Genomic DNA, 115,343 nt, shown 5'->3' on the forward strand with positions numbered 1-115,343 from the left:
TCTTGCAGCTAGCTAGAAAGGCCGGTAGAACAATGAAGGTATTTTTTAAGAAAATTCCCTTGGCCCTATCTAGTCTAGTTCTTGCCCTCTTTAGTTTATCCAATCAAATAAACCACTATGCCCTGATTGCTCAGGGCATTTGGTTTCTGGCAAGTATAGGTTTTATGCTTATACTAGGACGCTTGATTCTTGGCTTTGAAAAAGTAAGGGAGGATTTGCACAATCCAGTCATTGCTTCGGCCTTTGCTAGCTACTTTATGGCTGCCTTTCTCTTTGCCAGCCGCCTTCCACTAGCTCAAATAGGCTTAAGTGTGACTTGGGTTGGGCTCCTTGGACTTTATATTGCCTATATTATTTTTTTCAGTCTGCGTTTTATGCACCCACTATCTTTGAACCAAGTCTTTCCAAGCTGGTTCGTGATCTACGTTGGACCTGCTATCAGTCTTGTGACAGTACCAGCTAGTGTTCCAACTAGCATCAAGGGACTTATTCTGGGACTAACGGGACTGGCGACACTAGCCCTCTTTCCACTTGTTTTGTGGAGAATGAGACAGATAGCCATCCCTCACCTCTATCGACCTATACTTGCCATTTTAGCAGCACCTCTGGCCCTTCTCATTACCAGCTCAATCAAGAGTAATCAAAGACCTGCAACTATTATTTTACTTGCCCTACTCTTATTCTCGCAAGCATTCTTTTTCTATGCTCTTAATCTCTTCGTAAGACTGGTTAAAAAAGGCTTTATGCCACTTTTTGCAGCTTTCAGCTTTCCCTTGGTCAATAGTGTCAATGCTTTTAGGGCAGCCACTACTAGTCTTGGACTAGTCAATCCAGCTACCCAATTGGTTTATAAGGTAGAGTTCGTCTTCGTTCTTGTCATCATGACCTATTTGCTCTATCATTTTCTAAAACTCTTATACAAGGCGCTTATACAAGCTCTTAATACCAAAAAACAAGCAGGTTCGGTGTGAACCTGCTTGTTTTCTTATCTAAATCCTAGTTCTTTTAATTTTGACTGATAGTTATCAAAATCAATTTCAATCCCTTGACCACCATATAAATCATAACTGTCAATCCAATCACCATCTGAAGGAATGGTTTGAGAATTGATCCCATGTTTAAAACTACCAGCATTTGAAAGACCCAAATCCAACATTTCCGTCATGCTCATATTGGTTGAAGTCAGTGAGTATACTTTTCCTAAAGCCTCAGGACCCTTGAAAAGACTAATAGGATTTTTAACTTGCTTCATAATAGCTTGCATCACTTGTTGTTGCCGCTTGGTACGCCCATAATCCCCTTCATCGTCCTTACGGAAACGAGCGTAATTAAGAAGAGTTCGTCCATCCATCTGTTGCTTACCGACTTTAATGGTTTGATTCGGAACATTCCCATCCTTTTCCATCCTCAAATCATCTGGAACTTGGACCGAAGATACTTTTTTACCATCAATAGTGGAGAATTTGGCATTGATTTTCACGCCATCTGGGAACAGGGTATCAATACCTGTCGCAAAGGTCTCAAAGTCGACCATGGCATAGTACTTGATATCAATGTCAAAATTTCGTTTGAGCGTCTGTCGCATAAGCTCTGCTCCTTGATGATTGTTTTGCTCACCAATATTGAAGGCAGTATTGAGTTTCAGATCCTGAGAATAGTCTGTCTCTGAAGCGCCCTTAATATTAACCAAGGTGTCACGCATAAAGCTTACCATCTTGATTTTGCCTTCCTTATTGCCCACATTGACAACTATAATAGAGTCTGTTCTGGCATCGGTAGATTTTTGGCTGACTCGTTGGTCAGAACCCAAAATAAGGATATTCACCCCATCCTTAGTGTCTTTACCGTTAAAGGTTTCGACTAAGGCCGGTCGATAGGCTTTACCATTGTTACCAGCAGCAGAAAGGTCAGTTCCTTTGTAAAATTGATAGGCCATTGCTAGCACTAAGAACACAATCCCAAGACTCAAGCATCTGAATACCAGTTTAACAACCTTCTTGAGTTTTCTTTTTTTCTTATGTCGCGTTTTCTTTGTTGAATGCGGATTGGACTTTGGTTCCGATATTACTGAAGGGGGCACTCGTCTTTGAACCTTTTTTCGCTTAGGTTTTAGTTGAGGCGCTTCCTCTCGATAGACAGGCAGACCTTCCTCTGTTAGCTGGTTGACATCCTCATAATCAGGCTCCTGATAATAATTTGAACGATTATCATAAGGTTGGCGCCATGCTTCTTGATAGTCAGCTCTTTGACCTTGATACCTCTCGTAGGAACGTTCAGCTTCATAGGCATCCAACTTTCCTTGTAGATAATTGAATTCCGAAGCCTGCTGTCCATTAAGGCGGGCAAGATTTTTTAAAAGATAGCTGTAACGTAACCGTTCATAATACGTAAATGGCACATCGTTAGATTTGGTCATAAGATTTCCCTTTAAATTTGATAGACTTGGTAAGCTCCAAAGATTTTATATCCAATTCCAACTGCAGTTAGCTCTTCAAGAGCGAAATGAGCCAACTTTTTCTTTGTATAATCACAATCAATAATGAAGAAGTACTCGCCAAGTACCGTCTTTAAAGGACGGCTTTCAATCTTGGTCAAGTCAATGCCTCGCCAGGCAAAGGTCGATAAAGCCTTGTAAAGTGCACCTGGCATATTGTCAGGTAGAGTTAAGGCAAGCGTTAATTTACAATTAATCTGATTGAGCGGAATTTCAGGAACAGTGCTCCCTAATAACCAGAAACGGGTATAATTCTTCTCAATTTCCTGAATATCCTTAGCTAAAATTTCGAGACCGTATTCCTTGGCAGCTGCATGCGGAGCGATTGCAGCATAAGGCTGGTCAGGATTATCTGCGACATAGCGAGCCGCAAAGGCTGTACTGGCTGTTGTCTCAATTTTAGCATGTGGAAAATGATCTTTAATATACTTTTTCCCTTGAGCAATCGCTTGTGGATGTGAGAAAATTTTTTCAATCTTTGCATGGTGTTTGCTAGCCATTAACTGTTGCTTGATGGGTTGAACAATCTCGGCCACAGCACGAATGTCTGCCTGGTGGAAGAGATAGTCTAAACTCTCATGAACGGATCCCTCAATGGAATTTTCCACAGGAATAACTGCGTAATCCACACGTCCCTCTTCATATGACTTGATAACTTCAGTAATGGTACCTAGAGAAACCAAGCTTGCCTCAGGAAATGCCTTTAAGGCTGCATTGTGCGTAAACGACCCACTGGGGCCCAAATAACCTACATCCATTTGATAAACCTTGCTACTTCTTCTGGCGTCCGATTATCAACAGTGACAACCAGATCTGCCAAACCTTTATAGAGGGCCATTCGACCATCATAAATGGCCTTGAATTCCTCTTTAGAATGATTGAGAAAGAGGGGGCGTTGATTTTTGATATCCTTTTTAATACGATTATAGACCACATCAAAAGAAGAGTGAAGCCATACGTTATGCTTACGATTTTTCTTCAAAAGTTTACGATTGCACTCCGTCACAACGACACCACCACCAGTAGAGATGATAACATCATCTCCCTCTTGAAGGAGTTCTTCCAGAGTCTCAGACTCAATCTGACGAAAACTTGCTTCGCCTTCTTTGGCAAAGAAATCAGTAATGGACATTCCAATTTTATCTTCGATGACCTGATCCATATCTACGAAACGACCATTCAGGTATGGGGCGACGGAACTCTTACCAACTCCCATAAAGCCCAATAAAACCTTAGCCATGCAGTAATCCTTCCAAATCACTAAAGAAGCTTGGGTAGCTCGTATTGATAGCTTCCGCACGTTGCAAGTCAACTTCGCCATCTTGAACCAAGAGGGCAGCAATGGCTGTCATCATACCAATCCTGTGGTCACCAAAGGTATTGACCTCTGCCCCGTGAAGAGGCGTCTTCCCAGTGATAATCATACCATCCTCAGTTGGAACAATATCAGCACCCATAGCATTCAAGGCATCTGCTACCACCTGAATACGATCAGTCTCTTTGACCTTGAGCTCTTCAGCATCACGAATCACCGTCTTACCTTGAGCTTGTGTCGCCAAGAGTGTGATAATCGGAAGTTCATCAATCAAACGTGGAATGATGTCACCGCCAATTTCGGTTCCTTTAAGTTCTGAAGTTTCAACCGTAATGGTCGCAGATTTAGCAACTTGGTCAATATCTGAAAGTTTTATCTTACCACCCATATCCTTGATAACATCAATGATTCCGGTACGTGTCTCATTAATACCAACATTTTTCAAGATAATCTTAGAGTTTGGCACCACGAGTCCTGCTACCAACCAAAAAGCGGCCGAAGAAATATCCCCTGGAACCACAACTTCTTGGGCAGTAAAGATCTGTCCACCAGAAATACGAATTTCCTTGCCTTCTACTTGAAGCTGACCACCAAACTGCTGAATCATATCTTCCGTATGATTACGTGTTTTTTCCTTTTCAATGATGACAGACTCACCATCAGCTTGAAGGGCCGCAAAAATAAGGGCAGACTTAACCTGAGCAGAGGCCACTGGCAATTCGTAATAAATAGGTTTAAGGGACTTGCTGCCGTGCATTTTCAATGGTGGCAAATCACGGTCAGTTTGTCCTGACACCTCTACCCCCATCTGACGTAAAGGAATAGTGACACGGTCCATAGGGCGTTTTGAAAGGGAGTCATCCCCAAACATTTCCACATCAAAATCTTGACCGGCAAGTACACCTGAAATCAAACGAATCGATGTTCCAGAGTTGCCCATATCCAGCTTGTTTTGAGGAGCCTTGAGACCGTCAAAACCAACACCGTGAATACGTACCACATCACCATCATCTTCAATAGTCACACCTAAATCACGAAAGACCTGCATAGTTGAGAGGACGTCTTCACCTCGTAAAATATCACGAACAGTTGTCACGCCTTTGGCAAGACTACCGAACATAATCGAACGGTGACTGATGGACTTGTCACCAGGGATACGCAAGCTGCCACGAAGACCTTGAGCCTTGGTTTCTAGTTTCATAGGTTACTCCTAAAAATTTTATTGTTATCCTCATTATACCATATTTGAAAGCCCAACCATATACTGAATTGTCAAAATATTCACTCGATTGTATTGCCATACTTTTCTTTCAAAAAGGCAACTGCCTCTTGAACACGGTTCCGAATTAAGTCAGCAGAGCCCTGCAAAAGATGTTTTTCCTCAGCCGACAAAGTCAAGTGGACAGGAGCTTCCACACCTTGACGTCCTAAAATAACTGGATAGCCAAGATAAGTCTGATAGATTTCTTGATAGCTAGATACTGTCACCTCTTCTTGAGCGTCAGAGAGGATAATTGCCACCAAACGAAGGGCAGCACTGGCAATACCGTATGAAGTATAGCCCTTACCATAAAAAACCTTGTGCCCCCCCTTCATGGAAGCCATAAAGAGATTTTGACGCTCCTCTTCACTCGTTAAAGCTGTAATATCTTGACCTTTCACCTTAACCTGACTCCATGCTGTAAATTGAGAGTTGCCATGTTCCCCAAGATTGTAGCCTGATACTGATTTGGGATTAACTTCCAGAACCTCTCCCACTGCTGTCTTCATTCTAGCCGTATCAAGTAAAGTCCCTGTCCCAATCACGCGTTCCTTTGGCCAACCTGTGAATTCTTGATAGAGAGCTGTCACCGCATCTACAGGATTTGAGATGACCAAGAGTATACCTTTAAAATCCAACTGTTTTAACTCCTGAGCAACCTGATAAACAGCCTCTCGGGTAAATGGGAATTCAGCAAAACGGTCCTCACCAGCATTGTGCTGTAGCTGAATATTTCCAAGAGCTGAGATGATAACATCAGCATCTTTAAGTGCTTCATAATCATTAACCACGATGTTTGCATAGTTGGCCAGATTGGCCATGGCATCCTTAAAATCCTGGGCATCTGCTTCAGCTTTCCTCTCATTAATATCAATAAAAACATAACTATCGGCTAAGCCCTGAGCAATAGCCCCATGAGCTACCGCTGCACCAACATTTCCCATTCCAATAATTCCAATTTTACGAGCCATAATTTACCTCCTTTAATACAGAAAAAGTCCTGCCAATTGACAAAGGCCTCCCTTATTAGTTATTCAATTCTTGCAAAGGTTTGAAGATGATACGTTCAATATCATTCAAATAAACAGACAGACTTTGTTGCGCAGTCAAGTATTCTTTCAAAAGGGCGTTAGCTTCTACCTTTTGACCCAATTCTTGAACAGCTGCTTGTTCTTCTGCTGTTGGCATTGTACCAGCCTGCATTTTAGCATAGAAATCCTCTTGGAAATCCGTAAACTCTTTGAAAAGAGCGCTAGCCTCAGCATCAGTTGCAATCGCTTCTTTTTTCTCTACCAAGTTTTTGTACTCAGGAAGGGCACGGATGCCACGTTCCAACTCATTTGCTAAATCATAAATATTTCTCATTTTATTCTCCTATGCGATCACCACATGATAGTCTGTATTGGCTTCAATAACAGTCTTAGCATGTTTACGATCTTTTTCATTTTTAAAAGTAATTTGAAGGATACCATGAATATCCTCACGATTTTCTTCATTGATACGAAGGTTAACCAAAGACGTTCCTCGCAACAATTCCATAATGCTAAGGATAACGTCCTCACGGTCAGGTACATCCACAAAAATATCGAAGGCACTTTCCACGCCACCCTTTTTATGAATTTCCATCTCTTTACGCTTCTTACGACCGTTGTCAAAGAACTCCCAAATAGCACTCTCATCCTCAGCCTTAATCAAATCAGCCACATGGTCCAAACGTTTTTTGAAATCTTCAATACGATCCAAAACAGCAGGACCATTAGTCATGAGAATGGAAGCCCACATCCCAGGTTCACTCTCAGCAATACGGGTCATATCTCGGAACCCCCCAGCCGCAAAGTGATTGGTCATCTCGTGAGCCTGAGCATAATCAGCTGCCTGCTCCATAAGACCAGAAGCCAAAAGATGTGGAAAATGACTGATTTGACTCGTTACCCGGTCGTGTTCAGCTGCATCAATCTCAACATAACGTGACTTAAGGCCAGACAAGATATCCTTAAGCTCAGGGATCGTTGTCTCTTTTGTCAGACTTGTCGGTGTGAAAATATAATAGGCATTTTCAAAAAGTGTCACGTCAGCCGCAATAGCCCCTGATTTATGAGAACCAGCCATCGGGTGAGAACCTACAAACTGAACATTTTTGCCTGTTAGATAACGCTCCGCTGCCTCAACGATTTCACGCTTGGTTGAGCCCGCATCTGTTATGATGACATTATCTTTAAGGTCCAGATCAGCCAACTCCTTCAAGTAGGCCATCGTTTGCTTGATTGGCACTGCTAAGATAATGACGTCCGCAAGGGGAGCAAACTCTTTAAAATCACCTGTTGCTCGGTCAACAATCCCACGTTCTAGTGCAATATTTCGAGAATAGTCAGAGCGATTATATCCAAGAATATCATAATCAGGGTGATCCCTTTTAATCCCTAAGGCCAGGGAGCCACCAATCAGACCCAATCCTACAATATAAATAGTTTTTTTACTCATTCCTACTCCCGTCTTTTCACTGATGCTGCTTAAAAGTTTTTCACATAGTCACGGTGATGTGCTACCGCTTCTTTCAACTCTTCCAAATTATCAGAAGAGAATTTATCCAAGATTTCATTAGCTACGACAGTAGCGACTACTGATTCCATAACGACACCTGCTGCAGGCAAGGCCGTTGGATCTGAACGCTCAACCGTTGCCTTGTATGGCTCATGGGTCTCAATATCTACTGACATTAGTGGTTTATAAAGAGTTGGAATTGGCTTCATAACCCCACGGACTACAATTGGTTGACCATTTGTCATTCCACCTTCAAAACCACCGAGATTATTGGTTCTACGCGTATAGCCATCCTCTTCATTCCAAAGGATCTCATCCATCACTTGAGAGCCCCTGAGATAGCCATCTTTGAATCCAAGACCAAACTCGACCCCCTTGAAGGCATTGATGGAAACAACTGCTTGAGCAATCTTGGCATCCAACTTGGTATCCCATTGCACATAAGAACCAAGTCCTACAGGTACACCACCAACAACCGTTTCAACGACACCACCGATGGTGTCACCCTCTTTTTTGATTTGGTCAATGTAATCTTTAATTTCTTGCTCACGCTCTTGGTTAACAACTGAAATTTCTGACTGTTGGGCCAATTCCTTGATTTGAGCAACTGTCAAATTCTCTGGCACATCAATTTCCTTACCACCAAAGACAACCACATGATTAGCAATTTCAATATCAAGCTCAGCCAAGATTCGTTTAGCGACAGCACCCACTGCCACACGCATAGTTGTTTCACGCGCACTGGAACGCTCCAACGAATTACGCAAATCATCAAAACGGTATTTCATACCACCAACCAAGTCAGCATGTCCTGGACGTGGATGGGTGATTTTGCGTTTAGTTTTTAAACGATCCTCAATATCTTCAACAGCCATAATGTCCAACCATTTTTGATGGTCCTTATTGATGACATGGAGGGTGATTGGAGCCCCTGTTGTTTTCCCATGACGAACACCAGAAGTGATTTCAACCTTATCAGACTCAATTTTCATGCGGCCACCACGACCATAACCACCTTGGCGGCGTTTCAAATCGCCATTGATATCTTCAGCGGTCAAGGGAAGACCAGCTGGTACACCTTCGATAATTGCCGTTAAACGTGGGCCGTGAGACTCACCTGCTGTTAAATATCTCATTTATTTCTCCAAGTACTCTTTCATTTCAACTAAAGGAATCTGATTGATAGCTGCCTTACCAATCTCTGGAACGATAACTGTCTTAATACTATTACCACGGGCTTTCTTGTCATGTGTGAGGGCTGTATAGAGCTCCTCAACACGCCATGGTTCATAGTCTACTGGCAAACCAAATTTCACACACATCTCAGCAATTTGACGTGTGATTCCCTGAGGCATTAGGTTTTTTTTCTCAGCAACACGAGAAATCTGAACCATTCCAATAGCCACAGCTTCACCATGCATAACTTTACCATAACCAGCTGTTTGTTCGACGGCATGCCCAATCGTATGACCAAAGTTTAGGTACATACGGACGCCACCTTCAAACTCATCTTCAACCACAATTTTACGCTTAACGTTACATGAACGGTAAATAATGGTCTCTGAGTTTTCCAAAATACTATGAACCGAACCATCAATGTTATCAAGGAGCTGCCAAAGTTCAGGATCGTCAATCAAACCATATTTGACAACCTCACCCATGCCTTCAATCAATTCACGTTTACCAAGTGTCTCAAGGACATTAGGATCAATTAAAACCCCATCAGGCTGAGCAAAAGTTCCTACGATATTTTTGGCAAAAGGAGTATTCACACCTGTCTTTCCACCAATAGATGAATCTACTTGGGCAGTTAGACTGGTTGGAACTTGAACGAAATGAATTCCACGCATATAGGTTGAAGCGACAAATCCTGCTAAGTCTCCAACAACGCCACCACCAAGAGCGACAATACCATCACTACGAGTCATGCCATTCTTAATCAAAAACTCATAAGCCTTATTAACAGTCTTAAGATTTTTACTCGCTTCACCTTCTAGAAAATCAAAAACGACAACCTCAAAACCTTCGTGTTCCAAGCTAAGCTTAACTTTTTCTGCATATAGGCCTCCCACATGATTGTCCGTAATAAGCGCGATCTTTTGTGGTTCCCAAAGTGACTTGACCCATTGTCCTACCCCTTTAAGAGCTCCCTTTTCAATGATAATGTCATAAGGGTTTTGTTTTAAATTTACCTCTAGTTTCATCGTCGACCCCTCCTAGCTATTGTATATGTTTTCTAATTCCTGCCAAATAGCACCTGTTGGCATATTCTCGCCTGTCCATAATTTAAAGGCACCTGCTGCTTGATAAAGTAACATGCCTAGTCCATTCACAGCCTCTATCTCTTGTTTCCTTGCCAAGGCCAAGAAAGGTGTTTCAAAAGGCTGGTAAATGATATCCGCAACTAAGAGTTCCTTAGGGAATCTTGTATCTATAGAAATGGGCAATGACTCACCATCCATACCCACACTAGTCGCATTGACCAATAAATCGGTTTGCCTTAATTCCTTTTGGAAGTGGTCAGCATCAGTTAAATCATGAAATTCTAAATAGCAATCGGTTTGATCAAGCAAGGTTCTAAAGTTTTTTTTTGCCTTGACCAAGGATTGGGGCCGAACATAGATACTAACTTTTTTTGCACCATCAAGAATTGCCTGTGTCACAATAGATTTAGCCGCACCACCAGCCCCCAAAATCATAATATGAGTATCCTTAGGATTAAAATTCTTTAAACTAGCAAAAAAGCCAAAGCCATCTGTATTATGGCCGATCAAACGACCATCACAATTGACAACCGTATTGACTGCACCAATCAGTTGAGCTTCAGGACTAAGACCATCCAAAAATGGAATTACCTTTTCCTTATATGGCATAGACAAGTTGATACCGAACATATTGTAACGTCTAATATTTTCAAATGTCTCAGCCAGGTCTGACTCTGGAATTTCCCAAGCTACATAAACCCCATTAACATGTGTTTTTTCGAAAGCTAAATTATGAATGAAAGGAGAAATTGAATGCTTGATAGGACTGGCAACAACAGCTGCTAAGCGTGTGTGTCCATCAATCCGCATCCAAAACCTCCCTAATCCTACACATGTCCGCAAGAGCAACTTGACCCGGTGCGCTGGTATTGTCAAGACTAGCAAAAGTCCATGATGACCCCACCAAGTCTCCCGCCAAACGTGACAAACGACCTAACTTACCCATTGACATAGTTACAAACTCTTGTTCAGGGTTAAAGGCCTTAAAGCCGCGTGTGAAATTCATAAGATCAAGGACATCTTGTTCATTCTTAGGCATAACGGCTACTTTAACAACTCTTGGCGTCAAGTTGGTCATCTCAGATAAAAGTTCCATAAGGTTTTCAGGTGTCTCCTCAAAGTTATGATAAGACAAAACCAAGTTTGAAAATTCAAGCATCTGGTCAAAGACTTCCTTGCGTGTGAAATACTCAAAATCAATATAATCTGGTGAATAGATAGCAGCTACATCCTTAATCAGTGTGACATATTCCCCATCAGTTAACTCAATCTTACCACCTTCACGTGTCGTACGAATGGTAAAAACAATTTCAAAGCCTGCGAATTTCTCAAAAATAGCTGGAGCAACTGTTAAGATACTATGCTTATCTAAAAAATCTGCACGCCATTCAATAATGTCTGCCCCCTCAAAACGAGACAGCTCAAGCGCTTGTGCTTCCTCTAAACTAGTCGGCATAATCGGAACTACAATTTTCATTTATTTACCTTTATTGTGTATACTTTCAAATAATTTGATGTTGGATCATTAGGATTGACGGCAAAATCCACTGGTAATTGTTGCAAGTTAACAAAGTCCGCTGAAACATCTCCCAATCCCTTACGCAGTTGCTTTTTAAACTGTTGCACTGTCATATTAGCTGTATTGGTACTTGCAATAATTGTCCCATACTCTGATAGAATATCAAGACTCTGCGCAATCAACTTGTGGTAATCCTTATTTGCTGAGAAAGTTCGTTTCTTATTTCGAGCAAAGCTCGGCGGATCTATAACGATAAGGTCATAAAATAATCCCTTTTTCTTGGCATATTTAAAATAATCAAAAACATCCATCACAACTAAACGATGATTTTCCATACTGAAGCCATTAGCTTCAAAATGAGCCGTGGATAACTCACGTGAACGTTTTGCCAAATCCACCGATGTCGTTTCAACCGCTCCCCCCATAGCTGCAGCAACTGAAAAAGCTGCCGTATAGGAGAACATATTCAAAACTGATTTGCCCAAGGCCAAACCATTAACCAAACCATCACGCACCTCATGCTGGTCAAGAAAAATCCCTGTCATTAGCCCATCATTTAGAAAAACTTCATAAGTTACCCCATTCTCCAAGATAGTGAAGGTATCAGCGGCCTCTTGTCCATAAAGATGGTCTGACTCAAAATCAAGGCCCTTGAAGCGAATTTTTTCATAGCCCCCCAAAACCTCAGGAAAGACCGTTTGGAAAGCCTCTACAATAATATCCTTCAAGGAATAAATAAAGACATTGTACCATGAAAAGAGGGCATAGTCTCCATACAAATCAATCGTTAGACCACCAAAATCATCACCATCTTGGTTAAAAAGACGAAAAGCCGTCGTTAAATCATTAGCATAATAGGATTGACGTCTGGCTTTTGCCTTCTCAAAAAGCCCCTGAAAATAAGTCACTGTCAATTGTTGCTTTTTAGGGGACAAAAACCAACCTATCCCCTTATTTTGACTCGACAAATAGCCTGTTCCTAAAAATTCTTTGGATTGACTATAAAGATAAATCAACTGATTATTTTCAGCTATATTTGGAAAATCTTCAGCTAAAAGAAGCTGTTTCCCTTGTTTGATTTTTTTCTCCGCAAAGGGACTTACCGTCAATATATTCATGCTACTATTATATCAAAAAAATGTTATAATTTCTGTTTCGTAACTAGAATTTGTCAATTATATGTCAAGGAATATGACACTCTATGACAGTAAATTTTTGAGAGTCATTTTGTTATTTGGTATAATAGCTAAGATAATATAAAATCAAAGGAAGTATTACTTTGAAAAAAATAAACGAAGCTTTTTGGAAAGGAGTTTCATCAAGACTCGGATTCGTCTTCTTGTTACTCTTCTTTTACTGGCTAAAAAACATATTCGCTTATTTCGTCAACATTAATCTTGAGTGGGAAAGCAGATATCAGGTTATGCTTTCGCTGATTAACCCTATTCCACTGGGATTAATGCTGCTAGGTTTAGGACTTTACTTCAAGAAAAGCCGTTTTTTTTATGGCACAACAATTGCTATTTATGTCATCCTTAATCTCCTGCTTATTGCTAATGTCATTTACTTTGGAGAGTTTACAGACTTCATAACTGTAAATACCATCCTGGCAAGTTCTAGTTCAGCAGCCGGGCTGGGAGACTCAGCTAAGAACCTTCTTGAACCAAGTTATATCTTTTATTTGATTGATATTCCTTTCTTCATTTATGGTGTTTTTAGGAAAAAACTAAAAACGGATAGTAAGCCATTTAATAAACGAGCTAGTTTTGCTATCACCGCACTATCGACACTCCTTCTCTCAGCCAACCTATTTCTAGCGGAAGTTAACCGTGGTGAGTTACTGACACGTGGTTTCTCCAACAACTATATTGTTCGTGCTATGGGGATTCCTTTCTTTACAGCTTATTCCGGTAACTTAACGTATCAAACTTCACAAGCTCGTTCATCCGCAACAGCAGACGACATGAAAAAGGTTGAAGCTTATGTTAAGGAGCACTATGCAGCACCTGATCTTAAGTACTACGGAATTGCTAAAGGAAGAAACGTTATCGTTATTCACTTGGAGAGTTTCCAACAGTTTCTTATTGATTACAAGCTCCAAGTAGATGGTCAGTCTTATGAAGTAACACCATTCCTTAATTCCATTTACCACTCAAATGAAACCCTAGCCTTTTCAAACTTCTTCCACCAAGTTAAATCAGGAAAAACTTCTGATGCTGAAACCTTGATGGAAACATCACTCTTCGGACTAAGTACAGGGTCATATATGGTAAACTACGGTGGTACCAATACAGCTTACGCTGCACCATCTATCCTAGCTCAAACGAGTGGCTATACTTCAGCTGTTTTCCACGGAAACACTGGATCCTTCTGGAACCGCAATAATACCTATAAACATTGGGGTTATAACTACTTCTTTGACTCATCAGCTTTCACTGAGAAAACCGATGAAAACTCCTTCCAATACGGTCTTAATGATAAGTACATGTTTTCAGATTCCATCAAATATCTGGAACAAATGCAACAGCCTTTCTATGTTAAATACCTAACCGTATCTAACCACTACCCATACACTTCCCTGTCAGGCGACAAAAACGAACAAGGTTTCCCACTCGCTGACACAAAAGACGAAACAGTTAACGGGTATTTTGCAACAGCCAACTATCTTGACTCTGCAATCAAAGACTTCTTTGATTACCTTAAGGAAACTGGCCTTTATGATAATTCGATTATTGTTATGTATGGTGACCACTACGGTATCTCTGATATGCGAAGCAGTAATCTAGCGGAACTGCTCGGGAAGAACTCTGAGACTTGGTCAAATTATGATAAAGCCATGCTTCAACGTGTCCCTTACATGATTCACATCCCAGGATATACTGGAGGTGGCATCTCTAACACATTTGGTGGTGAAGTTGATGCCCTCCCAACCCTCCTTCACATTCTTGGTGTTGACACTAGCTCTTATATCCAGATGGGACAAGACCTCCTATCTCCTGATAATAAGCAAACTGTCGCATTTAGAACCTCAGGTCAATATGTTACACCTCAATACACAAGCTACTCTGGTAGACTCTATAACACTCAAACAGGAGAAGAAATTACTAACCCTGATGAGACTACTAAAAAGGAAAATGAGGCTATTCGTAATGCGGTTGCAACCCAGTTGTCAATGAGTGATGCAGTCCAAACAGGTGACCTCCTTCGATTCTACACGCCAGATGGTTTAAATCCTCTTGATTCTAGCACAATTTCCTACACTAAACAGATGGATCAACTGAAAAAAATCAATAAAAAGCTGAAAGATAAATCAACAAGTCTCTACAAACAAAAAGGCAATAAATCAACAGCTGACCTATTCAAGACACCATCTTACAAGGAACTACATCCTGTTGAACCTGAATCAAGCTCAAACTCAACAGAAGAAAGCTCATCTAGTCAAGAAACTACAGCTGCACAAGAATAATCCTAAAAAGACTGTTCTAATCGGGCTGTCTTTTTAGATTAAATCAACCATATCTCTACATAATCAACTCTTCAACGATCTGGCTCGGACATATTTCTTGCTAGTTTTCTCCAACCATGATTAAATAAGAATCATAACAAAACATATATAGGAGATCTGATATGAATCCAATGGAATTATTTAACCAAGTGAAAGAAATGATCGAAAAAAAAGATTTTGAAGTAGCTAAAAAGTTTGTCGAGGAAAACAAAGATGATCTAGGTGAGTACTTCAACCAAGCTAAATCTCTCGTTTCAGGCAACGAAATGGTAAATGGAGCTTTAGACAAGATTAAAGGCCTATTCTAAGCCTAAATTCCCCCAATCAATAGGATTGAGGGAATTTTTTTTATTCAGATGACTAATTTAGACTCAGAAATATTATAGTGTGATATTTTATTTGTGAGAAGACAAAAAAGAGATTCCCCAAGGAACCTCTTTCCATTCTATATTACAATAGAATTATTTTTTCAAGTTGTAGAATGATTTCAAACCACGGTATTCTGCAACTTCACCAAGTTGGTCTTCGATACGAAGCAATTGGTTGTATTTAGCAATACGGTCAGTACGTGACAATGAACCTGTCTTAATTTGACCAGCGTTAGTTGCAACTGCAATATCAGCGATTGTTGAATCTTCAGTTTCACCTGAACGGTGTGATACTACTGCTGTGTATCCAGCTTCTTTCGCCATTTCGATAGCGTCAAAAGTTTCAGTCAAAGTACCGATTTGGTTAACTTTGATAAGGATTGAGTTAGCAGCGTGTTCTGCAATACCTTTTTCAAGGTAAGCAGTGTTAGTTACGAAGAAGTCGTCACCAACCAATTGAACTTTACCACCAAGACGTTCAGTAAGAGATTTCCAACCGTCCCAGTCGTTTTCGTCCATACCATCTTCGATAGTGATGATTGGGTATTTGTTAACCAATTCTTCAAGGTAGTCGATTTGTTCTGCAGCAGTACGAACAGCAGCGCCTTCACCTTCAAATTTAGTGTAGTCGTAAACTTTACGTTCTGCATCGTAGAATTCAGATGATGCACAGTCAAGTCCGATAAATACGTCTTTACCTGGTACATATCCAGCAGCTTCGATAGCTTTGATGATAGTTTCAACACCATCTTCAGTTCCGTCGAAACGAGGTGCGAAACCACCTTCGTCACCTACGGCTGTTTCAAGTCCACGTTCTTTAAGGATTTTCTTAAGCGCGTGGAAGATTTCAGCACCCCAACGAAGCGCTTCTTTGAATGTTGGTGCACCAGCAGGTACAATCATAAATTCTTGGAAAGCGATTGGAGCGTCTGAGTGAGAACCACCGTTGATGATGTTCATCATTGGAGTTGGAAGAACTTTAGTGTTGAATCCGCCAAGGTAGCTGTAAAGTGGAACTTCAAGGTAGTCAGCAGCTGCGCGTGCTACAGCGATAGACACACCAAGAATAGCATTGGCACCAAGTTTACCTTTGTTTGGAGTACCGTCAAGAGCGATCATTGCGCGGTCAATACCTTGTTGATCACGTACGTCGAATCCGATGATGTGCTCAGCAATAACGTTGTTTACGTTATCAACTGCTTTTTGAGTACCAAGACCACCGTAACGAGCTTTGTCACCATCACGAAGTTCTACTGCTTCGTGTTCACCAGTTGATGCTCCTGAAGGAACCATACCGCGACCGAATGCACCAGATTCAGTGTAAACTTCTACTTCAAGTGTTGGGTTACCGCGTGAGTCAAGGACTTCACGTGCGTAGACATCAGTAATAATTGACATTACAATACTCTCCTTATGAGTTAAAATTTTTTACACATTTATATTACCATAATATCAAGGGTTAAGCAAATTAAAACCAGAATTTTCTTGCGATTATCTATTTTTTAATATTTCAATTATTTTTGAAAATCTCAGAAAAAATAAGGCAAATGAAAAGGAATTCAAAATATTGTATAATGGTAAATAGAAAAGAGACAGGAGATTCCCTATGACTTCACTTGAAGATAAAGTGTTCCAATGCGCCAGTGGCGAAAAACGCCTGAATCCCGATGAACTTCGTCAGTATTTTGGTACCTATGCAGAACGTGTAGTCCTAGCTGTTTTATTGGAAGATGCTGAAAAGAAAATCGTAATAGAACACTTTCCACTGATTTTAAAGAAGTTATTAGCAGTTTACCCCAACCATAGTCTAAAGCTTTCACCTAACCTATCTGATCAGACACAGTTCACCTATATCAAGGACGCTCAAACACTGAATATTTCTGCAACTATTGTGGATGAAGCAAAAGCACACTCACCGTATGGTATTGTTGTGCATAGTGATAAGGCCGAAAACCTTGATAAGATACTATTCTCAGAGCTCTATCCTGATATTCTTGCTCCCAAGCAAACTGAGCAAATCGTTGAAAAAAGGGGATTTTTTACTAAGCTATTTGGAAAATAATAACATCTGAGCTGGCCCCTGGTCAGCTTTTTCTTGTTTCACAATGACTGACTCAACTTGATGAGGTTTCCAATATTGAGTCCTGTTCGATAGAGATTTTCCTTAGCCGAAGACAGAATTTGATCTAAGTCACCTAATTGACCAATGATTGGAAAAGCGGCTGAAATGCCACCTACTGGAAAATCAGGTAAGTCATTCTTCAAACTGCCACAAATAGCGATAACTGAGATAGCCGATGGTGTTCGTTTAGCTACACCTACTGGTGCTTTACCAGATAAGGACTGATTATCCATACGTCCTTCCCCAACAATAACCAAATCAGCTGTTTTTACACGCTGGTCAAAATCGACACAATCCAGTACAAAATCAATCCCCGACTTAATTTCTGCTCCTGCAAAGGCTACCATTCCTGCTGCCATTCCCCCTCCAGCACCTGAACCAGCTAGTTTTGGAACCTCAGGAGCAAATCCTTGGTAGAATTGAGCCATGTTTTGGTCAACCTTTTTAACTTGTGAAGGTGCCAAGCCCTTTTGACCACCAAAAATATAGGTTGCCCCATTTAAACCACACAAAGGATTATCCACATCGGTGATAAGACGAATAGTTACATTAGATAGATCAAGTTTATTTTTAGAAGACACCTTTTTAACGTGACCAAGATTGGCCCCTATTGGCTCAAGCTCCCGCCCCTCAGAATCATAAAAACGATAACCTAATCCATAAGCCATACCAATTCCGCCATCATTAGTAGCTGATCCACCTACACCTATAATAAAATCACTAATACCAGATTTAACCAAGTGAACAATCAGTTCACCGACTCCCTGGGTTGTTATACAAAGGGGGTTGCGTTTATCCTTAGGTACCTGCTCCAAGCCACAAACCGCAGCCATTTCAAAAATGGCAGTCTGCCCATTACTAGCATAGGGGACAGATCCATCACCTGTATAAGCATGTGGAATCTTAACAGTTTTCTTCTCAAGATTTAGATTTTCAGCAAGAGCATCTAAGGTACCTTCGCCACCATCGCCTATTGGCATGAGGTCAAAATCAGCGTCTGGTAAGGCCTTTTCAAGGCCCGATTTAAGAGCTAGGGCAACCTCTTTTGCAGACAAACTTTCCTTAAACGAATCAGGTGCAATCAGAATTCGCATCATTTACTCCTTTTATTTTCCTTTCAAGTAAGGGGACAGGGCCTGGACCAAGTCATCTGTCATATGTTGTGGACCTCGGACAGTTTTGATACCAAAGCACTTTAGCCTTTCACTATCAAAATCACTATCATTAAAGCTGTATAAAGGTTTAATTCGCATCAATTCCTTAATATTCTCTTCATCACGATAACCTTGATTAGCTATATTAGCTTCTAAAACCTGACAGAGATAACGGATGGCCTTGGTAGGTGCCGTAATATAGATTGCAACGAAGTCCCCTTTTTGCATACTGGCTTTCTGAGTCCAAAGAATATCCTCACTTGCTGAGAACTCCTCCCCGATATCGTAGTATTTTAGATTTACTGGAACAATCCAGTAGTGTGGCTCTGAAGCCTTCCTAAGATGTTTAGGAGCAACCAGAGAACGACTCCCTCTAATGAGCTCAAAAATCGTTTGGTCTGGAATTGTCTCATCTAAAACAAGGCTTATCCAAGTCTTCTTGGACATATAGTAACTAGGATAAATTCCATCTAAGTCTAAGAGCTTATCCATCTGCCTTGGATCGACCTTGATGTTAACCACATCATAGACTAAATTCGCCTTTTCTCCACTAAGTGCTAGTTTCTCACCCTTTGAGAGGGAAAAATAGGGCATACCACTTACCATCAACCCGAAAGGAAAGATAGTCTGGATATTTCTCAAAAGGATGGTCAGCTTGGTCTGAAAATTCCTTAACTATAAAATTAGCCAGACGATTATCTTGCGGGGATGAAAACAATTGATCATCATAACAAAACTCAGCTACTTGCGACAGGAGATCTCCATAAGCTTCTCTGACTTGACCAACGTAGGTTCCAGTTGCGTGAGGGCTTCGGAAAGTGTCTTAAGACTCGTCAAAATCAATATCAACAACCTGCCCTGTCAACTTACCTTCTAAATCAATGAATAGTCGATCCTCAAATCCTTCAGCCATTAATGGTTTTCTGAGCTCGTAGCCTTTCTCACTAGTTATAAAACCAAAAGGCTCCAGGCTATCATGTTTTAGGACTTTCTGTTTAAAATAAGCATCCTCAAAAGTCATTCATTCTCCCTTTTTCTAAAAAAGAGAAGTTGAGACAAACTGATATCCCAACTCCTTTTTATTTTGTTGACTGGCGTAAAGTTAGACCATGATTAAGAATAACGTCTTTCTCTTCAAGTTCTTCCTTATGCATAATTTTAGTCAACATACGCATGCTAACTGCCCCTAAATCATAGAGAGGATGGTTTATACTAGAAAGGTTTGGACGTGTGTAGCTTGTAACCGGTGAATCATTGCTTGTGATGATTTCGAAATCTTCTGGAACTGATTTGCCTGCAGCAAAGAGGCCATTCAAGAGACCTGCAGCCAATTCATCTTCCCCAACATAGGCAGCAGTGGCACCAGAGTTCAAGACACGTTGTGCTAACTCAAAGCCGTCTTTATAGCTATATTTAGCTTCAAAGACAAGTCCTTCGTTGTAGCTCAAATTATTCTTTTCAAGTCCAGACTTATACCCAGCCAAACGTAGTTTGCCATTAATATCATCAATTAGTGGTCCTGATACAAAGGCAACCTTTTCATTATTTTTAGCAAGTTGCGTTACACAATCCTCAACGGCAGCTTTATAGTCGATGTTAACACTTGGTATTTGGTGTTCGAGATCAACTGTTCCTGCTAGAACAATCGGTGTACGGGTACGAGAGAATTCTGCACGGATTTTTTCTGTCAGATGGTGTCCCATAAAAATAATACCATCAACTTGTTTAGAAATTAGAGAATGAATGACTGTAACTTCATGATCCTCATTATCATCACTGGAAGCAAGAACAATATTATACTTATACATGGTTGCAATGTCATCAATACCTTTAGCTAGAGTAGCAAAATAGCTATTTACAATATTTGGAATGACAACTCCTACAGTAGTTGTTTTTTTACTTGCCAAGCCACGCGCAACCGCATTTGGACGGTAATCCAAACGATCAATGACTTCGAGCACTTTTTTTCGGGTGTTTTCTTTTACGTTTTTGTTACCATTTACAACACGAGAAACAGTTGCCATCGATACTCCAGCTTCACGCGCTACATCATAAATTGTGATTGTTTCATCAGTATTCATAAGAAATACTTCCTTTCTAAATTTAATGCACACTTTTTCACAATAATTATAGCAAAATTTGAAAACACTTTCAAACATTTTGACTAATCCTTTACAAAAAATGAAAAGGATCCTCTTTCGATAGCTAAGGTAAAGAAAAACGTTTCAAATATTTGGCTATCATTTCGCATTTTCATGATTATTCATCGCTTACAACCTATAAGATTAAAAAAACTCAATGAAAGCAAATGATTTAATGAAAATCCAAAAACAGCTTGCATTTTCCCTATAAAAGTGACAGAATGAGTGTAAGAAATAAAAAGGAGTTTTTTCTATGTCTAAACTTGATCGCATTCGTCATTTTTTAAATGAAAATAAATCAGGGCTAGCTATTGTTTCAGATCCTGTAACTATCAATTATCTTACTGGTTTTGATTGTGACCCACATGAACGCCAAATGTTCCTCTTCGTCTACGAAAATCGTGAGCCTGCCCTCTTTGTTCCTGCTCTTGAGGTTGCACGTGCCTCTTCTGTTCTCGATTTCCCAGTCTTCGGTTATGTGGACTCTGAAAATCCATGGCAAAAAATCAAAGCTGGTCTAGCAAGTACAGACATCCCTATTATTTATGCAGAGTTTGATAATCTCAATGTAACTAAATTCCAAGGATTGCAAACGGTCTTTGAAGGTCGCTTCGAGAACCTGACACCATTCATCCACAAAATGCGAGTTATCAAGTCAGCTGATGAAATTCAAAAAATGATTGTTGCCGGTGATTATGCTGATAAAGCTGTCAATATCGGTTTTGACAATATATCTCTCGACGTTACTGAAACAGACATCATTGCTCAAATCGAATTTGGCATGAAGAAAATCGGTATCAATCAAATGTCCTTTGAAACTATGGTTCTCACAGGCAACAATGCCGCAAACCCACATGGTATTCCAGGAACTAACCGCATTGAAAATGATAGCCTCCTCCTCTTCGACTTGGGTGTTGTTAGTCAAGGCTATGTTTCAGATATGACACGTACCGTAGCTGTTGGTCAACCTGACCAATTCAAGAAAGATATCTACAATATCTGTTTGGAAGCTCAACTCACTGCCCTTGATTTTATCAAACCAGGCGTAACAGCCAGTGAAGTTGATGCTGCAGCTCGTAATGTTATTGAAAAGGCTGGTTACGGCGAATACTTCAACCACCGTTTGGGACATGGTCTTGGTATGGATGTCCATGAGTTTCCGTCAATCATGGAAGGAAATGACTTGATTATCGAAGAAGGTATGTGCTTCTCTGTTGAACCAGGAATTTACATTCCTGAAAAAGTTGGTGTTCGTATCGAAGACTGTGGCTACGTTACAAAAGATGGCTTCGAAGTCTTTACACATACACCAAAAGAACTTCTCTATTTTGATGTTTAATTAATCCAGAATGGCCTTCAATTAAGTTGAGGACCATTTCGTTTGCACTCAAATTCAAATGACATTTAAAAAGCTGACCCATCATGTGTCAGCTTTTGCTATTTATCCTTCATGCTCTTGTCTAAGATAGTCAAGCCCTTCTTCAATCCATCCTGGCAACGCTTCTGCCAAAGGTTTAAAGCCATAGTTTAAACGACTATCTGAGAAACGATGACGGTGAGGGATTTTATTTTTTTCTTCCTCAAGTGTCCTCAAAGAAAGACTGGCCTTTTGAGTAAATTCATCAAAATCAACTACCTGAACCAAGACTTCCTGGCCTACCTTTAGTGTATTGTAGATGTTGTCGATATAACCTGTCTTAATCTCCGAGATATGAATCAAGCCTGTGGTACCATTATCCAATGAAACAAAGGCACCGTAAGGCTTGATGCCCGTGATAACCCCCCTAAGCTTGTCTCCAATTTTCATCTTAGTCTGTTACCTCAATCGTTTCAATAACAACTTCCTCAAGCGGCTTATCTTGAGTTCCAACCTCAACATTGGCAATCTCATCGAGCACCTTGTAAGAGGCTTCATCTACCAAATGACCAAAAACAGTGTGACGACGATCTAGGTGAGGTGTGCCACCATTTTCAGCATAAGCTTCTGCAATTGGTGCTGGCCAGCCACCACGTTCAAGTTCCTTTTTAGCATAAGGAATCTCAGGTGCTTGAACAATGAAGAACTGGCTACCATTAGTATCTGGTCCAGCATTTGCCATTGAAAGTGCACCACGGAGGTTATAGAGTTCTTCAGAAAACTCGTCCTGGAAGCTACCACCAAAGCTTGATTCACCACCCATACCAGTACCAGTTGGGTCACCACCTTGAATCATAAAGTCCTTGATAATACGGTGGAAAATCACACCATCATAATAGCCGCTCTTGGCCAAATTGACAAAGTTAGTGACAGCCAATGGCGCATGGTCAGGGAAAAGCTTGATGACCAAATCACCATGATTTGTTTTAATCGTTGCGACTGGACCTTCTACTGTATCCAAGTCAAGTTGTGGGAAATGAAGTTCTTTTTCTACCAATCCGAGTTCCTCCAAGGCATTGAAAATGCCATCTTCTTCTACTGTTCCAGTTACATAATCAGCTTTGGCTTTAAGTTCTGGTGTGGCGTTCCCCATGGCAATTTTAAGACCAACATAGTCAAAAATTTCCATATCATTTGGCCCATCACCAAACATCATAGCATTGACTGGTGTAAGATTCTCATGCTCCAAGACATGACCGACACCTGAAGCCTTTGAGATACCAGTTGCTACCACATCAGATGAGTGTTCGTGCCATGGCACCAAGCGAACGTGGGCTGCGAGTTCCTCCGGCAACTTAAGGTCACCATCATTTTCTGCAAAAGTCCACATCTGATAAACATCATTAGTCAAATGGAAATCTGGCTCAACGTCACAAATACCATAGATAGGCACTATAGCATCATCAATCAATTCTGAACGTTCTGAGACAACTGGCTTATCCTTACCAGCGAAGCCCCAAGCAATCCCAATCTCTTTGCACCAAGCAACAAAAGCTTCAGTAACTTCACGAGCAAGGGGCTGATTATAAATTTCTTCCCCTTTTCGGTTAATGACATAAGTTCCATTGATTGTTACAAAATAATCAGGTTCTAGGTCCAGAATTTCCTCAACTACACCATAGTAGCCACGTCCTGTAGCGATCCCTGTCAAGATTCCTTTTTCTTTAAGTCCTTTGAAAACAGCCTTAATAGACTCTGGAATATAACCTGTTTTTTTGACACGAAGGGTGTCATCAATATCAAAGAAAACAATCTTAATCTTCTTAGCCTTATATTTTGTTTTTGCATCTACTGGCATCGTAAATCTCCTTTACAGTATCAAAATCTAGCGCTAGGTACTATTCAAGACAGCCCTAACGAAAGATCATACGATGTTTCCATTATATCATTTCTTAAAGCTAAAAAGCAAAAAAAATCATCTAATACCAGGTCAGTCTTAGATGATAGGTGTTTTAACGGTTAACACTCTTGATAATACGTTTAATGTCACGCTCTTGTTCGCGACGTTTGATTGACTCACGTTTATCGTAATCGTGCTTCCCTTTGGCGATACCCAGTAGAACCTTGGCAAAACCATTTTTTAGGTAAACCTTAAGTGGGACTAAGGTCATCCCTGTTCCTTTAAGATCATTTTGAAGTTTGGTGATTTGCTTTTTCTTGAGCAATAATTTCCGAGTACGTTCTGGATCTTGATTCCAGATGTTCCCTTGCTCAAAAGGAGCAATATGAACATTGATTAACCAAGCTTCCCCGTTTTTTATTTGGGCGTAACCATCCTTTAGCTGGATGCGAGCCGCACGAACAGACTTAATCTCTGTCCCTGTCAGCACGATACCCGCTTCAATGGTATCTACAATACTATAGTCATGTCTCGCCTTTTTATTCTGAGCAACAACATTGCCTTCACCTTTTGGCATAGCAGTCCCTCCATTCTCATCCTATTTTTGTTTTTTAGCAACGTCCTTGTAGAAAGGTTTGTTTTCTTTTTTCTTACGACGACCACTCTCACGTCCCTTATTATCATTATGAGGACGGTTTTGATTCTTACGCTTGTCTGGTTTCTTAGATGACTTACGCTTCTCATCATAAGAGCCTTTGTAACCACTACTATCTTGACCGCTACGCTTATTTACATGTTTACCACGACTTTCGAAATCACCATTTTGACGATCGCGGCGTGGTCCTCTATTACGGAAGGACTTAGCCTTCTCTTCACGTTCCTGACGAGCCTTGTGATCTACTTTTTCAGTGATATCGTACTCACTTGGAAGGTATTGGAAATCAATGTCTCCAGTCTCCTTATCTGCACGAATTAACTTAACTCGAATAGGTTGGCCAACACGGAAAGTCTTACCAGATTTTTCACCCTGAAGGGTCATGGTGCGTTCATTGTAATTGTAGAATTCTGGAAGTGTTGTGATATGAACCAAACCTTCAACGGTATTTGGCAATTCCACAAACATACCGAATTTAACCACACTTCCGACAATACCATCGAATTCTTGACCAACAAACTCTTCCATGTACTCTGCTTTTTTCATGGCTTCAACGACACGTTCAGCGTCAATAGCACGACGCTCAAGGGTTGAAGATGAAGTAGCTAACTCTGGAATAACCTCTTCAAAGTGTTCACGCGTTTCTTGAGACATATTGTTGGTGTACTCACGAATCATTCGGTGAACCAAAAGGTCTGGGTAACGACGGATCGGACTGGTGAAGTGAGTATAATACTGAGCCGCAAGTCCATAGTGCCCATGATTGTGTTCTGAATAACGAGCTTGTTGCATTGAACGAAGCAACATCATATTCATGACTTCTGCTCCAGGTTTGCCTTGAACTCGTGCCATGAAATCTTGTAAGTCTAGCTGATCCATCTTATTAGCTGTTCCTTTGATTTGAATACCAAAGATAGAAGCATAATCCATAAAGCGTTGCAATTTTTCCGCTTTAGGCTCTTCGTGAATACGGTAAATAAATGGCAACTTAGCCTTAGCGAAATGCTCTGCCACACATTCATTGGCAGCCAACATAAAGGACTCAATCATTCGCTCAGCCGTCCCACGTTCACGCACCACGATATCAACTGGCATTCCCTTATCATTAACCAAGATACGAGCTTCAGATGTATCAAAGTTAAGGGCGCCACGACGTTCGCGCATATCTTCTAAAATCTTATGAAGTTCTGCCATAGCTGACACAGAATCCATGATAGGCTTAAACTGTTCAATCTTTTCTGGATTTCCAGCCAACATTTCATTGACATCACTATAGGTCATACGGAAGGTTGTCTTAATTACAGATTGGCAAATCTTATGATTAATCACCTTGCCTTTTGGAGTAATCTCCATAATAGCTGACAGAGTCAAGCGGTCAACATTGGGATTTAGAGAACAAATACCATTTGAAAGACGCTCAGGCAACATTGGAACCACGCGGTCTGTCACATAAACAGAAGTCCCACGCGCTGCAGCCTCACGGTTGAGGGCAGAACCCTCTGTGACATAATAAGACACATCTGCAATGTGGACACCTAGCTCATAGTTACCATTTGGTAAACGTTTAATATGAACTGCATCATCCAAGTCCTTGGCATCAGCTCCATCAATGGTGAAGGTCACTTCTTGACGAAGGTCAACACGACCAATTAGATCTTCTTGACTAGGTACATCCGGCACAGCCTCTGCTTCAGCCATAACATCTTCTGGAAACTCCGAAACAATATCCATTGATTCCAAAACTTCCAAGACATCAATACCAGCATCTCCTTGATGACCAATAATATCTCGAACACTTCCTACAAAATAATCGTGATGGCGGTTAGGGTATTTTTCAATATCAACCTTAATAATCTCAGTCCCCTCAAGAGCAACTGGTCCTTTCTTGATATAGATTGGTTGCTGAATTTTTTGATTCTTAGACTTAATGTAACCTACATAAGGTTCTTTCTCGTCATTGAGGATAAATTTCCCGACAACCGTTTTAAGAGAGCGTTCGACAATTTCAACAACTATCGCTTCAGCCGCTGTCCCACGCAAACGATCTGCTGGCTTCTTAATAACTGCGGCAACAGTGTCACCATCAATGGCATGGCCAACGTCATTACGGCCAATAAACATGTCAATCTCACTGTCATCGACATGTAAGAAACCAAAACCATTCTTATTGGCATGAAAAACACCCTCTACAGCAACCTGATTGGGATGTTCTTTCTTAGGACGTAAGGATACAGAGCCGTCTCGATTAAAGCGCAACTGTCTCTTCCTTTCCATAGCTGATATGACTTTGATAAGCTGTGGGAACTTTTCACCGCCAGCGTGATTAAGAGCGTGGGCAATGTCATTTACACTGGATTTCCCATGCTCTTTCAAATAATTTATAATAGATTCTTTCATAATTTCCTTTACTTTTATTGACTATAACGCAAAAAATGAGTCAACCTCAGTCAACTCATTACTTACTTGAGAGAATGGAAAGGACGATTGCATCTACAATCCATAGAAAAACCATGATTCCTGTAAAGCGTTGCATAAAGGCTTCAAAACCACGTGGTTTACTACGTTCAAATAGTGCTTCTGACCCACCACCATCAAAGACATTGCTACTTGGATTTTTTTGTGGCTGCATGAATACCGCAATCACAATAATAGCTGACATAACCAAGAGCAGCGTTAATAATAAGTTGTACATAGTTATTCCTCCGAAAAAGTCCCTTTAATTCTACCATAGAACCCCTTAAAATTCAACATGTAAGGTTACTTTTCTATCCTTGGGGCAGAATTTAGGTACCTGAATTTTCTCAGGATGATTCTGTTTATTTTTACTTGTGAGATAGTTGAGGCTCCCACATTCACTACACTTTAAATTGATTTTAACTCTCACCTATATTCTTAACTCCTAGCGATTTTCTAAAGATGATTAAGGAACAAACAAAATTTCCAAAGACGATGGCTGCTGTCACAAAGAAAACCCAACGATAGCCTAATCCTGTTGCAACAGCTGAACCCACAAAGGGTCCTAAAACTTGTCCAATGTATGAAAAACTTTGATTAAGGCTAAAGATTCTTGAAATTCCTTCTTTTGGGGTCATCTTGGTCAATAAGGAATTGACACTAGGCGTCAAGGCACCTACACCAAAACCATAGGCAAAGCGTAAAAGGCCAAGTTGCAAGGCTGAACCTGCAAAACCACAAAGGAAATACAAGAGGAAACTATAGAATAAGCCCATTAAGAGCAAACGATGATTCCCAATGCGATCACCAAGTCGTCCTAAATAAGGAGTGCTTAAAAGACTTGAAAAGCCCATAGCGGACACAATTAGCCCTGAGTAAAAAAGGATATTATCACTTTGACCCAAATAACGAATATAAAGCGCCAAGATTGGAGCAATTGATTGGGCAGAAATCTGGATAATCATACTAGTCACAAAGAGGCCAATTAAAAGCGATTTGCTAGGAATTTTAGCAAATACTTGCGAAAAACTCATTATCTCTCCCTTTTCAATCAATTGGAAGTCCTCTCGCAAACCAAAGATAGTCAAGAGACAACAGATAAACAAAATCACCCCAACTAATAGAAAGGTCCCTCGCATACCAAAGGCCTCAGATATGGCACCACCTAGCAAAGGGCCAATCAAAACACCAGCTGTGAGACCAGTTGATAATGTGCCCAAGGCATAGCCAGAACGTTGCTGAGGAGCCTGACTGGCAATCAAAGCTATTGCATTTGGCACATAACCTGCAAACAATCCATTCAAGATTCTCAAAAAAAGCATCCAGAAGACATTAGGCACAAAGGCTAAGCCTCCCATTGTAAAGGTCATGACCATACTGGCTCTAATCATCATGGGCTTTCGACCATAACGGTCCGCCAAGTGTCCCCAAACTGGTGAAACCAAGGCTGAAGCTAAAGCAGATAGGGCAACAGATAAACCAGCATACCATTCTACCATAGCACCTTTAACCCCTAGTTCTTCTACATAGAGAGCCATGAAGGGCATGACAATAGAAAAACTAGCCCCAGTAAAAAAAGTTCCTATCCAAGCAATTTTAAGATTTCGTTGCCAATCAGCGGTTTCAAGCTCTTTTTGGCGCAAATAATCATCTTCTTTCTAAAATTCACTATCCATTATAACACAATGACTAACTATACGAGGTTAGCTAAATCTTTTATGGCACCCTTCACCTTCTTCTTCAAATCATCGATGTTCCCATTGTTGTCGATAACTAAACTAGCATAGGGCAGTTTTTCGGCTAAAGGCATTTGACTAGCAATACGCATGCCTGCTTCCTCAGCACTTAAGTGATTCCGTTTCATCAAGCGTTGTCCTTGTACTTGAGGTGACACCGCCACCAACCAAATCTGATCGAACCAATCCTGATAATCATTTTCAAAAAGTAAAGGAATATCCATAAAAAAGACGTCCTCTTCTTTGGCCAAGCAGTCTCTTTTTGCTGCCAGTTCTTCTCGAATAATCTTTCCCTGAATTTCAGCAGATTGATATCGCATTTCTTCACTTGAAAAAATCAGTTGCCCTAACTTAGGACGGTTCAATTCCCCATTAGGAAGAAGAATCCCATCTCCCAACCAATCAAGCAAGGCTTGATACAATCTTCCCCCTTTGACCTGCATGTCGTGCACCAGTTGATCAGCATCAATGACCTTATAACCTGCATCTTTAATTATTTCAACTACGGTTGATTTCCCTGAAGCAATGCCTCCTGTTAATCCTATAATCATCGTTTTTGACAATGAGGACACAAATGTGTTCCTCTTCCCCCTAACTTGATTTTCACAATCATGCTTGCGCAACGTGGACAAGGTTGACCTGTCTTTCCATAAACCTGTAGATAATTCTGCATTGTCCCATCCTCACCAAGGGCGTTACGATAGGTCCTTATAGTGGAACCACCCTTAGCAATCCCCAGCTGTAAAATGGCAATCGTTTGATCGTGAACCCGTTTCATGGCTGCCTTGCTAAGTTTATTTGCTGGTGTCTCAGGATGAACCTTGGCTGCCCAAAGCACCTCATCAACGTAGATATTTCCTAGACCGGCCACTAACTTCTGCTCCAAGAGTAAGGGCTTAATAGACTTGCCAGAATGCATTAAGGCTCTCTCAAACGGTACATATTTTAAGGTCTTCTTGGTAGGCTCAGGGCCAAGTTTTTTCCTTGTAAAATAGGCCTCTTCTTGTTTCCTATCCAATAAATCAAAAGTCCCAAACTTGCGTACATCCTGATAAACCAGGGTTGAGCCATCATCTAGCTTAAAAAAGAGGTGAAAATGTTTGTTGTCAGGAACCTGGTCTGTGAACAGCAGATATTTTCCCTCCATGCGCAAGTGAGAAATTATTATCAACTGACCGAAATCAAAAATGAGATATTTTCCCCTACGTCGCATGGCTTGAATCGTTTGACCAGGCAAATCATGCAAAAAACTATCGTATGATGTCTTGATCATTTTAGGGACCTTAACTTCAAGTGACAAAATAGTCCTTCCTAGTAACAGCTTTTCTAAACCTCGTCTAACTGTTTCTACCTCAGGTAACTCAGGCATCTGCCCCTCCTTCTAGAAAGAAAGCCGAGCAAGTGCCCAGCTTTTCTTAATATTCTTTTTCATTATAACCAAAATCGGCCAAATCAAGTTTTTTATCCCTCCAATTTTTCTTAACCTTCACCCAAGTTTCAAGGAAGACCTTGTCCCCAAGCATGAGCTCAATATCTTTACGAGCAAGAGTACCAATTTTCTTAAGCATAGCACCTTTTTTACCGATGACAATACCTTTTTGGCTATCACGCTCAACCATGATGGTCGCACGAATGTGAACCGTATCAGTCTCTTCATCACGCTTCATAGAATCAATGACAACAGCAACTGAGTGCGGAATTTCTTCACGCGTCAACTGTAGGACTTTTTCACGAATCATCTCAGATACCAAGAAACGCTCTGGATGGTCTGTGATTTGATCCGATGGGAAATACTGGAAACCTTCCTCAAGATTATCACTTAAAACATCTACAAGGTGGGAAACATTATTTCCTTGAAGAGCTGAGATTGGGATAATCTCCTTGAAATCCATTTGTTTACGGAAATCATCAATCTGCTCAAGGAGCTGGTCTGGATGGACCTTATCAATCTTATTAACCACCAATATAACCGGAACCTTGGCTTGCTTAAGACGTTCGATAATCATATCATCGCCCTTGCCACGCGGTTCATCGGCTGGAACCATGAAGAGGACTGTATCCACTTCACGAAGGGTTGAATAAGCAGATTCCACCATGAAATCTCCAAGTGCTGTCTTGGGCTTGTGAATACCCGGTGTATCAATAAAAACAATCTGTTCTTTATCTGTTGTGTAAATCCCCATAATTTTGTTACGGGTTGTTTGAGCCTTATCACTCATGATAGCAATTTTTTGCCCCATAACATGGTTCAAAAAAGTTGATTTTCCTACATTAGGTCGACCAAGAATGGCCACAAATCCTGATTTAAAAGTCATATATCTTCTTTCTATTTTTTAGTTAAAAATCAAATCCCAAATTTTAGGTATGAAAACAATCATACCAGTAATGAGTGCGTAACAAGAGACAACCAGAACCGCTCCTGCAGCCATATCCTTAGCATTTTTAGCTAGCATGGAAAAGTGATAATTACTGGCTAAATCAACAACATTTTCCATGGCAGAATTAACAATCTCTAGGGCAATTACTAGAAAAACTGCCTGCAGGAGAAAAATCCATTCTATCGCTGACACACGAAAAACCAAGCCAGCCAACACCACTAAGATAGCCGATACCAAATGTTTACGCATGTTGCGTTCTTCTTTAACAGCCGTTATTATCCCTGTCAGAGCAAACTCGAAACTGGTCGTAAATTCTCTGTTTTTCCACTTTTTTTGTGGGTTATTGTCGCGTAAGTCCATAAGCAGTCAAAATTTCTTCCTGTAATCCAAACATTTCCGCTTCTTCTTCTGGGGTGTAATGATCATACCCGTTGATATGAAGAAATCCGTGAACAGCCAAAAAGCCCATCTCACGCTCGTAGCTATGCCCATATTCCTCAGCTTGTTCGCGAGCCTTATCAATAGAAATAAAGAGTTCGCCGATATAACTATCAAATTCCCCCATCATTTCAGCCAATTCAGGATTTTCAGCCAAATCTTCTTCATCAAAGGTAATATCTAACTCCGGCTTATACTCCAAACTAATAACATCGGTTGGACGATCCGTATCACGATACTCCAAATTCAATTCGTGACTACGTTCGTTAGTTACAAAAGTAACCGCCATTTCCTTGTCTTTCTTGCCAAGTTTTTGCGCTGCAAAATCAAGTAATTCCAAGGTTTGTTTTTTTATTTCTTCTGAAACTTGTCCAGTCTCATCAATCATTTCAACGTACATAGCATGCTTTTTCGGAATAGTTGAGCCTACTTAAAGGACAGAGCTGCTCCCTTCCTTTCATTAACAAATTAGCTTTTTATGACGAATACTAAATTGTATTCAATACTTTCACCGAATAATTTCAGTACAATATTAATCAATTCATTATATCACAAGGACACAGAAAAAGCAGACTTGAGCCTAATTGTCTGCTTTTTATATAGTATCTATGAGAATCGCTTACTTATCGATATTATCTCTAAAGCGTTGGATATGAATGGTCAAATAGACCTATTCGTCTAAACTAAGTTCAAAAGCATAACTTGACTTGATATAGGTGACAATCTTTTGGGTACAGATAAAAGATTTTGGGTAGTTAGTCTTGACTTGTTCATATAGGAAAGCATCGTTTTTACCACCACTAACCCCACTCACAATACGTTGCGCTAAATACCGACGATGAGTAATAAAACGGTTAAAAGAAAAACTATCTTGCTCCAAGTCACAAGCAAAATGAAGACGGACAATCTCACTAATGCCAACCACAATTTGAGTCATCTGTCGGTCTTTTTCATGGAGACCCGCATCCTTTTGTGCATTGACAAGGTGCAAAGCGACAGAGGCTGCCTCATCATCTACCAATTCCACTTCTAAATCATTGGCAATCAAACGAAGGGCTTGTTTTCCAATTTCATACTCCCGAGGGTAAAATTTTCTAACTTCCCAAGCCAAAGGGTTTTGTAGGGATATTCCTTCTCTACTGCGTTCAATAGAATAATGAAGATGGTCTGCAAGAGCAATAAAAAAAGAGGGATCAAACTTGGTTTGCAGAACAGCTTCAGCAAAAGTGATGATATTCAAAAAGACCTGCATTTCAGCATCAGGCAAATCTACATAAACACGAGTCCATTCGGCCACTGTCTCCGGATTTTCCAAGACAAAGGTCTTTTCAATCTTCTCTTTATCAACCGTCTCTCCGATCTTTTTTTGAAAGCCTAATCCCTTTTACCCATAACGATGTATTCTACGTCATTATCCATGGCTTGGACAACATTGTTATTTAAAATTTTTTCAATTTGCATCATAATCCCTCATCATTTAAGCCTTTCTTTTATTTTACAAAATTTTTAATGAGAAACCTAATGACAATAAACAAAAAGTGTTGGCTATACCAAAACTTTTTCTACAGTTCTGTTCGATTCTCGATGGCTCTTAGCAAGGTTACTTCATCAGCGTACTCGATGTCAGAACCAACAGCCAGCCCACGCGCTAGGCGGGTCACCTTAATACCTGCAGGTTTAAGGACCCGTGAAATATACATAGAGGTTGCCTCACCATCGGCCGTTGCATTAGTTGCGATGATAACCTCGTCAACCTCACTATCCATAAGACGGGCAATCAAACTTTTTAAATTAATATCATCTGGTCCAACACCATTCATAGGGGAGATAAGCCCTTGAAGCACATGGTAGAGACCACGATATTCCTGAATCTTTTCCATAGCAGAAACATCTTTGGAGTCCTCAACAACCAAAATCTTAGTACGGTCTCTAGTTTCATCCGTACAAATAATACATGGGTCATCATCAGTCAAGCGACCACAAACTGAACAATAGGTCAACTCACGTTTTGCTGCTAAAAGATTTTTTGCAAAATCATTGACATCTTCATCAGACATGCTAATGGTATAGAAAGCCAGACGTGTCGCCGTCTTAGCCCCAATTCCTGGAAGTTTTGAAAAACTATCAATCAGTTTAGCAATTGGAGTAGGATAAAGCATGAGGTCCTCCATTTTTTTTATATTTCTCAACTCATATCTTAAAGAACAAATACTCAAACACTATATCACAGAAAAATCTCTCATGCAAGGCACAAGAGATTTTATATTATTAGTGAGTATTTTGATAAAGTTCCATGATAGCTTTAACGGCATTTTGATGGGCCGTACTCTTCGAGTCTAAAGCATGTGGGTACATAATCCCAACCGCCAACTTAGTACCATCTTTGGCTGTCGCATAGGCGACAGCATTAAGGTTAACTGTCGTTACTAAATTTCCTGAATCATCTGTTGCATAGGTTTCGGCTGTCCCTGTTTTACCACTAATTGGAATAATAGAACTTGCCATGGCTTTACCGGTTGCAAGACTAGAACCTGAGTTAACCACGTCATGAAACCCTTGTTGGATAATCCCTAATTGCTCAGAATCTAAGGATAGCTTGTTAAGGACGCGCGTGTCTACAGTTGAAGATAAAGTTCCTAGACTACCATTTTCACCAGCATCATAGATACCTCCGACGATGTGAGGTGCTACACGTTTTCCACCATTTGCGATTGAGGCAACATACTGAGCCAACTGGATAGTTGTATAAGAGTCATATTGTCCAAAAGCCTCTGTCAAGACATTGGCAACATTATAATTCTTGGGAATGTAACCTTCTGATTCTCCTGGTAAATCAAGTCCCGTAGACACACCCATTCCAAACTCAGCATAAGTATCACGAAGCGTCGTCATCGCCTTTTCCATATTATCAGTCGACAAGGACATTCCTGGAACATACTGTTGCCCAAGAAGTTTGATAGCAACCTGAACCATATAGGTATTTGAGGAATATTCTAAGGCCTGAGTTGCGGTAATAGCACGACTACCTTTATCTGTAAACCAAGAGGTAATTGGGGGCGAACCAGCAATATTAATAGGTTGGTCAGTTAATACCTGGTCCCCATAGATAGCACCCGAGCGCCAACCTGCGGTTAAAGTAGCCCCCTTAACTACAGAACCTGGAGTGAAGACATCGGTGATGGTTCCTAAGGCATCAGCCTTAAAATCCTGTGCCCCTTGCTCGTGTTTTTGTCCTGCCATAGCAAGGACAGCACCAGTATCCGCATTCATAACTACTGCGTACATACCTTCAGAATAGGTCGCTTTATTCTCTGAAATCTCTGAAGATAGTTGTTGGCCAAGGATATCTTCAACTCCCTTTTGGAAATCAAGGTCGATGGTCAACTGCAGATTGTTACCCTTGCTACCTTTCTGAATGATTTTATCACTATCAACCTTACCTTCCTTGTCCACAGTAATCTCACGAACAGTATGTTTTCCTTGGAGCTTCTCTTCGTACTCTTTTTCCAAATAAGAGGTACCTACACGGTCATTTAGGGCATACCCTTTTTTTAGATAATCCTTAGCATCCTCCTGAGGCAGTCCTGCCTCTGAACTTGAAACCCTACCGATAAGAGGGGACAAGGACGAATCAGACGTGTGACGTTCCCAATCCTTAGCAACTCTAATTCCATTAAGTTCCTTCTGCTTAGCTGCCACAATCGCAATCTGATCAGGAGTCAAGTCAGACGTCTTCAGTGTGACTGTTGAGAAATTAGAAGCAGCATTCATCTGAGAATAAATGTAGACTATCTTTAGCTCGTCCTCAGAATAATCAACAGCTTCATCAGGAACCGCATCAATAGCATTATTATAGATAGTAGCTTCTGCTAATTTATTACCAAATTTATCTGTTTTCTTGTCATTAGGAAGATCATTAACCACACGATTATAGTTAGCAGAATCAGCTAAATAAAATTCACGTTTCTGGCGATCTGTCACCTTAGTCTCTGTCAGTGTCACCAAAGTTGCCAATCTTTCCGCAACACTCTTCATGGTATCTGATGACACTAGATTACTACGCGTAAAGGTGATAACATCCTTACTCTGATTGGTCGTAAGAGCAATCCCCTTGGCATCAAAGATTTGCCCACGTTCGCTTGCAATCCTAACCGTATACTTGGAGTTATCCTCTAATTTTTTAGTATAAAAAGATTTGTTATAAACCTGCATATAGGTCAAACGCGCAAAAAGTAACAAAAAAAGAACAAAGACGACACCAAAAAGCAAGTAAACACGACGCGAGATGTTTACTGGCTTTCTAGGTTTATTCGCTCGTTTTTCTTTTCTCTTCTGACGCCATTTTTTCCATTTTTGACTATTTTTTTCCCAAAATGATGTCACTTTGTCTCCTCTATGTTCTTATAAGAATTTTATTATATTTTATCACAAATCATCTTCAGCAAGCTTAAAAAAATATCGAAATTTAAAAAAACTTGCCTCAATTTGAGACATGTTTTCAGATTTATAATGACAATTTTTTCATCCAGCTAGGAATAGCCTTGCTGATGCGAGTCGGCAAAACCACATAAGCATTTTCAGCGATATTATCCGCAATAGCTGAGTGGAGCCAGGTCGCAATGATGACCGCCTTGTAAGAGTCAGTTGAGGCAAATTGGGCAAGAAATCCAGCAACCATACCAGCCAAGGTATCTCCCATTCCACCCGTTGCCTGATAGGGCCCACCGACCTCTAAATGGGCTACTTCTGCTCCCTGATAAACAGCTGTCTTATGGCTCTTGGCAACTAGAATTGTTCCACTTTGGAACTCCTCTAAGGCTCTTTGAGTATTGGAAACCGACTGCTCTGAAATAGCTAAACCAGACAGTCTTTCCCATTCCTTTTGATGGGGAGTGAGTATAAGGTGACACTTTGGCAAGCTGCTCTGATTTTTCTTTGCCAAAAGGTTAAGAGCAGAACCATCAACAACCAAGTTCTGGTTTGACCTAATATTTGCCAAGACCAACTCCAAGGCCCAATCAGCTGTCTCCTCCTCACCTAGACCAGGGCCGATTAAAATAACATCTGCTGCTCTAAGGTTATCAAGAAATCTTTCAGTCTCCCTTAGGTCAAAGGCCATAGCTTCAGGAAGGTGAGCATGAAGAGCTATGATATTTTCACGATCTGTAGCAACTGTAACCAAGCCCGCACCACTGTTGACACAGGCAATAGCAGCCATAATGATGGCGCCACCATAAGGATAAAGTCCACCAACCAAAAGCACTCGACCATAAGAGCCCTTGTGAGACTCTCTCAATCTAGGTCTTATCACTTGCCTAACTAAGTCATCATCAACTTTCATAAGCTATCCTTTCAAACTACGAAGAGCAGCTTGATAGGTCTGTTCCATCAGCATGGTAATAGTCATAGGTCCTACACCTCCTGGGACAGGCGTGATCATGCTAACCTTCTCTTTCACTTGATCAAAATCAACATCACCACAGAGTTTACCTTCTTCATCGCGGTTGATTCCCACATCAATGACAACAGCACCCTCTTTGACAAATTCTTCTGTTACAAATTTTGCACGGCCAATAGCCACTATCAAAACGTCGGCCTTGTTACAAACTTTAGCCAAATGTGGCGTGCGTGAGTGGGTCAAAGTAACTGTGGCATTTTTCTCCAAGAGAAGCTGTGCCATAGGCTTACCTACAATATTACTGCGTCCAATGATAACTGCTGTCTTACCTTCCAATTCAACATTGTACTCACGGAGAATTTCCATAATTCCCGCTGGTGTACAAGGCACCATTTGAGGACGTCCATTCCAGAGGTTCCCTGTATTCATAGGATGGAAACCATCCACATCCTTTTTAGGATCAATAGCCAAAAGGATACGCATTTCATTAATATGATTTGGCAATGGCAATTGAACCAAAATCCCATGGAAAAGCGGATCCTGATTGTACTTTTCAATGACCTCAATCAGTTCTTCCTCGCTGATACTCTCAGAAAGATTGACCGTCTTACTATGGAAGCCAGCTTTTTTAGCAGCTCGTTCCTTATTACGCACATAAACTTGACTGGCAGGGTTTTCTCCAACCATAATTACCACTAGTCCTGGAACAATCCATTCCTTTTCTTTTAGACGTGCTACCTTTTCTTGCAATTGCTCCTGCATGTTAACAGCTAGGGCCTTACCGTCCATTATAATCGCCATGGTGTTCTCCAATACATACTTTTTTTTCAATTATACCATAGGAAGGCCTCTTTGTGACTTAATTTTCAAAATTTTCAAAAAGACATTTAAAATGAAACACAAAAAGCTGGGAACTTGTCCCAACTTCGTCTGATTATTCTTCATAATTAATTTACAAAACCATTTTGCTGACTCTACCCCTCAATAACTCTTAAGGTCTTTTGCTGGAATTTACCACTTTCATACATGTGATCTGCACCCGTTAGTGAAACAAGAACTGAATCACGGTAGTTCTTAGCTGTTCTTCTAGCAATATTAGGATGAGTCATCTTATTCTTAGCCCCCGCAATCACAAGAACAAGACATGAAGTGTTACTAAAATCCACGTAAGCCGCCTTTGTCTTATCAAATCAATGAAGGGCCATCTGAGTGTAAACTTTACCTGACTCAAACACTAGTGTCGCAAAGACTTCTTCTTTCAAAGACTCCTCTTGCTCATTCATACAATACTTGAAAAAATTCTTTTTTATAAGGCGGAATGTCTTTTTTCCAAAAAAAACCAACGTAAAAAGTGTTTGCCGAAACAAGCTAGCATGGTTGGATAAAAGGCAAAAATATTAGCTGTCAGAGCTGGTCACATGAAAATCATACCAGCAATCTCTGTCTTTTTAGCAGCCATTTGTGCCACTAGAAAACCTAAAGAGTGTCCCAAAAGAAGCGGTGGCTGATTTAAACTTTCAATCAAAGCCACCAAATCATCTCGATAATCCTGCAAAGTTACGGCACCAACTTTATTCAGACAGTCTTGATATGGTAAGTCATGGTAACGAAAGCTAGGTGTATGCACCGTATACTCCATCTGACGGAGACCTGTCGCAAATTCTCTCTAGATATTACCAGCACATCAGGTCTCATGAATTAGGACAATCTCTCTGTTTAAACCCATTTCTTTCATTTCGCCTTTATTAAGTCACGCTAGATTCTTTCAATGTCATCATATCATACTTTCTCTTAGGCAACCTTTATACATTCCTCACAATTGTAAGAAAAAATGACCCCTTATCCAAATTAGAGATCATTTTCTTATATTCCATTAGTGATTAGCTTTATGCATTTCTTCTTTGACCGGGCAAGAGCACTCACAATCTCCACAAGATCCTTTTCCTTTAATATAGTAACGAATACCTAAACCAGTCAAAGCGAAAATAATAAAAGCAATGATAAATGTAGACATAACAACTTCTCCTAACTATTAGCTTCTTGAAGATTTTCCAAGGTAATAATCTTATCCTTAATTTGACGAGGTTTACGAACAACGAAGTAAATCATAGTCACTAAAAACAAGACTGCTACAAGTGTCCAAAGCGATATTGGATTACCATAAAGGAGAACTTGACCAAATTGATATAAAATCAAGCTGACACAATAAGCCAAACCTGTTTGAAAAACAATAGCTCCAACCGTCCATCTCAGATTAGCCATTTCACGCTTAATAGCCCCAATAGCTGCAAAACACGGTGCACAAAGTAAGTTAAAAATCAAGAAAGAATAAGCAGCTAGAGCTGAATAATCTGCTTGCAGAGCCGTAGCCAAACCAGCTTCACTACTGTTATGATAGAGAATCCCGAAGGTGGCAACAACTGTCTCCTTGGCTGCTAAACCTGTGAGAGCAGCAACTGTTGCCTGCCAATTCCCAAAGCCAAGAGGCTCAAAAATCCAGGACAAGTCTTTACCCAAAGTTGCTAAGATACTCACTTCCGTATCAACGTTCTGTAACATAAAGTTGTAGTTGGACATGAACCAAATCAGGACAGTCAAACTGAAAATAATTGTTCCCGCACGTTTAACAAAACTCATGGCCTTACCAAAAGCATAACGTAAGACTGATAGAACTTTTGGCCAGTGGTAAGCAGGTAATTCCATGATAAAAGGACTTGTCAAACCACCTAAAAAACTAGTCTTTTTGAGAGCGATACCTGATAAGATGATGGTAGCTATCCCAATAAAATAGGTACTTGGTGCCACAAAAGAATTACCAGGGAAGAAGGCCCCTGCAATTAAAGCAATAATTTCCAACTTGGCCGAACAAGGCATGAAGGTTGCTGTCATAATGGTAATCCGACGATCCCTTTCATTTTCAATAGTCCGGCTAGACATAACTGCTGGAACACCGCATCCTGTTGAAATCAGCATGGGAATAAAGGATTTTCCAGATAGTCCAAAACGACGGAAAATACGATCCATAACAAAGGCTATACGACTCATATAACCAATATCTTCAAGCACACCTAAACAGATAAATAGCACGAAGATTTGAGGAAGGAAACCAAGTACCGTCCCAATCCCAGCTACAATACCATCAACAATCAGAGACTTAAGCCAATCCTGAACTTGGAGATAATCAAGACCAGAAGATACCAAATCAGGAACATACTTACCAAAGAGGACATCATTAGCCCAGTCTGTCCACATGGTTCCAACGGTCTGGATAGATAAGAAGTAGACCAAATACATGACTACTGCAAAAATTGGCAAAGCCAAAATACGATTGGTAACAATCCTATCAATCTTATCCGACAAGGTTAAAGCGAAATCTTCTGTATGACTCTCAGCCATCTGACAAACACGCTCGATAAAAGCATAGCGCTCGTTAATGACAATTGACTCCGCATCTTCTGTGAAAATTTCTTCAGTGATACGAATGATATCTTCGATTTCTTTTCGTTGGAATTGGGACAAGTCTAGCTCAGCCTCAACTAAAGAATCCTGTTCAAAGAGTTTAATGGCATAAAAACGCGCAGACCTTTGTGGCACCGAATTTCCCAAGACTTCTAAAATTTGCGAAATGGCAGCTTCCAACCTATCATCGTATATTGGAAAGGCAAGGTCACCAACCGTAGAAGTCGTTGTATGAGCTGCCTTTTTCACTACCTGATCCACACCAGTTTGTTTGAGGGCACTGGTGGCCACTACTGGCACACCTAGATGGTAAGACAATTTATCTACATTAATCTTTTTTCCCTGACCATCCAAAACGTCAATCATATTGAGGGCAATAGTGACTGGAATACCTGTCTCAATTAACTGCGTTGTAAGATAAAGGTTACGCTCCAAATTTGTCGCATCAACCACATTTAAAATGCTGTCAGCCCTTTGGCTTAACAAATAATCACGCGCCACCTTTTCTTCAGGACTGTAGGGTGACATTGAGTAAATTCCTGGCAAATCTTGGATTTCTAAATCCTTATTCTTTTTGACCAGACCACTCTTTCGCTCAACAGTAACCCCTGGCCAGTTCCCAACACGCTGATTATGTCCTGTTATTAGGTTGAATAAACTGGTTTTACCACTATTAGGATTACCTATTAATGCAATTTCTGTCATTTTTCCTCTCCCTCGTCCAACATGACCACACTAATCATTTGCGCTTCTGACTTGCGTAAGGTTAATTCATATCCTCTCAAACTAATCTCTAGGGGGTCTCCCAAAGGTGCTACTTTACGCAACAAAACACGTGTACGCTTTGTAATTCCCATATCCATAAGACGTCGTTTGGTTTCATTTGCTGAGAAGATATCCGTAACTATGGCAGAATGTCCGACTGGTAGTTCAGAAAGAGGGATTTTTTTCTGGTCCTCCTCTGCAGGAGCCAAATCAATTTTATCCAGAATCGAAGCATCAAAGGCTAAGCGACTACCTTTAACAATAATAATAGCGCTGTTCTTGGTCTTAGTTACCACCTCAATAGTTTCACCAGCAGCCAGCCCTAGGTTAGATAAATGCAAAAGACTATCCTTAGGGAGGTTAATGCCAAGAATTCGGTAAGGTGTTTTTAAGACCGCATCATATATGAGCATCTTTCTTTACCTACTTAATTAGTTTTGATATGACATCATTATAGCATATTTATCCATCTTTTCCGTAATATTATCCTAAACAAGAATGATTCTAGAAAAGAAAAAACACAAACAGAAAAAGACTGGAAAGCTTCCAGTCTTCACAGACAATGTTTATATGCTTAATAGATATCTTACAAAACCTTACTCAAGAAATCCTTAGTACGCTCTTCCTTGGTATTGTCGAAAATTTCTCGTGGCGTGCCTTCTTCGACAATAACACCGCCATCCATAAAGATGACACGGTCAGCTACCTCATAGGCAAAGCCCATTTCGTGGGTAACGATTGCCATTGTCATCCCTGATTTAGCGAGGTCTTTCATAACTGCAAGAACTTCACCAACCATTTCTGGGTCAAGGGCTGATGTGGGTTCGTCAAACAAGAGAACGTCTGGATCCATAGCCAAACCACGAGCAATCGCAATACGTTGTTGCTGACCACCTGATAGACTCGTTGGGTAGGCATCTGCCTTATCTTTCAACCCAACCTTTTCTAAAAGCTCCATAGCCTTAGCTTCAGCATCAGCTTTAGAAACACCCTTAGTTTTAATCGGTGACAAAGTGATGTTTTCTTTAACCGTCATATTCGGGAAGAGGTTGAACTGTTGGAAAACCATTCCCATCTTTTCACGCATTTTGAAAATATCGTTGCTCTTGTCTGTAATATCTACACCTTCAAAGGAAATCACCCCTTTTGTAGGCGTTTCAAGTAAGTTCAATGAGCGTAGGAAAGTTGATTTACCAGATCCTGAAGGACCAATGATAACCACTACTTCACCTTTTTTAATATCTAAATCAATCCCTTTGAGAACTTTGTTTTTACCAAAATACTTGTGGAGATTTTTAATCTCAATAATTGTTTCTGCCATTATTTACGTCCCTTCCCAAGTCGTTTTTCCATTTGTTTCAAAAGTGCAGTCATAGCCGTTGTCACAATCAAATAATAGAAGGCTGCGAACAAGAGTGGTGTCAAAGTCAAGTAGGTTGTCGTTGCAACAGTTTGTGCACCATTCCACAACTCCATAACCCCGATAGTTTGCAAGAGTGAACTATCCTTGATAATGGTAACAAACTCGTTACCCAAAGCAGGCAAGATATTTTTAATAGCTTGAGGCAAGACCACATAACGCATGGTATTCCATGGTCGGATACCAAGTGAATAAGCTGCTTCAATCTGACCTTTAGGAATAGACTCAATACCTGCACGCACACTCTCAGAAATATAAGCACCACTGTTCAAAGAAAGGACGATAATACCTGGAACGATACGAGACAAATCAAGATTCAAAATCCCAAACTGAACGGTTGGAAGATTCATATGGATAAGGTTAAAAGCAATCATAATCTGTACAACCATAGGTGTTCCACGGAAAACCCAAACATAAAGGCTTACTAACCACTCCAATGGTTTGATTCCAGAACGTTTGGCCAAGGATACCAAGACACCAAGGATGGTTCCAAAGAAGACCACGCAGACTGAAATCATAATTGTTACTAAGACACCATAGTTAAAGTAAGACCAAAACTGTGGTAGAAATGAAAAATTCATCAAGATACTCCTTACTAATATTCTTCAATATTATATCAGAAGACTGTATAATAATAAAGCATTTTTCTTATAAATGCGATATTTCGGTATAAAAAAATAATGATTAACATAGCAATCAAAAACTCTACGAAAACTTTTGAAGTGACTTCATTTTTTTCAATTAAAACAAGCATAAACCGAAACTCTCGCCCTAAAAAAAACACCTGAAACTATTGAGTCCCAGGCATTTTGAATTTTTGGACCCCTATCTGAGGATCCAAATTAATTATTAGTAAAGCAAATCGTAGATTTCCATTGCAATCAAGTCGATGCTATCAAATGAGTATGACTCGCGAGCTTCAACGTCACGCAATATGTACACTGGACCATTTTCAGGATCGTCACTAAATGATACTTCAGCAACAACTACTCCTTCACGTTCAAAATTACGTTTCGAATTACCACCATCAGCCGCCATCATTTCCAGACGGTTAATGATTCTCACCAAATGTGATTCCATGTTATTTCTCCTATAAATTGTGTATTTCCTACTTATTTTATCACACTTACGGGAAAAATGGGGGAATTTTAAATATTTTTCAAGGAATTGTACATAATAGCCTTGATTGAATGCATACGATTCTCAGCTTCTTGGAAGATGATTTCACTGTATTTATGAAATACTTCATCTGTAATTTCTAACTCAGCCAGACCATATTTTTCATAAATTTCTTGTCCGATTTGAGTATTAAGATCATGAAATGCTGGGAGACAATGCATAACGATGACATCTGGATTTTCGACCTTAGCAAGTAAGCCTACGTTAATTTGATAAGGCAAAAGTAAATCTATCCTTGATTTAAAATTTACCTCTTCGCCCATAGAAACCCAGACATCAGTATAGAGCATATCCACTCCCTTAACCTCTGAGATATCATCTGTAATGGTTAAGTCAGCCCCATTATTATGTTTCTGAGCTAGCTCTACAATATCAGCCTCTGGCTGAAGTATTTCTGGCGAAATAATCTTAACATTAACGCCCAAGATAGCCGATGTCACCAAGAGAGAATTAGCAATATTGTTACGACCATCTCCAATATAAGCAATGGTCAAGCCCTCTAGACTACCAAAGTGCTCCTTCAAGGTCATGAAATCCGCAATCATCTGAGTTGGATGCCAAGTATCTGTCAAACCGTTCCAAACCGGAACACCAGAGTACTTAGCCAAGTCCTCAACATCCTCTTGTTTAAAACCACGGTACTCGATTCCATCAAACATAGAACCAAGGACCTTGGCCGTATCAACAACCGATTCCTTCTTACCCAGCTGAATGTCTCCAGCACCAAGATAGGTTACATTCATTCCTAGATCCTGACCAGCCACAGTGAAGGCTGAACGGGTTCTTGTCGATGTTTTTTCAAAAATCAATGCAATATTTAAACTATCTAAATATTTATGCGGAATTCTATTTTTCTTTAACTGTTTAAATTTTATAGATAAATCAATCAACTCCTCTAGTTCCTGTTTAGTAAAGTCGATTTCTTTCAAGAAGGATTTAGTTTGTGTCATAGGTATCTCTCTTTCATTCTGAATAATATAAAATATTATATTATATTTATGTATGTTCAACAAGTAATTTTGTATTAAAACTCATTTTTAGCAATCTTGTTCCTCAATTGCCAAAAATAGATTCTTTTTACTTGCAATATAACTAATGCATGCTATAATAGAATCATAGATTTGACCTTTTTTGACCAATATATTTTCAAATAAAGGTCTTTCCCAACTCAGATAGAAAGAGGTACTGATATGCTCTGCCAAAACTGTAACCTTAATGAAGCTAGTATCCATTTGTATACCAACGTAAATGGTAATCAGCAACAAGTTGACCTCTGTCAACATTGTTATAAAATCATGAAATCTGATCCAGAGAACCCCCTTAACCAATTCAATCAAGCAGGAGGTTCCAACTTCTTCGACGATTTCTTCAGTGACCTAAACAACTTCCGTTCTTCTAACGGAGACCTTCCTAATACACCTCCAACACAAGAGGGAGGTAACCGTGGAAACGGTGGTCCTCCAGGCCGTCCTGGAGGACCACGTCAACAAGCCCCTCAACAACCTCAAGGCCTTCTCGAAGAATTTGGAATTAATATCACAGATATTGCTCGTCGTGGAGACATTGATCCTGTCATTGGTCGTGACGAAGAAATCATTCGCGTCATCGAAATTCTGAACCGCCGTACCAAGAACAATCCTGTTCTTATCGGTGAACCTGGTGTTGGTAAGACCGCAGTAGTCGAAGGACTTGCCCAAAAAATCGTTGATGGAGATGTGCCACAAAAACTCCAAAGCAAGCAAGTTATCCGTCTTGATGTTGTAAGCCTAGTTCAAGGGACTGGTATCCGCGGCCAGTTCGAAGAACGCATGCAAAAGCTCATGGAGGAAATCCGCCAACGTCAGGATGTTATCCTCTTTATTGATGAAATCCATGAAATTGTAGGAGCTGGTAATACTGGGGACGGCAATATGGATGCTGGAAACATCTTAAAACCTGCACTTGCCCGTGGAGAGCTTCAACTTGTTGGAGCAACAACACTCAACGAATACCGTATCATTGAGAAAGATGCGGCACTCGAACGTCGTATGCAACCTGTTAAGGTAGATGAGCCAACAGTTGAGGAAACAATCACAATTTTGCGTGGTATCCAGCCTAAATATCAAGACTACCACCATGTCAAATACACTGATGAAGCCATTACTGCAGCTGCAGAATTATCCAACCGCTACATTCAGGACCGTTTCTTGCCAGACAAGGCCATCGATCTTCTCGATGAATCTGGCTCTAAGATGAATTTAACCCTCAATTTTATCGATCCTAAGGACCTCGATAAACGTTTGATTGAAGCTGAGAATCTTAAAGCTCAGGCTACTCGTGACGAAGACTTTGAAAAAGCTGCTTATTTCCGTGACCAAATTGCTAAATACAAGGAAATGCAACAGCAAACCATCAAAGACCAAGATATGCCTATCATTACTGAAAAACATATCGAAGCCATTGTCGAGCAAAAAACCAATATTCCTATCGGTGATTTAAAAGAAAAAGAACAATCTCAACTTCTCAACCTCGCCGATGACCTTAAGGCGCATGTTATTGGCCAAGATGCCGCAGTTGATAAGATTGCCAAAGCTATCCGCCGTAATCGTGTTGGACTCGGTGCACCAAACCGCCCAATTGGTAGCTTCCTATTTGTGGGTCCTACAGGAGTCGGTAAAACCGAGCTCTCTAAACAGTTAGCCATCGAGCTCTTTGGTTCATCTGATAGTATGATTCGTTTTGACATGTCAGAATACATGGAAAAACACGCTGTTGCTAAATTGGTCGGTGCTCCTCCAGGCTATGTTGGTTACGACGAAGCTGGGCAATTAACTGAAAAAGTCCGCCGTAACCCTTATTCACTCATTCTCCTTGATGAGATTGAAAAAGCTCACCCAGATGTTCTTCACATGTTCCTTCAGGTACTTGACGATGGTCGTCTGACTGATGGTCAAGGTAGAACTGTAAGTTTCAAAGATACCATCATCATCATGACTTCAAATGCTGGTACTGGTAAAGTGGAAGCTAGTGTAGGTTTTGGAGCTGCTCGTGAGAATCGTACCAATTCTATTATCAACCAACTCGGAGATTTCTTCAGTCCTGAATTCATGAACCGTTTTGACGGTATTATCGAGTTCAATGCCCTAAGCAAGGAAAATCTCCTTACTATCGTGGACCTTATGCTTGATGGCGTCAACCAACGCTTGGCAAACAACGGTATCTACCTCAGTGTAACTGATAAAGTTAAGGAAAAACTGGTTGACCTTGGTTATGATCCTAAGATGGGTGCTCGACCATTGCGTCGTACAATCCAAGACCACATTGAAGATGCTATTACAGACTTCTACCTTAAAAATCCAAATGAAAAAGATCTCAAGGCTGTAATGACTTCAAAGGGGAACATCACCATTAAATCTGCTAAAAAAACTGAAAAAACTTCTCAGAAAACTGAAGCATTAAAAGAAGCCAACTAAGGAAAGAAACCAGGTCGAATGACCTGGTTTCTTATACTTTTACATTTTCTCTTTGTGAAATTATCCCTAATTCTGCCTAAATCAATAGGAAAATGAGGAGTTTTTTAGTATAATGTAGGAAAATAAACCTAAGGAGCAACTCATGAACCCAACATTTGGTGACAAGGTTGAGGAAGCTCATTATCAAACACGTTACGGTGTGTATGCTGTAATTCCTAACCAAGACAAGACAAAGATCATTTTAGTACAGGCTCCTAATGGTTCTTGGTTTCTCCCAGGCGGAGAAATCGAAGCAGGCGAGGATCACTTTAGTGCCTTAAAACGCGAGTTAATTGAAGAAATTGGGTACACAGCCATTTTAGGTCAGTACTATGGACAAGCTGACGAATACTTTTATTCAAGCCATCGTGACACATACTACTACAATCCAGCCTACATTTATGAAGTTGTAAATTTTTCAGAGATTGGCAAGCCCCTTGAAGATTTCAACAACCTGGCATGGTTTCCAATTGATGAAGCAATTGCCAAGCTAAAACGTGGTAGCCATAAATGGGGAATCGAACAATGGAAAGAAGGCAATACACTAACTGCCAAATCCTAGGAGGAAACTATGAAACTCATTAATACGACCCAGACCCATCATGAACTAGTTAACAATCAACTCGATAATACAGATGCCTTTCTTGTAGAGACATACTCTGCTGGAAATACAGATATTGTCTTTACACAAGCACCGAAACATTACGAACTTCTGATTTCAAATGAACACCGTGCTGTTATGGACAACGAATTAGAAGTTATCCGTGAATTCTTTCTCAAACGAAAAATTGACAAAGACATCGTTTTGATGGACAAACTAAGAACAGTACACACAGATAAATTAATTGAGATCTCATTCCCAACAACTGTATAAATTCAAAAAGAAGCCGTAGCCAACCGCCACAGCTTCTTTTTTATAAGACTTTAGAAGCTTGGTCCAAGACTTCCATAACCTGGCGGCTATGCTTCAACTGCTTGGCAACATTTTCAAAATCCATTGTCGCAATCATTTTTTCAAAAGCTACAAATTCATCATACATACGATGGTTTGGGTTATTAAGGTTAGTCACAGTCTCTTCTTGACCATTAAGAGTAAGACCAATTTCAGGAAGGGTGTTGGTTGCACCAAAAATGGTAATAGCTCCCTTATCACCTTGAATAGTCGAGCGAATTTCAGCACTACAGTCCTTTGCTCCAATGGCAACAGCCTTAAAGTTACCATAGTCCAAAACTAAAATTCCTGAAGTATCTACTCCTCGCTCTACATTCGGTAGATATTCCACACGATTAGGATTTCCAAAAAGACCAACAAGAAGGTGAATATTATAAATATTAAGATCTCTAAGCGCTCCACCACCCATTTCAGGATTGAAGGCAGGAGCAATTTCTCCTCGCTTAAAGGCATCGTAACGTGACGAATATTGGGAATAATTGATGTTAACAATTTTGATATCACCAATTTCAGATAAATAGTCCTTGATAACTTTAAAATTTTCCAAATATTGATTTGTTATTGCTTCTATCAAGAGAAGCTCTTTTTCTTGAGCAAGCTTAATCAGCTCTTCGAACTCTTCCAAATGCAGGGTAAAAGGTTTCTCACAGATGACATGCTTGCCAGCCAGAAGTGCTTGCTTGGCATAATCATAGTGAGTATGATTGGGTGTTCCAACATAAATGGTGTCAATATCTGGATTGGACAAGATGACTTCATAATCACTTGTCGCCTGAGTTAGACCATATTGTTTGGCTAAAGTTTCAGCCTTATCAAGTGATCGTGGTGTCGACATTATAGCCTCCAGCTCAATGCCCTCAATAGTCGTTAACACAGGAAGGACCTCTGTAACAATCATTCCTGTACCTAATAATGCCAGTTTCATTAAACTACCTCCTTCTTTCTCTAAACTCTTTTATACATGGAGTAATTCCATAAACACAACTATAATGAAAGAGGACTCCCATAGAAGCCCTCCGAGACTTAGTTACGTCCAAGCAGTTTCTTAACTCCTTGAATAGCTTTATATTTTAGCGGTTTTGGATAATAACGAAAAGTACCCATCTTACGAACGATATAACCATTAAAGTTTTGTTTAAATCGCAAAACACCATCAGAACCATCAAAGATGCCCATGATACCAAGGAAATTATAGAAACCAATACCACGTTTAATAGCCTGTGTCATCACATACTCCTGCAAGAGTGCAGGTGCATAAAACTTATTAAATTCAGGGTAAGAGCCACTGAAAAGATAGACTGCCTCTTGAGGTGTGTAAACGAAAAGACTTCCGGCTAGAACAATGTCTTCCTGACCATACTTGTCAATAAAGGCAGTTGCTTCGCCCTTGCGAACATCAAAAGTCTCAAACTGACTTGATAGCTCCCTCAACTGGTTTTGTTTTTTCTCAGATTTTGGATTGGCATCTAAATCAGCTTGCAATTTGACAATTCTAGCTCTCAACTTTGCCTGATCACTCTCTAAATGATCAAAGTAATCTTGAAAATTCAGGGTAGCTACCATAAAATCAGCATTATCACCAAAAGCATCATAAAAATCTTGATAATAATCTAAAGATTTGTCACTATACTCACGACGATCAGAGGTCGCTGAAGTGATTTCTTTAAAAATAGATAACTCATCGCGTTTCAATTTCTTCAGTTTAATACCGAATGTTTTGGCTTTTTTTACAAGAGGTTTCCCTTTTTTACTGAATGATTTGATGAGATCTTTTTCTTCAATCCCAGACAATTCTTTAACATAGTGCCAATCGGGCTCACCACCAGGATACCCTGTCTGCAAACCATCAAAACTATAACCTAGGTCAGTCAATTGACTAATCAATTGCTTCTGCTCACTACTTATTGGTTCACCATTACTATCAAAGATTTGATAAGTATCATAAGGTTTGATTACCAGTTCAAGAGCACCATTTGCCTTAGCATAGTCCTTCAAACATTGGTAAAAGTCACTTAGATGAGCCACACTTGAGTGAATTGGTCCACAATTCACCTCCATACGAAGCCCACCGGTCATAGGCATACTATAGACAATCGCTGAAACTTCTATTTGGTTACCTTCTTTCCAGGCAACATAGCTAATGCTAAATCCACGTTTCTCAAGAAGCTTAGCCATTTCTTCAGTTTGCATAAAAGAACGCTCAGAAACCTGTTGAGCATGTGTATTAAATTCTTCTTTAGTTACTTGAATAAAGCTCATTTTTTTCCTTCCTAAAATGGATACAGTAAATTACTAGTGAGATAAACAGCAAGAGAACAAGTATTGCCACTAACGGTAGTCGGATTGGACGACAATTAAGCAACAAATCCCCACTGACAGCATAAATAACGGAGAGTGGGGTCATTCCAATTAGTGGCGCTAAAATCCTTGTCCTTGTGGGTAATTTCATCTGAACATAAGCGTAATTGACCAAAGCTGATGGGATAAAAGGAATAGAGAATGCTAGGAAAATACCAATAAAGCGATGTTTAAAGTACTCATCATAGTTTAGGAGTTTCTCCATACGTTTAGACTTATCAAGTCTTCTTAAAATTTCAATTCTAGTCAAATTATCAAAAGTATTACCTATAATATTCAAGGGAATTGAAAGCAAAGGGGCATAAAGTAGCCCAACAAAAATACAAAAAATAGAACTTGAAACTCCAAAAATAGCTAATGACAGAATCATGAGACTAATAAGAACAAGTGCATTTAAAAAATTTGCCTGCTTAAAAACCAATTTTAAAAAGGTTTGATCATGATTAGCATTCCTCTATTTCTTGATTTTGGGGATAAAGTTATTTAAAAGAAGCCATAAGATTACCAGAATTAAACCTACTATCCCTATAAAAAATACCCTTTTTAGTCATTACATTTTCACAAATTTAATCACTCCTTTTATTATAACAAAAAAATACCTTCATTGATTTAGAAAGGCATCTTTTACTGTGATTACTTGTTAATCAAATTTTCTTGAGACTTGTTTTCCAAGGTACCATTTTTAAAGTTAAGAGTAAGGCTACCTGTTTTCCCTTTCTTAGTTACAAGGTTAGATGACCAAAGTGCTTGTGTCATTGTCGCATCAGAAGAAACAGCGATAGAATAAACATCTGGTACCCCAAGTGTTTTGACCGCATTATCATAGCTAGTTCCATTTTTAAGATCTTCATACATTTTCAAAGTGATTTTAGAATCCCGAACGTAAGAAAAAGTTGAAATTGACTTAACAACGGTACTATTGTTAAAAAGTTTTGCTGTAACAACAACATTATCATACTGCCAATTATAGACATCAAGCGTGGCGTCTCCTGCCTGCTCATGACTAGTTGATGTTGGCTCACCAAACCACCCCTTCAAACTATCAAGATTTGATCCCCCAGAAAACTCCTGAGAAGCATTTGCCATGATAATCTTATCAAAGTTCTGACGAACATTTCCATGCTTAACAGTTAAAACCTTTGATGCTTCATTATCCAAAGAACCTTTCGTCTCAGTCTTAGACGAAGAATTTCCGCAAGCAGCTAAGGAAACAAGTGAGACACCTAAAACGGTCAAAGACAAAAATTTTTTCATAATAAGTTACTATACACAAATAAAAGGCTGACGCCTCAAGTTTTTATGGAGCCGGTGGGAGTCGAACCCACGTCCAAGCATCTGCCAACATATTCGTCTACGACCATAGGTTATGTCTTTCATTTAACAGATAGGCGACACATAACTCAAGCCTTCTATATGCGAGCCTATAAATCTCTTTTCGACCAGCTAGGCAATGATCGAACGTAGCTTATAAATCAATAAAACTTCTAAACAAACATAAGCAATCTGCTAGAAGTCACGCGAGCAGGTGTTTAGGCTGCTACAGCGTAAGAATTAGTATTTTTTGCAGTTATATTTAACTGAGCGTTAACGTCGCCACACGAGTCGCAGAATATGCCTCATAATGCCTGTCGAATCCGTAACGACCCCAATATGAGATATTGATTATTATAGCAAAATTTTTAATAAATAGCAAAAAATTACCAAGATATACACAAAAGTATAGACTATGTACAATTTATTAGCATCTAGCTTTCTACCCAATTTACAGAAATAGATAATTCGGTTATTATTACAAATTACTATTCATTGACTTTCTCCCTAAACTCTAAAGATACTATATATCAGTTACCTTTTCTAACATTCCCTGAATTTAAAGAGCACTCTTGATAGATTTAACAACTAAAAAACGCTGAAAGCACTACGCTCTCAACGTTTCCACTTTGCACCCTAAGGGAATCGAACCCCTATCTCAAGAACCGGAATCTTACGTGATATCCATTACACTAAGGGTGCTAACAGTATACTATTATAGCATACTATATAATATAAAAAAAGACATGTTTCCATGTCTCTTTATTATCTTACAATTCGATATCTCCGAAAAGATCCGCCATTGAGAATCCAGATTGAGTTTCTGGAAGTTCGTAGTCACGTTTTTCTTGACGTTTTGGACGGCGTGGACGAGATTGACGCTTTTCGTTGTTTTCCCCTTCAGCGTTAGCTGGACGTTCTTCAAGAGCTTTGATAGAAAGTGATACACGTTCTGCATCAGCGTTTACTTCAAGAACTTTAACAGTAACGTCTTGACCTACTGAAAGAACATCTTTTGGATTTTCAACACGTTTGTGTGAAATTTGTGAGATGTGAACAAGTCCATCGATTCCTGGTAATACTTCAACGAAACCACCAAAGTCAGTCAAACGCTTAACTTTACCTTCGATTACATCACCAGCAGCAAGTTTTTGTTCAACACCATCCCATGGTCCAGGTGTTGTTGCTTTAAGTGAGAGTGATACACGTCCTGCTTCTTCGTCGATAGCAAGAACTTTAACTTCAACTTCATCACCAACAGATACAACTGATTTAGGTGAAACGTTACGTTCGTGAGACAATTCAGTCACGTGAACAAGTCCGTCTACACCACCAAGGTCAATGAAAGCACCGAAGCTTGTCAAACGAGCAACTTTACCAGTTACTACTGAACCAACTTCAAGTTTAGAGAAGACTTCTTTACGAGCTTCTATAGCTTCTGCTTCAACAACTTCACGACGTGAAAGGATGAAACGGTTTTCAGCTGGATCAACTTCTTTAATTTTAGCGTCAAATTCTTGACCTACGAATTTTTCAGTGTTACGAACAAAACGAGTATCAATCATTGAGGCTGGAATAAATCCACGGAGTCCTTCAAATTCAACTGAAAGTCCACCTTTAACAGCACGTGTTACTTTAACAGTAACAACTTCTTCTTCACGACCAACAAGTTTATCCCAAGCTTTGCGAGCCTCCAAGCGTTTTTTAGATACAAGGTAAGTTACAGTATCAGTATCTTTACCAACAACTTGACGAAGAACAAGCACTTCAAGTGTTTCACCATCTTTAACAAGGTCGGCAACGTTTGCGTCACGTTCATTTGTCAATTCACGACGTGTCAAAACACCTTCGATACCTGTTCCTTCGATAACAACATTTGCTTGATCATTATCTACTGAGATAACTTCAGCTGTTACAACGTCACCTGTGCTAACTTCGCTAACACTATTTAGCAATTCTTCAAATTCGTTCATTCTAAAAAAATCCTCCAACAAGAGCCAGCCAATTCTGACCCTTGATAACAATATATTTTTCAAGGTACCCGCAAAGACAATTATTAACATAGACGGTGCCAATGCACCCGATACCATTGACTGGGGTAGCTGGATTCGAACCAACGCATGAGGGAGTCAAAGTCCCTTGCCTTACCGCTTGGCTATACCCCAATAACAAAATGCTATAAAAAAACATCTAAGCACTTGATATCGTATATTCCGATTCAGTTTCTTAGACATGGAGAGAGAGGGATTCGAACCCCCGAACCCGAAGGAGCGGATTTACAGTCCGCCGCGTTTAGCCTCTTCGCTATCTCTCCTTAAGAACAAGAAACAGTATAACACAGTTTCTTGATCAAAGCAAGCCTTTACTTTGGATTTTAATGATTAAGATTGTAGGCTTCGATAATGGCAGCTATTGCATCATCCATTTTCTTGTGGAAACCTGCTACATTTTCTTTATCAACAACGGCAAACTTTCCATCGATTTCTACAATTTGTCCGATGACTTTCTTTCCAACAAGAAGCTCAAAACCTTCAATGGTTGCTTTGTTTACAATGACTTTGGCATCTTTGATTTGGATTTCAATTTTTTTGTCTTTTTTACTCATAGATCTATACCCGATACCTAAATCGAGCCATCCTTTCTTAGTGTATGTCCTTAATTTTACCGAAAAAGAGAAAAGCTTGCAAGGGCAAGCTTTAAAATAATCATTTATTTACTTGGAATTAGTCAACTTTGACAATCCATCCTTCTGGGGCCTCAACGTCACCAAATTGGATACCTGTTAGCTCATCATAAAGTTTACGTGTTACAGGTCCGACTTCTGTTTCTGAATAGAAGACATGGAAGTCATCACCGTGTTGTACACCACCAATTGGTGTGATAACAGCAGCTGTACCACAGGCACCGGCTTCGACAAATTTATCCAACTCGGCAATCTTAACATCACCTTGAATAGCTTTCATACCAAAACGATTTTCAGCCAGGTAAAGCAATGAGAATTTCGTAATTGATGGCAAGATAGATGGGCTAAGCGGAGTAATGAACTCATTATCTGCTGTAATCCCAAAGAAGTTTGCAGAACCGACTTCTTCAATCTTAGTGTGGGTTGCTGGGTCAAGGTAGATAACATCAGAGAAATTAGAATCATGGGCAATTTTCCCTGGCAACATACTTGCCGCGTAGTTACCACCAACCTTAGCAGCACCTGTACCATGTGGTGCTGCACGGTCATATTCGTCCTGGATAAGGAAATTCGTTGGAGCCAATCCGCCTTTGAAGTAGTTCCCTACTGGCATAGCGAAAATTGTAAAGATATACTCATCTGCCGGGTGAACACCAATAATGTCTCCAACCCCAATCAAGAGTGGACGAAGATAAAGTGTTGCGCCAGTACCATATGGTGGGACGTATTCTTCATTAGCACGGACTACTTTTTTACAAGCATCTACAAATTTTTCCACTGGAACTTGTGGCATCAAAAGACGATCAGCAGTACGTTGTAGACGTTTGGCATTTTCATCTGGACGGAACAATTGAATAGAGCCATCTTTAGTGCGGTAAGCTTTGAGACCTTCAAAAGCTTCTTGACCATAGTGAAGGGCTGGAGATGATTCTGAAATGTGCAAGGTTGCATCCTCAGTCAATTGCCCCTCATCCCATTTACCATCTTTGTAATATGAAATATAACGGAATGGAAGTTTACGGTAATTAAATCCTAAATTTTCCCAGTCTAAATCAACTGTCATGTGTATGTCCTCTTTTCTGTTACTATGTGCTCTCTAGTATAGTCCTTTTCATTGAAAATTTCAATGTTATTTTGCAAAATTCTGACAATTATTTTATAAGAGTTATTTTGTCAGCCAAAGAAAAAACTCTGTCCTCTAGTAAGAGAACAAAGCTTTCTTAACTCTATTTTTTAAGAATTTTGGCTGAGAAGACTTCCTTATCTGCTAGTCCTTCAATGAAACTTCCATTGCTAGTACGCTCTGACAGATTAAGAAGTGATAAATCAACCTCTGCAGTTTCACCTGTCGTAGCTATTACAAACAAGATCTGAGGAGTCTCTTCTACTGGTGTTGCTAGAAGATCTATCTCAGCTCCAGCATTTTCTGTAAAGACTGGACCAGCTGTGAAGACACGGTGAGGCTTGGTCTTAAGATCACGAAGAACCTGGAGACCTCGACCAGCTCGCTTAGCCCGTGGAATATCGGACGTCGCCACACGTTTGAGACTAGCTCGTTGTGTAAGTAAGTAGAAACTTTGCGTATTTGCCACAAAAACGGCTTGAACCTTGTCGTCATCCTTAAGATTGATTGCCTTAACACCTACTGCCTTAGCACCAACCACTGGAACTTCATCCGCATTGAAACGAAGGGCATATCCTTTTTGAGTGATAATCATGATATCATCCAATTGAATTGGAGTTACTGTGACAATCATATCACTTTCATCCTTGAGTTTACCATATTTAACTGACTTAGACTTATAGGTACGCCATGGCGTAAATTCCTTACGTTCGAAACGTTTAATTTGACCAAGCTTAGTGGTTGCCAGGTAAGTACCAGTTTCAAAATCATCCAGGATTTCTGCATAAAGCACTTTTTCATCTTTTGAAAAATTAGTTATAGTTTGTGATAAATGCTCTCCTAGATCCTTCCAACGAATATCTGGTAACTCATGTATTGGACGATAAATCACATTGGCCTGATTGGTAAAAATCAAGAGATGCTGTGTCGTCTTAGCCTGCTGAACCAGAATCAAATCATCATCATCACGTTTTCCAACTTCTTCAATCATCGAAGCATTGAAAGATCGTGGGCTAGTACGTTTGACATAACCACCACGAGTGATGCTGACATAGGTTTCTTCTTCAACAATCAGACTTGCGGTATCAATTTCAATAGTCTTGGTTTCTGCTTGCAACTCTGAACGACGGTCATTTCCAAATTTCTTCTTAATATCACGAAGTTCACGTTTCATGACATTAAACATGGTACGCTCATCACCAATGATGGCAGCCAAGGTCGCAATCTGTTCACGTAAATTGGCTTCCTCATTTTGGAGAGCGACGATATCCGTATTTGTTAAACGATAAAGTTGCAAGGTCACGATAGCTTCGGCTTGTTCTTCTGAAAAATCATAGCTGACTTTAAGATTTTCCTTGGCATCTGCCTTATTTTCAGAAGCTCTGATAAGGGAAATAACCTCATCCAAAATTGAGATAACACGAATCAACCCTTCAACAATATGAAGGCGTTTTTCAGCCTTTTCCTTATCAAATTTTGAACGAGCAACGATAATATCGCGACGGTGAGCAATGTAGCTAGACAAAATCTTTTGTAAGCCCACTTGACGTGGGGTGAAATGATCAATAGCCACCATATTGAAATTGTAGTTGACCTGCAGATCCGTATATTTCAAAAGGTAGTTAAGAATGGTTTGGCTGTCAGCATCCTTCTTAAGTTCGATAGCAATACGCAAGCCTGAACGGTCAGACTCATCACGAACTTCTGCAATGCCTGGAACCTTGTTATTGACTCGAATATCATCAATTTTTTTAACAAGAACTGCCTTATTAACATCGTAAGGAATTTCAGTAACAATAATCTGTTTCTTGCCACCTTTGAGTTGTTCAATTTCAGTACGCGAACGCACGACTACTCGGCCCTTACCAGTTTCGTAAGCCTTACGAATCTCATCTTTCCCCTGAATAATAGCACCTGTCGGGAAATCTGGTCCAGGCAAGAATTCCATCAACTTATCCAGTTTAGCAGATGGATGGTCAATCATATAAACAACGGCATCGATGACTTCTGCCAGATTATGTGGCGGAATGTCTGTAGCATAACCAGCAGAAATCCCTGTCGCACCATTGACCAAAAGGTTTGGAAAGGCTGCAGGTAAAACGGTTGGTTCCTTCTCTGTATCATCAAAGTTCCAAGCCCAAGGAACAGTGTTTTTATCGATATCTTGAAGAAGGTACCCAGCAATCTCTGACAAGCGTGCCTCGGTATAACGCATAGCCGCTGGTGGATCACCGTCCATAGAACCATTGTTACCGTGCATCTCAACTAGGATTTCACGATTCTTCCAGTCCTGGGACATACGCACCATGGCATCGTAAATAGAGCTATCACCATGTGGGTGGAAATTACCCATGATGTTACCAACAGACTTAGCCGATTTACGATAGCCTTTGTCATAGGTATTGCCATCCTTATTCATGGAATAAAGAATACGACGTTGAACGGGTTTCAGACCGTCACGAATGTCAGGAAGCGCACGCTCCTGAATGATGTATTTGGAGTAGCGTCCAAAACGCTCTCCCATGATGTCCTCAAGGGACATGTTTTGAATGTTAGACATAAGATACAAAGGGACGATTCGGCTTGCCGAAAATCTCTGTAGAAAAATAGGAAACCGATGCAAGGTTGATGAAGCCAAGGCGATTTATCTACTTTTCCTAAGAAATTAGTCCCGTGTTCAGTTACATTCAGTAACCAAACGACCCTTTCTGTAAAGTTTAAAATACGTTGTTAAATGGTGGAGAAGGAATTTTCACACAGTATTTAGGGCGTGTTCAACTCCTTTCAAAGAATGTTGAGTGGTTTTCTATAGAAAAAGGAATTTAGTTACTGCAAGTAACCGAACAATCCTTTCTGTAGTTTAAAGTGTTTAAAATAGATTATTGAATCAGTGATTAGAGAGTTCCTCCTCAGCATAAGCCGTCATCTCTCATTCTCTTTATGATTGTAGGCAAACTCCATCTTTTTAGCCAATCATACTTACCTGTAAAATCATCATGAGAAGCCTTACCTCTAAAAAACTTTCAGGGTCTCCAAATTTAGATTCAATTACCTTAAGTATGCATAGACGAAATACTATCGGTGTATACAATCCTAAAAGTCTAATTTGTCGACGATTCATGATGATTACAAGAAAAATTGAGGACAAAAAACTAATAAAAGAAAACCTAAGTATAGATCCATTATTCACACTCCTTAAAACGCTGTCGTTTCTTCCAAGGTAAATTTAACATTATCCTCAATCCATTGACGGCGAGGAGCTGCCTTATCTCCCATTAGCACTGAGACGCGGCGTTCGGCACGCGCTAAATCGTCAATAGTCACTTGGATAAGCGTTCTGGTCTCTGGATTCATGGTTGTTTCCCAAAGCTGGTCAGCATTCATTTCACCAAGTCCTTTGTAACGTTGGAGAAGCGCACCTCTACCAAACTTTTGACGAAGTTCTTCAAGTTCCCCATCGGTCCAAGCATATTCGACAACTTCCTTCTTGCCTTTACCTTTAGACATCTTATAAAGAGGGGGCAAAGCAATATAAACGTGCCCTGTTTCAACCAATGGACGCATATAACGATAGAAGAAAGTAAGCAACAAGGTCTGGATGTGAGCTCCATCGGTATCAGCATCGGTCATGATGATAATCTTGTCATAGTTGATATCGTCAAGGTTAAAATCAGCTCCAACACCTGCACCAATAGTGTAAATCATGGTATTGATTTCTTCATTTTTGAGAATATCTGCCATTTTGGCTTTCTCTGTATTTAGGACCTTACCTCGTAAGGGCAGAATTGCCTGGAATTTACGATCACGGCCTTGTTTGGCTGATCCACCAGCAGAGTCCCCTTCGACCAGATAGAGCTCATTTTTCTTGGCATTTTTAGACTGGGCTGGCGTCAGTTTCCCTGACAAGAGTCCCTTGTCTTTTTTATTTTTCTTTCCATTTCGGCTAGCATCACGAGCTTTTCTGGCAGCTTCACGGGCATCACGGGCCTTGATGGCCTTACGCACCAAGTTAGAAGCCAGATCTCCATTTTCCATAAGGAAATAAGTCAGATACTCTGAAACAATACCATCAACAATAGGGCGAGCAAGTGGTGACCCCAACTTATCCTTGGTTTGCCCCTCAAACTGAAGGTGCTCTTCAGGAACTAAGAGCGAGATAACCGCTGACAAGCCCTCACGGTAATCCGACCCTTCAAGGTTCTTATCCTTTTCTTTGAGTAAGCCAGTCTTACGTGCATAATCGTTAAAGGCCTTGGTAATAGCAGATTTGAAGCCCGTCTCGTGAGTACCTCCGTCCTTAGTTCGGACATTATTAACAAAGGAAAGGATATTATCAGAGTAACCATCATTGTACTGAAGGGCTAATTCCAAGTGAAAATCTTGCTGATCTCCATCAATATAGATGACTGGCGTCAGCGTTTCCTTGTCTTCATTCAAGTAAGACACAAAGTCTTGGACTCCATTTTCATAATGGAATTCTTCGCGTACTTCTTCTTCACCACGCAAGTCTGTCAATGTCATGGTAACATTCTTAAGAAGGAAGGCTGATTCTTTGAGACGCTCTGAGATAGTATTAAATTTGAAGTCTGTCGTTGAAAAGATGCTAGCATCAGGCATGAAGGTTACTTTTGTCCCTGTCTTAGACTTAGGTGCCTTGCCAATCTTTTCGAGCCCTGTAACAGGGTGACCACCATTTTCAAAACGCTGGCGATAAACACTACCATCACGGGTAATCTCTACCTCAAGCCAGCTAGAAAGTGCATTTACAACTGATGATCCTACACCGTGAAGACCACCAGAAGTCTTATAACCACCTTGTCCAAATTTACCACCTGCGTGGAGGACTGTGAAAATAACTTCTACCGTTGGTTTACCCATGGCATGCATACCTGTCGGCATCCCACGTCCAGAGTCAGAAACGGAAACAGAACCATCCTTATTTAAGGTGACAGCAATGACATCACCAAAGCCTGAGAGAGCTTCATCGACCGCATTGTCGACAATCTCCCAAACCAAGTGATGAAGACCTGTCCCATCTGTTGAGCCAATGTACATCCCTGGGCGTTTGCGAACAGCATCTAACCCTTCCAGTACCTGAATGGCATCATCATTATAATTATTTACATTTATTTCTTTTTTAGCCAAGAGTGACCTCCAAAATTTTCATCCTTATTATTTTATAAGTTTTCAAAAGAATTTGCAAAGGAAATTGAGAAAGCTCACAGGGTATCTTTATGCTGACTAGCTTTGTCAATTACTAGGCTGTATGCTATAATTATCTCATGAAAATCTTATTATTAATCCTTATCGCCTACTTGCTAGGTTCCATTCAGACTGGTCTCTGGATTGGAAAAGTTTTCTTTCACACTAATCTTCGAGAGCATGGATCTGGAAATACTGGAACAACCAATACCTTCCGTGTTCTTGGTAAGACTGCTGGCACAATCACTTTCTTAGTGGACATGCTTAAAGGAACTTTGGCAGTGCTCTTACCTATTTGGCTGGGTATCACGGAAGTGTCACCCCTAATCATTGGTTTCTTTGCAATTATCGGGCATATTTTTCCATTCTTTACGGGATTTAAGGGTGGAAAAGCCGTTGCGACAAGTGCTGGGGTGCTTCTTGGTTTTGTTCCCCTCTACTTTGTCTTCCTACTCCTGGTCTTTGCTTTAACGCTCTATTTAACCAGCATGATTTCATTTTCAAGTATCACTGCTGCAGTTGTTGGACTGATCACCTTGGCTACTTTTCCAGCCATCCACTTCTTGCTAGATGGCTATGACCCAATCTTTAGTGCTGTTCTTATCATCATAGTTTTAGTGATTATTTTCCGTCACACTGAAAATATAGCTCGTATCCGTAACCATCGAGAAAACCTGGTCCCCTTTGGACTTAATTTAACTAAACAAAATCCAAAGAAATAAATAATTTATTACTATTGACCACTAGCCAAGCTAGTGGTTTTCTTGTTCTGCTAACCAACTGACGGCCTCAAAACAAATAATAAAGATCCAAAGTCTCTACCTCGGATCTTTTTAGGCTTAAGCTTTAAAGCTGACACCATTTTCTTTTAATTTTTTAACTGTCGCAGGTCCTACCCCCTTGAGCGCTAGGACTTCTTCTTCAGTCACAGTAGCAAAAGCCGCTACTGACGTCAAACCTTCATTGTAGAGGGTCTCTACAAGGTTCGAACGAAGACCGTCAACTTCTGGAACTTCTGCAAAGGATTCAAGACTAAGATCTGTAGTTACCACTTCTTCCTTAGCAACTGTCTTAGATTCAGCAAGAGGTTGTGGTGCTACTGGTGGCACCGGTGGAACAGGGGCTTTAAGATTATTGAAAAGTCCTTGTTTTTTCAAACGGTGTTTAAAAGCTTTCTTTTTATTTTTTACTTTAGCCATGTCTAGTTTTCTCCTATTTTGACAAACGACTTTTTCTTATAAAGCACGGTTGTCATTTTTTTCATTCTCTATTAATAGTGACGTTCTCCGAACAGGCCATCTGGCATATCATGGAAACCTTTACCCGCACGATAATTGGTAAACTTACCAATTAGGAAATTGTAGGCATCTAATTTAGCCTCATAACGGAAACTTGCATCACGTGCACGCTCATCGCCATCTTCTTCCCAGATTTTCTTGCTAGCAGCCAAAGCCGTTTCGTTTACTTTAACTTGGGTAACAACCCATTCCTCAAAGTCTTTTAGAAATTCTTGTTCGTAGGTCATGTTTTCCTCTTCATTTTAAAAACCAGCTTAATGCTGGCTTCATTTTCTACTAATAGTGTGTAGAGCTAATAGCCTTACAATTTCTTATTATAACAAATAATTAGAAATTTGACTAGGTTCTAAATTCTTGATATAAGGCTTTAATGTCATTTGGACGTGTTCGACAGCAACCACCCAAAATTTTCACGCCAAAATGAGCATGCCAATACTTGCTATGTTCAACTAGGGTTAAAGCGTCTTTATCTTTGGGTTTCCAAGTCTGACTGTCGCCATCATAAACTTCACCTGAATTGGGATAAGTAATGAGCGCCTTGCCAGCATTCTTAAGAAAAGCTAGAGCCTGGTTATACAGAAGAGGTGAACTACAGTTGATGCCTACAGCCAAGATTTGATTTGACTGAGAAACAAGCTTGGCCATTTCAGCTAGAGAAGTCCCATCACTGATAGCATCTGGAATCTGGACTGTAAAACTCATATAAGCTTCTGCTTCTGGAAGCTCTTCAGCTAGAAGTTCAATCAAGGCTTGTGTTTCCAAACGATTTGGAATGGTTTCCAAAGCCAACAAATCCACACCTTGATCTAGGAGAATTTGAATCCTAGGGCGATGAAAATCCTTAAGCTCCTTGATAGTAATTTGACCATAATCACCACTATACTCAGAACCATTAGCCAAATAAGCCGCGTACGGACCAACATCTCCAGAAATCAAAGGATATGGTCGTTTTGCTTTCTCAGTCTCATCTAATGCTCCCCATACCTTATCACGTGCAGCCTTTGCTAACCGGACCGTCAGGGCAATAATCTGCTCCGCTGCTTTCTCGGTAAGTCCTGCCTCTACCAATCCAGGTAAGGTCGCCTGATAAGATGACGTGGTAATCAAGTCAGCCCCAGCAGCCACATAAGTTTCGTGAAGTTCTTGAATAACTTCTGACTTCTCAAGAAGGTACTTAGCTGACCAGAGCTTACCTGAAATATCATACCCCAGGGCTTCCATCTCTGTTCCTAGAGCCCCATGAAGAATGAGGGGAGAATTATTTTCCAAATAATCTTTAAATGTTGCCATAAAACTCCTCCTTACCATTTGTTAAAGCAAAGGTAGTGATAAAGGTAACAGAAAATCATGAAAGGAATACCGAAATAGAGTCCCGCACGTTGTGAACTATCCCAAGCAATCCCAAGCACAGAAATAGCCAACAGAACAATTGTGATATAAGGGAGGATTGGATTAAACGGTGTCTTATAGTCCAGTTCGTCTTCGGAATGTTCTAGCTTCCACTGTTTTCGGAAATTAATCTGTGCCATAGGAATAGAAAGCCAAACAACAACAACTGCAAAACCAGCAATTGATACTAGAGCTAGATAAACCGTATCCGCTGCATAGATACTTGAGAAGAGCGATAAAACTGCCCCAGCCATGGAAATCAAAAGGGCTGTCATTGGAACGCCATGCTTATTGATTGTCACTAGTTTTTTATTGAGCATTCCCTCATTGGCCAAAGACCAAAGCATACGGCTTGAAGCATAGAGCCCCGAATTCCCAGCCGAAAGAATAGCTGTCAGGATAACAAAATTCATAATGTCTGCCGCAACTGGAATCCCCATCTTGTCAAAGACATCAACGAAAGGGGCTGAGGATACCCCTGCTTCTTTCATTGGAAGAAGCGAAGCCAATACCACAATAGTCAAGACGAAGAAGATAACCAAACGTCCAATGGTTGTTTTAATAGCACGTGGAACAGCCTCTTTGGGATTATCTGTTTCACCAGCTGCAATACCGATTAATTCTGTTCCCGAAAAGGCATAATTAACCGCCAACATAACTGACACAATGGCAAGACCTCCATTGGGAAAGAGACCATTGGCCGTCAAATGCTTAAACATAATAGCTTCATGGTGACCTTCAAAACGCACCAAACCAAACATAGCTCCTAGACCTAGTATGATGAAAACCAAGATGGCGATGACTTTGATTGACGAGAAGACGGATTCTGCTTCCGCAAAAGATCTCACACTCAAAGCATTAATCCCCAAAATTACTAAGGCAAAGAAGGTTGCAAAAATCCAAGCCGGAACTGACGGAAACCAGCGTTGCATCAGCATGGCCGCACCTAGGAATTCTGTCCCCAAGGCAACCGTCCAACAAATCCAATAAAGCCAGGCTACAGTAAAACCTGTTCCAGGACTGATAAACTTAGTGGCATAGGTGTGAAAGGATCCCGTTACTGGCATAGCTACTGCTAACTCCCCCAACGAAAGCATAACCAAGTAAACGACAACAGCTCCCACAAGATAAGAGAGGATAGCACCAAGGGGACCTGCTTGTGCAATCGTATAGCCCGAGCTCAAGAAAAGACCAGTGCCGATAACACCACCCAGCGAGAGCATAAAGAGGTGGCGTGAGGTCATCTTCCGTTGAAACTGACCCTCATTTTCATAATTATGTTTTTCCATAGATTCCTCCAATAGATGTAATAAAACAAGCTTATCACAATAAAAGATCTTTGGATAATAGGTTGAAACTATCAAAGAGATAGAGAAAAACTATCACAAGAAAAAAACTCGGATTTCACCGAGCTTTTCTTACAATTCTGCCAAAATAGTATCCCATGCCTCGTCATAGCCATCACGTGTGACAGATGAAAAAACGATGAAATGGTCATTTTTGTCGAAATTGAGTTTTTTCTTAATGATCGATTCGTGCTTGTTCCATTTTCCACGAGGAATCTTATCAGCCTTAGTCGCTACAACAATAACTGGAATTTCATAATACTTTAGAAATTCATACATTTGAATATCGTCCTGAGTTGGCTCATGTCGGAGGTCAACCAAGCTAACAACGACACGAAGATTATCTCGAGTCACAAGGTACTCCTCAATCATTTTCCCCCATTTAGCACGTTCTTTTTTGGAAACACGGGCATAACCATAACCTGGAACATCCACAAAGCGTAACTTGTCGTCAATATTATAGAAATTGAGCAATTGTGTTTTTCCTGGTTTACCAGAAGTACGTGCTAGATTTTTACGACCAAGAAGTGTATTGATAAAGCTTGACTTACCAACATTCGATCGTCCTGCTAGGGCAACTTCAGGTAGGTCATCTTGTGGGTAGTGACTCTTATTTGCCGCACTGAGTAAAATCTCAGCATTGTGCGTATTTAGGACTTGTTCTTCAGTCATAGGTCCTCCTTATGCTGTTTCCAATACTGGAGCAGCTTTCCCATCAACAGCTTCTTTGGTGATACGAACCTTAGTGACATCTTCCTGACTAGGGATTTCAAACATAACATCCATCATGACTTCTTCAATGATAGAGCGAAGCCCACGCGCACCAGTCTTACGTTCAATTGCCTTACTTGCAATAGCCTCAAGGGCATCCTGGTCAAACTCAAGTTCAACCCCATCATAAGACAAGAGGGTTTGATACTGCTTCACCAAGGCATTCCTAGGCTCTGTCAAAATACGCACCAAGTCGTCAACCGTTAACTGTTCAAGGGCCGCAAGAACTGGCAAACGTCCGATAAATTCAGGGATAAGTCCAAATTTTTGGATATCTTCAGCCACAATTTCTTTCATGTATGATGATTCGTCATCAATTGCTTTATTATTTTGACCAAACCCAATGATTTTCTCACCAAGACGTTGCTTAACGATATCTTCGATACCATCAAAAGCACCACCCACGATAAAGAGAATATTCTTAGTATCAATTTGAATCATCTCTTGATTAGGGTGTTTACGACCACCTTGAGGTGGAACGCTAGCCACTGTTCCCTCAATAATCTTCAAGAGAGCTTGTTGAACCCCTTCACCTGAAACATCACGAGTGATTGAAACATTCTCACCTTTTTTGGCAATCTTATCAATCTCGTCCACGTAGATAATCCCACGTTCCGCACGTTCAATATTAAAGTCTGCCGCTTGGATTAGTTTGAGGAGGATGTTTTCCACATCCTCACCCACATAACCTGCCTCTGTCAATGATGTCGCATCCGCAATCGCGAAAGGAACATTCAAACTACGAGCCAAAGTCTGAGCTAAGTAAGTTTTCCCTGACCCTGTTGGTCCAATCATGAGAATATTTGATTTTTGCAAGTCCACATCATGATCTTCACGACTTTCTGTGAAGTTGATACGTTTATAGTGGTTGTAAACAGCTACTGCCAAGGCGCGTTTGACACGATCTTGCCCCACGACATAGTTGTTCAAAATATCTAAAAGTTCTTTTGGCTTTGGCGTTTCAGCCAAGTCAGCTAAAACTTCTTCAGCCGTTTCCTCACGAATGATTTCTTGTGACAAGGCCACACATTCGTTACAGATAAAGACGCCATTACCGGCGATAATTTTCTTCACTTCTTCTTGGTTTTTGCCACAAAATGAACAATAAACCATCTCTTCATTACGATTTCCAGCCATTTATTCCTCACTCTTTTCTAAAATAGGGTGCCATAGAAGGCATGAATAGTATTGACAAGGTTAGTAAAAGCATTTAAAAAGAGAAAAACTGCTAACCCATAACGTTTCTTACGAAAGGCAGGAATTGCGGAAAGCACACAAAGCACTCCCAATAATGCAGTAAATAATCCAAAAACACTACGTTGCATGAACCTAGTCCCCTTCTTTTTCATAGCGACTTATACTAAACTCATAGGCATTTTTTTCATTCTTGGGCACGCGGTCACGCGATACCTCTTTAAATGCCGTCGTATCTAGTTGTGGAAAATATGTGTCTCCCTCTAAATCAGCCTCAATAGTTGTTTTGATAAGCATATCATAATGTCCATCAAAAGCCTTGTAGACACTAGCACCACCAGCAATATAGAGATCCTTATCTTGCTGTTCAAACCAAGCTAGAGCTTCCTCAACACTCGTAACGGTCGTTACTTCCTCACAGTCGAAGTCCTTGTCTCGTGTTAGAATTAAGGTTTCACGTCCTGGGAGGCAACGACGGTTCATGCCATCAAAGGTCACACGTCCCATAAGAATTGCTGAACCCATGGTCGTTTTCTTGAAATGTGCCAGTTCAGCAGGCAAGTGCCACGGCATGGTGTGATTCTTCCCAATAACATGGTTACGAGCTTCCGCCCAAATAGCAATGATTTGTTTAGACACGGTATTTCCTTTTCTTTATAAGTTTACAATCCATTCTAACAAAAAAAGACAAAAAGAGCTTGGAAAAACTTTGCCAGCTCTTTATGGGCTTAAATCATAAGCATTTATTAAATTGCTAAGTCAAATTTGAGTTGAGGTTTAACAGGATAATAGTCCACCAATTCAAAATCTTCTGGTTTGATATCAAAGAAATTAGTTTCATCAGGAACATTGAGGACCAAGCGTGGTTGACAATCAGACGGCTGACGCTTGAGGAGTTCCTCAGCTTGTTCAAATTGATTGTCATAGATATGGAGGTTGTTGATGAAATAAAAGAATTTACCAACTTTCCAACCAAAATGCTTGGCAATCATCATCTGAAGTGCCACATACTGCATAGCATTAATATGATGGGCCACCAACATATCGTTTGAGCGCTGCGTCAAAGTGGCATCCAAATAAACGTCCTCACCCACACGACGAACATCAAACATGGTCTGGAAGGCGCAAGGCTGAAGTCCAGCTGTCTCCTCGAAGGCCTCGTAATCCCAAAGGGAAATGACATTACGGCGATTCCAAGGATTGGCTTCTAACTGTGCTAACAAACGATTAATGATATCGTGCTTCTTAACGACTGCCCCATAACGCTGACCGATTGAACGCTTGTCCCCATTATTAGCAGGGACGCCTTCAACTTCCCAGTCATTCCAATAATGAACATTATACTTATCTTCAAGCACATCTAGGCTATTTGTCTGGTCTTGATAGATCCAGAACACTTCTTTGATGGCAGATTTGATAGCAATGGGACGCAGAGTCGTAATTGGAAACTCTCCCTTGCTCAAATCATATTCTGCAAAAGACCCTGTGATGTATTTGGAATTGGCTGTTGTGCCATCCTTGTATTTAGGACGTGCTTGCTCTGACCAAACTCCCTCTTCCATGATTTTAGTGATATTTTCTTTAAAAATAGTGTCTGCTTTCGTCATGATTTTCCTCTTTATTCCATTGAAAACAAAGTCTCACTTAATACTCGTAACATATAGATGGAAATAACTTTGCTTATCTAATTATAGCTGTAAATAATGTTGCTTTTCATTTTTATTTTACCTTATTCTGGTGCAAATGAGAACTAAAAGCTATGGGATTACCAAAACTACGTCTTTTGAAATCCTCTAGTTCATATCAAATAATAAAGTGTTACTAACTATCAGAGTTTTTTTCAAGGCGAAAGCTCTTTTTTATGGTAAAATCACTATAGATTAGTATCCTCTGGATACTTTACAATGAAGAATAAAAGGAAACATCATATGTCTATTGGAATTGACAAGATTGGGTTTGCGACCAGTCAATATGTTCTAAACATGGCGGATCTTGCTCTTGCTCGAGGGGTGGATCCTGAAAAATTCAGCAAGGGGCTGATGCTTGATGCAACCAGCATTACACCAATTACAGAAGATATCGTGACACTTGCATCTGACGCAGCCGCTGACATTTTAACTGACGACGACAAGAAGGCCATTGATATGGTCATTGTAGCTACTGAGTCTTCCATTGACCAATCAAAGGCTGCTGCAGTTTATGTCCATAGTCTTCTCAACATTCAACCATTTGCCCGTTCTTTTGAAATGAAGGAAGCTTGCTATGCAGCAACTGCTGGTCTTAACTACGCTAAATTGCACGTAGCAGCTCACCCGAATAGCAAGGTTCTGGTTATCGCTAGTGATATCGCCCGCTATGGTGTAGGATCCTCAGGTGAATCTACTCAGGGAGCTGGTGCCGTAGCCATGCTAGTCAGTCAGAATCCACGTATTTTAGAGCTTGCGGATGACAATGTGGCACAAACCCGTGATGTCATGGACTTCTGGCGTCCAAACTATAGTTCAACGCCATTTGTTCAAGGCATCTATTCAAACAAGCAGTACCTTGATAGTTTGAAGACAACTTGGGTAGCTTATCAAGAACGTCATCAAGTCGATTTTGCTGATTTTGCAGCTTTTTGCCTTCACCTTCCTTATCCTAAATTGGCTCTTAAGGGACTTAATAAGATTATTCCCAAAGATTTGAATCCAGAGAATAAAGAGCGTCTCACAAGTAACTTCGAAGCTTCTATTACCTATAGTCGACAAATCGGAAATATCTATACAGGATCACTTTATCTTGGACTTCTTTCTTTGCTTGAACAGTCACAAAATCTTAAAACAGGAGATAAGATAGGCTTCTTTTCTTATGGTTCTGGAGCCGTCTCTGAAATTTTCTCCGGTCGTTTAGTGGAAGGCTACAAAGACATGCTTCGTTCTGATCGTCTAGATATCTTTGCCCAACGCCATAACTTGAGCGTTGCTGACTATGAGCAACTTTTCTATGAAGAGGCTCAATTGGATGACACTGGCTCAACCCAATTCAATACTTATCAAACTGGACCTTTCCGTTTGACTGAAATCTCTGAACATCAACGTATCTATAAAGGAAATCAAAATGACTAAACTCTCTTGGACTGGTTTTTCCAAGAAGACATTGCAAGAACGCAAAGAGCATTTGAAAAATAATGCTCTTTTGTCTCAGGAAAATCAAGACCTTCTGGATAATGACCAACAGCTTACTCTTGAAACAGCTAATCAAATGGCTGAAAATGTCATTGGTCGCTTTACACTTCCCTTCGCCATTTGCCCAGATGTATTGGTAGATGGCGTTACCTATCAGGTTCCCATGGTTACCGAGGAACCTTCAGTTGTGGCTGCTGCTTCCTATGCTAGCAAGCTCATCAAGCGTTCTGGTGGCTTTACAACCAAGATTCATGACCGGCAGATGATTGGGCAAGTAGCCCTCTTTGATGTCCCTGATAAAGCCACTGCGGCAAGTAAGATTCAAGCAGCTAGTCAGAAACTTATAGATATCGCCAAAGAAGCTTACCCTTCTATTGTTAAGCGTGGGGGTGGTCCTCGCAAGCTCTGGACTGAAACCAAGGGAGATTTCCTCATTGTCTACTTGGCAGTTGATACTCAAGAAGCCATGGGTGCCAATATGGTCAACACCATGATGGAAGCCCTGGTACCAGAATTAGAAAATCTCTCGGAAGGTCAAAGCCTCATGGCCATTCTCTCAAACCTAGCTACCGAAAGTCTTGTCACAGCTACCTGTCGTCTTAACACACGCTTTCTCAGTCGTAACAAGGCAGAGGCCCATAATTTTGCTAAAAAAATGGAACTGGCTAGCCAATTGGCCCAGGTCGACCCTTACCGAGCAGCTACCCATAATAAGGGAATTTTCAATGGTATCGACGCCCTAGTTATCGCGACTGGCAATGATTGGCGAGCAGTTGAGGCTGGGTGCCACGCCTATGCTAGCAAAGACGGAAGCTATCGTGGCCTATCGACATGGACCTATAATCAAGAAACTAAGGAACTGGTGGGAGAATTAACCCTACCAATGCCAATCGCGACCCGAGGTGGTTCTATTGGACTTAATCCGAGTGTATCAATCGCCCACGACTTGCTCAACCATCCAGATGCTAGAACCCTAGCAGGTATCATCGTCTCTCTTGGTTTGGTACAAAATCTTGCTGCTCTTAAAGCGCTTACCTCAACAGGTATCCAAGCAGGACATATGAAACTTCAGGCTAAATCTCTAGCTCTACTAGCTGGTGCTAATCCAGAAGAGATGCCTCACGTTTTGTCTGAGCTTCTCAAGGCCAAACATATGAATCAGGAAACTGCCCAAGCGATTTTGGAAAAACTCAGAAATCCTTAAAAAGAATACCGTAGCAGTTTAAAATATTACTTACCTTTTTAAGACTAAAAAAAAAAAGATGTTGGAACCTCTTATTCCGTCATCTTTTTTCTTGTCTTTTAAGTTCTGACTTTACTTGAATTTCTATAATGTTATAATCTAGTTATGAAAACTAGATAAAGAGGTTTTTGTAATTTGACAACACAACAATACCCTCTCTGGGAGGAATTACCAGAGATAGAACTCTATTTAGATCAAGTTTTGCTCTATGTCAATTAGGTCACCAAAAGTACTTTGGGACCAAACGATAAGGGGCTAACCGCCTCTATGGTCAATAATTATGTCAAACATGGCCATGTCGCAAAACCTATCAATTAGAAATATAATGCAGCTCAATTAGCCAGACTCATTGTCATTACCAGTCTGAAGACCGTCTTTGAGATCTCTGAGATTGCTAAAACTTTGGAAATCCTACGGACAGACGACAAAAGTCAAAAGACCTACTACAATGACTTTGTGGCTTGCATGAATGGTCAAGTCCCCAAAGAGGCTCCGCATGTCATACTTTCAGCCCGCCAGACACTTCAATGCTACCGAGCTACCCATCAACTTTTGAACGACCTTGAAGGAGAAAACAATGTCTAATAATGCTACTTTTAACACTTCTCCCAATCTCAAACTCAGTAAAAAACCTAGCTTTGGTGAGGAAGTGGCGAATAGCGTAACACATGCTGTCGGAGCTATGGCCATGTTGGTCTTATTGCCAATCACTGCCGTTCATGCCAACAACGGCTACGGCATGACTGCTGCTGTCGGAATGTCCGTTTTTGTCATTAGCCTCTTCCTCATGTTTTTGAGCTCAGCCATCTATCATGCCATGGATTACAATTCACCTCACAAGATGGTCCTACGTATCATTGACCACAGCATGATTTACATTGCCATTGCTGGGAGCTATACGCCTGTTGCCCTATCGCTAGTAGGCGGTTGGCTAGGTTACAGCATCATCATCCTCCAATGGGGAACAACGATTTTTGGTATTCTCTACAAAATCTTTGCTAAAAAATTCAATGAAAAATTCTCCCTATTCCTCTATCTAATGATGGGCTGGTTAGTTATATTCATTATTCCAGCTATCGTCACTAAGACAGGCCCTGCCTTTTGGGGACTCATGCTTGCTGGCGGATTATCTTACACGGTTGGCGTAGCTTTCTATCCTAATCAAAAATCATACTTCCACATGATTTGGCACCTCTTTATCATGTTGGCTTCAGCTCTCCAGTATATGGGGATCGTCTATTTCATGCTTCCTTAAAACTAATACTAGGATTCAAATAGTTATGATATAATAAGGCCATACGGAGGTAAATCATATGAAAAAAAGAACTCAGACGAGATACTAACAACAAAATCATCGCTGGTGTTTGTTCTGGTATCGCCAACTATCTTGACATTGATCCTGTCATTATTCGCCTTATCTGGGCTGTAGCGATTTTCTTATTGGGAATAGGTTTTCCATTCTACATCATTTGTTAGATTATTATCCCAGAAGAAAGCGAGTGGTAAGTTATAATTGAATATAAAAAAATAAGCCAGACCTGAATTTCTTACAGATCTGGCTCTTTCTTTATTTTTTCAAACGGAAAATCAAATAGCTGACATTAACAAGTAGTAAAACACTCCAAAGAATGAGGAAAGGGATATTTCCTCGGACAGCATTGTGCCAAATACCTAGGGCATATAAGGCCATAAAGACTAGCGATCCTAGAACCGCTGTTCCTTCTTTATTGTTTTGTGGTTGATTAGACATATAAATCTCTTTTATTGCTTTGTATAAAACGGCTTGACACCATAAACCATGGCGAGAAAAGCTCTGGCTTGGCGTTTGACATCATTAGCCAAAGATCTATGGGACTGGGCATAGATACCATTTGGATTGTAAAAAGACTTGTCAAAATGCTCAGGCTCTTTTTGGCCCCACTTCCTCCTCAATTTGTTGGGTGATCGAAACTCCTTAGTCATCCGATTACGAAAGGCCGGATCGTTTAGTTGGACTGGCTCCACATCCAGTTGCCAATGGCGCTTGAAATTACCATAGTTGAAACTAGCACCATTTACCACACCACTCTCAGTTACCTTCTCCGCATCGACCTCATTGAGAAAATTTCCCTGACTATCCAAAATAAACTCTATGCGATTATAAAGGAGAATCTTAAGATTAACACTGGGAGTTTCATCTGGATAAATCACCTTGCCATCACGGATAGCAATCTTTTGGTGCAGACGTCCCTGATCAAACATGGTGAAAGGTTTCCATCTGAGATAGACAGCTAAAGCTTCCTTGTCTGTCATCCCTGTTCTTTTATAATGTGTCCTCACATACTGGGCTTGTTGACTCGAAATCAGGTAACGTAGCTGATGGATTTGTCGCTCTACAAGGCCTTCCTGAGACAAGCTATCACCAGGAAAAGCTAAATCTACCAAGCTGACAATATCCTTCCAGAAGACATCATGAGGCGCCAAATCAAGGTCAAAATAGGATAATAACCGCTGAGTTTCCTCAAGCTCCCCAGATAGATCCTCTGGCATCTCTATATAAGCAAGCAATAACTTCAGTACCTGTAATGGCTGATATTCCTTTTGCCATTCCTTCCATAAGCTAGAAAAGGCTTTTGAGCCTATGAGCATCTCATCTCTCCTCAATCATTTAATCAGTTGTCTCTTGTATGAAATCCTCTATGCTTCTAATCACCTCTTTGGTCTGATAGTGATAGAAATAATGAGGAGAATCATAATAAGTGACTTCCATATTTTTCTGACCCTTTGCAAAACTAGTCGCATAATGTCGCCACTGCTCCTGACCGAAACCTGTCCCTTTTCCATTAGACACCATGAGTAGCACGGGCATTTGAGATTTAATACTAGTAGAGTTCACCTTTTTATCATTCTCTTTCGCACATAGGCTCTCATTTAACATAGCTTGCGACAAGAGTTGTCTGTAAGCTATTTCTTGATAAAGACGGCGGTCACTATCACTTAGGTTCTCATTGGGCATATATAATTGTCTCGGCAGTAATCTTAACAGACCTAATTGACTTTCCCAACGAGCTAGACGTAACATCTGAGGGTGCCTCTTCAACTGGAAATAACTTTCTGGAAATGCCCAATCAAGACAAACCACAGCTTTCACTTCACTTGGGTAGTTTTCTTGCCAAAGAGGCGTCTCTAAGGAGGCCATCGAATGAGAAAGAATAATATATGGACCTGATACTTGTGACTTGGCTAGGGATTGACGTGTCTCTGAAAGGATCACAGATACATCTCTTGACTTAGACGTGTCCTCACTGTAACCATAGTCAGCTCTTTCAACAACAACTATTTTGTACTCCTTTGAGAACCCATCATACACATCTTTAAAATCTAGGATTGGTGAAGCCGTTCCAGCACCAGAGAGAAAAACTAGGGTTTGTGACCCTTGACCCTTTACAAAGACGCTAATTTTGTATCCATTGACAGCTACCATTTGCCCTACAGAGTTAAGAAAAGCATTCTCTCTTTGCAAGGCTAACCTATGATAAGTAAAGCTAGCCAGTAACAAGACTAGAACTACTCCCAGCAGAAATAAAAGTCTCTTTATAAAAACATGCATGGTTTATCCTACTAAAAAGTCAGCTAGCTTAGCTAACCGACTTTCTGATTTATTCGGCATCTGGGCGTGATTTGCGAGCTATATCAGCAAGGATATTTTCTACAAATTCTGACACAGTCTCAGTGTGTGTTTGTTTTTGACCATAACGACGAACGTTAACAGTTCCGTCTTTCATTTCCTTGTCACCAACAATCAATTGGTAAGGAATTTTTTGCGTTTGAGAAGCACGAATCTTAAACTGCATTTTTTCATTACGTTCATCAACTTCGGCACGAACACCACGATCACGAAGTTTCTTAGCCACTTCCCATGCGTAGTCCACGTGTTTTTCGTTAGATACTGGGATAAGGGTTACTTGGTGAGGGGCAAGCCATGTTGGGAAGGCCCCCTTGTAGTTCTCAATCAAGATCGCAGTAAAGCGTTCCATAGTTGAGATAACCCCACGGTGAATCATCACTGGACGGTGTTCTTCACCGTCAGCTCCGATGTAGTGAAGGTCAAAACGTTCTGGAAGCAAAAAGTCCAACTGGATGGTAGAAAGAGTTTCTTCCTTACCAAGAGCAGTCTTAACTTGGATATCCAATTTTGGTCCATAAAAGGCTGCTTCACCTTCAGCTTCGTAGTATTCAACACCCATGTCATCAACAGCTGCTTTCAACATGCGTTGAGCATTTTCCCACATTTCATCATTGTCAAAGTACTTGTGCTTATCTGCAGGGTCACGATAAGACAAACGGAAACGGTAATCAGTCAAGTTGAAATCTTCATAAACATCAATGATCAATTGAAGAATTTTCTTGAATTCTTCTTCGATTTGTTCTGGAGCAACGAAAGTATGTCCATCGTTCAGTGACATTTCACGTACACGTTGAAGACCTGTAAGGGCACCTGATTTTTCGTAACGGTGCATCATACCGATCTCAGCGATACGTATTGGCAATTCACGATAAGAGTGAACATGGTGTTTGTAGACTTCGATATGGTGTGGACAGTTCATTGGACGAAGGACAAATTCTTCCCCATCTCCCATATCCATTGGAGGGAACATGTCTTCACGGTAGTGATCCCAGTGACCTGAAGTTTTATAAAGTTCAACTGACGCAATTGGTGGAGTGTAAACGTGCTGGTAGCCCGCAGCGACTTCCTTGTCTACAATGTAGCGTTCCAACTCACGACGGATTGTGGCACCATTTGGCAACCAGAAGGGAAGCCCTTGACCGACTTCTTGAGAAATCATGAACAAATCAAGTTCTTTACCAAGTTTACGGTGGTCACGTTCTTTAGCTTCTTCAAGGCGTTTAAGGTAAGCCTTGAGATCTTTTTTATCGAACCAGGCTGTACCATAGATACGTTGCATCATCGCATTATCACTATTTCCACGCCAGTAAGCACCAGCAACATTCAAAAGATGGAAGATTTGGATACGACCAGTTGATGGCACGTGCGGACCACGACAAAGGTCAACGTATTCGCCTTGACGATAAATAGTCAAACCACCATCATCTTCTGAGTGTTCTTCAATCAATTCCAATTTATATGGATCGTTCTTGAAGATTTCACGTGCCTCGTCTTTAGTCACTTCTTCACGGATTGATGGGAAGTTTTCTTTAACGATTTTCTTCATTTCTTCTTCGATACGAGGAAGGTCTTCGTTAGAGATTTGGCCAGCTTGATTGTCTGTATCGTAGTAGAATCCATCTTCGATAGCTGGACCTACACCAAAATGAATATCTGGGAAGAGACGGCGAGCTGCTTGAGCAAACAAGTGTGCCGCTGAGTGACGCAAGATTGGAAGGGCATCTTCGTGATCTGGTGTCACGATTTCGATGCTTCCATCTTCAGTGATTACACGAGTTGTGTCAATCAATTTACCGTTAAATTTACCAGCAAGAGCTTTTTTCGCCAAAGAATTACTGATAGATTGTGCAATTTCAAAGGTTGTCACGCCAGATTCGAATTCACGAACAGCGCCATCTGGGAAAGTAATGTTAATCATAATTTTCTCCTTTTATTATTTCATAGTTTCTAAGCATTGACTTTTGACTATCAGACTACTTCCTAGTCTTAATGTTCAACTGCTTTTCTTTATCAGAGAGGAAGTTTTCCATTTCCGTCAGAATATCTACATCCAAACGTTGAGAAAGTTCTACTAGCCACCAGATATTTTCTGAAAGTTTTTGTTCCAGTGTGTGGGGTATTTCATCATAGTAGCGTCTTCTTGCTTTCTCATCACTAGTCGTAGGAAATTTCCAATATCATTAGATAAAGCCAAGAGGTCCTCTTCTACCGTCCACTTGGAATCATGATACTTAACTTCCAAATTGTGATAAGCTTGTCGGATTGCCCAACTACGGTCCACTAATTCTTGCAAGTCCATAGTTAGTCTCCTCACAAAAAAATTGCAACATCCAAAAAGGACGTCGCAACGTGGTTCCACCTTAGTTCGTGTACGACAAAAAATAAGTCTGTCTTACACCTCTGATTGGCTCTAACGTGGCCACCGTTTTATGTTTGCATAAAAAGTTAATCGAGTAGTCCCAACCATGTCCTCTGCGTGATTTCCAGCACCGCACGCTCTCTGAAAGATTTCCCATGACTGATATGTCTCTATGCGTTATTATAGCATGAAACAGTAATTTTTCAAGCTAATTTTCTCTTTTATTAATCAATCTAAGATTTTATCTGACTAGGAAAATGTGATAGCTTTCCTAATCCAAAAATTTTTTGATATTTCTGATTTTCTTGACCTGTTTGGCAGATCCTTTGATAATCCGAACAGAGCCATTGACAGGCAAGGTAATAGCCTTAGTTGGCAAATGAGTCACCATACGGGTCAATCGTTTCATAGTGCTATCTTCACCATTAAGATCATTATGGAAATCCTTAGAAATCGTAAGGTCCAAGTAATACTCATAGACACGTTTTCCAAAGTTTTCCGCAGAAATTTCATAGAGCTTCTCAGCCCACTTAGTTTCATCTTTTTCTGGCGTTACTATAGCCGCTTCCAAAATTGCCCCTGCTAAATCATTATCATGATAATACAGTATTCCAAACATCTTGTCAGTGATGACATTGTCCAAATAAGTATTTCCATGAGCAATGATAGGTGTACCGCTTGCCAAGGCCTCCAAATAAGTCAACCCTTGAGTCTCACTGGTTGATGCCGAGATAAAGAAATCAGCAGCCTTATAGTAAAGAGCTGTTTCGCCAGGTGCAATCATACCAGTGAAAACCACCTTATCCTCAATACCAAGTTTCTTAGCTTGGGACTTCAAGTGTGGTAGATAAGGTCCATCGCCAGCAACAACTAACCGAACTTTGTCCTCTTCCTCTAAAACCGAAGGTAGAGCCGCCATAACTGCTTGGATATTTTTCTCATAAGAGACACGAGACAAGCTCAACAACATGGTTTCATCTGAGGAAATACCAAGCTTGGCTCTCAAGTCCGACACATCTTCCTCAGTAATCTCTGGACGCTGGAATTTCTCAAGTTCAATACCTGTTGGAATGACCCTTTTCTCAGCAGCAACCTTATACTTGAGCAAAAGGTCATAAACAATCTCACTCGGGCAGATAACCCCATCCAAGTCACTCATAAAACCACGAACAATGTACTTAACCATACTCGGTCGAATAACCATACCTTTGGCAATATAGCGGACATAGTCTTCATACTGGGTGTGATAGGTGTGTACAACAGGTATCTTAAGTTCACGCGCAATGGCAATCCCTAGAAGCCCCAAGGAGAACTCTGTCTGCGTATGAATAATATCTAGCTTGTACTGTTTTGCAATCTCTAAAGCCTTAGAAAAGCCACGATAAGCCACTCGACGATCCTTAAAAGCAAAGAAGGGCACACTAGGAATACGAATAATCTGCCAGTCTTCATAGCGATCAACATCTCTATCAGTCGTAGTAAAAATAAAGACATTATGCCCCATTTTTTCCAACTGCGTCTTCAGTGTGCGAATACTAGTCGCAACACCAGATACCTGTGGAAAATAGGTATCCGTAAACAATCCGATACGCATTTAAATCTCCAATACTTCTTTGTAGGCTTTAGCAAGTTTTTGGGCGACATCATCAATCGAGCGACTTTCCGCAACCTTGTATCCTGCTTCACGCTTGTCCACTTTACCATCGATAATATCTTGTAAGGCCACTACAAATTCATCCACATTGTGACCAAATGAAGCAGATTTCTCATCAATCCAACCCTCATAAACAGGGATATCACGTAAGACTACATGTTGGTGACTAGCAAGGGCTTCAAGTACTACAATTCCTTCTGTCTCTTCATAAGATGGGAAAAAGAAGGCGTTGGCACCACTCATAGCTCCCTGGAAGACATCTCCCGTGAAATAACCTGGGAAGCTGACATTATCAGGATGCTTACCATTGACAATGTCTCGAATCTTTTTAGGAATTAGCCATTTACTAATACTGCCTAGCCAAATGAAACGAACATGTGGCATCTTCTCAGCAACCTTGACAAAATCTTCAATTCCCTTACGTTGGAAGTAAAGACCCGCACAAATAACCACTGGTTGTTCTTCCTCGATACCAAAGTAATCTCGGAAAACTTCTTCCTTGCGTGGGTCCTTGCCGTATTTTTTCAGATCAATCCCATTTGAAACAGCAATGATTGGTGTGGTCACCCCATAAGATTGAATCAATTTTTTAGAATACTCAGATGGCGTAATCACGTAATCAGCCTTTTGATACATATGGGTCAAATATTTCCCAAAAAGTGACGCCATGAAGTTAGAACCAATGAATGAATTTTCAAAGTCTTCACGTGTCGAATGACCATGCATGATGACCTTCTTACCACGACGTTTTGCTGCATGCAACAACATCAAACTGTGTGGTCCATAAGTATTGATATGAACAACATCATAATCACCCAAGATGTCTGTTGTATAGGGAATCCCCGCCAAGTCCAAGGCACGCATCTGATGGTGAAGAGCCCGTCCGATTCCTGATTTTTCAAGAATCGATTTTCCTTCAAGATAAAGTAGAACTTTCATACTCATAATTATATCTTAATTTGCACCAAATTTCATCTTGCAGTTAACTTTATCTTGATTTCTCATTTAATGAGATAGGGTAGAAAAGCACAAAAAAGATCGAGTACTCTCGATATTTTAGGTCATCGTCTTAAACGTTTTTACGGCGACGATGGCTATATGCTACACCCATGACTGCTACCACTCCTAGTGAGAGCCAAGCAGTATCATTAGTTTGATTAGTCTCTGGAAGTTGAGGACCTGATTTCTCAGAGGATACAACTGGCTTAGCTGATTTTGGTGTCACCGGTGGAGTAGGCGGAGTTGGTGTTGTTCGAGGTTTTAGTAGAATGAAACTATTGTTGAATTTCATATTCAAAGGAAGGATAACCGCTGCTACAAGCAGATTATCCTTTTCACCGACAGTCTTAGTAACAGTCACTTGGACTTTTCTAAAACGGTCTTTAAGGACAAATTGGAATTGATCTGCTTTTAGATCTTGCATAACACCTGTCTTAGTTAATTCCTTGCTGAACTGAATAGTGGCTTTAGCTGGAGTCGCAAACTTATTGTTAAAGATACCTACCGTCTTCTGGGTAGGAAACCTTGGCAACCAATTTAACTTGGTTATCGACAGTTTCTCGAACAAGCTGAATAGTGATATTGGCTTCTAGCTTATCATATACCACATCTTCATCATTTCCTGGAACTTCAGTCACGCGATAATGATAGATGCTTGGCTTGCTAAGTGAGAAATCTGAAAAGACAATTTTACTCTTGGCATCATTAGTGGTTTCCCCTAACTCAACAGGATTGGCACCATCAGTAACATCAAGGAGTTTGAATGTAAACTCTCTATCTTTGAGGTCTCTACCTGTCAATTCCTTTTCAAGTTCAAAATTGAAATGAATAAGGTTATCCCCGATGGCATCTCCACAACCTCCATCCAAGTGAATGGTTGACTTATAAGAATTAGAAATAACATCAGCATGAAGCTTAATACGGTTAACAGGGTTGTGTGATTCTTCAACAGGTTGTGTCAAACGGGTTTGATATCAAACATAGACCATGCGGTCTAACTGATTAAGTTTAAGATCAAAATGGGAGTCGTCATAAGAGAAACTCTTAATCAGGTCTATAGCAGATCCCTTGTCAATTCAAGGATCTGCTAAATCAATGTAGCGAAGCTGTAGAGAACCGTCCAAAAACCGTTGATTGTCAGACCAAGTGTCAATCAATCTCAAGTTGTTATGGACAAGACGTGAGTCGTTAAGACACATTTGCCAATTTAGAAGAGTTAGACTCTGCTTATCTTAGCTTCCCCATTTAGAGATGACCTCTTCCCATGGAGGAGGTGACTGCACTTTACCCACTGTAACTTGAATGATACGTCCCACAGAATCAAGAGTAATATGCTCCCTTTCTTCTACTTCATCAGAATATAAGGTATCCAACTCCCAAATCATAAGCTTATTGTTTAGATGGATCTTGAAATAATTATTAAAAGTCGTTGTGATACGATTCTTTTCAGGATTTATCTATTCAAGACCCACAATTTCATTTTTAGGATTATAGACATTGATCTCGTAGCTAGTAGGGAAACGCAGCCTTAAATCACAGAATAGATTATTCATGATTCTATCTTCCTATTTTTGCAATCCTTTTCAACAAGAGTTACACGCTATTCTCAGAACTTTGCAAGTAAATAGATAGTGCAATCTAAAAAAACTTATATTATAGACTTTATGGTCAGACCCCTCTTTTAACATTGTTTCACTTCCTCATTTTTTGCCATAATTTTAATTGTGATTCTATTTTAAAAATGCCGAAATTCAAGTTATTGCTTTCAAAGATTGGAAGATTATATGAATGTATAGTAGAAAAAAACTGCCATCCTCTTAAGAATGACAGTAGCTTTTAACCTTATTAAGAAGGTGGACCTTAACACTCATTTATACTACTTAAGCAAGTTCTTTGAGAAACTCCACTAGGATCGCAGCTGATTGTTTACCCGCCTGAATAATAAATTCGTCAAAGGTAATATTAGCGTCATGAGCTGCTGTATCACTCATAGCACGGACAACGATGAAAGGCTTCTTCACACTTTGTGCAGCTTGAGCAATGGCTGCTCCTTCCATTTCAACGGCTAAGACTTCTGGAAAGTGCCCTTTAATAGCATCAATCTTATCCTGACCTGCAATAAAGCTATCACCAGTCGCAATAAGACCAATTTTAGAGTCGATAGAGGCTTGAGCCAAAACCTTTTCAAAAGTCTCTACAAAGCTAGGGTCACTTTCAAAGTAAAGCGGCTGCATAGACATTTGACCATAATCATAGCCAAAAGATGTCAAATCAACATCGTGGTAGACTAATCTTGATGCCACAACAACGTCCCCAATCTTAAGTTCAGGCGCTACGGCTCCTGCAGAGCCAGTGTTAATTAGGGCATCAACCTCAAAGTGGTCTGCCAGAACAGCCACAGACATGGCTGACATGACCTTCCCTACACCTGATTGCACCAAAACAACATCATGTTTACCCAATCGTCCTGTATAGTAGATATTGCCTAAAACAATTTCTTCAACCTTATTTTCCAATTGCTCCACTAGAAGCACTAATTCCTGCTCCATGGCAGCGATAATTCCGATTTTCATATAGTTCCTTTTTTACTTGTAATCTTAACAGAGATCAGCAAATACATCTATCCAACTCACAGACTTTTTAGAAATAAAAGACAGCAACAATGAGAATAATTAAGAGGACGACAATCCAAAAGAGAATGCGATTAAGCTTGTGCTGAAATTGATTACGTTTAGCATTCTCAATCCGACGGCTCTTGTATGCAGAGGGCTGATAATTAGCCTCATAGTCCTCATCATAGAACTCTTCCTCGTAATCCTGATAATAAGGATGATCCTCTAAGTCAATTTCCCCACGCTTGGCTTGCTCAATGACATCGTCAGTCAAAAGTGGCTTACTCATAACTTATTTTCCTCCAAAATGAAGTGCATAGTACTGGAGAGCAATGATGGTTTTAGCATCCTGAATAGCACCTGAAGCTACGAGTTCCATACACTCCTCATAAGTCAACTCATAGATTTCAAGAAACTCATCTTCGTCAAGCGGACGTGGATTTTCAACAGGATGGAGGTTTGTAGCCACATAGAGTTTAATTTTTTCATTACAGAAACCAATGGATGTGTAAAACTCATGAATCAATTTAAGTTCGCCCCTATACTGAGTTTCCTCTTCAAGTTCACGCGCTGCTGCAGCCATCTCATCGCCAGCCTCACCGACTTCCAGTTTACCCGCAGGAATCTCGTAGGAAACCGCCTCAATAGCCTTACGGTATTGCTTGACAATAATAATTTTCCCTTCAGGGGTAATAGCTAAAACGGCCACTGCTCCCTTGTGGAAAATCAGTTCACGGCCAGCTGTCTTACCGTCTGGTAAGAGAACTTCATCCACTGCAACTTCAAAAATATGTCCCTTAAATTTTAACTCACGTTTGAGTGTTTTTTCTTCAAACTCCATGACTTGACTCCTTCAATCTATAAGCCCAATCTAATTCATCTCCTCAATAGAACCAAGACTTAGATGAGCTTAAGCCTACTTTTGTTGGCTTGGGTGGTGAGGTTTCTTAATAGCGTAGCCTTCTTTATTGACCTGACGGCTGCGTCCAATGGCTACGCTGTCAGCTGGGACATTATCCGTAATGGTTGAACCAGCTGCTGTAAGTGCATTGTCCCCAATTTCAAGCGGTGCAATCAAGGTTGAATTGCTTCCGATAAAGGCGTTGTTAGCAATTTGGGTCTTGAATTTATGTTGGCCATCATAGTTTACAGTGATCGTCCCTGCACCAAAGTTAACGTCAGAACCAACTTCCGCATTACCAATGTAGGTCAAGTGACCGGCCTTAGTATTTTCACCGATAGTAGACCCCTTAACCTCGACGAAGTTACCAATATGAACGCCTTCTTTGAGCATTGAATCCGGACGAATATGGGCAAATGGACCAACTGTAGCGCCTTTTTCAACCACTGAATGCTCAATCATTGAGTTAGTGATAACAGTATTGGCACCGATAGTTGAATCAACAATATAAGTTCCATTAGTCAACACCGACTCTGCTCCGACTTTAGTTTGTCCTTTAAGAGTAACATTAGCTTCAATCACAACGTCCGGTGCAATTTCCACATCTACATCAATGTATGTCGCATTTGGATTTTGGAAAGTAACACCATTAATCATGTGAGTCTTGTTAATACGACGACGCATAACATCTTCTGCCGTAGCTAGGGCAACACGGTCGTTAACTCCAAGACTTTCTTCAAAGTCACGAAGGGTATACGCACCTACCTTTTCACCATTTTCACGGAAAATAGAGATGACATCTGTCAAATAGTATTCTCCTTGAGCATTGTTAGTATTAATATTTTTAAGTGCTTCGAAGAGACGTTTATTGTCAAAGACATAAGTCCCTGTATTAATTTCTTTAACCTGTTGTTCAAACTTATTTGCATCTTTTTGCTCAACAATCTTAGTGACTTCACCATTTTCATTACGGATGATACGGCCATAACCAAATGGATTATCGGCAGTTGCAGTCAAGATAGTGGCAACATTTTTATGATTAACGTGGAAATCAATAAGGTTTTTAAGGCTTTCACCAGTAATCAAAGGCGTGTCACCGGCGATAACAAGCGTTTGCCCTTCAAGTCCAGCCAACTCTTCTTCAGCCATCATTACTGCGTGACCAGTCCCCAACTGTTCAGTTTGCATAGTGAAGGCAGATTGACCATCCAAAACCTCACGAACAAGCTCAGCCTTATGACCAATAACAGTAACATTTTTAGCTGGTTCGATAACTGAAACTGCACGGAAAACATGCTCAAGCATAGTGATGCCTGAAACCTTGTGTAATACTTTTGGAAGATCTGATTTCATGCGAGTTCCTTTACCCGCAGCAAGGATAATAGCGTAATTACTCATTTTCTTTTTCCTTCTTAAGATTTTTTTGTGATGGTTTCCTTCGAGGCGGTTTTAGCCTTGAGTCCCAAATCTCAGGGCCTCCACCTCCCACTGGGATAGCCTACGAAAGAGAGGGGCCTTAAAAATAAGTCTCTTATTTCTTAGAAAATATGTCCTCATAACTGACGTTTTTTAGGGCCTCTGATTATCTATAATCGCCCTATTATACCATAAATGAAAAGGTTTTGGCAGAATGGACGGTATTGAAAAAAGAGCTGACGCTCTTTTTAGAATAATCTTTTTTGAGACTTTCCTGAAGTGAGTGCGGACGTCAGTGATCTTCTTCGAAGCTCCATGACTAATTTTTGAGCCCCTTCACTTTTTAATTTCTAGGCTCAGGCTAAAACAGTTCCCCAAACTGTTTTATTCTCAAAAATTCCGAGTTCTTGAAACACTAGTGTTTCAAGAACTTTTCTCACAGCGGAAAGTCTCATTAAATGCTCTTTTAAATCAAGTCTAAACAAGATTTGAGTTACTTATCCTTTACCGAGGTTAAAGTGATATCACCTTTATGACTTCTCTTGTTTGACATAAGTCCCTTGTAACTTTCCATATAAGATGTAATCTACAGATTTGAGCTCATCAATAGTGCGACAATCAAGGGCACACATGATAAGGCGAAGGTCATCCTTCCAGCCATTGACGATAGCCACAACCTTATCCACAGGATAACGTTCCACCAATTCAAGAACTGTTCGTGAGAGGCCTACACCTTTTGCTCCTAAGACCAGACATTTAACCATATCAAGTGGATTGCGCACGCCACCAGAGGCTAGGATTTCCACCTCCTCACGAAGGTCTTGGGCTTGCAAAAGGGTCTGAACCGTACTTTGTCCCCAGTCATTTAGGTAATCACAGTTACCACCTCGACTATTTTCAATATAGGCAAAGCTAGTTCCACCACGACCTGAGATGTCCACAGTCTTGATGCCCTGAGACATGGCGTAGCGAATGGTTTTCTCATCCATACCAAAGCCAACCTCCTTAAGCACAAGAGGAACCTCTATTTTCTGTGCATAAGCCGCCACATTTTCCTTCCAAGTGTGGAAAATACGCTCTCCCTCAGGCATGAGAAGCTCCTGCATAAGATTAACATGGAGCTGTAAAAAGACTGGATCCATAGCTTCCACCGTCTTAATCCCCAGGTCCACAGACTTATCAACACCGATATTGGTCGCAAGGTCTAAGTCTGGAAACTCATTACGATAGTCAAAGGATTCTGGTGCCTCTCCTTTTAGAGCAGCACTGTAGGAACCCGTCACCATGAGAATACCTGTTCGGCTAGCCACCTCAGCTAGTTTTCGATTAACAGCCCCACCTTTGGCAGATCCACCTGTCATGGCATTGATATAAAAGGGGAATTTCCAATCTCGTCCAGCAAAATGTGTGGACAAGTCAATCTGATCTAAATCATAAGTCGGTAGAGACTTGTGGATAAGTTCCATATCGTCAAAACTATTGTAGGGCGACTGGTACTTGAGGGCATAACGGATGTGATCGTCTTTACGATTTGTCATAGGTTATTTCTTTACTTTCTTGCGTGGATTATATTCTACTAAGCTGACCCTAAATCTCATACAAGAGCTCTATGCCTGCCTGTTGCCAGCGCTCAACTAGGATATCTCTGCTAGCTTGATCAAAGGTAAAGGCGATACCGCAGTCACCACCTCCAGCTCCAGAGGACTTGGCAATAGCATCAAGCCGTTGTTCAGCTTCTTTGAGTTTTTTCAACTTGTCCACATAGATATCTGGACTCAATGATTCTAACTGGTCGCTTACTGTTTGAAGGCTTCTCTTAAGCAAATTCTTATTTCCTGTTTCCAGTGCCTTGATGGCATCTTGGACGGCAACTTCTGTTTCACTTAAATACTTGCTTGATATGCGAGATTTGACCATTTTAACCATGTCTTTTGAGATAGCAGCTTGCTTGGTCCACCCCACTAAGAAGCGAGCTTTTAGTTCTGACACTACTGGACTGATACGGTAACCCCAGTCTATTTCCAAAAGTTCGGATAGAGTCATTTGATCTATAAGCTCCGCTATTTTTGCACGGTCAAAGGAGTGATAGGAAACCAGATCCTCGTATACGATACAAGCTAAATCTCCCATAGAACCATTGTCTCCTTGTTTGAGGAGGGTGTAACTAGCTAATTTAAAGAGAATGTCTTTGGATAAGTCTTTCTGAAGCGATGCCGCCAAGGCCTTAAGGGTCAATACTACAACTGAACCTGATGAGCCAATGCCAAATTTAACCCCATCTCGTTCCAACTTTCCAGTGATTGAAAGGTCTAGAGCAGGCAAGTTCTCACCACAATAGGCCTCAAAAGTATTCAAGGCCTCTTGAATGAGGGCGTAATTTACGTCTGGCTCACGGTCCACACTGTAGTCAAACATGTCTGAGGTCAACTGGGTAGTTTGGGCTTTCTTGATCTCTGCTGACATAAAAATAGGAATAAATTGAATTAGGGCTGTCTGCCCCGGTGTTAAGACTGAATATTCTCCAGCAATGTAGAGTTTCCCACCTGTTTTTACTGTGACCTGATTGACCGACTGCTTAGGCATCTGGCAACTCCTTGGTGCGTGAAACGATGACCTGATAATCCTTGCGTAAGTGTTCTGCTAGGCGGTCAAGGTCTTCTTCCATACAGAGCACCTTGACATTTGGTCCTGCATCCATAGTGAAATAACATTGCTCACCAGAGGCACGGAGGGCCTTAACCTTGTCCATAGCCTGATAAGAGGCTTCCGTTAGATATGAAAATGGAGGGTTAGCCGTACTTGTTGTTTGGTGCATACGAAGGGCATTGGCTTCAGTGAGCTCACCGACCGCTTGGAAATCATTTGCTTTGAGATAGGCCAACATATCCTTATAATCTAGCTCAGACTGTCTGATCCACTCTGGGAAAGAAGTCGATGTTTCGGTACACAATTTCATACCGTCTCGGCTAGATACGGGTTTCTTTTGATCTGTCAAAACCAACATAATCATGGCCAATTTGAGATCTGTTTCAACTGGATAAACCTCACCACTATCCTTATCCCAAGCTGCCAGCGGCCCAAAGAAAGAACGTGATGATGAGCCTGAAGCAAACTTGGCAATCTGAGCCAATTCAGACTGCGTTTTTCCTACTTGGAAGAGCTCGTTAGCGGCCTTGACCAAAGCTGAAAGGCCTGAGGAACTTGATGATAGGCCTGCTGCTGTTGGCATATTGTTCCATGTTTCGATTTTGACAGGCTGATTTGGATCAGTACGGAAGATATCTAAAACCTTGCTGGCCTTAGTCGTCTCTTTTTCTCCTTGGAGCTCGTCACCGATATACATGACATCACTGGTCGCATCCTTAGGCAGAAAAGACAACTTGGTTTCCGTATACATATTTTCCAAAGTCAGTGAGATACTACTGGTTGAAGGAATCATACGATCCGCATCCGCCTTACCCCAGTATTTGACAATAGCAATATTTGCGTACGATTTGACGCTTACAGGCTTTCTATCCACGTGTTTACGGCTCCTTTTTCTTGAAGTTTTTTAGCAATCGTTCGGGCTTGGTCTTTAGTACTTGTCAGAGCAATAATACAGCCACCAAGCCCTCCGCCTGACATCTTGGCTCCCAGTGCACCATGGTCCAGAGCAGTTGCTACTAGAAGGTCCGACAAGGCACAAGACACGCCTAAAGATTTAAGATGATTATGGGCTTGAGACATGAGCTGTCCAAGAAGCTTTTGATCCTTGGCTTTGAGGGCCCGTTCTGCCTTCTGACTTAATTCACCCAATTGGTTGAGGTCTGACAAGGCATCTAAACCATTAGCTTCAACCTTTTCCACAGCTTCACGGGTGTTTCCATGGATACCCGTATCAGCAATGACCAGATAAGCACCTAAATTGACCTCGATTTCCTTGAAACCGATATTACGCGTAAAGCTAATGGCTTTGTCACTCAAGCATGTCTTAGCATCCAGACCACTCGGTTTACTATGTGCTATGGTCTCCGCCTGATGAACCAGCATTTCCAAGGTCTCCCGGCTAAGCTCTTGATCGAAATAATCAAAGACCGCTCGAATTGCCGCAATGGCTACAGCCGCAGACGACCCCATGCCACGCTTTTCAGGAACACTTGACTTAATAGCATAGCTGATAGGCCGATTCTTGATTTTCAGATAATTAAGCGCTGAAAAAATCGCCGTCGTCAAGGGATCTTGAGCCTTGAGCGTCAAAGGAGTCTCAGCCGCCTGAATCTGACAGACAACCTCAATATCCTTAAGAGGGAGAGCAAGGGCAGGATGACCATAAACGACCGAGTGCTCCCCCATCAAAATAATCTTACTGTGAGCCTTGCCCACTCCTACTTTCTTAGTCATAAATTACACACACTCACAGACAAATTTTCAGGCGAGTGTCTTTCTATATTTTTCATACAGATTCTAGTGGTGACTCAAGGTCAATAAACCTCCCTGAGTGGATTAAGAGCCCCAATCTAAGGAATTTTCCTATGTCACTTCTATCTTATCATCAAAGCGCAAAAAAAGCGATATCTAACCTAGAGTGTCGCTTTGCATTAGAGACATGGTCCTAAATTGATATTTCTATCTTAAACTAGTACAATACCAATGAGGTTAAAAAATGATTGATGTCGAAAAACTAATTAAACAGAACTCCGAACTAATGGCACTATTAAAGATTATCCACTCTTTCCAACTTAATGACTGTTGGCTTTGTGCTGGAACTTTACGCAATTATATTTGGGACTACTTAAGCACCGGAAGTACATCTTCAAATATCAATTTCTCAGATATCGATGTCATTTTCTTTGATAAAAACATATCATATGAGCAAACTGTTGAAATAGAAAATCAAATAAAGAAAAAATATCCTGAATACAATTGGGAAATAAAAAATCAGTATTATATGAATATACATAGTCCTAATACTGAAAAGTATGTCAGCTCTACCGATGCTGTTTCAAAATTTCCCGAAAAATGTACTGCCATAGCTGCTAGACTAAATGACAATCAGGAACTAGAAGTATTTATTCCTTTTGGAACAAACGATTTGATTAACTTCAGAGTATCACCCACACCGCATTACTTTTCAGACAAGGACCGACAAATGATCTATAACGAGAGAGTAAAAAAGAAAAATTGGAACATATTCTGGCCAAACATTTCTATAGAATTTATCAAATAGATTAACCTATGATTTGTGATTTGCTTTTTACAAGACTTTCCGCTGTGAGAAAAGTTCCTGAAGCATAATAGTTTCAGGAACTCGGAATTTTTGAGAGTAAAACAGTTCGGGAAACTGTTTTAGCCTGAGCCTAGAAATTAAAAAGTGAAGGGGCTCAAAAATTAGTCATGGAACTTCGAAGAAGGTCGCTGACGACCGAAATCACCTAAGGAAAGTCTTAAAAAATTTTTCTTCTATATTAAAAAAGAGCCTCACGGCTCTTTTCATTTTAAATCGCAAACAAGTCGTTTAGGTTCTCAGCCATAGTTGGGTGAGTGAAGATTTGGTTAGCCAAATCTGTGTATGGAATATGATGGTTCATAGCAAGGGTAATTAGATTGATAATTTCATGAGATTCTTGACCAAAGAGGGTCACACCCAAGATTTCCTTAGTTTCAGGATTTACCACAGCTTTGAAAGCACCGCGCAAATCACCGTTAACATGACCACGAGGCATGCCAGCAACTGGAAGTTCCTTGACAGCAACTGGTCCACCTGCTGCTCTGGCTTGGTCTTCAGTAAGGCCAACCTGTGCCAAAGGTGGGTAGAGGAACATGGCAGTTGGAACTGCTCCACGTGTTTCAAGGTTATAGCTACCATCCCCTGTCAAGTAATTAAAGACAATACGGAAATCATCTAATGAAATATAAGTGAATTGAAGTCCACCATTAACATCACCCACTGCAAATACACCAGGAACGCTTGTTTCCAAATGCTTATTAACCTGAATACCGCCACGTTCTGTCAAGGCAATATCTGTATTTTCCAAGTGAAGAGGTTCGATATTAGGCTTGCGTCCTGTCGCATAGAGGAGAGCATCAAAACGAAACTCACCTTTGTCAGTAACAACGACAACTTCATCACCGTCATTTTTTACTTCGGAAGTTTTAACACCCTGCTCAAAGACAATGCCGTCCTCTTCCATGTATTGCTTGGCCAACTTAGCAATAGATGGCTCTACACGTGGCAAGAAGCTAGTCGCTGCATCCAAGACAGTCACTTGACTACCCAAACGGTTATAAAGGCCAGCAAATTCAAGACCGATATTACCACCACCTAGGATACCCAAGCGTTTTGGCAAAGCTTCAAGAGTTTGAATGCCAGTTGAGTCGTAAACATGCTTAGTTGTTGTCAAACCAGGAATAGGCAAGATATTAGATACAGCACCAGTATTAATAACAATAGTCTCAGCTGTAAGCTCTTGGCGGTCATCCCCAGCTACTACTTCAATAACCTTATTTGACACAAAATGTGCCTCTGCATCAATGACATCAACGCCATTGTCTGCCAACATTTTATAATTCTTAGCATTAAGACGACTAGTCACTGCACCACGTTCTTTCATGGTGTCGTCAAATGACCAGCCCTTCTCAGCCGCAACAATCATAGTCTTAGTTGGGATACACGCAATATTAATGCAAGTCCCACCATACATAGCTTTACTGCGCTCGATGACAGCAACTTTCTTACCAGCCGCATTCATCTTAGCAGCCAACGTTTTACCGGCTTTACCGAAACCGATAACAATCAAATCATAGTTCAACATTTCTGTATCCTCCTATTTATTGACATTATATCATTTAATTTTTCAGACTACCAATATCTGAACTGGAAAATAAAAAAGCTACAGCTTTTTATGTAACCGATTTCATATCTTATGTTAATGGAGATATATGCACCCTTTGAAAATTATGTGGTAAAAAACTAAAAAAAAAAAGAAGAACACAACATTTTTTCTAAAGAGTTGTCCACAGTTTCTCCAAAAAGCTTCGAAAGAAATATTTGCTCCTATCTTCGAGCAAGTATCACATGGTAAATCATTTCAAGCAGCGCTGCCACACCTACTGTAATTAGAAGCTTGGTCAATGATACATCGATTTTTACACCAAAATAAAAGACGACAAGATAAGAGAAAATAATTTCTGTGAGAACACGAATATGATTGGCTATGGTAAAACCTCTTTATGAGCGCATTTTTTAAGTAAAAACAGAAAGAGTCATAGGTGCTCATTACTAATGTTGAGATGTCTGCTCATTATAGCATAAAACAATACCTAGATTAGAAAAAATAAGCAGATTTAAGCTTTATAGACACTTGACGATCAACTACCAAACACACGATTACCTCTTATCCTAACTAAAAAAGTCACACCAATTCATGGCGCGACTTATCTTTCATTCTGATAGAATTATAAACTTATAGTCACTCGTCAATAGCTGTACAGCTTCTATTCAATCCTTCTGGAACAGGTTGGCTAGTAATGTGAACTTGATAAGTCGTTACACCTTGGCGAAGGCCTTCGTCATTTTCAATAGCCTGTTTAAAGCCTACTCCTGCAAGAGCTTCGATATAAGGAATGGTAACATTGGTAAGAGCAATGGTTGATGTACGTGCTACTGCAACTGGAATATTAGCAACAGCATAGTGAAGGACACCGTGTGTTTCATAAACAGGCTTATCGTGACTTGTCACACGATTCACAGTCTCAACAACCCCACCTTGGTCAACGGCAACGTTAACAATAACAGAACTTGGACGCATTTGTTTCGATTAATACTACGTGTCCCTTAGCCAAAAGACTTTGGACACCTGCAGGTGTAAGAGCTACACGGTTTTCGTTGTTTTTGATTTCTTTTGGAATACCAATTAACATATTTTCTCCTCATTCGGAGGTCATAAGGTAAAGGATTGTGCAAATCGCTTAACCACTTCCTATCTATCTTTCTGTAATGATAGCGCTTTCATTTTAACTAAAATCAAGAGAAAAAAATCTCCGCTATTTTAAGACCTTAGAATCATACTCCCCTAACTATCTAAACAATTCACAAAAGAACCCAACCAATCGGCTGGGCTCTTAAGTTGTAAACTAAATGATCAAAAGAGTATTTTTTCTTATGCACATCCTCCTTTTTATTTTCAAAAGCAGCACCAATTTAAAATCCTTAAGCTTCATGGAAAACTCTTAATAAAATAATCAAAGAGTCCTTGGTCTGCTAATTGCTTATGACCCAAGAGAAACTCTGGATGATTGGACTTCTTTCCGCAACAGTTTTTTCATTACTAGTGATTCCAATTAAGGGAATAGTCAGTCGTCTTGCTCCTTAAAATAATCAAGGAGGAAAAGAGCGTTTTCCACATAGTAATTCACAGCTACTGGCAAGGCCTCATCTTTCACAAGGAAATCATCATGGTGCCAGTCTGGTGCATTTTCTTCACCATTTGAGCCAACAAAGGCAAAGACTCCTGGTATTTCCTTTTGATAGGCCGCAAAGTCTTCGCCTCCTGTTGATGGCAGCGTTTCAATCACTTCTGCGAAGGCTTTAGAATTTTCAAAGATGAGTGGTGTGAGTGTCTGGTCATTGTAGGTCACGTAAGGTGAATTACCCCAAGTAATGTCAACTTGAGCACCAAACTGATCCGCTGTCGCCTGAACAACTTTTTCAAAGCGAGCAATGACATCTTCCCGAACCTTAGGCTCGAAAGTCCGAATCGTTCCTTCGAAGAAGCCGGCTGCTGGAAGAACATTCCAGGTATTTCCAACTTCGATATGAGTAACTGACAATACAGCTGACTCAAAGGGAGATACCGTCCGAGCAACAATTTGCTGTAAATTATTAATGATAGTCGTAGTAACCAAGACCGTATCCACACCCAAATCAGGACGGGCTGCATGGGACGAAACACCCATGACATCAACCCTAAACTGCTCCACGCCTGCCAAAATAGCACCTGAACGAAGGCCAATCTGACCAGGTTTCAAGTGAGGATTATTGTGATAACCGATGATAGCTGACACACCCTCAATACCGCCCGCTTCAATGACCTGATAGGCCCCTTGGAAATTTTCCTCAGCCGGTTGAAAAATTAATCGAACAGTCCCCTTAAGCTCTGCTTCTCTTTCTTTTAAAAGCTGAGCAGCACCAAGCAGAGAGGTCTGGTGAAAATCATGACCACAAGCATGCATGGCACCATTGTCGCTGGCATAAGGAAGTCCTGTCTTTTCCTTAATCGGTAGGGCATCAATATCAGCACGCAAGGCAATAATAGGATGACCTGACCCAATCTCAGCGATGAGTCCTGTCTTCAAGGGATAATTTAAAGGCTCAACACCTAGATTTTTCAAATAAGCTTTCAAAAAGACTGTCGTCTCATGCTCCTCCTCAGAAACCTCTGGATGTTGATGAATCTGATGACGCGTCTTTGCTAAATGATCGTAAAATACTTCTGTCATAATGAACCTCCCTCTCTGATCAGTTTTAGATTGTCAATCCATTTGTGAAACTCTCAATCGAATTGATTCCATCATACCACCAGAAGCGATACTTGAGAAATCAAAAATATTTATAGTATTCCATAAGTATTTCTTATGCCTCTAAAAAATACTGTCATTATAGGTGTTGTTGTATTAAGACTAGCGATAAGATAGTCTTATCAGCTGATTGAAAGTTCCTATCGCACCTTAGCTACTAACCCAAATAAGTACGCAAGATTGTTTTTTCCGCTTCAGTCAAGGTTCGGTAGGAACCTACTGCCATCCCTTCATCAAGTTTAAACTCTCCGAAAGAGATACGCTTGAGATAGGTCACCTTGACCCCATAAGCCAAAAACATCTTTTTTACTTGATGAAACTTACCTTCCGAAATCGTAATTCGAGCACAGCTCTTGTCACTCGCAGAACTTAAAATTTCCAGCTGAGCTGATTGACAAACAGTACCATCTTCAAAAACTACACCAGACTCAAAAAATGCAGGTGCATCAGGCCCCAGAATATCATTAACCTCAACATAATATGTCTTAGCCACATGATAGCGTGGGTGAAGCATGGCAAAGCCCAAGGGACCATTATTGGTAATCAACACCAAACCTTCCGTATCTCTATCCAAACGTCCCACAGGATAAAGGCCCTCTCGCTGATCCTCAGGCCTAATCAAATCAATAACTGTTTGGTGTTCCTTGTCCTTTCTAGCTGACACCACTCCTGACGGCTTATTCATAAGGTAGTAGACTTCTGGCGCATGCTCCAGTTCCTTACCAGAAACCATGATGGTTTGAAGACTAGCATCCACATTAAGATTATCTCGATCCGCCAGGACACCATCTACATATACCTGACGACTACGAATGAGATTCTTGACCTGATTGCGAGAACCATAGCCCGACTGTCCTAATAATTTATCTAAACGCATAGCCCTATTGTACCATGGATAAGTCTGGTCTAGTAGACAAAAAAAGCCTACCTAAAAGGTAGACTCATACTACTAACAATTACACATTCACATGGAAGACTTGCCCAACTACATAGGTCACGAGCATGGTCAAGAGTCCTACTGCCAAGTTTCGCAACATCGCTTGTTTAACAGGTGCTTTCCCAAGTTTAGCACTAACATAACCAATCAAGATTAAGGTCAGTGCAACCACAACCGCTGTTATAGGAATACGGTAAGGGTCTGGGAAAAGCAGGATAGTTAGCGTTGGAGGCAAAGATCCCACTGAAAAGGACAGAAAACTAGATACGGCAGCATGCCATGGATTGGTGATTTCTTCCATATCCACCCCATATTTTTCCTCAACTAAGACCTTGATAGGATTTTTACTGAAGGCTTGATTGACCTTAACTTCCGCTTCTGTTTCGCAATCCCCTTGACTGAGGAAGGTTTGATATAAACTTTCTCTAGCTGACTCAGGTGAGCGATCCAAAAGGGCTTGTTCCTTAGCGACAGCCGCTTCTTCGGTATCTTTTTGCGTTGACACACTGTGACATATTCACCACCTGCCATCGAAAAGGCACCGGCAAAAATCGCTGATAAGGCAGAAATCAAGATGAACCAGATGTTTGATGTCGCACTGGCCACACCGATAACCACTCCCGCAATGGAAATGATGCCGTCATTGGCCCCCAACACTCCTGCTCTCAAAATATTTAAACGTTCTGCAAAATTCTTATCTTCCAATTTCATACTCCTTATTTAGAATCATTCTAAATAATATTATAACAGTTATTTAGAATGATTACAAATAATAAACTTTAAAAAGTAAGGTTTTTAATTTCTGCTCCAATCACACGCAAACTCTAAAGCTAATAAAGCTACCTTGTCCTTTTCATCCAAGTCCATATGATTCATCAAGTTACGGGCATCCCAATTACCTTCAGAAAGGTGGTCCGCAGCATAGAAGAAGTGGCAGATGTCAACACCTCTAAACTTTGCTAAAGCTGCAACAGCAGAACACTCCATATCCACACAAATGGCTCCTGCTGACTTTCTAGCTTTGAGTTTACCATTCGTCTCACGGTAAATGCCATCAGTTGTCCAAACCTTGCCTTCCTTATGAGAAATCTGACGTTCATTGAGATAGGAATGAAAATGGTCTAAAACACCCACATTTACCGCAATCTCATCGCTGGCTTCCACATAGTGAAAACTCGTCCCTTCATCTCTAAGGGCATGACTAGGAATAATAATAGAAGTCTCTTTAATATCTTCATCAAGCACCCCACAAGTACCAAAAAGTACAAGTTTATCAGCTCCCAAGGCAAAAATATCCTCTAAAATACCCACACAGGCAGAGGCGCCTACAGGTGCATTAAAAATGGCCAACTCATTATCATCAATAACAAGCTTATAAATCGGAATAGCCACATTCGCCATGGATATTTCATAGATAAGTTCATGGGGAAACATCTCAAGCATTCGTTGAAAGGTCAAACGAGAAAAACAGGATACAGCTATTTTAGGAAAACCTTCAAGAGGCTCATGTAAGGCCTCGGGATTGATAATCGCTTGTCTATTCGCATCAAATTCAGTTAGTAGCATACGTGACCTCCTTAGTTTTAGGAACCATTATAACACAAAAAAATCAGACCAAAAAGAATGGTCTGATTCTATCACTATTTATTCTTCATTCTCCAAATCGTCCAGCTGTTTTTCGAGACGTCTTCTCTCATATCTTCCCAATGCAGCGATAGACCAATTCATAAAGAAAACAACGGGAGCATATATGATATAAGTAATTGGCCAAGCCATGAGATATCTAGGATCCAAGGGATTGTTATGATAGACATCATGGTAGTACCGATAGTTAGCTGACATTATCATAAGGGTGATAAGCCCAGTCACTAGTAAACAACCTAAGACTGTTATACTCGAACTACCAAAAGCATTTACATCAAGATGTTCAGCTCTATAAATAGACCAAATACTACTTATCAACAATGGATAAAGTAAGTAATCAGCAGAGATGACACCATTGTTAAAGAGGGAGCCATAAACTAAGCATACAAGCGTCCCTGCAATCATTATGTAAAAACATTCGGCAGCAACTTTATTAGTTAGAGCTACTTCGCGTTCATCTGTAACCTTATTATTAATCAGTTTGAATTTCATCATCTTTACTTCCTTCCTAATTCTCCCAAAACAGTTGATCCAGAGTCCTGTCCAATGTCTTGCAAATGGCAATGCATAAGGCTAGGCTGGGATTGTACTTTCCAGCTTCAATCAAACCTATGGTTTGTCTTGTTGCACCTACAGCTTCTGCCAAGTCACCCTGGGTCATATCATGCTCTGCTCGAGCTGCTTTTAAACGTAAATTCTTTGCCACATACTCCCTCCTTTACATCATATCTGATATTATCGTCGAAATTGATTAGGTTCACCAGCTATTTTCATCTTTATTATACACTATATATTTCTAATTGCAATATATATCTGTCATAATTTTAGAAATAATTTGCAAAACAAAAAGCCAAGATTTCTCTCAGCTTCTTCTCTATTTAAACTTAGGCTGGTGTTACATCCAAGCTCTCACCAATAGCCGCAAGGCGTGAGACAACTTCTTCTTGGCTCAAACCATTTTCAGAGACATAACGGTTACGTGGGTGAACACGACATTCATGTGAGCAGCCACGGAGGTATTTGTCTTCATTTTCCTCTGAAGCAAGGATACGACGGTTACAGAATGGGTTACCACAGTTGACATAGCGTTCGCAAGACGTGCCATCGAACCAGTCCTTACCGACAACGATAGGGTCTACATGGTTGATATCAACAGCAATACGCTCGTCAAAGACATACATCTTACCATCCCAAAGCTCCCCTTGAACCTCTGGATCTTTTCCGTAAGTTGCGATACCACCGTGCAATTGGCCAACATCTTTGTAGCCTTCACGGACCATCCAACCTGAGAATTTCTCACAGCGGACACCACCAGTACAGTAAACAACCACGCGCTTGTCCATGAACTCTTCCTTATGGTCGCGAACCCATTGTGGCAATTCACGGAAGTTGCGAATGTCAGGACGAATGGCTCCACGGAAGTGACCAAGGTCATATTCATAGTCGTTACGTGTATCAAGGACAACAGTATCCTCATCCAAAAGAGCGTCTTTAAACTCTTTGGGTGACAAGTAAGCACCTGTAGTTTCAAGTGGATTGATGTCGCTATCAAAGTTATTATCCTCTAAGCCAAGGTGAACAATCTCCTTCTTGTAGCGAACAAACATCTTCTTGAAAGCTTGTTCTTCTTCCTCATCAATCTTGAACCAAAGGTCCTCCATCCCTGGAAGGCTATGAACGTAGTCCATGTATTTTTGAGTGGTTTCATAGTCTCCAGAAACCGTTCCATTAATCCCTTCGTCAGCGACCAAGATACGACCTTTTAGACCGATTGACTTACAAAAAGCCAAGTGGTCAGCCGCAAATTGCTCAGCGTTTTCGATGGGAACGTATTTATAATAAAGCAATACTCGAATAGGTTTTGCCATTGTACTTCCTCTTTCTTTATGAAATATCTATATTTGTTGTTTGATAATAAAATCAACTTAACTATTATACCGCTATCAAAGAGGACTAGGCAATTGATTTGTTTGGAGGAGAATTGTCACAAAAGAAAAAGGCTGAGTACCAGATGTCTAAACCTGAGTTTCGTAAGATTGTTTTCCATAAGATAGTATTACAACTCTTTCTGTAGTGTCCCTAAGATAAGCAGTTGTGTCAGAAAAATCCAGAAAATAAGAACTCCTATATCTACAAGCGAAACAGTTCCATGTCTATAAAAGCTAGCTCTAAGAAGATTCGCAGAAGGGACAAATGGAAGTAGAAAATAAAGTTGATCTAACCAATCTGGAAGACGACCTGCCGGATACATGATTGGTGAAAACATAAGACCAATCATTAAAATAAGCTGAGACATTAGCGTGACAATATTTTGGGAAAATATATAAGCAATTGAAAATCCTAGACTAATCATTGTTAGGCAAATAAGTAACATCACAAAAACAGACAAAATTGACAAATTTAATTGGACAGAAAAGCGAAGACAGCCTAATAAAAAAGTGAAGAATACACCTGGTAAAATAGCAATTAACCATATACATAGGTCAGCTAAAGAAATTAGAATTCTAGGAATAGGTAAAGCTCGAATATAGTCCACATGACCTTCTGACTTGGCATTGGCTATAACAGGAGATGAAATCGTACAGCCAATAGAAATAACTCCCATTAAAACTGATCCAGAGGCAAGATAGTAAGCAGTTGTTGTGTCCATCTTACCAATTACCAACGGATACCCAAAAAGAAGTGAAACGGACAAAAGCACTTGAGCTAGTGTGAATAGAATGAATAGATTTTTTTGTCGAAGATAGTTCCAACGAAGTAAGTAAAAAAATTGAGTCATATCAGTTAACAAGCTCCTCTTTATAAAGATCGGAAATAGATAATGTTTTCATCTTAACTGAAAGGTTTGAAATAAGCCCTTTTTCTATACCTTCCTTAACTTGAATGAGTATTCGTGTTAATTCACTTTCTTCAATTTCCATCTGACAAACACAACCATTGACCATCGTAAAATGTTCGAATAGACTTAAAAATTCTTTACTAACAAAATTGAAAGAAATTTGATAATGATTTTTATAAGACATTTGGTGTACTGGACCAGATTTTAATAATTTACCATGGTTAAAAAGAGCAAAATTATCCGCATATTTTTCAACTTCTAGTAGATTGTGGGTAACAATGATAATAGTGTGTCCTTTATAAGCCAGTTTTTGTAATAATCGCCACTGTTTTTCACGACGTACAGGATCAACATCGTTGGTTGGTTCGTCAAGAAGCATGATATCAGCAGAGCCAATTAATGCCATGGCAAAAGATGTAAGCCGTTTTAAGCCTCCTGAAAGATTCTTCCCTTTTTTATCACGGTATTCTACTATTTCCAGATCTGCTAGAAGGTGCTCAATTTCTTTTTGGAGTTCTGAGGTACTTAACCCTCTCATTCTTCCAATCATCTCTAAATTTTGCTCAACAGTTAACTTTTCAAGAGGTGCATACTGTTGTGACATATAACTCATCATTGTTCGAGCTTGTTTACGGTTATGTATAAAAGAAATATCTCCGTAGTGAACATCTCCCTGATCAGGCTTAATAAAACCAATCATTTGCTTTAAAAGAGTTGATTTACCAGCACCATTATGTCCTATAAGAGCTGTGATTTTTGCAGCTTCTAGCTCTAAGAAGATATGGTTATTAGCAAAATGTTGTTTATCAAATGATTTTGTTAAATTTTCAATGGTGAGCGTTTCAAAAGTCATAATTTTATTTCTCCGTATTGAGAAAAGATTTCCCAATTTTCCTCCTTACCGTTACCACATGTAGGACACTCATCAGGATAATGTCCCCAAGGTTTGTGTGTGAACGACGCTCCGTTTTCATAATTAATCTCGTATTGGCGATTAAGACTCATTGGTTCTGCATATTTAGTTATTAATCGAACAGCCTCATCAACAATAGCAGATGTCAATTGAAACATAGCCGGACCATAAGCAATTGTAGGAATTTTCTTAGTAACAGTACGAATACCCCGAAATTGTTCCAAGAATAGACTATCAATTTTCGTGTAATGAATGTTTAAACAATCAAAACATCCTGTTTGATGGGGTACTACAGAATAAACACGTCCGCGACTAACTTGACTTGCACCAAAAACACACGGAATATTTTTTGTAACTACAGCTTTATTTACAATACGCTGAATATCATATTGTGGTTCATCAATAACACAAATAACAATGTCAACATTGTCTAATAATGGCAACAAGTCGTTTACACATGTTATACGTAAATTATGAGTTTCAACTTCGATATCAGAATTCATTTTTGACACTTCTTGATGGGCAATCTGTGTTTTAAGAGCCCCTACGTCTTCCTCCTTATATAAAAATTGCCTACCTAGATTACTTTTTTCAATGATATCAAAGTCCACAATTTTTATTTTTTTAGGTCCTAGACCAGATAGCAAAGTTAGTATATTGGACCCTCCTCCGCCAAGTCCTAATAAAAGAACTGTCGTTTCATTAAGTCTCTTTTGAATATCTATACTATCTTTAAAACTATTTAAATAGCGACTAAAATAGTAGATATTTGAATGATATCTTTCCTTAATACAATTTATTGTAGCACCTTCTTCAATAACCCCCTCCTTATCCAATAGTTCAATAGCACCTATTATATCTTGTTCCGTCAAATCTGGATACTTAGTTAAATAATATCTACAACGTCATTAATAGTCCTTCCATCTAAAATATTAACTAAACTCCACATTTTATCGTCCTCATCACTGATTTCAGTAGTTATACCAATTTGGGAGCCTACCCTAAACAAATTATCGTGAAGTTTATAAATAGGATATATTTCTTTTATTCTTGGACAATGGAATTTCATTTTTTCCTCACTATTTTTCAAAAAGAAAGACGAGGTGATTCTATAATTTCCCCTTGCCTTATTGTAGTAATTCTATCAAAAATTTTCCGTGATAGAATCGAAGGTAACATTTGCTTATATGTTTATTTAACATTTTTAAGCAATTAAATAATACCCCAGCTAATTTCGGTTTGAGCTACGGCCTTACGTACTTGAATGTTTTTCATTTGGAATTCTCCTTTCATCTTTAATAAGAATATTGTATACTAAACTTACATTTTTCTTACAATTATGTCATAATTGACCATTTTAACGTTATAACTAACATACAGAAATGAGTGAGGAGGTTTTCAATGTTAAAAGTTGCTATTTGTGATGACTCTGATAGAGATGCTAGCCAATTAGAACATTATTTACTTTCTTATGATAAATTTCCTCTAGAAACAAAACTTTATACAAATCCACAAAAACTCTTAAATCAGCTGACGCCAGACATCCACTGTGTCTTTTTGGATATCAATATGCCAGGAATCAATGGAATTGACGTAGCACAAAAGATTAGAAAATTTAATCCTTTCATTCCTATTATTTTTGTGACAAGTTATCGTGATTATATGGAACAAGTCTTCGAAGTTCAGACTTTTGACTATATCGTAAAACCGATAGAACCTCAAAAGTTAATGAAAGTATTGGATCGTATTTTGCGTTTTTTGGATATAGGCCAAGCACTTTTTACCTTCTCATTTGGTAAACACAATTATTCTGTCCCTTCGAGCGATATTGTATTTTTTGAGAAAGATAAACGTTCAGTATTTATATACACAAAGACAGGTACCTACAAGTCTCTACTAAAAACAAAAGAGATTTTGGAAAAACTCCCTAATTATTTTATTCAAATTCATGCTTCCTATATTTTAAACCCCAAATACATCAAAGACTTTGATTCAAAAACAGTTACTATTTTACTAAATGGGACTGAAGAACACCTACTCCCAATTAGTAGAAAGTTTCAGTTTTCTTTTAAAGAAAAGTATTACAGCTATCTAAGTGAAAGGCATTTTTAATGTTAGTAGGATTACGAATAATCAGTATCTTGTACGATTTATTTCTAGCAAGTATGTTATTTTATAGACCATTGTCTAAAATCAATATGAAAAAGAAGCCTTTAGTAGCCCTTTTTTTCATATTGATTTTTCATGGGGAACTCGTGTTCCTATTCTCTGAAAGTCGTATTTTTTTGGTCAGTAATCTCCTTCTAAACATTTTAGAATACTATCTAATCGGTCTCAATTTTGATTATCCTATTCGCCAGTCTTCCTTTTGGATTCTTTTACAAACTAGTCTAAGTTTGTTAGCAGGAGCTGTCCTAAACCAAGGAATCCAACTAATTTTACCTTTAGGGGAACTATCAAAAAATTTAGAAGCTATTAGTTTGTATCTCGGAATAAGTTTCTTCTTATCTACAGGAATAACTCTTATCTTACGAAAGCTTCTCCTATCCCATCAAAGGCTTCGTATTGCTACTTCTAAGGGAAACTGGCTTTATCAGTTTATCGTGCCTCTTTTATCTATTTTCTTTGCTTTTACAATATCTGCCATTCAAGGAGGGGTATTTGGAGCAGATTACCTGTCAATCATTTCTCTCTCATCTCTCATTGTATTAACTCTCTCCTCTCTTTATTTTAATCTGTACCTTGCTCGTCAACAGCAGCAATATTACCAAAACCAATTGGAAAAAGAACAATTACAGTTCCAAGTTCGAGAAATACAACAATCTCAAGAAGAATATCAACGTCTCCAAAGCCTTCGGCATGACTTAAAAAATAAACATTTAACTCTTTTATCGCTTTTAGAGAAAAATCCTGAAGAGGCAAAAGATTATCTTTATTCATTAACAGATAGTATAGTAGGTGAACAAACTTTCTACTCTAAAAATCAAACTATTAATTTTTTACTTAATCAAAAACTACATCATTTAAAAGATGAGATAGAAATGGAAATTGATTGCTTTGTACCACAAGAATTATCTATTCAACCAGATATTTTAGCTGTTATATTAGGAAACTGCCTAGACAATAGTATTGCAGCTTGTCTCAGACTACCAAATAAAGAAAGAAACTTATCACTTAATATCCGATACTTTCAACAAAATCTTTTTATCAATATTAGAAATAATTTTGATGAGAAAGAAAAATCTACTCGTAAATCCCGTCAAAAAGATGGCTGGGGGTTGCGAAATATTGATGCTATTGTTCAAGAATATCAAGGTAATATCAAACACTTTATAAAAGATGGACAATATCAAATAGAGATTTTATTACCAATAAAAATAGGGACTATTCCGACTAAAGAATTTTAGGTAATTGATGAAAAATGAGTAATAATTAGGTAACGTAAATATTTGAAGTCAAAATCTATATTATGTTTATTCATTAATAAACAGGTTGAGTAGCACTAGCTCAACCTGTTTTTTTCTATAACTTTCTGATTACCTAACTCGCATCTGCTCGACTCATGTTTTCTCCTACAATTTCGCAGCAGCAGCCTCATCTAAGATAAGAGTCACGTCTGGATGATGTTGCAAGACACTAGCTGGCACTTCCTCTGTCACTGGCCCCTTGACCATCTTGAAAATGGCATCTGCCTTCTTGTCACCATAGGCAAACAAGATAATCTTCTTAGCAGCCATAATAGAAGCAATTCCCATTGAAATAGCCTTTGTAGGGACTTGGTCACGACTGGCAAAGAAACGGCTATTTGCTTCAATGGTGCTATCCGTCAAGTCGACCACATGGGTTTGACTATCAAAAGGCGTACCTGGCTCATTAAAACCAATATGCCCATTACTTCCGATTCCTAAGATTTGCAGATCAATGACATGTTGTGCCAAGACGTCATCGTAATCCTTAGCCGCCTTCTCCAAATCTTCAGCCATACCGTCAGGTAAGAAGCTTTCCTTAAATGGCTTGGCATCAAAGAGTTGAGCCTTCATAAAGGCATGATAGCTCTGCTCATGCTCTGGTGATAGTCCGACGTATTCATCCAAATTGACGCTGTAAAGTTCCGAAAAATCCACGTCACTCTCAACCATCTCTTGGTAAAGGGCGATAGGGGAACTACCTGTCGCCAATCCCAATGTTTGAGCACCCGCTGTAAGGCTCTCTTTTAGAAGTTCAAAGGCAACTTTGCCTCCCTCAACTTGATTCTTAACTAAAATCTTTTTCATTCTATTCACCTCAATATTGGTATATACCATTTTCTTTATTATCTCTTTTTTAACCTTCCTGTCAAGCGTTTTCACTTGATAAGTTTAATGACTGTCGCCCTATATCGTGCTATAATAAAAAGGCTGAAAATTTTTAAACGAGGAAACAAATGAATACAAACGATTTTGATTTTGAACTACCAGAAGAACTAATTGCCCAAACCCCATTGGAACAACGTGACGCCTCTAAACTCTTAGTCATTGATCCTGTAACTAGGGAAATGACTGATACCCACTTCGACCACATCATTGATCAGCTTAACCCTGGAGATGCCTTGGTCATGAACAATACGCGCGTGCTTCCTGCCCGCCTCTACGGTGAAAAAACTGATACACACGGCCATGTAGAATTTCTCCTTTTGAAAAATACCCAAGGTGACCAATGGGAAGTTTTGGCCAAACCAGCCAAACGCCTTAAAGTAGGTGCTAAAGTCAGTTTTGGTGATGGTCGCTTGACTGCCACTGTCACTAAGGAACTGGATCACGGCGGACGTATCGTAGAATTTAGCTACGACGGTATCTTCCTTGAGGTTTTGGAAAGCTTAGGCGAGATGCCACTGCCACCTTATATCCATGAAAAATTGGAAGACCGCGATCGTTATCAAACGGTCTATGCCAAGGAAAATGGCTCTGCCGCTGCTCCAACAGCTGGACTCCATTTCACACCTGAGTTACTTCAAAAAATTGAAGCTAAAGGCGTAAAATTGGTCTACCTCACCCTCCACGTTGGACTAGGAACCTTCCGACCTGTTTCTGTCGATAATGTCGACGAGCATGAAATGCACTCAGAATTTTACACCCTCAGCCAAGAAGCGGCCGATACCCTCAATAGTGTCAAAGCTGCTGGAGGTCGCATTGTTGCAGTAGGGACAACCTCAATCCGAACACTGGAAACAATTGGAAATAAATATGATGGCCAACTCCAAGCCGACTCGGGCTGGACCAATATCTTTATCAAACCAGGTTATCAATTCACAGTCGTAGATGCCTTTTCAACCAACTTCCACCTTCCAAAGTCAACCTTGGTGATGTTGGTTTCAGCCTTTGCTGGTCGTGAATTCGTCCTAGAGGCCTACAAACACGCCGTCCAAGAACGCTACCGCTTCTTCAGTTTCGGAGATGCCATGTTCGTAACACGACCTTCGGAAAAATAAATAGTGATGTTGAGACTTCTCTTACAGGGGAAGTCTCTCTTACTGCACATCACATTCAGAAAAAATCCACCAGTTATGAACTGGTGGATTTTTTTGTTTATTTCTCTGCAAATTGACTATTATACAAATCGTAATAGAAACCTTTATCTGCAAGGAGGGATTCATGGTTCCCTTGTTCGATGATTTGTCCATCTTTAAGGACCAAAATCTTGTCTGCTTCTTGGATTGTTGATAAACGGTGAGCGATGACAAAACTTGTTCGACCTTGCATAAGTGTCTTCATGGCTTTTTGAATCAAGAGTTCCAGACGGGTATCAACTGATGAGGTTGCCTCGTCCAAAATCAAGATTTTAGGGTCAGCCAAAAGTGCACGGGCTATGGTCAAAAGTTGCTTTTGTCCCAGTGAAATGTTACTTGATTCCTGGTTTATTTCCATGTTGTAGCCACCAGGCAGCGTACGGATAAAGTGATCCACATTTGCAGCCTTCGCTGCTTCAACAATTTCTTCATCAGTTGCCTCAAGATTACCAAAACGAAGATTTTCCTTGATAGTTCCTTCAAAGAGCCAAGCATCCTGAAGCACCATACCAAACTGTTTACGATAATCTTTACGCGACAAGTTGCGTATATCATGACCATCAACCGAGATAGAACCTGCAGTAACATCATAGAAACGCATGAGAAGATTGATAATAGTTGATTTTCCAGCACCGGTAGGACCGACAATAGCCACCATTTCACCAGGATTAACCTCAAGATTAAAGTCACGAATCAAAGGTTTATCAGCTACATACTGGAAGTCCACATGATTAAAGATAACTTGACCAGTTAAATCTCCTTCAAGCACCTCAGTAGCATCATTAGCCTCGTCTGGTTCATTCATCAGTTGGAAAATACGGTCCAAGGAAGATTTAGCACTCTGCAATTGTCCAGCCAGCTGAGTCAAGTTCTGAATAGGTTGATTAATCTGCCAAACGTACTGAACGAAAGCCTGCATATTACCAATCGTCAAGCGACCAGCCAAGACTTGCAAACCACCTAGGACGGCAACAATTAGATAGGTCAAGTCAGATAAACCATTAAGGAAAGGCATCATGAGGCCTGAAATGAAATTGGCCTTAAAACCTACCTTTTGAAGGTCTTCCGTAATTTCTTTAAAGTCGTCTAATGATCTACCCTCACGCCCAAAAAGTTTAATCACATTGAAACCAGTCAGATTTTCCTGAACAAAACCGTTAAGAGTACCTAGGGCATCAGCCTGCTGCTTAAAGTAAGGTTGAGACTTACTCATAATGAAGCGAGCACCAAAGTAAGAAATCGGAATAGTGATAACAAACACAGCTCCCAACTGAAGATTAAGGTAAAGCACTGTCCCAATAACCAAGGCTAGAGTAAAGATGGCGTTGACAACCTGCAAGAATGACTGCTGCAAGGCATTTGAAACTGTCTCGACGTCACTAGTAAAGCGACCCAAAAGGTCTCCAAATTGTTGCTTATCAAAGTATGACACTGAGGTACGATTGATTTTCTCAATCATCTCATTTCGCATATCCTGAACCGTTGCTTGCACAGCATTGGTCATAAAATAGTTGGAATAGTAAGAAGCCAACTCATAGATGAGACCACGCAAGAGGTAAAAGACCAAAACTAAACCAACGTAGGACACGTTGATATGAGCACCTGCTACCCCCTTAATGATGTCCAGTGTATTTTTAGTCAGTTCCGTAATGGCTAAACCAATGACCACCGGCTCAATAACACTCATGATGACACTAATAATTTTCAGGAAAATAGCTAAGTAAAGTGGGAAACGATAAACCTGCAAGTATGACCAAAGGCGGCCAAAACTTGAGGAATGAGTTGTTTTCTTTTTATTATCCTTCATTTTCACCTCCTTCTAGTCTTCCGTAAGACTCTTTTGATTAAATTGTGAATTAGCAATCTCACGGTAAATCTCATTACTTTCCATGAGCTCTTCGTGACGGCCACGACCAACAATTTCACCCTTATCAAGAACGATAATCTGATCTGCATCCATAATGGTTCCCACACGTTGAGCCACAATCAAGACTGTCGCATCCTGGGTCACTTCTTTTAGACGACGGCGCAAGGTCGCATCAGTCTTGTAGTCCAAGGCAGAGAAGGAATCATCAAAGATGTAAAGGTCAGGACGTTTAACCACAGCACGTGCAATTGACAAACGCTGCTTCTGTCCACCAGAAAGGTTGCTACCACCCTCAGCCAAGTGAGAATCATAGCGTTCTTCCTTACTTTCGATAAATTCCTTGGCTTGAGCCACATCAGTGGCTTGATTCAATTCTTCATGACTGGCATTTTCCTTACCATAACGGATATTTTCACCGATAGTCCCTGTAAAGAGTAGGGCTTTTTGTGGGATAAAGCCAATCTTACGACGAAGAGCCTTAAGATTGTAGTCACGGACATCTACACCATCAACAAGAATGCGTCCAAGTGTTACATCATAAAAGCGTGGAATCAACTGTACAAGTGATGATTTTCCTGAACCCGTAGATCCGATAAAGGCAATGGTTTCACCTGGTCTAGCCTTGAAAGAAATGTTGTGTAGGACAGGACTTTCAGTTTCACCGGGATAGGCAAAGGTCACATTGTCAAATTCCAAATATCCCCTAGTCTCGGTTTCTGTCACGCCATCTTCATTTGGATTGATAGAAATCGGCATGTCCATAATTTCCTGCAGACGTTCACTAGACACCGCCGTACGAGGATACATGGTAAAGAGATTGGCTAGGAAAAGGAAGGACAATAGTGCATGGAAGCTGTACTCAATAAAGGCAACCAAGTCACCGATTGCTAAAGTCCCAGAACCTAATGGCTCAAGAGCAAACCAAACAATAGCCACAATCATAGCGATAATGATTTGTACAAAAAGTGGCTCGGTCAAACCAGTCAATTTGAAAAGTTTGCTTGAATTATCCGCATAGACAGCATTTTCAGAAGCGAACTTCTTCTCTTGAAAATCTTCTCTAGCGAAAGCTCGGATGACACGAAGTCCAGTCAGATTTTCACGAGCATACTGGTTAATCTTGTCGAGAGTTGCCTGTTGTTTTTCAGAAAGCGGACGCGTTTTTACCGCCACATACCAGACAACTACGGCTAGGAAAGGCAAGGAGATTGCCACAATCCAAGCCAAAGATGGACTTGTCGTCAAAATCAAGAAGACACTGGAAACCATCATCAAAGGAGTGATAACCCCTAGCTTAAGAACCTGATCCGCAAACTGCATAAGCACAAAAGCATCCGACGTGATACGAGTCACCAAAGAGGATACCCCTATCTGCTCATACTCGTGGTGAGAATACTCCTGAAGCTTAGCATAAATGTCATTACGCATGACTTGCACCATAGTAGTGGTCAACTTACCAACCGCATAGGACAGAAGTATACGACCAACAATCCCAGTCAAAACTACACCAAACATGACCCAAGCATAAGCGTAAAGCTTATCAACATCACCACGGTTTATTCCCTCATCAATCATTCTGGCAAGAACAGTCGGCAAGCCCAAGTTAGCAATAACAAATAAAATGGCTGCCGTAAAATTCATCGCTAGCCACTTAGGATAACGCCTGAGATAAGACCAAATATAAGACATAAATTCCCCTCCTTTTCTTCTTCATTTAGCAATACTTTTAGGTTCACAAGAATCGATACTAACTTCCGAAACCTTAAAAAGCACATAAAAAGGGCGTGACAAGCACGCAAATTACCTACATTCTAACAAATGAAAATATTAAAAGCAATAGAAAAAAGCAGGACTTACACCCTGTTTTTTTCTATTAAGCGACTTGAGTCGTCACCTTATTATTTTAAGAGTAACTAAAGCAGACTGATTCTAATTACTGATATTGCTGAATTTATTTAATGAATTTATATTTTGACAATTTTTTGGAAGGATACTAAAGAATATTTGATTGTAAAATATTTTGAGTGATCTTTCCAGAATCCCGATTACATCATTATGATACCAAAGACTATAAGCATTTTAAGTCACTGATTTATCAGTGTGACCTAGTCTATGTGAAACATATAGGGGACATATCTTAGGAACATTAAGAAGATAATATGAATGACTATAACTCAAGCCTTTTCTAGGAATCCTTTAAACATCCACAATCTCAGCCTGTCGTTTAATAATACGGCAAATAATTGATTTAAATATGGGATTGCCAAATCGAGCTAAAACATAATCATCTTCGTCATTTTACACTTGAACTCACGCCAATTAGTTAATACTTCTAAAGTTACATCGTCTAAATCAATTTTACGCAATCCAGCAACCATCTTTGCTTGCTACTTAGAATACTAATTTCCATATTCAACTTTTTAAAGTGTTTCATAGGCGTTGAGAAGCTTTTTATAAGGTTTATAGCCATCCCAATTACACTCAATATATGATATTTATTATAATAAATTAAGAATTCAATTTTCAGTTTAGTTTCCTGAAGAGATTATATATTTTTGTATTTTTACCAAGAATAAATTAGTATAATTTTATTTCAATTAAATTACATATACTTCCTTTAGTTCAATGTGCACATATTCCTTTCATAGATAAAGTAAAAAAACTGATGAATCATTCGATTCATCAGTTTTAAGGAAGATATGTTCATTGCAAACAAATCGTATCAATTAGAAAGATTAATCTTCTTTCTTCTTACGAGCTACAAGACCAAATCCACTCAATACTCCGAGAAGTCCAAGTGCTGCTAGGCTAGCATTATCTTCTGTACCTGTATTTGGAAGTTCACGTTTGCCATCCATATATTGAGGTGTAGAAGGTGATGCTGGTTGAGCTGCAGTTGTTGGAGTTCCATTATTATCTCCATTATCTGTAGGTCTTACAGGTTGTGGTACTGGAACATAGTTGATTGGTGTATCTTCTGTTGGGTTTTCAGGTGTTGGTGGAACATATCCTTTACTTGGATCGTTTGGATCTACTGGTTTCAGTGGGTTTCCATTTGAATCTTTTGGAGTTGTTCCTGGCACTTGAGGAATCACTGTTGTTGGTGTTCCTGGTTTTGTTGGATCTGTTGGATCGTTTGGATATTGAGGTTTATCAAGTTTTGGTTCCTCGAATCCTTCTGGTACTTTTGGTACCCATGAACCAAGTTTAGTGTAGACAACTTCGATATTTTCATCTTTAGAGTCTACCGTTAATCCTGTTGTAGCTGCTACTTCTTTTTGTTTAGCATCTTTCAGGATGTAGCCTTGAACTACTGGTGATTCAACTTTATCGAATGTTGTATCTCCATCTTTAGCTGTCCAGTTGCCGTAAGTGATTTCACCTGTTACAGAATTAATCTTACCTTCACGAGTGAATGTAACTTTATCTGTTACTTTCTGAGCTACTTCCTCACCTTTTTCGTTAACGGATGTGATTGTACGGTTCACGTGGCGAGTTGTATCAATCTGTTTAATGAGATCTTCTGTCCATTTTGGTCCATCAGGGTTGTTAGGATCGATTGGATCACCTGGTTTTGGTTTATTTGGATCATTTGGATTTTCTGGATCTACTGGTTTGATTGGTTCAACGTGTGGTTTAACCGTTACTACAAAGCTTTGATCTACTTTCGTATCTTTATCGAAGTTCTTATCTGTAGCTGTTGTGAATCCATCAGTTACGAGGTCATACCCTAGAGCTTTAAGTTCAGCAAGCTTAGCTACTGTTGAGTAATCAATTGGTTCTCCAGATTTACCTTCTAGGTTATCTGTGTGAAGTACTGTTCCTGTTCCTTCTACAACATAAGTTACTGTTGCTTTTTGAGAATCTTTCTCATAAGTGATTACAGTATCTTCTGTTGGGTTTTCAGGTGTTGGTGGAACATATCCTTTACTTGGATCGTTTGGATCTACTGGTTTCAGTGGGTTTCCATTTGAATCTTTTGGAGTTGTTCCTGGCACTTGAGGAATCACTGTTGTTGGTGTTCCTGGTTTTGTTGGATCTGTTGGATCGTTTGGATATTGAGGTTTATCAAGTTTTGGTTCCTCGAATCCTTCTGGTACTTTTGGTACCCATGAACCAAGTTTAGTGTAGACAACTTCGATATTTTCATCTTTAGAGTCTACCGTTAATCCTGTTGTAGCTGCTACTTCTTTTTGTTTAGCATCTTTCAGGATGTAGCCTTGAACTACTGGTGATTCAACTTTATCGAATGTTGTATCTCCATCTTTAGCTGTCCAGTTGCCGTAAGTGATTTCACCTGTTACAGAATTAATCTTACCTTCACGAGTGAATGTAACTTTATCTGTTACTTTCTGAGCTACTTCCTCACCTTTTTCGTTAACGGATGTGATTGTACGGTTCACGTGGCGAGTTGTATCAATCTGTTTAATGAGATCTTCTGTCCATTTTGGTCCATCAGGGTTGTTAGGATCGATTGGATCACCTGGTTTTGGTTTATTTGGATCATTTGGATTTTCTGGATCTACTGGTTTGATTGGTTCAACGTGTGGTTTAACCGTTACTACAAAGCTTTGATCTACTTTCGTATCTTTATCGAAGTTCTTATCTGTAGCTGTTGTGAATCCATCAGTTACGAGGTCATACCCTAGAGCTTTAAGTTCAGCAAGCTTAGCTACTGTTGAGTAATCAATTGGTTCTCCAGATTTACCTTCTAGGTTATCTGTGTGAAGTACTGTTCCTGTTCCTTCTACAACATAAGTTACTGTTGCTTTTTGAGAATCTTTCTCATAAGTGATTACAGTATCTTCTGTTGGGTTTTCAGGTGTTGGTGGAACATATCCTTTACTTGGATCGTTTGGATCTACTGGTTTCAGTGGGTTTCCATTTGAATCTTTTGGAGTTGTTCCTGGCACTTGAGGAATCACTGTTGTTGGTGTTCCTGGTTTTGTTGGATCTGTTGGATCGTTTGGATATTGAGGTTTATCAAGTTTTGGTTCCTCGAATCCTTCTGGTACTTTTGGTACCCATGAACCAAGTTTAGTGTAGACAACTTCGATATTTTCATCTTTAGAGTCTACCGTTAATCCTGTTGTAGCTGCTACTTCTTTTTGTTTAGCATCTTTCAGGATGTAGCCTTGAACTACTGGTGATTCAACTTTATCGAATGTTGTATCTCCATCTTTAGCTGTCCAGTTGCCGTAAGTGATTTCACCTGTTACAGAATTAATCTTACCTTCACGAGTGAATGTAACTTTATCTGTTACTTTCTGAGCTACTTCCTCACCTTTTTCGTTAACGGATGTGATTGTACGGTTCACGTGGCGAGTTGTATCAATCTGTTTAATGAGATCTTCTGTCCATTTTGGTCCATCAGGGTTGTTAGGATCGATTGGATCACCTGGTTTTGGTTTATTTGGATCATTTGGATTTTCTGGATCTACTGGTTTGATTGGTTCAACGTGTGGTTTAACCGTTACTACAAAGCTTTGATCTACTTTCGTATCTTTATCGAAGTTCTTATCTGTAGCTGTTGTGAATCCATCAGTTACGAGGTCATACCCTAGAGCTTTAAGTTCAGCAAGCTTAGCTACTGTTGAGTAATCAATTGGTTCTCCAGATTTACCTTCTAGGTTATCTGTGTGAAGTACTGTTCCTGTTCCTTCTACAACATAAGTTACTGTTGCTTTTTGAGAATCTTTCTCATAAGTGATTACAGTATCTTCTGTTGGGTTTTCAGGTGTTGGTGGAACATATCCTTTACTTGGATCGTTTGGATCTACTGGTTTCAGTGGGTTTCCATTTGAATCTTTTGGAGTTGTTCCTGGCACTTGAGGAATCACTGTTGTTGGTGTTCCTGGTTTTGTTGGATCTGTTGGATCGTTTGGATATTGAGGTTTATCAAGTTTTGGTTCCTCGAATCCTTCTGGTACTTTTGGTACCCATGAACCAAGTTTAGTGTAGACAACTTCGATATTTTCATCTTTAGAGTCTACCGTTAATCCTGTTGTAGCTGCTACTTCTTTTTGTTTAGCATCTTTCAGGATGTAGCCTTGAACTACTGGTGATTCAACTTTATCGAATGTTGTATCTCCATCTTTAGCTGTCCAGTTGCCGTAAGTGATTTCACCTGTTACAGAATTAATCTTACCTTCACGAGTGAATGTAACTTTATCTGTTACTTTCTGAGCTACTTCCTCACCTTTTTCGTTAACGGATGTGATTGTACGGTTCACGTGGCGAGTTGTATCAATCTGTTTAATGAGATCTTCTGTCCATTTTGGTCCATCAGGGTTGTTAGGATCGATTGGATCACCTGGTTTTGGTTTATTTGGATCATTTGGATTTTCTGGATCTACTGGTTTGATTGGTTCAACGTGTGGTTTAACCGTTACTACAAAGCTTTGATCTACTTTCGTATCTTTATCGAAGTTCTTATCTGTAGCTGTTGTGAATCCATCAGTTACGAGGTCATACCCTAGAGCTTTAAGTTCAGCAAGCTTAGCTACTGTTGAGTAATCAATTGGTTCTCCAGATTTACCTTCTAGGTTATCTGTGTGAAGTACTGTTCCTGTTCCTTCTACAACATAAGTTACTGTTGCTTTTTGAGAATCTTTCTCATAAGTGATTACAGTATCTTCTGTTGGGTTTTCAGGTGTTGGTGGAACATATCCTTTACTTGGATCGTTTGGATCTACTGGTTTCAGTGGGTTTCCATTTGAATCTTTTGGAGTTGTTCCTGGCACTTGAGGAATCACTGTTGTTGGTGTTCCTGGTTTTGTTGGATCTGTTGGATCGTTTGGATATTGAGGTTTATCAAGTTTTGGTTCCTCGAATCCTTCTGGTACTTTTGGTACCCATGAACCAAGTTTAGTGTAGACAACTTCGATATTTTCATCTTTAGAGTCTACCGTTAATCCTGTTGTAGCTGCTACTTCTTTTTGTTTAGCATCTTTCAGGATGTAGCCTTGAACTACTGGTGATTCAACTTTATCGAATGTTGTATCTCCATCTTTAGCTGTCCAGTTGCCGTAAGTGATTTCACCTGTTACAGAATTAATCTTACCTTCACGAGTGAATGTAACTTTAT

Annotated in this window: 109 protein-coding genes, 3 tRNA genes, 1 other RNA gene and 6 pseudogenes (2 of these 119 only partly in view); 19 read left to right on the top strand and 100 right to left on the bottom strand. The window is 40.1% G+C overall.

Annotated elements, in window-relative coordinates:
* Together NST05_RS07750 and NST05_RS07755 are read left to right on the top strand one after the other, a co-directional pair.
* Nucleotides 1–16, top strand: the final stretch of a protein-coding gene (locus NST05_RS07750) for an acyl-CoA dehydrogenase family protein (protein ID WP_011680950.1). The gene continues 1,049 nt to the left of window position 1, outside the view; 16 of the gene's 1,065 nt are visible here — the last part of the coding sequence; its start codon lies beyond the left edge, outside the window; its stop codon occupies nucleotides 14–16.
* 16 nt (nucleotides 17–32) lie between these two features.
* A complete protein-coding gene (locus tag NST05_RS07755; RefSeq protein WP_024704033.1) occupies nucleotides 33–971 on the top strand; it encodes an SLAC1 family transporter in 939 nt (312 codons plus the stop codon).
* A 14-nt stretch (nucleotides 972–985) separates the two neighbouring features.
* On the opposite strand, the gene NST05_RS07760 is transcribed toward NST05_RS07755, so the two are convergent.
* The 12 genes from NST05_RS07760 to NST05_RS07815 all read right to left on the bottom strand — a co-directional run bounded on the left by NST05_RS07760 (nucleotide 986) and on the right by NST05_RS07815 (nucleotide 12,512).
* On the bottom strand, nucleotides 986–2,416 hold the full coding sequence (locus NST05_RS07760; protein ID WP_084828661.1) for an LCP family protein: 1,431 nt from the start codon (nucleotides 2,414–2,416) through the stop codon (nucleotides 986–988).
* A gap of 11 nt (nucleotides 2,417–2,427) precedes the next feature.
* The gene (pheA, locus tag NST05_RS07765; RefSeq protein WP_084828660.1) at nucleotides 2,428–3,252 is read right to left on the bottom strand and encodes a prephenate dehydratase; all 825 of its coding nucleotides are present in this window, start codon (nucleotides 3,250–3,252) and stop codon (nucleotides 2,428–2,430) included.
* Nucleotides 3,243–3,734 (bottom strand): shikimate kinase, encoded by a 492-nt coding sequence (locus NST05_RS07770; RefSeq protein ID WP_014621371.1) that lies wholly within the window; start codon nucleotides 3,732–3,734, stop codon nucleotides 3,243–3,245. The genes pheA and NST05_RS07770 overlap by 10 nt, the downstream gene beginning before the upstream one ends.
* Nucleotides 3,727–5,010 carry a 3-phosphoshikimate 1-carboxyvinyltransferase gene (gene aroA, locus NST05_RS07775; protein ID WP_014621370.1) on the bottom strand — a complete coding sequence of 428 codons (1,284 nt, stop codon included), beginning with the start codon at nucleotides 5,008–5,010 and terminating at the stop codon, nucleotides 3,727–3,729. The genes NST05_RS07770 and aroA overlap by 8 nt, the downstream gene beginning before the upstream one ends.
* A gap of 80 nt (nucleotides 5,011–5,090) precedes the next feature.
* Complete coding sequence (locus NST05_RS07780; protein ID WP_014621369.1) at nucleotides 5,091–6,041, bottom strand: L-lactate dehydrogenase; 951 nt, start codon at nucleotides 6,039–6,041, stop codon at nucleotides 5,091–5,093.
* A gap of 55 nt (nucleotides 6,042–6,096) precedes the next feature.
* The gene (locus tag NST05_RS07785) at nucleotides 6,097–6,435 is read right to left on the bottom strand and encodes a YlbF/YmcA family competence regulator (RefSeq protein ID WP_002947244.1); all 339 of its coding nucleotides are present in this window, start codon (nucleotides 6,433–6,435) and stop codon (nucleotides 6,097–6,099) included.
* Between the two features lie 9 nt (nucleotides 6,436–6,444).
* Nucleotides 6,445–7,551, bottom strand: coding sequence for a prephenate dehydrogenase (locus tag NST05_RS07790; RefSeq protein ID WP_014621368.1), 1,107 nt, complete (start codon nucleotides 7,549–7,551; stop codon nucleotides 6,445–6,447).
* A 29-nt stretch (nucleotides 7,552–7,580) separates the two neighbouring features.
* Nucleotides 7,581–8,747 (bottom strand): chorismate synthase, encoded by a 1,167-nt coding sequence (gene aroC / locus NST05_RS07795; protein ID WP_011225712.1) that lies wholly within the window; start codon nucleotides 8,745–8,747, stop codon nucleotides 7,581–7,583.
* Nucleotides 8,748–9,815, bottom strand: coding sequence for a 3-dehydroquinate synthase (aroB, locus tag NST05_RS07800; protein ID WP_014621367.1), 1,068 nt, complete (start codon nucleotides 9,813–9,815; stop codon nucleotides 8,748–8,750). It lies immediately after the preceding gene.
* 12 nt (nucleotides 9,816–9,827) lie between these two features.
* Entirely contained in the window at nucleotides 9,828–10,685 is an 858-nt protein-coding gene (locus tag NST05_RS07805) for a shikimate dehydrogenase (RefSeq protein ID WP_014621366.1), read from the bottom strand.
* Nucleotides 10,675–11,352, bottom strand: a complete 678-nt coding sequence (aroD, locus tag NST05_RS07810) for a type I 3-dehydroquinate dehydratase (RefSeq protein ID WP_002947238.1) — start codon at nucleotides 11,350–11,352, stop codon at nucleotides 10,675–10,677. The genes NST05_RS07805 and aroD overlap by 11 nt, the downstream gene beginning before the upstream one ends.
* A complete protein-coding gene (locus tag NST05_RS07815; RefSeq protein ID WP_014621365.1) occupies nucleotides 11,349–12,512 on the bottom strand; it encodes a class I SAM-dependent rRNA methyltransferase in 1,164 nt (387 codons plus the stop codon). The genes aroD and NST05_RS07815 overlap by 4 nt, the downstream gene beginning before the upstream one ends.
* Nucleotides 12,513–12,673: 161 nt before the next feature.
* On the opposite strand from NST05_RS07815, the gene NST05_RS07820 reads away from it, so the two are divergent.
* The gene (locus NST05_RS07820) at nucleotides 12,674–14,860 is read left to right on the top strand and encodes an LTA synthase family protein (RefSeq protein WP_084828658.1); all 2,187 of its coding nucleotides are present in this window, start codon (nucleotides 12,674–12,676) and stop codon (nucleotides 14,858–14,860) included.
* A 161-nt stretch (nucleotides 14,861–15,021) separates the two neighbouring features.
* Nucleotides 15,022–15,207, top strand: a complete 186-nt coding sequence (locus NST05_RS07825; RefSeq protein ID WP_014621363.1) for a hypothetical protein — start codon at nucleotides 15,022–15,024, stop codon at nucleotides 15,205–15,207.
* A 153-nt stretch (nucleotides 15,208–15,360) separates the two neighbouring features.
* On the opposite strand, the gene eno is transcribed toward NST05_RS07825, so the two are convergent.
* Nucleotides 15,361–16,665, bottom strand: coding sequence for a surface-displayed alpha-enolase (gene eno / locus NST05_RS07830; RefSeq protein WP_100262180.1), 1,305 nt, complete (start codon nucleotides 16,663–16,665; stop codon nucleotides 15,361–15,363).
* Between the two features lie 208 nt (nucleotides 16,666–16,873).
* Between eno and NST05_RS07835 the strand changes: the two genes are divergently transcribed.
* Nucleotides 16,874–17,329 carry a YueI family protein gene (locus NST05_RS07835; RefSeq protein WP_084825864.1) on the top strand — a complete coding sequence of 152 codons (456 nt, stop codon included), beginning with the start codon at nucleotides 16,874–16,876 and terminating at the stop codon, nucleotides 17,327–17,329.
* Nucleotides 17,330–17,367: 38 nt separating this feature from the next.
* Here NST05_RS07835 and NST05_RS07840 read toward each other — a convergent pair whose 3' ends face one another.
* The 4 genes from NST05_RS07840 to ccpA form a co-directional block, all read right to left on the bottom strand.
* Nucleotides 17,368–18,483 (bottom strand): glycerate kinase, encoded by a 1,116-nt coding sequence (locus NST05_RS07840; RefSeq protein ID WP_022096976.1) that lies wholly within the window; start codon nucleotides 18,481–18,483, stop codon nucleotides 17,368–17,370.
* Nucleotides 18,484–18,495: 12 nt separating this feature from the next.
* A complete protein-coding gene (locus NST05_RS07845; protein WP_232693707.1) occupies nucleotides 18,496–19,137 on the bottom strand; it encodes an MmcQ/YjbR family DNA-binding protein in 642 nt (213 codons plus the stop codon).
* A 229-nt stretch (nucleotides 19,138–19,366) separates the two neighbouring features.
* Nucleotides 19,367–19,564 (bottom strand): MmcQ family protein, encoded by a 198-nt coding sequence (locus NST05_RS07850; RefSeq protein ID WP_084828604.1) that lies wholly within the window; start codon nucleotides 19,562–19,564, stop codon nucleotides 19,367–19,369.
* 58 nt (nucleotides 19,565–19,622) lie between these two features.
* Entirely contained in the window at nucleotides 19,623–20,624 is a 1,002-nt protein-coding gene (gene ccpA, locus NST05_RS07855) for a catabolite control protein A (protein ID WP_084828603.1), read from the bottom strand.
* A 313-nt stretch (nucleotides 20,625–20,937) separates the two neighbouring features.
* Between ccpA and NST05_RS07860 the strand changes: the two genes are divergently transcribed.
* Nucleotides 20,938–22,023 carry a M24 family metallopeptidase gene (locus NST05_RS07860; protein WP_084828602.1) on the top strand — a complete coding sequence of 362 codons (1,086 nt, stop codon included), beginning with the start codon at nucleotides 20,938–20,940 and terminating at the stop codon, nucleotides 22,021–22,023.
* A gap of 102 nt (nucleotides 22,024–22,125) precedes the next feature.
* On the opposite strand, the gene NST05_RS07865 is transcribed toward NST05_RS07860, so the two are convergent.
* The 26 genes and pseudogenes from NST05_RS07865 to argF form a co-directional block, all read right to left on the bottom strand.
* A complete protein-coding gene (locus NST05_RS07865; protein ID WP_002950243.1) occupies nucleotides 22,126–22,491 on the bottom strand; it encodes a S1 RNA-binding domain-containing protein in 366 nt (121 codons plus the stop codon).
* Nucleotide 22,492: 1 nt separating this feature from the next.
* Nucleotides 22,493–23,899 carry a Cof-type HAD-IIB family hydrolase gene (locus NST05_RS07870; protein ID WP_002950242.1) on the bottom strand — a complete coding sequence of 469 codons (1,407 nt, stop codon included), beginning with the start codon at nucleotides 23,897–23,899 and terminating at the stop codon, nucleotides 22,493–22,495.
* 154 nt (nucleotides 23,900–24,053) lie between these two features.
* On the bottom strand, nucleotides 24,054–24,518 hold the full coding sequence (gene smpB, locus NST05_RS07875; protein WP_002950240.1) for an SsrA-binding protein SmpB: 465 nt from the start codon (nucleotides 24,516–24,518) through the stop codon (nucleotides 24,054–24,056).
* Nucleotides 24,519–24,539: 21 nt separating this feature from the next.
* Nucleotides 24,540–26,993, bottom strand: a complete 2,454-nt coding sequence (gene rnr / locus NST05_RS07880) for a ribonuclease R (RefSeq protein ID WP_084828601.1) — start codon at nucleotides 26,991–26,993, stop codon at nucleotides 24,540–24,542.
* A 58-nt stretch (nucleotides 26,994–27,051) separates the two neighbouring features.
* A complete protein-coding gene (gene secG, locus NST05_RS07885; protein WP_011680932.1) occupies nucleotides 27,052–27,288 on the bottom strand; it encodes a preprotein translocase subunit SecG in 237 nt (78 codons plus the stop codon).
* Nucleotides 27,289–27,333: 45 nt separating this feature from the next.
* Nucleotides 27,334–27,480: a 50S ribosomal protein L33 gene (gene rpmG, locus NST05_RS07890; RefSeq protein WP_084828600.1), complete on the bottom strand. Its 147-nt coding sequence runs from the start codon at nucleotides 27,478–27,480 to the stop codon at nucleotides 27,334–27,336.
* Nucleotides 27,470–28,645 carry a multidrug efflux MFS transporter gene (locus tag NST05_RS07895; protein ID WP_279585873.1) on the bottom strand — a complete coding sequence of 392 codons (1,176 nt, stop codon included), beginning with the start codon at nucleotides 28,643–28,645 and terminating at the stop codon, nucleotides 27,470–27,472. Before NST05_RS07895 ends, rpmG begins: the two co-directional genes overlap by 11 nt.
* A 98-nt stretch (nucleotides 28,646–28,743) precedes the next feature.
* Nucleotides 28,744–29,337 (bottom strand): dephospho-CoA kinase, encoded by a 594-nt coding sequence (gene coaE, locus NST05_RS07900; RefSeq protein ID WP_014621355.1) that lies wholly within the window; start codon nucleotides 29,335–29,337, stop codon nucleotides 28,744–28,746.
* The gene (mutM, locus tag NST05_RS07905; protein WP_024009805.1) at nucleotides 29,334–30,155 is read right to left on the bottom strand and encodes a DNA-formamidopyrimidine glycosylase; all 822 of its coding nucleotides are present in this window, start codon (nucleotides 30,153–30,155) and stop codon (nucleotides 29,334–29,336) included. Before mutM ends, coaE begins: the two co-directional genes overlap by 4 nt.
* Nucleotides 30,156–30,201: 46 nt before the next feature.
* Complete coding sequence (gene era, locus NST05_RS07910) at nucleotides 30,202–31,101, bottom strand: GTPase Era (RefSeq protein ID WP_002950226.1); 900 nt, start codon at nucleotides 31,099–31,101, stop codon at nucleotides 30,202–30,204.
* Between the two features lie 18 nt (nucleotides 31,102–31,119).
* Nucleotides 31,120–31,524: a diacylglycerol kinase family protein gene (locus tag NST05_RS07915; RefSeq protein WP_002946201.1), complete on the bottom strand. Its 405-nt coding sequence runs from the start codon at nucleotides 31,522–31,524 to the stop codon at nucleotides 31,120–31,122.
* On the bottom strand, nucleotides 31,505–32,002 hold the full coding sequence (gene ybeY, locus NST05_RS07920) for an rRNA maturation RNase YbeY (RefSeq protein WP_002950224.1): 498 nt from the start codon (nucleotides 32,000–32,002) through the stop codon (nucleotides 31,505–31,507). Before ybeY ends, NST05_RS07915 begins: the two co-directional genes overlap by 20 nt.
* A gap of 270 nt (nucleotides 32,003–32,272) precedes the next feature.
* Nucleotides 32,273–33,063 (bottom strand): annotated as a pseudogene (gene licT / locus NST05_RS07925) (BglG family transcription antiterminator LicT).
* A gap of 101 nt (nucleotides 33,064–33,164) precedes the next feature.
* The gene (recR, locus tag NST05_RS07930) at nucleotides 33,165–33,761 is read right to left on the bottom strand and encodes a recombination mediator RecR (RefSeq protein WP_011680928.1); all 597 of its coding nucleotides are present in this window, start codon (nucleotides 33,759–33,761) and stop codon (nucleotides 33,165–33,167) included.
* Nucleotides 33,762–33,870: 109 nt separating this feature from the next.
* Nucleotides 33,871–35,985, bottom strand: coding sequence for a penicillin-binding protein PBP2B (gene pbp2b / locus NST05_RS07935; protein WP_084828599.1), 2,115 nt, complete (start codon nucleotides 35,983–35,985; stop codon nucleotides 33,871–33,873).
* Nucleotides 35,986–36,106: 121 nt separating this feature from the next.
* Nucleotides 36,107–36,943: an NAD(P)H-hydrate dehydratase gene (locus NST05_RS07940; protein WP_084828598.1), complete on the bottom strand. Its 837-nt coding sequence runs from the start codon at nucleotides 36,941–36,943 to the stop codon at nucleotides 36,107–36,109.
* A 3-nt stretch (nucleotides 36,944–36,946) separates the two neighbouring features.
* On the bottom strand, nucleotides 36,947–37,801 hold the full coding sequence (locus tag NST05_RS07945) for a bifunctional methylenetetrahydrofolate dehydrogenase/methenyltetrahydrofolate cyclohydrolase (RefSeq protein ID WP_023909517.1): 855 nt from the start codon (nucleotides 37,799–37,801) through the stop codon (nucleotides 36,947–36,949).
* A 173-nt stretch (nucleotides 37,802–37,974) separates the two neighbouring features.
* Nucleotides 37,975–38,166 carry an alpha/beta fold hydrolase gene (locus NST05_RS07950; RefSeq protein ID WP_002950214.1) on the bottom strand — a complete coding sequence of 64 codons (192 nt, stop codon included), beginning with the start codon at nucleotides 38,164–38,166 and terminating at the stop codon, nucleotides 37,975–37,977.
* A 248-nt stretch (nucleotides 38,167–38,414) separates the two neighbouring features.
* Nucleotides 38,415–38,627, bottom strand: coding sequence for an alpha/beta fold hydrolase (locus NST05_RS07955; protein WP_084828597.1), 213 nt, complete (start codon nucleotides 38,625–38,627; stop codon nucleotides 38,415–38,417).
* Between the two features lie 246 nt (nucleotides 38,628–38,873).
* Nucleotides 38,874–39,014, bottom strand: a complete 141-nt coding sequence (locus NST05_RS07960; protein ID WP_002950212.1) for a FeoB-associated Cys-rich membrane protein — start codon at nucleotides 39,012–39,014, stop codon at nucleotides 38,874–38,876.
* 11 nt (nucleotides 39,015–39,025) lie between these two features.
* On the bottom strand, nucleotides 39,026–41,164 hold the full coding sequence (gene feoB, locus NST05_RS07965; RefSeq protein WP_084828596.1) for a ferrous iron transport protein B: 2,139 nt from the start codon (nucleotides 41,162–41,164) through the stop codon (nucleotides 39,026–39,028).
* On the bottom strand, nucleotides 41,161–41,637 hold the full coding sequence (locus tag NST05_RS07970) for a ferrous iron transport protein A (RefSeq protein ID WP_084828595.1): 477 nt from the start codon (nucleotides 41,635–41,637) through the stop codon (nucleotides 41,161–41,163). Before NST05_RS07970 ends, feoB begins: the two co-directional genes overlap by 4 nt.
* Before the next feature lie 173 nt (nucleotides 41,638–41,810).
* The gene (locus NST05_RS07975; RefSeq protein WP_340742973.1) at nucleotides 41,811–42,545 is read right to left on the bottom strand and encodes an amino acid ABC transporter ATP-binding protein; all 735 of its coding nucleotides are present in this window, start codon (nucleotides 42,543–42,545) and stop codon (nucleotides 41,811–41,813) included.
* On the bottom strand, nucleotides 42,545–43,225 hold the full coding sequence (locus NST05_RS07980) for an amino acid ABC transporter permease (protein ID WP_014608117.1): 681 nt from the start codon (nucleotides 43,223–43,225) through the stop codon (nucleotides 42,545–42,547). The genes NST05_RS07975 and NST05_RS07980 overlap by 1 nt, the downstream gene beginning before the upstream one ends.
* A 268-nt stretch (nucleotides 43,226–43,493) precedes the next feature.
* Nucleotides 43,494–43,724 (bottom strand): DUF1797 family protein, encoded by a 231-nt coding sequence (locus NST05_RS07985; RefSeq protein ID WP_179972784.1) that lies wholly within the window; start codon nucleotides 43,722–43,724, stop codon nucleotides 43,494–43,496.
* A gap of 68 nt (nucleotides 43,725–43,792) precedes the next feature.
* Nucleotides 43,793–44,773 (bottom strand): ornithine carbamoyltransferase, encoded by a 981-nt coding sequence (gene argF, locus NST05_RS07990; protein WP_340742974.1) that lies wholly within the window; start codon nucleotides 44,771–44,773, stop codon nucleotides 43,793–43,795.
* Nucleotides 44,774–45,013: 240 nt separating this feature from the next.
* Here argF and NST05_RS07995 point away from each other — a divergent pair, with 240 nt between their 5' ends.
* The 3 genes from NST05_RS07995 to NST05_RS08005 all read left to right on the top strand — a co-directional run bounded on the left by NST05_RS07995 (nucleotide 45,014) and on the right by NST05_RS08005 (nucleotide 48,188).
* Entirely contained in the window at nucleotides 45,014–47,275 is a 2,262-nt protein-coding gene (locus NST05_RS07995) for an ATP-dependent Clp protease ATP-binding subunit (protein WP_340742975.1), read from the top strand.
* 142 nt (nucleotides 47,276–47,417) lie between these two features.
* The gene (locus tag NST05_RS08000; RefSeq protein ID WP_179972781.1) at nucleotides 47,418–47,876 is read left to right on the top strand and encodes an NUDIX hydrolase; all 459 of its coding nucleotides are present in this window, start codon (nucleotides 47,418–47,420) and stop codon (nucleotides 47,874–47,876) included.
* Between the two features lie 9 nt (nucleotides 47,877–47,885).
* The gene (locus NST05_RS08005) at nucleotides 47,886–48,188 is read left to right on the top strand and encodes a DUF1827 family protein (RefSeq protein ID WP_179972780.1); all 303 of its coding nucleotides are present in this window, start codon (nucleotides 47,886–47,888) and stop codon (nucleotides 48,186–48,188) included.
* Nucleotides 48,189–48,228: 40 nt separating this feature from the next.
* Here the strand turns inward: NST05_RS08005 and NST05_RS08010 are convergent, their stop codons facing one another.
* From NST05_RS08010 to parE, 13 genes are all read right to left on the bottom strand, one after another.
* Nucleotides 48,229–49,191: a Gfo/Idh/MocA family protein gene (locus NST05_RS08010; RefSeq protein ID WP_340742976.1), complete on the bottom strand. Its 963-nt coding sequence runs from the start codon at nucleotides 49,189–49,191 to the stop codon at nucleotides 48,229–48,231.
* A gap of 98 nt (nucleotides 49,192–49,289) precedes the next feature.
* Nucleotides 49,290–50,525, bottom strand: coding sequence for an aminoacyltransferase (locus NST05_RS08015; RefSeq protein WP_340742977.1), 1,236 nt, complete (start codon nucleotides 50,523–50,525; stop codon nucleotides 49,290–49,292).
* The gene (locus NST05_RS08020; protein WP_014727379.1) at nucleotides 50,503–50,994 is read right to left on the bottom strand and encodes a TVP38/TMEM64 family protein; all 492 of its coding nucleotides are present in this window, start codon (nucleotides 50,992–50,994) and stop codon (nucleotides 50,503–50,505) included. The genes NST05_RS08015 and NST05_RS08020 overlap by 23 nt, the downstream gene beginning before the upstream one ends.
* Nucleotides 50,995–51,257: 263 nt before the next feature.
* Nucleotides 51,258–51,878 carry a DUF3862 domain-containing protein gene (locus NST05_RS08025; RefSeq protein ID WP_014621341.1) on the bottom strand — a complete coding sequence of 207 codons (621 nt, stop codon included), beginning with the start codon at nucleotides 51,876–51,878 and terminating at the stop codon, nucleotides 51,258–51,260.
* Nucleotides 51,879–51,921: 43 nt separating this feature from the next.
* Nucleotides 51,922–52,271: a transfer-messenger RNA gene (gene ssrA, locus NST05_RS08030) on the bottom strand.
* A 294-nt stretch (nucleotides 52,272–52,565) separates the two neighbouring features.
* Nucleotides 52,566–52,637: transfer RNA gene (locus NST05_RS08035), tRNA-Arg, on the bottom strand.
* 68 nt (nucleotides 52,638–52,705) lie between these two features.
* The gene (gene rpsA / locus NST05_RS08040) at nucleotides 52,706–53,908 is read right to left on the bottom strand and encodes a 30S ribosomal protein S1 (RefSeq protein ID WP_084828591.1); all 1,203 of its coding nucleotides are present in this window, start codon (nucleotides 53,906–53,908) and stop codon (nucleotides 52,706–52,708) included.
* Between the two features lie 120 nt (nucleotides 53,909–54,028).
* Nucleotides 54,029–54,100 (bottom strand) — tRNA-Gln (locus NST05_RS08045).
* A 68-nt stretch (nucleotides 54,101–54,168) separates the two neighbouring features.
* A tRNA-Tyr gene (locus tag NST05_RS08050) sits at nucleotides 54,169–54,249 on the bottom strand.
* 60 nt (nucleotides 54,250–54,309) lie between these two features.
* The gene (locus NST05_RS08055; RefSeq protein WP_002950172.1) at nucleotides 54,310–54,540 is read right to left on the bottom strand and encodes a DUF2969 domain-containing protein; all 231 of its coding nucleotides are present in this window, start codon (nucleotides 54,538–54,540) and stop codon (nucleotides 54,310–54,312) included.
* Between the two features lie 118 nt (nucleotides 54,541–54,658).
* Nucleotides 54,659–55,687: a branched-chain amino acid aminotransferase gene (locus NST05_RS08060; RefSeq protein ID WP_255408489.1), complete on the bottom strand. Its 1,029-nt coding sequence runs from the start codon at nucleotides 55,685–55,687 to the stop codon at nucleotides 54,659–54,661.
* A 157-nt stretch (nucleotides 55,688–55,844) separates the two neighbouring features.
* Nucleotides 55,845–58,301, bottom strand: a complete 2,457-nt coding sequence (gene parC / locus NST05_RS08065) for a DNA topoisomerase IV subunit A (RefSeq protein WP_084828590.1) — start codon at nucleotides 58,299–58,301, stop codon at nucleotides 55,845–55,847.
* Nucleotides 58,302–58,936: 635 nt separating this feature from the next.
* A complete protein-coding gene (gene parE, locus NST05_RS08070) occupies nucleotides 58,937–60,886 on the bottom strand; it encodes a DNA topoisomerase IV subunit B (RefSeq protein WP_084828589.1) in 1,950 nt (649 codons plus the stop codon).
* A gap of 137 nt (nucleotides 60,887–61,023) precedes the next feature.
* Here parE and plsY point away from each other — a divergent pair, with 137 nt between their 5' ends.
* Nucleotides 61,024–61,665: a glycerol-3-phosphate 1-O-acyltransferase PlsY gene (gene plsY / locus NST05_RS08075; protein WP_084828588.1), complete on the top strand. Its 642-nt coding sequence runs from the start codon at nucleotides 61,024–61,026 to the stop codon at nucleotides 61,663–61,665.
* A 117-nt stretch (nucleotides 61,666–61,782) separates the two neighbouring features.
* Here the strand turns inward: plsY and NST05_RS08080 are convergent, their stop codons facing one another.
* From NST05_RS08080 to NST05_RS08120, 9 genes are all read right to left on the bottom strand, one after another.
* Nucleotides 61,783–62,142 carry a helix-hairpin-helix domain-containing protein gene (locus NST05_RS08080; protein WP_084828587.1) on the bottom strand — a complete coding sequence of 120 codons (360 nt, stop codon included), beginning with the start codon at nucleotides 62,140–62,142 and terminating at the stop codon, nucleotides 61,783–61,785.
* A gap of 71 nt (nucleotides 62,143–62,213) precedes the next feature.
* Entirely contained in the window at nucleotides 62,214–62,468 is a 255-nt protein-coding gene (locus NST05_RS08085; RefSeq protein ID WP_002950164.1) for a DUF1912 family protein, read from the bottom strand.
* Nucleotides 62,469–62,580: 112 nt separating this feature from the next.
* Nucleotides 62,581–63,531, bottom strand: coding sequence for a homocysteine S-methyltransferase (mmuM, locus tag NST05_RS08090; RefSeq protein ID WP_084828586.1), 951 nt, complete (start codon nucleotides 63,529–63,531; stop codon nucleotides 62,581–62,583).
* Between the two features lie 11 nt (nucleotides 63,532–63,542).
* Nucleotides 63,543–64,919 (bottom strand): amino acid permease, encoded by a 1,377-nt coding sequence (locus NST05_RS08095; RefSeq protein WP_100273543.1) that lies wholly within the window; start codon nucleotides 64,917–64,919, stop codon nucleotides 63,543–63,545.
* A 129-nt stretch (nucleotides 64,920–65,048) separates the two neighbouring features.
* Entirely contained in the window at nucleotides 65,049–65,648 is a 600-nt protein-coding gene (gene yihA / locus NST05_RS08100; protein ID WP_002950154.1) for a ribosome biogenesis GTP-binding protein YihA/YsxC, read from the bottom strand.
* 9 nt (nucleotides 65,649–65,657) lie between these two features.
* Nucleotides 65,658–66,884 (bottom strand): ATP-dependent Clp protease ATP-binding subunit ClpX, encoded by a 1,227-nt coding sequence (gene clpX / locus NST05_RS08105; protein WP_084828584.1) that lies wholly within the window; start codon nucleotides 66,882–66,884, stop codon nucleotides 65,658–65,660.
* Nucleotides 66,885–66,901: 17 nt separating this feature from the next.
* Nucleotides 66,902–67,072: a hypothetical protein gene (locus NST05_RS08110; protein WP_002886174.1), complete on the bottom strand. Its 171-nt coding sequence runs from the start codon at nucleotides 67,070–67,072 to the stop codon at nucleotides 66,902–66,904.
* Between the two features lie 4 nt (nucleotides 67,073–67,076).
* The gene (locus NST05_RS08115; protein WP_084828583.1) at nucleotides 67,077–67,580 is read right to left on the bottom strand and encodes a dihydrofolate reductase; all 504 of its coding nucleotides are present in this window, start codon (nucleotides 67,578–67,580) and stop codon (nucleotides 67,077–67,079) included.
* Nucleotides 67,581–67,687: 107 nt separating this feature from the next.
* Nucleotides 67,688–68,548, bottom strand: coding sequence for a thymidylate synthase (locus NST05_RS08120; protein ID WP_084828582.1), 861 nt, complete (start codon nucleotides 68,546–68,548; stop codon nucleotides 67,688–67,690).
* A 321-nt stretch (nucleotides 68,549–68,869) separates the two neighbouring features.
* Here NST05_RS08120 and NST05_RS08125 point away from each other — a divergent pair, with 321 nt between their 5' ends.
* The 5 genes and pseudogenes from NST05_RS08125 to NST05_RS08145 all read left to right on the top strand — a co-directional run.
* Complete coding sequence (locus NST05_RS08125) at nucleotides 68,870–70,045, top strand: hydroxymethylglutaryl-CoA synthase (protein WP_011680902.1); 1,176 nt, start codon at nucleotides 68,870–68,872, stop codon at nucleotides 70,043–70,045.
* Nucleotides 70,038–71,309 (top strand): hydroxymethylglutaryl-CoA reductase, degradative, encoded by a 1,272-nt coding sequence (locus NST05_RS08130; protein ID WP_011680901.1) that lies wholly within the window; start codon nucleotides 70,038–70,040, stop codon nucleotides 71,307–71,309. The genes NST05_RS08125 and NST05_RS08130 overlap by 8 nt, the downstream gene beginning before the upstream one ends.
* A gap of 174 nt (nucleotides 71,310–71,483) precedes the next feature.
* Nucleotides 71,484–71,933: pseudogene (locus NST05_RS08135) on the top strand (DUF1836 domain-containing protein).
* Nucleotides 71,926–72,603, top strand: a complete 678-nt coding sequence (gene trhA / locus NST05_RS08140) for a PAQR family membrane homeostasis protein TrhA (RefSeq protein WP_084828581.1) — start codon at nucleotides 71,926–71,928, stop codon at nucleotides 72,601–72,603. Before NST05_RS08135 ends, trhA begins: the two are co-directional and overlap by 8 nt.
* 77 nt (nucleotides 72,604–72,680) lie before the next feature.
* Nucleotides 72,681–72,824 (top strand): annotated as a pseudogene (locus NST05_RS08145) (PspC domain-containing protein); the annotation flags it as partial.
* Nucleotides 72,825–72,915: 91 nt separating this feature from the next.
* Here the strand turns inward: NST05_RS08145 and NST05_RS08150 are convergent.
* The 18 genes from NST05_RS08150 to mvk all read right to left on the bottom strand — a co-directional run bounded on the left by NST05_RS08150 (nucleotide 72,916) and on the right by mvk (nucleotide 89,336).
* A complete protein-coding gene (locus tag NST05_RS08150) occupies nucleotides 72,916–73,098 on the bottom strand; it encodes a hypothetical protein (protein ID WP_011680899.1) in 183 nt (60 codons plus the stop codon).
* A gap of 11 nt (nucleotides 73,099–73,109) precedes the next feature.
* The gene (locus NST05_RS08155; protein ID WP_024009799.1) at nucleotides 73,110–73,976 is read right to left on the bottom strand and encodes a DUF3114 domain-containing protein; all 867 of its coding nucleotides are present in this window, start codon (nucleotides 73,974–73,976) and stop codon (nucleotides 73,110–73,112) included.
* 19 nt (nucleotides 73,977–73,995) lie between these two features.
* Nucleotides 73,996–74,937 carry an alpha/beta fold hydrolase gene (locus tag NST05_RS08160; RefSeq protein WP_084828580.1) on the bottom strand — a complete coding sequence of 314 codons (942 nt, stop codon included), beginning with the start codon at nucleotides 74,935–74,937 and terminating at the stop codon, nucleotides 73,996–73,998.
* A gap of 49 nt (nucleotides 74,938–74,986) precedes the next feature.
* Entirely contained in the window at nucleotides 74,987–76,933 is a 1,947-nt protein-coding gene (thrS, locus tag NST05_RS08165) for a threonine--tRNA ligase (protein ID WP_084828579.1), read from the bottom strand.
* 55 nt (nucleotides 76,934–76,988) lie between these two features.
* The gene (locus NST05_RS08170) at nucleotides 76,989–77,135 is read right to left on the bottom strand and encodes a 30S ribosomal protein S15 (protein ID WP_084828578.1); all 147 of its coding nucleotides are present in this window, start codon (nucleotides 77,133–77,135) and stop codon (nucleotides 76,989–76,991) included.
* A complete protein-coding gene (locus NST05_RS08175) occupies nucleotides 77,087–77,314 on the bottom strand; it encodes a hypothetical protein (RefSeq protein WP_084828577.1) in 228 nt (75 codons plus the stop codon). The genes NST05_RS08170 and NST05_RS08175 overlap by 49 nt, the downstream gene beginning before the upstream one ends.
* A gap of 331 nt (nucleotides 77,315–77,645) precedes the next feature.
* Entirely contained in the window at nucleotides 77,646–78,968 is a 1,323-nt protein-coding gene (locus tag NST05_RS08180; RefSeq protein WP_014608105.1) for a glycosyltransferase family 4 protein, read from the bottom strand.
* A complete protein-coding gene (locus NST05_RS08185; protein WP_198506948.1) occupies nucleotides 78,969–79,967 on the bottom strand; it encodes a glycosyltransferase family 4 protein in 999 nt (332 codons plus the stop codon).
* A gap of 130 nt (nucleotides 79,968–80,097) precedes the next feature.
* Nucleotides 80,098–80,559: an LPXTG cell wall anchor domain-containing protein gene (locus NST05_RS08190; RefSeq protein WP_252989151.1), complete on the bottom strand. Its 462-nt coding sequence runs from the start codon at nucleotides 80,557–80,559 to the stop codon at nucleotides 80,098–80,100.
* The gene (locus NST05_RS08195) at nucleotides 80,519–80,989 is read right to left on the bottom strand and encodes a Spy0128 family protein (protein ID WP_023909504.1); all 471 of its coding nucleotides are present in this window, start codon (nucleotides 80,987–80,989) and stop codon (nucleotides 80,519–80,521) included. Before NST05_RS08195 ends, NST05_RS08190 begins: the two co-directional genes overlap by 41 nt.
* A 918-nt stretch (nucleotides 80,990–81,907) precedes the next feature.
* Nucleotides 81,908–82,600, bottom strand: coding sequence for a 5'-methylthioadenosine/adenosylhomocysteine nucleosidase (locus tag NST05_RS08200; RefSeq protein ID WP_084828576.1), 693 nt, complete (start codon nucleotides 82,598–82,600; stop codon nucleotides 81,908–81,910).
* 67 nt (nucleotides 82,601–82,667) lie between these two features.
* The gene (gene macP / locus NST05_RS08205) at nucleotides 82,668–82,928 is read right to left on the bottom strand and encodes a cell wall synthase accessory phosphoprotein MacP (protein WP_011226984.1); all 261 of its coding nucleotides are present in this window, start codon (nucleotides 82,926–82,928) and stop codon (nucleotides 82,668–82,670) included.
* Between the two features lie 3 nt (nucleotides 82,929–82,931).
* A complete protein-coding gene (locus NST05_RS08210; RefSeq protein ID WP_011225659.1) occupies nucleotides 82,932–83,480 on the bottom strand; it encodes an NUDIX domain-containing protein in 549 nt (182 codons plus the stop codon).
* Nucleotides 83,481–83,555: 75 nt separating this feature from the next.
* A complete protein-coding gene (gene glmU / locus NST05_RS08215; protein WP_014608101.1) occupies nucleotides 83,556–84,938 on the bottom strand; it encodes a bifunctional UDP-N-acetylglucosamine diphosphorylase/glucosamine-1-phosphate N-acetyltransferase GlmU in 1,383 nt (460 codons plus the stop codon).
* Between the two features lie 548 nt (nucleotides 84,939–85,486).
* A complete protein-coding gene (gene fni / locus NST05_RS08220) occupies nucleotides 85,487–86,494 on the bottom strand; it encodes a type 2 isopentenyl-diphosphate Delta-isomerase (protein WP_011680889.1) in 1,008 nt (335 codons plus the stop codon).
* Between the two features lie 49 nt (nucleotides 86,495–86,543).
* Nucleotides 86,544–87,539: a phosphomevalonate kinase gene (locus NST05_RS08225; protein WP_011680888.1), complete on the bottom strand. Its 996-nt coding sequence runs from the start codon at nucleotides 87,537–87,539 to the stop codon at nucleotides 86,544–86,546.
* Nucleotides 87,532–88,476, bottom strand: coding sequence for a diphosphomevalonate decarboxylase (mvaD, locus tag NST05_RS08230; protein ID WP_002947985.1), 945 nt, complete (start codon nucleotides 88,474–88,476; stop codon nucleotides 87,532–87,534). Before mvaD ends, NST05_RS08225 begins: the two co-directional genes overlap by 8 nt.
* Nucleotides 88,458–89,336, bottom strand: coding sequence for a mevalonate kinase (gene mvk / locus NST05_RS08235; RefSeq protein WP_084828575.1), 879 nt, complete (start codon nucleotides 89,334–89,336; stop codon nucleotides 88,458–88,460). Before mvk ends, mvaD begins: the two co-directional genes overlap by 19 nt.
* Before the next feature lie 262 nt (nucleotides 89,337–89,598).
* Between mvk and NST05_RS08240 the strand changes: the two genes are divergently transcribed.
* Nucleotides 89,599–90,162, top strand: coding sequence for a nucleotidyltransferase family protein (locus NST05_RS08240; protein ID WP_014608096.1), 564 nt, complete (start codon nucleotides 89,599–89,601; stop codon nucleotides 90,160–90,162).
* A 268-nt stretch (nucleotides 90,163–90,430) separates the two neighbouring features.
* Here NST05_RS08240 and NST05_RS08245 read toward each other — a convergent pair whose 3' ends face one another.
* From NST05_RS08245 to NST05_RS08305, 13 genes and pseudogenes are all read right to left on the bottom strand, one after another.
* Nucleotides 90,431–91,747 carry an FAD-containing oxidoreductase gene (locus NST05_RS08245; protein WP_084828574.1) on the bottom strand — a complete coding sequence of 439 codons (1,317 nt, stop codon included), beginning with the start codon at nucleotides 91,745–91,747 and terminating at the stop codon, nucleotides 90,431–90,433.
* 657 nt (nucleotides 91,748–92,404) lie between these two features.
* Nucleotides 92,405–92,749, bottom strand: a pseudogene (locus NST05_RS08250) (alanine dehydrogenase); the annotation flags it as partial.
* The gene (locus tag NST05_RS08255) at nucleotides 92,718–92,855 is read right to left on the bottom strand and encodes an alanine dehydrogenase (protein WP_002950088.1); all 138 of its coding nucleotides are present in this window, start codon (nucleotides 92,853–92,855) and stop codon (nucleotides 92,718–92,720) included. The gene NST05_RS08255 and the pseudogene NST05_RS08250, both read right to left, overlap by 32 nt.
* A gap of 432 nt (nucleotides 92,856–93,287) precedes the next feature.
* Entirely contained in the window at nucleotides 93,288–94,433 is a 1,146-nt protein-coding gene (locus NST05_RS08260; RefSeq protein WP_084828573.1) for an amidohydrolase, read from the bottom strand.
* Between the two features lie 235 nt (nucleotides 94,434–94,668).
* The gene (locus NST05_RS08265; RefSeq protein WP_011680884.1) at nucleotides 94,669–95,388 is read right to left on the bottom strand and encodes a 16S rRNA pseudouridine(516) synthase; all 720 of its coding nucleotides are present in this window, start codon (nucleotides 95,386–95,388) and stop codon (nucleotides 94,669–94,671) included.
* A gap of 79 nt (nucleotides 95,389–95,467) precedes the next feature.
* Nucleotides 95,468–96,159 (bottom strand): annotated as a pseudogene (locus tag NST05_RS08270) (VIT1/CCC1 transporter family protein).
* An 84-nt stretch (nucleotides 96,160–96,243) separates the two neighbouring features.
* The gene (locus NST05_RS08275) at nucleotides 96,244–97,014 is read right to left on the bottom strand and encodes a nucleoside phosphorylase (RefSeq protein ID WP_340742978.1); all 771 of its coding nucleotides are present in this window, start codon (nucleotides 97,012–97,014) and stop codon (nucleotides 96,244–96,246) included.
* Nucleotides 97,015–97,092: 78 nt separating this feature from the next.
* Entirely contained in the window at nucleotides 97,093–97,587 is a 495-nt protein-coding gene (locus tag NST05_RS08280) for a DUF6773 family protein (RefSeq protein WP_084828572.1), read from the bottom strand.
* A 13-nt stretch (nucleotides 97,588–97,600) separates the two neighbouring features.
* Complete coding sequence (locus NST05_RS08285; RefSeq protein WP_004182985.1) at nucleotides 97,601–97,798, bottom strand: helix-turn-helix transcriptional regulator; 198 nt, start codon at nucleotides 97,796–97,798, stop codon at nucleotides 97,601–97,603.
* Between the two features lie 178 nt (nucleotides 97,799–97,976).
* The gene (trhO, locus tag NST05_RS08290) at nucleotides 97,977–98,960 is read right to left on the bottom strand and encodes an oxygen-dependent tRNA uridine(34) hydroxylase TrhO (RefSeq protein WP_084828571.1); all 984 of its coding nucleotides are present in this window, start codon (nucleotides 98,958–98,960) and stop codon (nucleotides 97,977–97,979) included.
* Between the two features lie 188 nt (nucleotides 98,961–99,148).
* Nucleotides 99,149–99,871 (bottom strand): ABC transporter permease, encoded by a 723-nt coding sequence (locus NST05_RS08295; protein ID WP_002952657.1) that lies wholly within the window; start codon nucleotides 99,869–99,871, stop codon nucleotides 99,149–99,151.
* Between the two features lies 1 nt (nucleotide 99,872).
* Nucleotides 99,873–100,784, bottom strand: coding sequence for an ABC transporter ATP-binding protein (locus NST05_RS08300; protein ID WP_002950066.1), 912 nt, complete (start codon nucleotides 100,782–100,784; stop codon nucleotides 99,873–99,875).
* Nucleotides 100,781–101,913: pseudogene (locus tag NST05_RS08305) on the bottom strand (ThiF family adenylyltransferase). Before NST05_RS08305 ends, NST05_RS08300 begins: the two are co-directional and overlap by 4 nt.
* 332 nt (nucleotides 101,914–102,245) lie before the next feature.
* On the opposite strand from NST05_RS08305, the gene NST05_RS08310 reads away from it, so the two are divergent.
* Together NST05_RS08310 and NST05_RS08315 are read left to right on the top strand one after the other, a co-directional pair.
* Complete coding sequence (locus NST05_RS08310) at nucleotides 102,246–102,956, top strand: LytR/AlgR family response regulator transcription factor (RefSeq protein ID WP_064355462.1); 711 nt, start codon at nucleotides 102,246–102,248, stop codon at nucleotides 102,954–102,956.
* Nucleotides 102,956–104,251: a sensor histidine kinase gene (locus NST05_RS08315; protein WP_340742979.1), complete on the top strand. Its 1,296-nt coding sequence runs from the start codon at nucleotides 102,956–102,958 to the stop codon at nucleotides 104,249–104,251. Before NST05_RS08310 ends, NST05_RS08315 begins: the two co-directional genes overlap by 1 nt.
* Nucleotides 104,252–104,416: 165 nt before the next feature.
* Here NST05_RS08315 and NST05_RS08320 read toward each other — a convergent pair whose 3' ends face one another.
* On the bottom strand, nucleotides 104,417–105,118 hold the full coding sequence (locus tag NST05_RS08320) for a glucosamine-6-phosphate deaminase (RefSeq protein ID WP_024704019.1): 702 nt from the start codon (nucleotides 105,116–105,118) through the stop codon (nucleotides 104,417–104,419).
* Between the two features lie 149 nt (nucleotides 105,119–105,267).
* Here NST05_RS08320 and queA point away from each other — a divergent pair, with 149 nt between their 5' ends.
* Nucleotides 105,268–106,311: a tRNA preQ1(34) S-adenosylmethionine ribosyltransferase-isomerase QueA gene (gene queA / locus NST05_RS08325; RefSeq protein WP_011680873.1), complete on the top strand. Its 1,044-nt coding sequence runs from the start codon at nucleotides 105,268–105,270 to the stop codon at nucleotides 106,309–106,311.
* A 97-nt stretch (nucleotides 106,312–106,408) separates the two neighbouring features.
* Here the strand turns inward: queA and NST05_RS08330 are convergent, their stop codons facing one another.
* From NST05_RS08330 to NST05_RS08340, 3 genes are all read right to left on the bottom strand, one after another.
* On the bottom strand, nucleotides 106,409–108,196 hold the full coding sequence (locus NST05_RS08330; RefSeq protein ID WP_011680872.1) for an ABC transporter ATP-binding protein: 1,788 nt from the start codon (nucleotides 108,194–108,196) through the stop codon (nucleotides 106,409–106,411).
* 12 nt (nucleotides 108,197–108,208) lie between these two features.
* Nucleotides 108,209–109,945, bottom strand: a complete 1,737-nt coding sequence (locus NST05_RS08335; protein ID WP_084828569.1) for an ABC transporter ATP-binding protein — start codon at nucleotides 109,943–109,945, stop codon at nucleotides 108,209–108,211.
* Nucleotides 109,946–110,991: 1,046 nt separating this feature from the next.
* Nucleotides 110,992–115,343: the 3' portion of a mucin-binding protein gene (locus tag NST05_RS08340; RefSeq protein WP_340742980.1), read on the bottom strand. 3,160 nt of this gene lie beyond the right edge of the window; the window shows 4,352 of its 7,512 coding nt (coding positions 3,161–7,512); the start codon falls outside the window, past its right edge — the gene reads right to left on this strand; its stop codon occupies nucleotides 110,992–110,994.

The sequence above is a fragment of the Streptococcus sp. FSL E2-3494 genome (assembly GCF_038007085.1).
Taxonomy (GTDB): domain Bacteria; phylum Bacillota; class Bacilli; order Lactobacillales; family Streptococcaceae; genus Streptococcus; species Streptococcus thermophilus.

Excerpts from the sequence above, each read along its gene's own strand:
- NST05_RS07755 (WP_024704033.1), top strand. The coding sequence starts at position 33 with ATGAAGGTATTTTTTAAGAAAATTCCCTTGGCCCTATCTAGTCTAGTT.
- NST05_RS07760 (WP_084828661.1), bottom strand. The coding sequence starts at position 2,416 with ATGACCAAATCTAACGATGTGCCATTTACGTATTATGAACGGTTACGT.
- pheA (WP_084828660.1), bottom strand. The coding sequence starts at position 3,252 with ATGGATGTAGGTTATTTGGGCCCCAGTGGGTCGTTTACGCACAATGCA.
- NST05_RS07770 (WP_014621371.1), bottom strand. The coding sequence starts at position 3,734 with ATGGCTAAGGTTTTATTGGGCTTTATGGGAGTTGGTAAGAGTTCCGTC.
- aroA (WP_014621370.1), bottom strand. The coding sequence starts at position 5,010 with ATGAAACTAGAAACCAAGGCTCAAGGTCTTCGTGGCAGCTTGCGTATC.
- NST05_RS07780 (WP_014621369.1), bottom strand. The coding sequence starts at position 6,041 with ATGGCTCGTAAAATTGGAATTATTGGAATGGGAAATGTTGGTGCAGCG.
- NST05_RS07785 (WP_002947244.1), bottom strand. The coding sequence starts at position 6,435 with ATGAGAAATATTTATGATTTAGCAAATGAGTTGGAACGTGGCATCCGT.
- NST05_RS07790 (WP_014621368.1), bottom strand. The coding sequence starts at position 7,551 with ATGAGTAAAAAAACTATTTATATTGTAGGATTGGGTCTGATTGGTGGC.
- aroC (WP_011225712.1), bottom strand. The coding sequence starts at position 8,747 with ATGAGATATTTAACAGCAGGTGAGTCTCACGGCCCACGTTTAACGGCA.
- aroB (WP_014621367.1), bottom strand. The coding sequence starts at position 9,815 with ATGAAACTAGAGGTAAATTTAAAACAAAACCCTTATGACATTATCATT.
- NST05_RS07805 (WP_014621366.1), bottom strand. The coding sequence starts at position 10,685 with ATGCGGATTGATGGACACACACGCTTAGCAGCTGTTGTTGCCAGTCCT.
- aroD (WP_002947238.1), bottom strand. The coding sequence starts at position 11,352 with ATGAAAATTGTAGTTCCGATTATGCCGACTAGTTTAGAGGAAGCACAA.
- NST05_RS07815 (WP_014621365.1), bottom strand. The coding sequence starts at position 12,512 with ATGAATATATTGACGGTAAGTCCCTTTGCGGAGAAAAAAATCAAACAA.
- NST05_RS07825 (WP_014621363.1), top strand. The coding sequence starts at position 15,022 with ATGAATCCAATGGAATTATTTAACCAAGTGAAAGAAATGATCGAAAAA.
- eno (WP_100262180.1), bottom strand. The coding sequence starts at position 16,665 with ATGTCAATTATTACTGATGTCTACGCACGTGAAGTCCTTGACTCACGC.
- NST05_RS07835 (WP_084825864.1), top strand. The coding sequence starts at position 16,874 with ATGACTTCACTTGAAGATAAAGTGTTCCAATGCGCCAGTGGCGAAAAA.
- NST05_RS07840 (WP_022096976.1), bottom strand. The coding sequence starts at position 18,483 with ATGCGAATTCTGATTGCACCTGATTCGTTTAAGGAAAGTTTGTCTGCA.
- NST05_RS07845 (WP_232693707.1), bottom strand. The coding sequence starts at position 19,137 with ATGCCCTATTTTTCCCTCTCAAAGGGTGAGAAACTAGCACTTAGTGGA.
- NST05_RS07850 (WP_084828604.1), bottom strand. The coding sequence starts at position 19,564 with ATGACTTTTGAGGATGCTTATTTTAAACAGAAAGTCCTAAAACATGAT.
- ccpA (WP_084828603.1), bottom strand. The coding sequence starts at position 20,624 with ATGAATACTGATGAAACAATCACAATTTATGATGTAGCGCGTGAAGCT.
- NST05_RS07860 (WP_084828602.1), top strand. The coding sequence starts at position 20,938 with ATGTCTAAACTTGATCGCATTCGTCATTTTTTAAATGAAAATAAATCA.
- NST05_RS07865 (WP_002950243.1), bottom strand. The coding sequence starts at position 22,491 with ATGAAAATTGGAGACAAGCTTAGGGGGGTTATCACGGGCATCAAGCCT.
- NST05_RS07870 (WP_002950242.1), bottom strand. The coding sequence starts at position 23,899 with ATGCCAGTAGATGCAAAAACAAAATATAAGGCTAAGAAGATTAAGATT.
- smpB (WP_002950240.1), bottom strand. The coding sequence starts at position 24,518 with ATGCCAAAAGGTGAAGGCAATGTTGTTGCTCAGAATAAAAAGGCGAGA.
- rnr (WP_084828601.1), bottom strand. The coding sequence starts at position 26,993 with ATGAAAGAATCTATTATAAATTATTTGAAAGAGCATGGGAAATCCAGT.
- secG (WP_011680932.1), bottom strand. The coding sequence starts at position 27,288 with ATGTACAACTTATTATTAACGCTGCTCTTGGTTATGTCAGCTATTATT.
- coaE (WP_014621355.1), bottom strand. The coding sequence starts at position 29,337 with ATGATTATAGGATTAACAGGAGGCATTGCTTCAGGGAAATCAACCGTA.
- mutM (WP_024009805.1), bottom strand. The coding sequence starts at position 30,155 with ATGCCTGAGTTACCTGAGGTAGAAACAGTTAGACGAGGTTTAGAAAAG.
- era (WP_002950226.1), bottom strand. The coding sequence starts at position 31,101 with ATGACTTTTAAATCAGGATTTGTGGCCATTCTTGGTCGACCTAATGTA.
- NST05_RS07915 (WP_002946201.1), bottom strand. The coding sequence starts at position 31,524 with ATGGACTTACGCGACAATAACCCACAAAAAAAGTGGAAAAACAGAGAA.
- ybeY (WP_002950224.1), bottom strand. The coding sequence starts at position 32,002 with ATGTACGTTGAAATGATTGATGAGACTGGACAAGTTTCAGAAGAAATA.
- recR (WP_011680928.1), bottom strand. The coding sequence starts at position 33,761 with ATGCTTTATCCTACTCCAATTGCTAAACTGATTGATAGTTTTTCAAAA.
- NST05_RS07940 (WP_084828598.1), bottom strand. The coding sequence starts at position 36,943 with ATGAAAGTTGATGATGACTTAGTTAGGCAAGTGATAAGACCTAGATTG.
- NST05_RS07945 (WP_023909517.1), bottom strand. The coding sequence starts at position 37,801 with ATGGCGATTATAATGGACGGTAAGGCCCTAGCTGTTAACATGCAGGAG.
- NST05_RS07960 (WP_002950212.1), bottom strand. The coding sequence starts at position 39,014 with ATGTCTACATTTATCATTGCTTTTATTATTTTCGCTTTGACTGGTTTA.
- feoB (WP_084828596.1), bottom strand. The coding sequence starts at position 41,164 with ATGACAGAAATTGCATTAATAGGTAATCCTAATAGTGGTAAAACCAGT.
- NST05_RS07970 (WP_084828595.1), bottom strand. The coding sequence starts at position 41,637 with ATGCTCATATATGATGCGGTCTTAAAAACACCTTACCGAATTCTTGGC.
- NST05_RS07975 (WP_340742973.1), bottom strand. The coding sequence starts at position 42,545 with ATGGCAGAAACAATTATTGAGATTAAAAATCTCCACAAGTATTTTGGT.
- NST05_RS07980 (WP_014608117.1), bottom strand. The coding sequence starts at position 43,225 with ATGAATTTTTCATTTCTACCACAGTTTTGGTCTTACTTTAACTATGGT.
- NST05_RS07985 (WP_179972784.1), bottom strand. The coding sequence starts at position 43,724 with ATGGAATCACATTTGGTGAGAATCATTAACCGTCTGGAAATGATGGCG.
- argF (WP_340742974.1), bottom strand. The coding sequence starts at position 44,773 with ATGACACAAACTAAATCCTTCTTGAAAGAAATCGACTTTACTAAACAG.
- NST05_RS07995 (WP_340742975.1), top strand. The coding sequence starts at position 45,014 with ATGCTCTGCCAAAACTGTAACCTTAATGAAGCTAGTATCCATTTGTAT.
- NST05_RS08000 (WP_179972781.1), top strand. The coding sequence starts at position 47,418 with ATGAACCCAACATTTGGTGACAAGGTTGAGGAAGCTCATTATCAAACA.
- NST05_RS08005 (WP_179972780.1), top strand. The coding sequence starts at position 47,886 with ATGAAACTCATTAATACGACCCAGACCCATCATGAACTAGTTAACAAT.
- NST05_RS08010 (WP_340742976.1), bottom strand. The coding sequence starts at position 49,191 with ATGAAACTGGCATTATTAGGTACAGGAATGATTGTTACAGAGGTCCTT.
- NST05_RS08015 (WP_340742977.1), bottom strand. The coding sequence starts at position 50,525 with ATGAGCTTTATTCAAGTAACTAAAGAAGAATTTAATACACATGCTCAA.
- NST05_RS08020 (WP_014727379.1), bottom strand. The coding sequence starts at position 50,994 with ATGATTCTGTCATTAGCTATTTTTGGAGTTTCAAGTTCTATTTTTTGT.
- NST05_RS08025 (WP_014621341.1), bottom strand. The coding sequence starts at position 51,878 with ATGAAAAAATTTTTGTCTTTGACCGTTTTAGGTGTCTCACTTGTTTCC.
- rpsA (WP_084828591.1), bottom strand. The coding sequence starts at position 53,908 with ATGAACGAATTTGAAGAATTGCTAAATAGTGTTAGCGAAGTTAGCACA.
- NST05_RS08055 (WP_002950172.1), bottom strand. The coding sequence starts at position 54,540 with ATGAGTAAAAAAGACAAAAAAATTGAAATCCAAATCAAAGATGCCAAA.
- parC (WP_084828590.1), bottom strand. The coding sequence starts at position 58,301 with ATGTCTAACATTCAAAACATGTCCCTTGAGGACATCATGGGAGAGCGT.
- plsY (WP_084828588.1), top strand. The coding sequence starts at position 61,024 with ATGAAAATCTTATTATTAATCCTTATCGCCTACTTGCTAGGTTCCATT.
- NST05_RS08080 (WP_084828587.1), bottom strand. The coding sequence starts at position 62,142 with ATGGCTAAAGTAAAAAATAAAAAGAAAGCTTTTAAACACCGTTTGAAA.
- NST05_RS08085 (WP_002950164.1), bottom strand. The coding sequence starts at position 62,468 with ATGACCTACGAACAAGAATTTCTAAAAGACTTTGAGGAATGGGTTGTT.
- mmuM (WP_084828586.1), bottom strand. The coding sequence starts at position 63,531 with ATGGCAACATTTAAAGATTATTTGGAAAATAATTCTCCCCTCATTCTT.
- NST05_RS08095 (WP_100273543.1), bottom strand. The coding sequence starts at position 64,919 with ATGGAAAAACATAATTATGAAAATGAGGGTCAGTTTCAACGGAAGATG.
- yihA (WP_002950154.1), bottom strand. The coding sequence starts at position 65,648 with ATGACTGAAGAACAAGTCCTAAATACGCACAATGCTGAGATTTTACTC.
- clpX (WP_084828584.1), bottom strand. The coding sequence starts at position 66,884 with ATGGCTGGAAATCGTAATGAAGAGATGGTTTATTGTTCATTTTGTGGC.
- NST05_RS08110 (WP_002886174.1), bottom strand. The coding sequence starts at position 67,072 with ATGCAACGTAGTGTTTTTGGATTATTTACTGCATTATTGGGAGTGCTT.
- NST05_RS08120 (WP_084828582.1), bottom strand. The coding sequence starts at position 68,548 with ATGACGAAAGCAGACACTATTTTTAAAGAAAATATCACTAAAATCATG.
- NST05_RS08125 (WP_011680902.1), top strand. The coding sequence starts at position 68,870 with ATGTCTATTGGAATTGACAAGATTGGGTTTGCGACCAGTCAATATGTT.
- NST05_RS08130 (WP_011680901.1), top strand. The coding sequence starts at position 70,038 with ATGACTAAACTCTCTTGGACTGGTTTTTCCAAGAAGACATTGCAAGAA.
- trhA (WP_084828581.1), top strand. The coding sequence starts at position 71,926 with ATGTCTAATAATGCTACTTTTAACACTTCTCCCAATCTCAAACTCAGT.
- NST05_RS08150 (WP_011680899.1), bottom strand. The coding sequence starts at position 73,098 with ATGTCTAATCAACCACAAAACAATAAAGAAGGAACAGCGGTTCTAGGA.
- NST05_RS08155 (WP_024009799.1), bottom strand. The coding sequence starts at position 73,976 with ATGCTCATAGGCTCAAAAGCCTTTTCTAGCTTATGGAAGGAATGGCAA.
- NST05_RS08160 (WP_084828580.1), bottom strand. The coding sequence starts at position 74,937 with ATGCATGTTTTTATAAAGAGACTTTTATTTCTGCTGGGAGTAGTTCTA.
- thrS (WP_084828579.1), bottom strand. The coding sequence starts at position 76,933 with ATGATTAACATTACTTTCCCAGATGGCGCTGTTCGTGAATTCGAATCT.
- NST05_RS08175 (WP_084828577.1), bottom strand. The coding sequence starts at position 77,314 with ATGGACTTGCAAGAATTAGTGGACCGTAGTTGGGCAATCCGACAAGCT.
- NST05_RS08180 (WP_014608105.1), bottom strand. The coding sequence starts at position 78,968 with ATGCGTATCGGATTGTTTACGGATACCTATTTTCCACAGGTATCTGGT.
- NST05_RS08185 (WP_198506948.1), bottom strand. The coding sequence starts at position 79,967 with ATGAAAGTTCTACTTTATCTTGAAGGAAAATCGATTCTTGAAAAATCA.
- NST05_RS08200 (WP_084828576.1), bottom strand. The coding sequence starts at position 82,600 with ATGAAAATCGGAATTATCGCTGCCATGGAGCAGGAATTAGTGCTTCTA.
- macP (WP_011226984.1), bottom strand. The coding sequence starts at position 82,928 with ATGAGTAAGCCACTTTTGACTGACGATGTCATTGAGCAAGCCAAGCGT.
- NST05_RS08210 (WP_011225659.1), bottom strand. The coding sequence starts at position 83,480 with ATGGAGTTTGAAGAAAAAACACTCAAACGTGAGTTAAAATTTAAGGGA.
- glmU (WP_014608101.1), bottom strand. The coding sequence starts at position 84,938 with ATGAGTAATTACGCTATTATCCTTGCTGCGGGTAAAGGAACTCGCATG.
- fni (WP_011680889.1), bottom strand. The coding sequence starts at position 86,494 with ATGACAAATCGTAAAGACGATCACATCCGTTATGCCCTCAAGTACCAG.
- NST05_RS08225 (WP_011680888.1), bottom strand. The coding sequence starts at position 87,539 with ATGCCTAAGCAGTCGGTCAATCAGGTCACAGTAAAAACAGGTGGGAAA.
- mvk (WP_084828575.1), bottom strand. The coding sequence starts at position 89,336 with ATGACTAAGAAAGTAGGAGTGGGCAAGGCTCACAGTAAGATTATTTTG.
- NST05_RS08240 (WP_014608096.1), top strand. The coding sequence starts at position 89,599 with ATGATTGATGTCGAAAAACTAATTAAACAGAACTCCGAACTAATGGCA.
- NST05_RS08245 (WP_084828574.1), bottom strand. The coding sequence starts at position 91,747 with ATGTTGAACTATGATTTGATTGTTATCGGTTTCGGTAAAGCCGGTAAA.
- NST05_RS08255 (WP_002950088.1), bottom strand. The coding sequence starts at position 92,855 with ATGTTAATTGGTATTCCAAAAGAAATCAAAAACAACGAAAACCGTGTA.
- NST05_RS08260 (WP_084828573.1), bottom strand. The coding sequence starts at position 94,433 with ATGACAGAAGTATTTTACGATCATTTAGCAAAGACGCGTCATCAGATT.
- NST05_RS08265 (WP_011680884.1), bottom strand. The coding sequence starts at position 95,388 with ATGCGTTTAGATAAATTATTAGGACAGTCGGGCTATGGTTCTCGCAAT.
- NST05_RS08275 (WP_340742978.1), bottom strand. The coding sequence starts at position 97,014 with ATGCTACTAACTGAATTTGATGCGAATAGACAAGCGATTATCAATCCC.
- NST05_RS08280 (WP_084828572.1), bottom strand. The coding sequence starts at position 97,587 with ATGATGAAATTCAAACTGATTAATAATAAGGTTACAGATGAACGCGAA.
- trhO (WP_084828571.1), bottom strand. The coding sequence starts at position 98,960 with ATGGCAAAACCTATTCGAGTATTGCTTTATTATAAATACGTTCCCATC.
- NST05_RS08295 (WP_002952657.1), bottom strand. The coding sequence starts at position 99,871 with ATGACTCAATTTTTTTACTTACTTCGTTGGAACTATCTTCGACAAAAA.
- NST05_RS08300 (WP_002950066.1), bottom strand. The coding sequence starts at position 100,784 with ATGACTTTTGAAACGCTCACCATTGAAAATTTAACAAAATCATTTGAT.
- NST05_RS08310 (WP_064355462.1), top strand. The coding sequence starts at position 102,246 with ATGTTAAAAGTTGCTATTTGTGATGACTCTGATAGAGATGCTAGCCAA.
- NST05_RS08315 (WP_340742979.1), top strand. The coding sequence starts at position 102,956 with ATGTTAGTAGGATTACGAATAATCAGTATCTTGTACGATTTATTTCTA.
- NST05_RS08320 (WP_024704019.1), bottom strand. The coding sequence starts at position 105,118 with ATGAAAAAGATTTTAGTTAAGAATCAAGTTGAGGGAGGCAAAGTTGCC.
- queA (WP_011680873.1), top strand. The coding sequence starts at position 105,268 with ATGAATACAAACGATTTTGATTTTGAACTACCAGAAGAACTAATTGCC.
- NST05_RS08330 (WP_011680872.1), bottom strand. The coding sequence starts at position 108,196 with ATGAAGGATAATAAAAAGAAAACAACTCATTCCTCAAGTTTTGGCCGC.
- NST05_RS08335 (WP_084828569.1), bottom strand. The coding sequence starts at position 109,945 with ATGTCTTATATTTGGTCTTATCTCAGGCGTTATCCTAAGTGGCTAGCG.